Annotated in this window: 98 protein-coding genes, 4 tRNA genes and 1 pseudogene (1 of these 103 only partly in view); 43 read left to right on the top strand and 60 right to left on the bottom strand. The window is 60.3% G+C overall.

The genetic code is table 11. The annotated features are described in order from the left end of the window. Together DWW51_RS00550 and DWW51_RS00555 are read left to right on the top strand one after the other, a co-directional pair. The coding region (locus tag DWW51_RS00550) for an IS1595 family transposase (RefSeq protein ID WP_197032110.1) at nt 1-913 on the top strand (913 nt) is incomplete at its 5' end. Nucleotides 914-960: 47 nt separating this feature from the next. Then, nucleotides 961-1,176: a type II toxin-antitoxin system RelB/DinJ family antitoxin gene (locus DWW51_RS00555; RefSeq protein WP_117772945.1), complete on the top strand. Its 216-nt coding sequence runs from the start codon at nt 961-963 to the stop codon at nt 1,174-1,176. A 37-nt stretch (nt 1,177-1,213) separates the two neighbouring features. On the opposite strand, the gene DWW51_RS00560 is transcribed toward DWW51_RS00555, so the two are convergent. The 7 genes from DWW51_RS00560 to DWW51_RS00590 all read right to left on the bottom strand — a co-directional run bounded on the left by DWW51_RS00560 (nt 1,214) and on the right by DWW51_RS00590 (nt 10,424). Continuing rightward, entirely contained in the window at nt 1,214-1,714 is a 501-nt protein-coding gene (locus DWW51_RS00560; protein WP_117772947.1) for a hypothetical protein, read from the bottom strand. Nucleotides 1,715-2,802: 1,088 nt separating this feature from the next. Next, complete coding sequence (locus DWW51_RS00565) at nt 2,803-3,321, bottom strand: hypothetical protein (protein WP_147344012.1); 519 nt, start codon at nt 3,319-3,321, stop codon at nt 2,803-2,805. Between the two features lie 192 nt (nt 3,322-3,513). Beyond that, nucleotides 3,514-6,000: a glycosyltransferase family 2 protein gene (locus DWW51_RS00570; RefSeq protein ID WP_117772951.1), complete on the bottom strand. Its 2,487-nt coding sequence runs from the start codon at nt 5,998-6,000 to the stop codon at nt 3,514-3,516. Further along, nucleotides 6,001-7,068 (bottom strand): glycosyltransferase family 2 protein, encoded by a 1,068-nt coding sequence (locus DWW51_RS00575; protein WP_117772953.1) that lies wholly within the window; start codon nt 7,066-7,068, stop codon nt 6,001-6,003. Between the two features lie 12 nt (nt 7,069-7,080). Then, nucleotides 7,081-8,199 carry a glycosyltransferase family 2 protein gene (locus DWW51_RS00580; protein ID WP_164473294.1) on the bottom strand — a complete coding sequence of 373 codons (1,119 nt, stop codon included), beginning with the start codon at nt 8,197-8,199 and terminating at the stop codon, nt 7,081-7,083. Between the two features lie 74 nt (nt 8,200-8,273). Then, the gene (locus DWW51_RS00585) at nt 8,274-9,314 is read right to left on the bottom strand and encodes a glycosyltransferase family 2 protein (RefSeq protein WP_117772957.1); all 1,041 of its coding nucleotides are present in this window, start codon (nt 9,312-9,314) and stop codon (nt 8,274-8,276) included. A gap of 6 nt (nt 9,315-9,320) precedes the next feature. Then, entirely contained in the window at nt 9,321-10,424 is a 1,104-nt protein-coding gene (locus tag DWW51_RS00590) for a glycosyltransferase (RefSeq protein WP_117772959.1), read from the bottom strand. Between the two features lie 256 nt (nt 10,425-10,680). Here DWW51_RS00590 and DWW51_RS00595 point away from each other — a divergent pair, with 256 nt between their 5' ends. Next, nucleotides 10,681-11,700, top strand: coding sequence for a glycosyltransferase (locus tag DWW51_RS00595; RefSeq protein WP_117772961.1), 1,020 nt, complete (start codon nt 10,681-10,683; stop codon nt 11,698-11,700). A 20-nt stretch (nt 11,701-11,720) separates the two neighbouring features. Here the strand turns inward: DWW51_RS00595 and DWW51_RS00600 are convergent, their stop codons facing one another. The 3 genes from DWW51_RS00600 to DWW51_RS00610 all read right to left on the bottom strand — a co-directional run bounded on the left by DWW51_RS00600 (nt 11,721) and on the right by DWW51_RS00610 (nt 16,108). Next, entirely contained in the window at nt 11,721-13,520 is a 1,800-nt protein-coding gene (locus tag DWW51_RS00600) for an AAA family ATPase (protein ID WP_117772963.1), read from the bottom strand. 202 nt (nt 13,521-13,722) lie between these two features. Continuing rightward, the gene (locus tag DWW51_RS10215) at nt 13,723-15,537 is read right to left on the bottom strand and encodes a hypothetical protein (protein ID WP_156058761.1); all 1,815 of its coding nucleotides are present in this window, start codon (nt 15,535-15,537) and stop codon (nt 13,723-13,725) included. Nucleotides 15,538-15,676: 139 nt separating this feature from the next. Then, complete coding sequence (locus DWW51_RS00610; protein ID WP_117772965.1) at nt 15,677-16,108, bottom strand: Rrf2 family transcriptional regulator; 432 nt, start codon at nt 16,106-16,108, stop codon at nt 15,677-15,679. A gap of 224 nt (nt 16,109-16,332) precedes the next feature. On the opposite strand from DWW51_RS00610, the gene sufC reads away from it, so the two are divergent. The 5 genes from sufC to sufU are packed head-to-tail and all read left to right on the top strand — an operon-like array spanning nt 16,333 to nt 21,578. Continuing rightward, the gene (sufC, locus tag DWW51_RS00615) at nt 16,333-17,133 is read left to right on the top strand and encodes a Fe-S cluster assembly ATPase SufC (RefSeq protein ID WP_006235561.1); all 801 of its coding nucleotides are present in this window, start codon (nt 16,333-16,335) and stop codon (nt 17,131-17,133) included. A 12-nt stretch (nt 17,134-17,145) separates the two neighbouring features. Beyond that, the gene (gene sufB / locus DWW51_RS00620) at nt 17,146-18,558 is read left to right on the top strand and encodes a Fe-S cluster assembly protein SufB (RefSeq protein ID WP_022094821.1); all 1,413 of its coding nucleotides are present in this window, start codon (nt 17,146-17,148) and stop codon (nt 18,556-18,558) included. After that, nucleotides 18,558-19,829: a SufD family Fe-S cluster assembly protein gene (locus DWW51_RS00625; protein ID WP_117758330.1), complete on the top strand. Its 1,272-nt coding sequence runs from the start codon at nt 18,558-18,560 to the stop codon at nt 19,827-19,829. The genes sufB and DWW51_RS00625 overlap by 1 nt, the downstream gene beginning before the upstream one ends. Further along, complete coding sequence (locus DWW51_RS00630; RefSeq protein ID WP_197032111.1) at nt 19,826-21,151, top strand: aminotransferase class V-fold PLP-dependent enzyme; 1,326 nt, start codon at nt 19,826-19,828, stop codon at nt 21,149-21,151. The genes DWW51_RS00625 and DWW51_RS00630 overlap by 4 nt, the downstream gene beginning before the upstream one ends. After that, a complete protein-coding gene (sufU, locus tag DWW51_RS00635) occupies nt 21,144-21,578 on the top strand; it encodes a Fe-S cluster assembly sulfur transfer protein SufU (protein ID WP_117758331.1) in 435 nt (144 codons plus the stop codon). Before DWW51_RS00630 ends, sufU begins: the two co-directional genes overlap by 8 nt. A gap of 658 nt (nt 21,579-22,236) precedes the next feature. On the opposite strand, the gene DWW51_RS00640 is transcribed toward sufU, so the two are convergent. Next, nucleotides 22,237-23,049: a transposase gene (locus tag DWW51_RS00640; RefSeq protein ID WP_117758332.1), complete on the bottom strand. Its 813-nt coding sequence runs from the start codon at nt 23,047-23,049 to the stop codon at nt 22,237-22,239. A gap of 403 nt (nt 23,050-23,452) precedes the next feature. Between DWW51_RS00640 and DWW51_RS00645 the strand changes: the two genes are divergently transcribed. The 5 genes from DWW51_RS00645 (at nt 23,453) to DWW51_RS00660 (ending at nt 28,014) form a co-directional block, all read left to right on the top strand. Next, nucleotides 23,453-24,187, top strand: coding sequence for an iron-sulfur cluster assembly scaffold protein (locus DWW51_RS00645; RefSeq protein ID WP_006235554.1), 735 nt, complete (start codon nt 23,453-23,455; stop codon nt 24,185-24,187). 18 nt (nt 24,188-24,205) lie between these two features. After that, a complete protein-coding gene (locus DWW51_RS00650) occupies nt 24,206-25,210 on the top strand; it encodes a GGGtGRT protein (protein ID WP_055252290.1) in 1,005 nt (334 codons plus the stop codon). Between the two features lie 256 nt (nt 25,211-25,466). Further along, nucleotides 25,467-26,993, top strand: coding sequence for an FAD-dependent oxidoreductase (locus tag DWW51_RS00655; protein WP_117772967.1), 1,527 nt, complete (start codon nt 25,467-25,469; stop codon nt 26,991-26,993). Nucleotides 26,994-27,154: 161 nt separating this feature from the next. Next, the gene (locus DWW51_RS10250) at nt 27,155-27,433 is read left to right on the top strand and encodes a BRO family protein (protein ID WP_197032112.1); all 279 of its coding nucleotides are present in this window, start codon (nt 27,155-27,157) and stop codon (nt 27,431-27,433) included. Next, nucleotides 27,424-28,014 carry a hypothetical protein gene (locus tag DWW51_RS00660; protein ID WP_197032113.1) on the top strand — a complete coding sequence of 197 codons (591 nt, stop codon included), beginning with the start codon at nt 27,424-27,426 and terminating at the stop codon, nt 28,012-28,014. The genes DWW51_RS10250 and DWW51_RS00660 overlap by 10 nt, the downstream gene beginning before the upstream one ends. A gap of 83 nt (nt 28,015-28,097) precedes the next feature. Here DWW51_RS00660 and DWW51_RS00665 read toward each other — a convergent pair. From DWW51_RS00665 to DWW51_RS00675, 3 genes are all read right to left on the bottom strand, one after another. Beyond that, a tRNA-Lys gene (locus tag DWW51_RS00665) sits at nt 28,098-28,173 on the bottom strand. Nucleotides 28,174-28,216: 43 nt separating this feature from the next. Beyond that, a tRNA-Lys gene (locus DWW51_RS00670) sits at nt 28,217-28,292 on the bottom strand. A gap of 22 nt (nt 28,293-28,314) precedes the next feature. Next, a tRNA-His gene (locus DWW51_RS00675) sits at nt 28,315-28,391 on the bottom strand. Between the two features lie 166 nt (nt 28,392-28,557). Here DWW51_RS00675 and DWW51_RS00680 point away from each other — a divergent pair. Continuing rightward, nucleotides 28,558-29,739 carry a pyridoxal phosphate-dependent aminotransferase gene (locus tag DWW51_RS00680; protein ID WP_117772969.1) on the top strand — a complete coding sequence of 394 codons (1,182 nt, stop codon included), beginning with the start codon at nt 28,558-28,560 and terminating at the stop codon, nt 29,737-29,739. Between the two features lie 140 nt (nt 29,740-29,879). Further along, nucleotides 29,880-30,770: an ROK family protein gene (locus DWW51_RS00685; protein WP_117772971.1), complete on the top strand. Its 891-nt coding sequence runs from the start codon at nt 29,880-29,882 to the stop codon at nt 30,768-30,770. A 114-nt stretch (nt 30,771-30,884) separates the two neighbouring features. On the opposite strand, the gene DWW51_RS00690 is transcribed toward DWW51_RS00685, so the two are convergent. The 4 genes from DWW51_RS00690 to argS form a co-directional block, all read right to left on the bottom strand. Beyond that, entirely contained in the window at nt 30,885-31,334 is a 450-nt protein-coding gene (locus DWW51_RS00690; protein WP_117772973.1) for a VanZ family protein, read from the bottom strand. A gap of 7 nt (nt 31,335-31,341) precedes the next feature. Further along, entirely contained in the window at nt 31,342-32,742 is a 1,401-nt protein-coding gene (locus DWW51_RS00695) for a hypothetical protein (protein ID WP_117772975.1), read from the bottom strand. A 313-nt stretch (nt 32,743-33,055) separates the two neighbouring features. Continuing rightward, nucleotides 33,056-35,611 carry a transcription termination factor Rho gene (gene rho / locus DWW51_RS00700; RefSeq protein ID WP_369832553.1) on the bottom strand — a complete coding sequence of 852 codons (2,556 nt, stop codon included), beginning with the start codon at nt 35,609-35,611 and terminating at the stop codon, nt 33,056-33,058. Nucleotides 35,612-36,139: 528 nt separating this feature from the next. Beyond that, the gene (gene argS, locus DWW51_RS00705; RefSeq protein ID WP_117772979.1) at nt 36,140-37,993 is read right to left on the bottom strand and encodes an arginine--tRNA ligase; all 1,854 of its coding nucleotides are present in this window, start codon (nt 37,991-37,993) and stop codon (nt 36,140-36,142) included. A 342-nt stretch (nt 37,994-38,335) separates the two neighbouring features. Between argS and DWW51_RS00710 the strand changes: the two genes are divergently transcribed. Further along, nucleotides 38,336-38,821, top strand: a complete 486-nt coding sequence (locus DWW51_RS00710; RefSeq protein WP_006235480.1) for a CarD family transcriptional regulator — start codon at nt 38,336-38,338, stop codon at nt 38,819-38,821. Nucleotides 38,822-38,938: 117 nt separating this feature from the next. Then, nucleotides 38,939-39,538: an HD domain-containing protein gene (locus DWW51_RS00715; RefSeq protein ID WP_055252329.1), complete on the top strand. Its 600-nt coding sequence runs from the start codon at nt 38,939-38,941 to the stop codon at nt 39,536-39,538. A 59-nt stretch (nt 39,539-39,597) separates the two neighbouring features. Here DWW51_RS00715 and DWW51_RS00720 read toward each other — a convergent pair whose 3' ends face one another. Then, on the bottom strand, nt 39,598-40,884 hold the full coding sequence (locus DWW51_RS00720) for a glutamate-5-semialdehyde dehydrogenase (protein ID WP_117772981.1): 1,287 nt from the start codon (nt 40,882-40,884) through the stop codon (nt 39,598-39,600). A gap of 112 nt (nt 40,885-40,996) precedes the next feature. Between DWW51_RS00720 and DWW51_RS00725 the strand changes: the two genes are divergently transcribed. Continuing rightward, a complete protein-coding gene (locus tag DWW51_RS00725; RefSeq protein ID WP_117772983.1) occupies nt 40,997-42,415 on the top strand; it encodes an alpha/beta fold hydrolase in 1,419 nt (472 codons plus the stop codon). Between the two features lie 198 nt (nt 42,416-42,613). Here the strand turns inward: DWW51_RS00725 and proB are convergent, their stop codons facing one another. The 5 genes from proB to DWW51_RS00750 all read right to left on the bottom strand — a co-directional run bounded on the left by proB (nt 42,614) and on the right by DWW51_RS00750 (nt 47,078). Next, complete coding sequence (gene proB, locus DWW51_RS00730) at nt 42,614-43,741, bottom strand: glutamate 5-kinase (RefSeq protein WP_117772985.1); 1,128 nt, start codon at nt 43,739-43,741, stop codon at nt 42,614-42,616. A 79-nt stretch (nt 43,742-43,820) separates the two neighbouring features. Then, nucleotides 43,821-45,326, bottom strand: coding sequence for a nicotinate phosphoribosyltransferase (locus DWW51_RS00735; protein ID WP_117772987.1), 1,506 nt, complete (start codon nt 45,324-45,326; stop codon nt 43,821-43,823). Between the two features lie 84 nt (nt 45,327-45,410). After that, nucleotides 45,411-45,851, bottom strand: coding sequence for a hypothetical protein (locus tag DWW51_RS00740; protein ID WP_117646360.1), 441 nt, complete (start codon nt 45,849-45,851; stop codon nt 45,411-45,413). 64 nt (nt 45,852-45,915) lie between these two features. Then, nucleotides 45,916-45,988: transfer RNA gene (locus DWW51_RS00745), tRNA-Ala, on the bottom strand. Between the two features lie 151 nt (nt 45,989-46,139). Next, nucleotides 46,140-47,078 carry a radical SAM protein gene (locus tag DWW51_RS00750; protein WP_117646361.1) on the bottom strand — a complete coding sequence of 313 codons (939 nt, stop codon included), beginning with the start codon at nt 47,076-47,078 and terminating at the stop codon, nt 46,140-46,142. Between the two features lie 524 nt (nt 47,079-47,602). Here DWW51_RS00750 and DWW51_RS00755 point away from each other — a divergent pair. Together DWW51_RS00755 and trpS are read left to right on the top strand one after the other, a co-directional pair. After that, nucleotides 47,603-48,802 carry an MraY family glycosyltransferase gene (locus tag DWW51_RS00755; protein WP_117772989.1) on the top strand — a complete coding sequence of 400 codons (1,200 nt, stop codon included), beginning with the start codon at nt 47,603-47,605 and terminating at the stop codon, nt 48,800-48,802. A 161-nt stretch (nt 48,803-48,963) separates the two neighbouring features. Then, entirely contained in the window at nt 48,964-50,013 is a 1,050-nt protein-coding gene (trpS, locus tag DWW51_RS00760; protein WP_089572045.1) for a tryptophan--tRNA ligase, read from the top strand. A 331-nt stretch (nt 50,014-50,344) separates the two neighbouring features. Here the strand turns inward: trpS and DWW51_RS00765 are convergent, their stop codons facing one another. The 5 genes from DWW51_RS00765 to pckA form a co-directional block, all read right to left on the bottom strand. Beyond that, entirely contained in the window at nt 50,345-50,665 is a 321-nt protein-coding gene (locus DWW51_RS00765) for an MGMT family protein (protein ID WP_089572047.1), read from the bottom strand. A 79-nt stretch (nt 50,666-50,744) separates the two neighbouring features. Then, complete coding sequence (locus DWW51_RS00770) at nt 50,745-51,599, bottom strand: DegV family protein (RefSeq protein ID WP_117641033.1); 855 nt, start codon at nt 51,597-51,599, stop codon at nt 50,745-50,747. Nucleotides 51,600-51,718: 119 nt separating this feature from the next. Continuing rightward, complete coding sequence (locus DWW51_RS00775) at nt 51,719-52,168, bottom strand: MarR family winged helix-turn-helix transcriptional regulator (protein WP_022093866.1); 450 nt, start codon at nt 52,166-52,168, stop codon at nt 51,719-51,721. A gap of 172 nt (nt 52,169-52,340) precedes the next feature. Next, a complete protein-coding gene (locus DWW51_RS00780) occupies nt 52,341-53,060 on the bottom strand; it encodes a B3/4 domain-containing protein (protein WP_117641034.1) in 720 nt (239 codons plus the stop codon). A 227-nt stretch (nt 53,061-53,287) separates the two neighbouring features. After that, a complete protein-coding gene (gene pckA / locus DWW51_RS00785) occupies nt 53,288-54,958 on the bottom strand; it encodes a phosphoenolpyruvate carboxykinase (ATP) (RefSeq protein ID WP_192934527.1) in 1,671 nt (556 codons plus the stop codon). Nucleotides 54,959-55,310: 352 nt separating this feature from the next. Here pckA and DWW51_RS00790 point away from each other — a divergent pair, with 352 nt between their 5' ends. After that, nucleotides 55,311-56,885, top strand: a complete 1,575-nt coding sequence (locus DWW51_RS00790; RefSeq protein ID WP_229071747.1) for a lipopolysaccharide biosynthesis protein — start codon at nt 55,311-55,313, stop codon at nt 56,883-56,885. Nucleotides 56,886-57,202: 317 nt separating this feature from the next. Here the strand turns inward: DWW51_RS00790 and DWW51_RS00795 are convergent, their stop codons facing one another. After that, nucleotides 57,203-58,042 carry a metallophosphoesterase family protein gene (locus DWW51_RS00795; protein ID WP_117772991.1) on the bottom strand — a complete coding sequence of 280 codons (840 nt, stop codon included), beginning with the start codon at nt 58,040-58,042 and terminating at the stop codon, nt 57,203-57,205. Nucleotides 58,043-58,295: 253 nt separating this feature from the next. Here DWW51_RS00795 and DWW51_RS00800 point away from each other — a divergent pair, with 253 nt between their 5' ends. Continuing rightward, the gene (locus tag DWW51_RS00800; protein WP_117563970.1) at nt 58,296-59,897 is read left to right on the top strand and encodes a potassium/proton antiporter; all 1,602 of its coding nucleotides are present in this window, start codon (nt 58,296-58,298) and stop codon (nt 59,895-59,897) included. Nucleotides 59,898-59,918: 21 nt separating this feature from the next. Here the strand turns inward: DWW51_RS00800 and DWW51_RS00805 are convergent, their stop codons facing one another. Continuing rightward, entirely contained in the window at nt 59,919-60,110 is a 192-nt protein-coding gene (locus DWW51_RS00805) for a hypothetical protein (RefSeq protein WP_117563971.1), read from the bottom strand. 115 nt (nt 60,111-60,225) lie between these two features. Between DWW51_RS00805 and DWW51_RS00810 the strand changes: the two genes are divergently transcribed. The 4 genes and pseudogenes from DWW51_RS00810 to DWW51_RS00830 all read left to right on the top strand — a co-directional run bounded on the left by DWW51_RS00810 (nt 60,226) and on the right by DWW51_RS00830 (nt 64,818). Next, nucleotides 60,226-60,582 carry a nucleotide pyrophosphohydrolase gene (locus DWW51_RS00810; protein ID WP_197032115.1) on the top strand — a complete coding sequence of 119 codons (357 nt, stop codon included), beginning with the start codon at nt 60,226-60,228 and terminating at the stop codon, nt 60,580-60,582. Further along, a pseudogene (locus DWW51_RS00815) lies at nt 60,575-62,317 on the top strand (DNA/RNA helicase domain-containing protein). Before DWW51_RS00810 ends, DWW51_RS00815 begins: the two are co-directional and overlap by 8 nt. Before the next feature lie 142 nt (nt 62,318-62,459). Next, complete coding sequence (gene serC / locus DWW51_RS00825; RefSeq protein ID WP_117772992.1) at nt 62,460-63,584, top strand: 3-phosphoserine/phosphohydroxythreonine transaminase; 1,125 nt, start codon at nt 62,460-62,462, stop codon at nt 63,582-63,584. Nucleotides 63,585-63,654: 70 nt separating this feature from the next. Continuing rightward, nucleotides 63,655-64,818 carry a phosphoglycerate dehydrogenase gene (locus tag DWW51_RS00830; RefSeq protein WP_117772994.1) on the top strand — a complete coding sequence of 388 codons (1,164 nt, stop codon included), beginning with the start codon at nt 63,655-63,657 and terminating at the stop codon, nt 64,816-64,818. A gap of 347 nt (nt 64,819-65,165) precedes the next feature. Here the strand turns inward: DWW51_RS00830 and DWW51_RS00835 are convergent, their stop codons facing one another. Beyond that, the gene (locus tag DWW51_RS00835; RefSeq protein ID WP_147335433.1) at nt 65,166-66,146 is read right to left on the bottom strand and encodes a hypothetical protein; all 981 of its coding nucleotides are present in this window, start codon (nt 66,144-66,146) and stop codon (nt 65,166-65,168) included. Between the two features lie 223 nt (nt 66,147-66,369). Here DWW51_RS00835 and DWW51_RS00840 point away from each other — a divergent pair, with 223 nt between their 5' ends. Together DWW51_RS00840 and DWW51_RS00845 are read left to right on the top strand one after the other, a co-directional pair. After that, nucleotides 66,370-67,590 (top strand): M20 family metallopeptidase, encoded by a 1,221-nt coding sequence (locus tag DWW51_RS00840; protein WP_117772996.1) that lies wholly within the window; start codon nt 66,370-66,372, stop codon nt 67,588-67,590. 39 nt (nt 67,591-67,629) lie between these two features. Then, nucleotides 67,630-68,319, top strand: a complete 690-nt coding sequence (locus tag DWW51_RS00845) for a DUF1015 family protein (protein WP_117563978.1) — start codon at nt 67,630-67,632, stop codon at nt 68,317-68,319. A gap of 129 nt (nt 68,320-68,448) precedes the next feature. Here DWW51_RS00845 and DWW51_RS00850 read toward each other — a convergent pair whose 3' ends face one another. The 3 genes from DWW51_RS00850 to DWW51_RS00860 all read right to left on the bottom strand — a co-directional run bounded on the left by DWW51_RS00850 (nt 68,449) and on the right by DWW51_RS00860 (nt 70,398). Further along, the gene (locus DWW51_RS00850; protein WP_117772998.1) at nt 68,449-69,084 is read right to left on the bottom strand and encodes a histidine phosphatase family protein; all 636 of its coding nucleotides are present in this window, start codon (nt 69,082-69,084) and stop codon (nt 68,449-68,451) included. Nucleotides 69,085-69,101: 17 nt separating this feature from the next. Beyond that, nucleotides 69,102-69,644, bottom strand: coding sequence for a histidine phosphatase family protein (locus DWW51_RS00855; protein WP_055252053.1), 543 nt, complete (start codon nt 69,642-69,644; stop codon nt 69,102-69,104). Nucleotides 69,645-69,726: 82 nt separating this feature from the next. Then, nucleotides 69,727-70,398 (bottom strand): nitroreductase family protein, encoded by a 672-nt coding sequence (locus DWW51_RS00860; RefSeq protein ID WP_158558592.1) that lies wholly within the window; start codon nt 70,396-70,398, stop codon nt 69,727-69,729. Between the two features lie 234 nt (nt 70,399-70,632). On the opposite strand from DWW51_RS00860, the gene DWW51_RS00865 reads away from it, so the two are divergent. After that, nucleotides 70,633-71,235, top strand: a complete 603-nt coding sequence (locus DWW51_RS00865; protein ID WP_117773002.1) for an HdeD family acid-resistance protein — start codon at nt 70,633-70,635, stop codon at nt 71,233-71,235. Next, nucleotides 71,236-71,718: a DUF188 domain-containing protein gene (locus DWW51_RS00870; RefSeq protein ID WP_117563982.1), complete on the top strand. Its 483-nt coding sequence runs from the start codon at nt 71,236-71,238 to the stop codon at nt 71,716-71,718. Between the two features lie 164 nt (nt 71,719-71,882). Here the strand turns inward: DWW51_RS00870 and DWW51_RS00875 are convergent, their stop codons facing one another. Next, nucleotides 71,883-72,971, bottom strand: a complete 1,089-nt coding sequence (locus DWW51_RS00875; protein WP_055252059.1) for a putative manganese transporter — start codon at nt 72,969-72,971, stop codon at nt 71,883-71,885. Nucleotides 72,972-73,142: 171 nt separating this feature from the next. On the opposite strand from DWW51_RS00875, the gene DWW51_RS00880 reads away from it, so the two are divergent. The 5 genes from DWW51_RS00880 (at nt 73,143) to DWW51_RS00900 (ending at nt 78,770) form a co-directional block, all read left to right on the top strand. Next, entirely contained in the window at nt 73,143-74,111 is a 969-nt protein-coding gene (locus DWW51_RS00880) for a hypothetical protein (protein WP_055252061.1), read from the top strand. Between the two features lie 349 nt (nt 74,112-74,460). Then, a complete protein-coding gene (locus DWW51_RS00885) occupies nt 74,461-75,651 on the top strand; it encodes a hypothetical protein (RefSeq protein ID WP_117773004.1) in 1,191 nt (396 codons plus the stop codon). Between the two features lie 419 nt (nt 75,652-76,070). Then, nucleotides 76,071-76,436, top strand: coding sequence for a helix-turn-helix transcriptional regulator (locus DWW51_RS00890; RefSeq protein ID WP_055252065.1), 366 nt, complete (start codon nt 76,071-76,073; stop codon nt 76,434-76,436). Between the two features lie 63 nt (nt 76,437-76,499). Then, nucleotides 76,500-76,718: a cation transporter gene (locus tag DWW51_RS00895; protein WP_089572082.1), complete on the top strand. Its 219-nt coding sequence runs from the start codon at nt 76,500-76,502 to the stop codon at nt 76,716-76,718. Between the two features lie 99 nt (nt 76,719-76,817). Further along, nucleotides 76,818-78,770, top strand: coding sequence for a heavy metal translocating P-type ATPase (locus DWW51_RS00900; RefSeq protein WP_197032116.1), 1,953 nt, complete (start codon nt 76,818-76,820; stop codon nt 78,768-78,770). A 224-nt stretch (nt 78,771-78,994) separates the two neighbouring features. Here the strand turns inward: DWW51_RS00900 and DWW51_RS00905 are convergent, their stop codons facing one another. From DWW51_RS00905 to DWW51_RS00945, 9 genes are all read right to left on the bottom strand, one after another. Next, a complete protein-coding gene (locus DWW51_RS00905) occupies nt 78,995-79,372 on the bottom strand; it encodes a metal-dependent transcriptional regulator (protein ID WP_089572084.1) in 378 nt (125 codons plus the stop codon). 188 nt (nt 79,373-79,560) lie between these two features. Continuing rightward, entirely contained in the window at nt 79,561-80,331 is a 771-nt protein-coding gene (locus DWW51_RS00910) for a Cof-type HAD-IIB family hydrolase (protein WP_089572086.1), read from the bottom strand. A 6-nt stretch (nt 80,332-80,337) separates the two neighbouring features. Then, complete coding sequence (locus tag DWW51_RS00915) at nt 80,338-82,197, bottom strand: ABC-F family ATP-binding cassette domain-containing protein (RefSeq protein WP_117773006.1); 1,860 nt, start codon at nt 82,195-82,197, stop codon at nt 80,338-80,340. A 203-nt stretch (nt 82,198-82,400) separates the two neighbouring features. Beyond that, nucleotides 82,401-83,273: a phosphate ABC transporter ATP-binding protein PstB gene (gene pstB, locus DWW51_RS00920; RefSeq protein WP_197032117.1), complete on the bottom strand. Its 873-nt coding sequence runs from the start codon at nt 83,271-83,273 to the stop codon at nt 82,401-82,403. Next, nucleotides 83,270-84,196 (bottom strand): phosphate ABC transporter permease PstA, encoded by a 927-nt coding sequence (gene pstA, locus DWW51_RS00925; protein WP_117773008.1) that lies wholly within the window; start codon nt 84,194-84,196, stop codon nt 83,270-83,272. Before pstA ends, pstB begins: the two co-directional genes overlap by 4 nt. Beyond that, entirely contained in the window at nt 84,189-85,097 is a 909-nt protein-coding gene (gene pstC, locus DWW51_RS00930) for a phosphate ABC transporter permease subunit PstC (protein WP_117773010.1), read from the bottom strand. The genes pstA and pstC overlap by 8 nt, the downstream gene beginning before the upstream one ends. A gap of 24 nt (nt 85,098-85,121) precedes the next feature. After that, complete coding sequence (locus DWW51_RS00935; protein WP_117637295.1) at nt 85,122-86,060, bottom strand: phosphate ABC transporter substrate-binding protein; 939 nt, start codon at nt 86,058-86,060, stop codon at nt 85,122-85,124. 310 nt (nt 86,061-86,370) lie between these two features. Continuing rightward, nucleotides 86,371-87,807 (bottom strand): M20 family metallopeptidase, encoded by a 1,437-nt coding sequence (locus tag DWW51_RS00940; protein ID WP_117773012.1) that lies wholly within the window; start codon nt 87,805-87,807, stop codon nt 86,371-86,373. A gap of 54 nt (nt 87,808-87,861) precedes the next feature. After that, nucleotides 87,862-88,524, bottom strand: coding sequence for an HAD hydrolase-like protein (locus DWW51_RS00945; protein ID WP_117773014.1), 663 nt, complete (start codon nt 88,522-88,524; stop codon nt 87,862-87,864). 156 nt (nt 88,525-88,680) lie between these two features. On the opposite strand from DWW51_RS00945, the gene DWW51_RS00950 reads away from it, so the two are divergent. Continuing rightward, nucleotides 88,681-89,541 carry a DegV family protein gene (locus DWW51_RS00950; RefSeq protein WP_117773016.1) on the top strand — a complete coding sequence of 287 codons (861 nt, stop codon included), beginning with the start codon at nt 88,681-88,683 and terminating at the stop codon, nt 89,539-89,541. Nucleotides 89,542-89,634: 93 nt separating this feature from the next. Here the strand turns inward: DWW51_RS00950 and DWW51_RS00955 are convergent, their stop codons facing one another. The 5 genes from DWW51_RS00955 to DWW51_RS00975 all read right to left on the bottom strand — a co-directional run bounded on the left by DWW51_RS00955 (nt 89,635) and on the right by DWW51_RS00975 (nt 93,725). Then, nucleotides 89,635-89,943, bottom strand: coding sequence for a type II toxin-antitoxin system YafQ family toxin (locus DWW51_RS00955; protein WP_117773018.1), 309 nt, complete (start codon nt 89,941-89,943; stop codon nt 89,635-89,637). 2 nt (nt 89,944-89,945) lie between these two features. Next, on the bottom strand, nt 89,946-90,245 hold the full coding sequence (locus tag DWW51_RS00960) for a type II toxin-antitoxin system RelB/DinJ family antitoxin (RefSeq protein WP_117773020.1): 300 nt from the start codon (nt 90,243-90,245) through the stop codon (nt 89,946-89,948). Between the two features lie 113 nt (nt 90,246-90,358). Continuing rightward, nucleotides 90,359-91,117, bottom strand: a complete 759-nt coding sequence (locus DWW51_RS00965) for a TIGR00730 family Rossman fold protein (RefSeq protein ID WP_117757760.1) — start codon at nt 91,115-91,117, stop codon at nt 90,359-90,361. A gap of 213 nt (nt 91,118-91,330) precedes the next feature. Continuing rightward, nucleotides 91,331-92,470, bottom strand: coding sequence for a tRNA guanosine(34) transglycosylase Tgt (tgt, locus tag DWW51_RS00970; RefSeq protein WP_117773022.1), 1,140 nt, complete (start codon nt 92,468-92,470; stop codon nt 91,331-91,333). Nucleotides 92,471-92,924: 454 nt separating this feature from the next. Then, nucleotides 92,925-93,725 (bottom strand): SDR family NAD(P)-dependent oxidoreductase, encoded by an 801-nt coding sequence (locus DWW51_RS00975; RefSeq protein ID WP_006235414.1) that lies wholly within the window; start codon nt 93,723-93,725, stop codon nt 92,925-92,927. A 294-nt stretch (nt 93,726-94,019) separates the two neighbouring features. Between DWW51_RS00975 and DWW51_RS00980 the strand changes: the two genes are divergently transcribed. Next, nucleotides 94,020-95,783 carry a hypothetical protein gene (locus DWW51_RS00980; RefSeq protein ID WP_117773024.1) on the top strand — a complete coding sequence of 588 codons (1,764 nt, stop codon included), beginning with the start codon at nt 94,020-94,022 and terminating at the stop codon, nt 95,781-95,783. Between the two features lie 367 nt (nt 95,784-96,150). On the opposite strand, the gene queA is transcribed toward DWW51_RS00980, so the two are convergent. From queA to DWW51_RS00995, 3 genes are all read right to left on the bottom strand, one after another. After that, on the bottom strand, nt 96,151-97,362 hold the full coding sequence (queA, locus tag DWW51_RS00985) for a tRNA preQ1(34) S-adenosylmethionine ribosyltransferase-isomerase QueA (protein ID WP_117773026.1): 1,212 nt from the start codon (nt 97,360-97,362) through the stop codon (nt 96,151-96,153). Nucleotides 97,363-97,432: 70 nt separating this feature from the next. Beyond that, nucleotides 97,433-98,008 carry an epoxyqueuosine reductase QueH gene (locus tag DWW51_RS00990; protein ID WP_117773028.1) on the bottom strand — a complete coding sequence of 192 codons (576 nt, stop codon included), beginning with the start codon at nt 98,006-98,008 and terminating at the stop codon, nt 97,433-97,435. Between the two features lie 10 nt (nt 98,009-98,018). Further along, nucleotides 98,019-98,585, bottom strand: a complete 567-nt coding sequence (locus DWW51_RS00995; RefSeq protein WP_055250883.1) for a DUF3267 domain-containing protein — start codon at nt 98,583-98,585, stop codon at nt 98,019-98,021. Nucleotides 98,586-98,717: 132 nt separating this feature from the next. Here DWW51_RS00995 and DWW51_RS01000 point away from each other — a divergent pair, with 132 nt between their 5' ends. Next, complete coding sequence (locus DWW51_RS01000) at nt 98,718-100,868, top strand: methionine--tRNA ligase (RefSeq protein ID WP_117773030.1); 2,151 nt, start codon at nt 98,718-98,720, stop codon at nt 100,866-100,868. Between the two features lie 36 nt (nt 100,869-100,904). Beyond that, entirely contained in the window at nt 100,905-102,008 is a 1,104-nt protein-coding gene (locus DWW51_RS01005) for an RsmB/NOP family class I SAM-dependent RNA methyltransferase (protein ID WP_117773032.1), read from the top strand. A gap of 24 nt (nt 102,009-102,032) precedes the next feature. Here DWW51_RS01005 and DWW51_RS10220 read toward each other — a convergent pair whose 3' ends face one another. Continuing rightward, the gene (locus tag DWW51_RS10220; RefSeq protein ID WP_156058764.1) at nt 102,033-102,203 is read right to left on the bottom strand and encodes a hypothetical protein; all 171 of its coding nucleotides are present in this window, start codon (nt 102,201-102,203) and stop codon (nt 102,033-102,035) included. 190 nt (nt 102,204-102,393) lie between these two features. Between DWW51_RS10220 and DWW51_RS01010 the strand changes: the two genes are divergently transcribed. Beyond that, nucleotides 102,394-103,485, top strand: a complete 1,092-nt coding sequence (locus tag DWW51_RS01010; protein WP_117773034.1) for a hypothetical protein — start codon at nt 102,394-102,396, stop codon at nt 103,483-103,485. Between the two features lie 80 nt (nt 103,486-103,565). Here DWW51_RS01010 and DWW51_RS01015 read toward each other — a convergent pair whose 3' ends face one another. Beyond that, nucleotides 103,566-104,456 carry a DegV family protein gene (locus tag DWW51_RS01015; protein ID WP_117634925.1) on the bottom strand — a complete coding sequence of 297 codons (891 nt, stop codon included), beginning with the start codon at nt 104,454-104,456 and terminating at the stop codon, nt 103,566-103,568. Nucleotides 104,457-104,776: 320 nt separating this feature from the next. Here DWW51_RS01015 and DWW51_RS01020 point away from each other — a divergent pair, with 320 nt between their 5' ends. From DWW51_RS01020 to DWW51_RS01030, 3 genes are all read left to right on the top strand, one after another. Further along, the gene (locus DWW51_RS01020) at nt 104,777-106,693 is read left to right on the top strand and encodes a fructose-1,6-bisphosphatase (protein WP_117773036.1); all 1,917 of its coding nucleotides are present in this window, start codon (nt 104,777-104,779) and stop codon (nt 106,691-106,693) included. Between the two features lie 79 nt (nt 106,694-106,772). Then, complete coding sequence (locus DWW51_RS01025) at nt 106,773-107,168, top strand: GtrA family protein (RefSeq protein ID WP_006235398.1); 396 nt, start codon at nt 106,773-106,775, stop codon at nt 107,166-107,168. A gap of 218 nt (nt 107,169-107,386) precedes the next feature. Next, nucleotides 107,387-107,794, top strand: coding sequence for a GtrA family protein (locus tag DWW51_RS01030; RefSeq protein ID WP_055250894.1), 408 nt, complete (start codon nt 107,387-107,389; stop codon nt 107,792-107,794). A 158-nt stretch (nt 107,795-107,952) separates the two neighbouring features. Here DWW51_RS01030 and DWW51_RS01035 read toward each other — a convergent pair whose 3' ends face one another. The 5 genes from DWW51_RS01035 to DWW51_RS01055 all read right to left on the bottom strand — a co-directional run. Beyond that, nucleotides 107,953-108,837, bottom strand: a complete 885-nt coding sequence (locus tag DWW51_RS01035; RefSeq protein WP_231501533.1) for a DUF4430 domain-containing protein — start codon at nt 108,835-108,837, stop codon at nt 107,953-107,955. A gap of 9 nt (nt 108,838-108,846) precedes the next feature. Further along, the gene (locus tag DWW51_RS01040; RefSeq protein WP_117773038.1) at nt 108,847-112,614 is read right to left on the bottom strand and encodes a DUF4430 domain-containing protein; all 3,768 of its coding nucleotides are present in this window, start codon (nt 112,612-112,614) and stop codon (nt 108,847-108,849) included. Between the two features lie 431 nt (nt 112,615-113,045). Then, complete coding sequence (locus DWW51_RS01045) at nt 113,046-114,809, bottom strand: AarF/ABC1/UbiB kinase family protein (protein WP_117773040.1); 1,764 nt, start codon at nt 114,807-114,809, stop codon at nt 113,046-113,048. Between the two features lie 8 nt (nt 114,810-114,817). Beyond that, nucleotides 114,818-115,234, bottom strand: a complete 417-nt coding sequence (locus DWW51_RS01050; protein WP_117773042.1) for a hypothetical protein — start codon at nt 115,232-115,234, stop codon at nt 114,818-114,820. 99 nt (nt 115,235-115,333) lie between these two features. Next, on the bottom strand, nt 115,334-115,343 hold the 3' portion of the coding sequence (locus DWW51_RS01055) for a C69 family dipeptidase (RefSeq protein WP_117773043.1). The gene runs 1,514 nt beyond the window's last position; the window shows 10 of its 1,524 coding nt (coding positions 1,515-1,524); its start codon lies beyond the right edge, outside the window; its stop codon occupies nt 115,334-115,336.

The following is a 115,343-nucleotide window of genomic DNA, read 5'->3' on the forward strand; positions in this document are numbered from 1 at the left end:
AGAGCGCTGCCCCCGTTGCGGCTCGGTCGCTATCGTCAAGAAGGGCAAGTCCAGGAACGGTGAGCAGCGCTACCTCTGCCGCGACTGCGGCAGGACGTTCTCCGGCTCCACCGACCGGATCCTCGGCACGAGCAAGCTGCCCCGCGAGACCTGGATGGCCTATGCCGAGTGCTTCGCCCTCATGCTCCCTCTCCGCGAGTGCGCCGGCCGCTGCGGTGTCTGCCTCAAGACCGCCTACACCATGCGCCACAGGCTCATCGAGTGCCTGAAGGAATACTCGCCCACGTTCCATGTGGGGCGGGGGCAGGCCTGCGAGCTCGACGAGACGTACTTCCCCGAGTCCTTCAAGGGCAACCATTCAAGGGGCTCCTTCACCCTGCCGAGAAAGGCTCGCCACCGCGGCAAGCAGGTCCACAAGCGCGGCCTCTCCCGCGAGCAGATCTGCGTCATGACGGGCGTCAGCGACACGGACGCCACCTTCTTCGAGGTCTCGGGCCGCGGCGTTGTCTCGCGCAGGCGCGCGGCGGAGGCCCTCCGCGACCGCATCGGCGCGGGCGCGGTCGTCGCCACGGACAAGGCGACCGCATACATCGACGTGCTGCGCGACCTGAAGGTCGCCTCGCATGAGTCCTATGATTCCAAGGACCGCTCGGAGGGCACCATCAACCGCATCAACACCGTCCATTCGCTCCTCGACTCGTTCATGGCCCGCTTCAAGGGAGTGTCCACAAAGCACCTGGGAGCCTACCTCGACTGGTTCCGCTGGTGCCGCACCTTCATGGCGGCGGGTTCGCGCGCGGCGGAGTCTACGGTCGCCCGCCAGCTCGCCAGCGGCTCCTGCTCGACCCGCGTCCGCGGCATGTTCGGCCTCGAGCCTCCCCTCATGGACTACTGGGACGGGCGGGCGGCCTAGCGAATTAAAATGGTGGCCACGGAGCAGCGACCGCGGAAGGAGCGGCAATGACATCGAACGTCCCGGCCACCACGATAAGAATCGATCCCGAGGTCAAAAGGGAGGCCGTGGCCGTACTCGACGAGCTCGGGCTCTCCATGTCGGGCGCCATGAACATATTCCTCAGGGCGGTGATCCGCGAGGGCGGCCTGCCCTTCGACGTCAGGCTGGGATCTGAGGGGAAGGCTGACGGGGAGGGCGGGGACCGCGATGGGCGGGGATAGCCCGATTATTTTCCGGTTCGACGAACAGCCGATCGTGTCAAATTTGGTCTAACAGAGCCAAAATAAAAGCAGCAGAATTATCAGCCGTTGCAGATGCTTCAATAGTCCCCTGAACCCCATTGGCACTTACATAGTTGAGAGTTGCGGAGGCAAGGCTATCGCCGTCATCGGGAGTAGCAAAGGCAACGACCTGATCAGTCCCGTTGGAAAGGCTCGGGTAGGCAAGATATACATACTGGAAAGAAGAATCGACCGGTTCAGCCTGCTGATGGTTCTCAGATACATCAACGCCAAAATCCTCATCAGCCGAGTCGTCAACGTTCGTTGCCGGCGATGAGTCATCTGCAGCGCCGGCATCGAGAGAGCCCGCATCACGCGAGGCCACGCCATCATCGTCTGCAGTCGCAGCGTCCACGGCAGCGTCCGCAGACGGGACGTTGCTCACAGCGTAGGCAGCAGTCACAGGACCTATCAAGGATGAAATGGTCAAAAGACCAGCAAGAGAAAAAGCTGTTGAGGCACGCAATGCCTTTTTCATATCGAATCCCCCGTCACAAATAATGTTACCAAGAGAAGATTATCTTACAATCTCCTCTGCATCGGAAGTCCAGCTATTCGAAGCACGGGAATTGTTATAAAGGCAGATAGAAACCTGCTCTTATAAAAATGCAAACTTTTGTCTTTTTGTCCTTCCATGGACACAGTGTTAGCTCTAGTTTTTGAAGCAATTAGCGGCGCCCCAAACAGCGCAAGCGCCAGTGACACGAAAATCCACTGAAACACGCAATTCGTTTAAACACGCGGCGAACGACGAAAGCATGTACACAGCCGCGAAATACAGCAAAATGCCCCAATGTTTCGCTTGCATCAGGGGCGTCTAGGGCTTCGTCGAGAAAAATCTCGTCAGTATATTTGCACAAAGCAAGTCAAGGTCTCCACGAATCAAACACCAGCAATGTAGCCAAAACCCAACGCCTTTACAGCTTTTGAGCACCCTATGCCGAACCTTGGTATCACTTCGCTCTAGAGCGAGAAAAACTCGCTCCGGAGGATAGGTTTGGTACGAGCCACGGATCACCGTTGAGGAAGTACTCCGGCCAGCGTTGCATAAACAGTGCCTGTTCTCGTTTCCAATGGCTCAGTTTTTCCTCGTTAGCCTCTTCCCTGCCGCGCGAGGCGAACTCGTAGTGGTACAGCTCTGCATAGGGCTTGAAGATGGCGCGACAGCCCGCCCACACACACGTAGACGAAAGCCCGCGTTGTTAAAACCAACGGCGAATTTCTCGTTATGAACGCCAACCTGTTCAAACACTTCGCGGCGGACCATCTGGCAGGCGCCCGCTACAGCGCTAAAGTTGCCGGGCGCACAGCACGGGCAAGAAAGCCCTCACTCTCTGCGAATGGTATCTTTGTTGCGGCAAATTAAAACACGCAATGCTATAGATAGACGAAGTCCGATTAGCGGACGATGAGGAGTGCCACATCTTATAATCACGGGGATTGTCGCCCCAGAAAAACCCGATATGACAATCGACGCTGGCAGCAGTCTTAAAGATGGTGACGCCGCCCTCTCTCCGATTTAGAACCGTTCGAGAATCTTCTCGACATTCTCTCGCAGATAGATATCTAGGTCCGGCACGACAAACTGCACGTAGCCTCTCTGTGGCGCCTGAATAACCTCTCTTTGTGCAATTTTGCCCTAATGGAGCTGACCTCATTGGTCTTTTTACCCATGCGCTTAGCAATCTCGGCTGATTTAAACTGTTGATTATCCTCGCACATCGCCAAAAGGTATTTGATATCGTTATGCCCCAGTCCAGAAATCGCGGGCTCGTGAACAACATCGTGAAAACGAGCTTCTGCCAGCGCAATGCCTTCGGCAACATCGCGCTCACTCACGATGGCACTTTTGGCACGATGCAAATTGGCGCGCTGCCAAATGGAATAACCGACCAGTTGCACCAGATAGGCATAGCCCTTAGTGGCCTTAGCGGCTCTCGACAGAAGATTGTCCTCTATGGTCAAACCAGTCGCGACAAAACTATCGCCCATAGAAAGCGCCACCTCCACCTGGTTGATAGGCGCCAGATCTTCGGGGAGGGCGCGCCGCAAGAACGTAAGCGCCTTGCCGTTAATAAGATCCATAACGCCGGCGGGTAAGCCGGCAAAGGCAAGTGCAATATCTACTTATATCGGATAATATCGAGTTATATAAGCCTGTATAAACTTATCGCGGAAGTATCGAGCTTTCGTAATTTGTCTTAGTAGGTAGTCCAACGTTGCTTTCTTCCAAGCTCATAGCGAAAGAAAGTTTAGTACTTCCTAAAAACCATTGCTTTAGACCGAGAAATACTCGCTCTCGGAGGATAGGTTCGGCCCCAACCACGGATCGCCCGTCAAGAAAAACTCCGGCCAGCATTGCATGAACAGTGCTTGCTCGCGCTTCCAGCGACACATCTTTTCCTCGTTGGCCTCTTCCCTGCCGCGCGAGGTGAACTCGTAGTGGTACAGCTCGGCATAGGGCGTAAAGATGGTGCGGTAGCCCGCCTCCCACACGCGCAGGCAAAAGTCTGCGTCGTTAAAGCCAACGGCGAATTCCTCGTTGTAGCCGCCGACGCGCTCAAATACGTCGCGTCGCACCATCTGGCAGGCACCCGTTACGGCGCTAAAGTTGCCCGGGCGCACAGCGCGGGCAAGATAGCCCTCGCGCTTTGCCGAGAAGTCCTGGTTGGCATGGGCAAGTGCCCCACGCACGCCAACCAAAATGCCGGCATGCTGCACCAGATGATCGGCAAAGTAGAGTTTGGCGCCCACCACGCCCGCATCGGGACGCTGCAGATAGCCCATCATCTCTTCGATAAAGTCCGGGCTTATGACCTCGGTATCGTTGTTGAGCAGCAGCAGGTAGTCGCCCTTGGCGTGCTTCACACCAAAATTGATGATCTGAGAGTAATTGAACTCGCCCGGCCAGCACACAACACGCGCGATGCCCTTGCCTTCGGATGCTGCAGCCACGCGCTCTGGCAGGGTTTCGTAATACGCAAACGTCTCCGGGGCTTCGCTGTTGTTCTCCACCAAGACGATCTCGTAATTGGTATACGTTGCCTTCTGAGCGATCGACATCACGCAGGCATCGAGCGTCTCAACGTGATCCTTAGTGGGAATCACAATGCTCACCAGCGGCGCAGACTCCGGCAGCGCATAACGCATGTGATAGACAAACGGCGTCTCGGCCTCCTCGACCGTTCCGCAAATGCCCAGCGCGTTAAAGTGGCGCTGAAGCGCAAGGCGCCCAGCTTCAATAGCATACGGCTTGCTATCGGCAGAACCGTCGGCGGTTGAACCGGGATGCACGCGCCAGTGATACAGTACGTGCGCAACATGTTCAAACCGCGCGCCCGCCGCAAGGCAGCGGAGCGTCAGGTCGTAATCTTGGGCGCCCGCGACGTCTTCCGGCGACATGCCAATGCGATCAATAAGCGCCTTCTGCACCATCAGGAAATGCGTCACGCAGTTATGGCTATAGAGCAGGTCGACGTTGAGCTTGGTCTTAAAGACCGGCTGGCCCCACTCCCCCGTTTTCTGGAACATGTCCTCGTCGCAGAACAGGACCTGGGGACGCTCGTCCTCGGCAGCCTTGTTCAGCGCGGCAACATAGTGGAACAACGCGTCCGGTTCCAGGATGTCGTCATGGTCCAAGAACGCGATGTAGTCGCCCGTCGCTTGCTCGATACCTGCGTTGGTGTTGACCACAATGCCGCCGTTGCCGGGAAGCTCGATGCGACGGATGCGCTCGTCGTTGGCACCTGCCGCAAGGGCGGCCACCGCATCCCATTCAGGCGAGGCATCCATAAGGAGCAGTTCCCAGTTGTCATAACTCTGGACTAGCACCGAGTCCAGCAGCTCGCGCAGGTATTCCCGATCAGTCTTGTAGCACGGCACCACAATACTCACGAGTGGTCTATAGGCAAAAGCCACCGAAGCGACACGCTGGCACGCTAAATCGCCCGGCTTTGCGCGATGTTGCTCAAACCAACGTCGATAAGCTGCGTCGTCTGCACGCGCGTCCTTCATGCGGTTCCAGCTGTCGTCGACAATGCCGTTGTACAGGCGACCATCCATGGCGCAAAAACCGCTCTGGATTAGGCCCGTGGGATCAGCCGCAATCGCGACAAAATCACGTATATCCTGGGGCATCTCAACGCTCAAATACGTTTTATTGACGCGGCAACCGTTGTGCTGCGGCACATCGATCTGCGATTCAAACACATGCACGGTGACATCGATGGCATTCATATGCGCATCGAAAATCTGGAGCTCAGGGGTGCACTTGGAGTCTCCCACCCACGTAACCTCATAGCGCCACACCGCGCCGGCGTCTGCCGGCAAATAGCGAATGGCATCGATCTCGTAGCGACCGCAGCATTCGCCACGCTGCGCATCGCGGATAAGCGCACACAGCGCAGGCTTTGCTTTGTAGTTAATCTTGGATTCCAGCTTGGCCACGCGGCTATCGAGGCGAATAGAGCCCAACCTTTGGCCACCGAATGCAAAAACGGCATCCATCGACGAGCCATCCAAAAACGGAAGTACCAAGACGGCGAGCTCGCGTTCGTAATCGGAAACGGAAGGGCAAAGCGCCAGCACACGGCCATGATCGACCGGGAGTACCAGCGACGGCACACAAGAGCCGCTCGTCGTCGCATGGGCAAACGCTTGAGAACCCTCCCGCTCAATAAGCGCGGTGACATCCTGACCGGCAAAACGAAGCAGCACAAACAGACGGCCCTGACTGCGGCAAAGCGCCAAACGCTTGATACTCATCTACACTTCTCGCTTTCCCAGGGCGTTCGCTGCCATGCGTTTGCAGGCACCCAGGCGCCCAAACCTCAAGACGTCGTAATCGAACATGAGCTTTTTACATGCACGGGCATTGGGGGCCTTGCTGGTAAGCGCCGCACGCACCATAGCAGCAACAGAAGGAGCGCATTGTGCGAGCGCAGCATCGCTGCCCACGGCAGAACCGGCAAGCGCCGTGGCAACGGCAGCAAACACCTTGCCGCAGTCCGAACCCAGCAACCTGAGCGCATCGTACAGCACCAGATCGCATAGGAAGTACGCCAGGTCATCGGCATACTGGACATCGAGACCGTCGCGCTGCCAGTCAGCCAGCACAGCGGAGTAAATCTTCACATGCTCCAGCAGACGCGTCTCGTCGTCATAGCGCATGGTGTCCATGAGCGAGCCCTTGCGCGCCACGCGGTAGTCATACAGCTTGTTCGAAATAAGCGCGGTCTTGCGCGAGCGACCGTACACGGCAAAATCGAAGACCTGGTCCTCGCCATACTTAACGGTTTCGTCGAACACGATCCCGTTGCCCAGCAAAAACTCACGCTTGCAAGCGGTGCGCCATGCAAAGGGGCGAGACGCTTCCTTAAACAGCAGGTCGGAGCCATAGCCTTCAAACGACACATCGCGCGGGCTCAGTACATAGTTAAGCCACGGATACCCCGCCTCCAGCGGATACGGATTCGCGCCAAAGGTCAAAACATCACAGCGCTCGCGCTCAAAGGCATCGACGATTACACGGCATGCATCGGGCGTAAACCGGTCGTCGGAATCCAAAAACGCGACGATAGGCGCCGTGGACGCAGCGATGCCGGCATTACGCGCACTCGACAGGCCCCCGTTTGGCTTATCGACCAGCGTAAAGCGCGCGTCCTTTTCGCAATACGCAGCCGCAATATCGCGCGAGCCGTCCGGCGAGCCATCGTTGACCAGCACGCCTTCCCAATCGGGCATGTCCTGCGCAAGCAGGGAGTCCAGGCACCAGGCCAGGCACTCCTCCACGTTATAGATGGGAACGACAACGGAAATCTTGGGGGTAGCCATAGTCACTCGCTCCTACTGTGCGGCCGGAACGTCATCGGGGTGCGGGTTGTCGCCGTGGGTGCGCTGATACGTCAGCACGCGCCAGACCAGCGGCAGGCCGCCGATCTTAAAATAATGCTTAAACGTATTGATCTTGCCCGGCTTCTTAAAGTCAAAGCGCGAATCGATATAGGCGCGGGGAGACTTGACCATCAGGCGCAAGTCGGTCTCGCCACGCGGATCGAACAGCGACAGGTCAAAGCGACCGGCATCCCAATCGGCCTTGAGCTCGGGAGATGCCTTCTTCCAAAACTGCTCACGCAGTTCATCGACCAGACGTTCATCATTCCAACGGTACGTATCGACCTTCATGCGCATTAAAATCCCCTGGAGCTGAGCCTTGAGCTCGGGGCGCTCTTCCAAAAAGCGCTGCATCTCGGCATATTCGTCGCAAACGCAAAACACCTTGTTGGGCGAATTAACGGAGCTCTTCTCGTTATCCTGACGATAGCACAAAATGGGGTCCGCAATAAACGCGGCACGTTCGGCACAAGCCCAAACCTTAAAGTTAAAGCCTGCGTCCTGATACGAGGCACCCGGCGTGGGAAGGAACCGAATCTGATTGTCGTTGAGGAACTCGCGCCGATAGATAGCCGACCAAATGGAAGGTTTGCGGTAGAAGATGCCCGGGCGGTCGACGGGGCGATACGCGGCGCCCGTCATATGCTCGTCGATAATCCCAAACAGTTCACGGCGCTCGCTGGGCGTGGACCAATACAGGTAAAAGTCGCCCTTTACCACATCGGCATGCTCAGCATCGGCCTTGGCGACCAACTTTTGGAGCGAATCCTCAAACATAAAGTCGTCGGACTCAAGGATGCCCACGTACTCGCCGCGCGCCATCTCCAGGCCGCGGTTCATCGAGTCGCCGTAGCCGCTGTTGGCCTTGTCGATCATCTTTACACGGGGGTCGCGCTCCATGTACTCGCGGATGATATCTGGCGAGCTATCGGTAGAACCGTCGTTGATACAGATGATCTCGATGTCTTTGAGCGTCTGCGCCACGGCGGAATCAAGGCACTCGCGCAGGTAGCGTTCGACATTGCAGATGGGGACAAGCAGCGAAACTTTAGGGGTATCAGAGTTCTGCAAGAGAACCTCCTGTTGAATAGCGTGTAACAGGGTTATTTTAGCAGCCGAGTTGCGGCGGGCGGCAGCGCTTGGAATTAGATAAAGCGCTCCAGGCAGGCTTTGAGACCGCGAGTCGAAAGATAGAACAGCGTGGCGTCTGCCATCGAAACGCCCGAGGTCGCCACAACGAGCTTGTGGGCAACACGGCGAACGGCGCCCTTAGCAGGCATATCCGTCCACTCCCTTCCCAAAAACGTCGTGAGATCCATATTGACGCGAACGGCTACACGGCGGTAGTCATTAGCGTCCAAGCGTGCCAAATCAAACACGATAAGGTCCAAGAACCAGGTGATCAGCTCGCCGGGGCACAGGTCCAAAAGACCGTAGGCCACCCAGTCCTCCAAGACCTCCTCGAGCATCCTCATGTGGGAGTCAAGCTTTTTGGCGCGAGCCTCGGCACTGTTGAACTCGTGCGTCGCCGATTCGCTCTCCATCACGTAGTGGTAGAACTTGTCCGGCATGACAACGGTCTTGCGGGCAAGCGCATAGGCCGCAAATTGAAATACGACATCCTCGCCCAAGGCCAAGCCGGGAGCAAAGCGAATGCCTTCGCGATTGAGCAGCTCGCGCGAAAAAGCCGCACGACAGGCATAGGGCTGCGCATTCGAATGGAACAGCAGTTGGGGATCACGGGCGCCGAAGGTACCGGCTTTGGGGCTCATGAGTTGCTGGACGCGTTTGGGGGCAGCATCGGCAGGTTCACAGACGCCGCCAAAAACGGCGGCCTCGGCATCTGCAGACTCCATGGCATGCAGCACGCGCTCGACCGTCTGGGCATCGATGTAATCGTCGGCATCCACAAAAAAGACGGTCTCGCCCTCGGCGGCATCGATACCGGCATTTCGAGCACACGAGACGCCAGCGTTTTCCTGGTCAATCACCAGTACGCGATCGTCGGCCTGCGCGATCTGACGCAACACGTTCAACGAATCATCAGTCGAACCGTCGTTGACACACACAACCTGAATCGAGCGCTCGGACTGGGCCAGCAGCGAATCGAGGCATCGCTGAATGGAGCGCGCAGAGTTGTAAACGGGGACGACAATGGTAGCTTTAGGGCACGAGGCCTCTCCCATGCCGACCTACCCCCTTAGCGATTCGATGAGGAAGGCGGCGACCACGCCTGGGCCTCCAACCGAGGCGTAATACTTAGCACGCCCCAAGGCACCATCCGTCGCAAAACTCGGATGCTCGTCAACCCAACCCTCAGGATCTTTGAGGATGGCAGCGAGATTCGCGCGCTTCCACGGCTTGAGGTCGTCAAGCGAAAACTCCCCCGCGTCCAAGGCCGCCTGAAATTCCTTAGCCATCTGAACCAGGAACTCCTTATAGAACTTAGGCGCCAGGCGCACGTAGTTCCACATATACGAATCGTACTTAATGAGCTGATTGAACTTGAGCATGCGCGCGACGTCATCACTTGCGTGGTCGCGGGCATAATCCTCTCGAATCCAACGCTCAATCTCGGCATACTCGGTATTGACGCAAAAGACCTTAGCCGAAGAATTGACCGAGGAATTCTCGTTGTCCTGGCGATACGACAACACGGCATCATGCAGGTAAATAGCCTTTTCGGCACACGCGATCACCTTAAAGGCAAATGACGTGTCCTGAAAGGATGCCCCCGGAGTCGGCAGGAACTTGATACCGTTGCGCTCAAGAAAATCACGACGGTACACGGCCGACCAAATCGACGGTTTTTGCTTAAAGAACTGCGTCGTATTGCTGGGATGCACCGGTTTGCCACAATCCCTTGCCTTAAACATCTCGTGCAGCGAACGGCGCTCCTCGGGCTTAGACCAGTAGAAATCAAAGTTCGCCTTCGCAAAGTCGGCATTATTGCTATCGGCGGCCGAGACAAGCTTTTCGAGTGCGTCGGGCGCCATAAAGTCATCGGACTCCAAGATGCCAACGTACTTGCCACGCGCCATCTCCAGACCGTGGTTCATCGAGTCGCCGTAGCCGCTGTTGGCCTTGTCGATCATCTTGACGCGCCCATCGCGCTCCATATACTCGCGGATAATCGCCGGCGAGTTGTCGGTCGACCCGTCGTTAATGCAGATGATCTCAATATCCTTGAGCGTCTGCGCCAGGGCGGAATCGAGACACTCGCGCAGGTAGCGCTGAACATTGTAAATGGGAATAAGCAGCGACAGAACAGGGCTGCCAGAGGCGTTAGTAGACAAATGTGCTCCTTAGGAAATACCTGTCGTTTCATGGTATCAAAGGGTCAGCGCGCCAGCGGGCGTTTATATAATCTATGGAGCCTCTTGCGGGCAAAGTAGCCGCACGTCATGCGGCGGGCCCGTGGCAGGTTCCTGCGTTTTATTCAAAGCTTGCCGCCAAGGTGCGCCGAGCCTTTACAATAGGACAGTCCCAAGGACGTATTCGATAGCTTCCGTGCAGCGCATGCGCGCCGCGCGTGAAAGGATATATTGCCCCATGCCTTCAACCCTTCCCGCTCCCATCGATAAGCTCGCCATCGTCGTCGTTACGTACAAGCGCCAGGAACTCCTGGCCAACTTGTTCGAATCTATGACCGAGCTCACGGCAACGCCCTGGCGCATCGTGATTGTCGATAACGAGAATTCGCGCGAGACCGAGGCCATGTGCACCGCATTCAACGAGCGCCTGGCCAACCTGTGGGGCATCGACACCGAGCAGCCCGACGCGCAGGGCGGCACCGACCGTGTCATCTACGCCCCGCAGCTCGAAAACGGCGGCGGTGCGGGCGGCTTCTCGGCCGGCACTAAATGCGCCTACGACCTAGGCGCCCAGTGGTTCTGGGTGATGGATGACGACGTGCTCGTCATCCCCGAAGGCATCGAGCGCTTGGCCAAGTGGACCGACCGCTACGATGTTATCCAGGGTTCGCGCTTGGACTTTGACGGCGGCGCCTTCTTTTGGCAGTACCAGCTCATCCTTTCGCTCGGCATTCCCAACCCCATCGCCAAGTGGGATCTGGGTCCCGAGGGCTACCGTTCCATGAACCAGCTGTGCTTTGAGGGCGGCATGTTCTCGCGACGCGTGGTCGACAAGATTGGCCTGCCCGATGCGCGCTTCTTTATCTACGGCGACGATGCCTGCTACGGTTACGTAGCCAGCCAGCACTTCCCCGCCGCCGTGGTCGCCGACGTGGTGCTCAAGCGCGCCCGCGCCGTCTCTAACTGGGACATCGCCGGTAAGCGCCAGCTCAACTCCACGAGCGACACCAACCGCTACTACATCATGCGCAACCGAGGCTTCCTCGCTCGCTATATGCAGATCTACGGTGACTACCACCCCATGCTGTTCCGTCTGGGCAATGCCGCGACCTTCTGCAAGGAGTTCATTCGTCTGGCAGCAGTCGACAAATGCTTTAAGACCGGCATTCCGGCGCTGCGCCGCGGCATGAAGGACGCCCGCAAGATCGTTAAGGATCCCAACTGGAAGCCCATGCCGCCCCTGAAGGACGCCGAGTAGTAAAGGGCTTTCGCCCGCCGCTACAGTCGTTGACACACCACGGACACACGCTGACCGTCAAAGCCAAAGCCCCAACGCATGCGCCCGACGGCGGGGCGCGGCACGCGGATATCATCGATGCCGTCGCGCTCTATGTCGAGCAGCGCCTGAACCGCCAACAGTTCCAGGCCCAGGGCATCGACGCCAGGGTCGTACAACATGTTGACCGTAATGAGCGGTCGCTCATCGAGCATGCCGAGCGTGTCGGCCACGTCAAACACCCGACCGGTGGGAATCACCTGGATATCCCAGCGATCCGAGACGCCACTTCGCTTGGAGCTGGGATTGCAATAGCCGGGCAGTCCAAAGCAGAGCCCCTGAAGCGCCAGATGATAGGCTGTCGGCATATCTGATTGGCCCACATCGATGCCCAGATCGCTGATAGCACAGCTCAAAGCTTGCTTTACAGTGTCCTCGTCTCCTCGACACAGCCCGTCATGGAACGAGTCGATAACTCCAACGTCCTCAACGGCGCACTCAAACCATTCCAGAATTACAAGACGGAGCGCCTGACGCACTTCGTTATTAGGCAGACGCAGGGAACGAAGGCACGCGCCGTTTTCCGAATGCCCCGTCATGTCCGTCGTAAGAAATCCAGACAGATACAGCGCTGTCCAGATATCTTCGGGCTTGGCGGCATCGGCCTCCTCGGCATGCACATGCACTGGCACCTCAATAAACCCATGCGCCTCAAGTAAATCGAACAATGCGGACAGGCGCATGAGATTCCAGTCGCCGACGCATGCGCTCAGACGGTCGGCGTAACCATACAGATCTGCCCGAACGGGCGCGACGCAACCGCGATGTGCGTAGTCCACCACGCGCTCCGGGCTCGAGCAATAAAAACCACCAAGCAGATAGCCCTCGAGCCACTCACGCGCGTCATCCAGACAGCCGTTGCGACCGATGCAATCCAACAGCACTTGGACTTCGTCGTCCGAAAAACCGAACCATCGATCACACCAACTCGACAACGCTGTCGCCGACCGATAGGAAACCCCACGTTGGGACAACGCAAACTCGGCATGACCGGGGCGTTCGCACATCAGACACGTCAATCGCAACGAGTCGCCGGCATCGGCAATGGTGTCGAACAACATTCGGCTGAGCGACTCTAGGGAATCCACGCTACCGTCGTCCTTCGCGTCCAAACGCTTTGGACATACCGCGTCGTAGTCGTCTATCAGAAGAACAACCTGCTCATCGAAAGCTGCCTGGAGCAGTTTAATAAGCACGCCAAGCGCCGCATCGATCTCCTTATCGCTGGCCACCCCACGCGCCGCCCTCTCGATAAGACGAACCTCACGTCTTGACAGATCAGGCGCGGCAAGCAGCGGCAGTAATCGGGCGCACTCGCGCACGACAGCCCCGCGAATTGCTGCCGCAGCACCAGCGCCATGCCTCGAAGCGGCAGCTGTAAAGTCGAGCATGATGACCGGATAACTCGCGTACTCATCACGATAGCGACCGCCGCCCGCCTGCCAAATCTGGGTACCAGCGAACAGGCTTCGATCCGGCAGCCGGCGATCAGGTCGTTCCAAATAGCACTTGAGCATCGATAAATTCATGCTCTTGCCAAAACCCTTGGGCCGACAGCAAAGCGCAACAGGTGCTTCACTGTCCAATATATCGGCAATAAACATAGTCTTATCGACGAGTAAACACCGATTGATTGCATCGGAAAAGTCGTGTGCATCAACCGGTAGAGCTGCGCTATCCGCATGATTGAGCAACCGTGCACCAAACGCATGAGTAAAACCACAATTCACCTGTTCAGACACCGTAAACTCTCCTTCTAACGCAGCACGATGCCCATTGTAGCGAGCGGGTAGAGCGCAACAATATCGACATGCAAACGTTTCGGGCAGCGGTAGCAACAGCCCCCCGAGGGGGCATAACAAATCGTTGCACAACAAAAAAAGGGGGGCCGATGCCGCCGCACCGGACCCCGTCCCAAACTCTTATAGAAAACGATCTGGAAGATTACTCCTCCAAGCCGTCCTCCCCAGAAGCCTTCTTCTGCTGATCGAGCTTATGCTTACCACTTACGATAGACGTAGCGCCCAGTGTGGCCAAGCTTGCACTGGCAAGGCTCGCCATCACAATCAGATCGCCCGTCTTGGGCATGTTGCCGCCCGAGGACTTGGTAGTTGTAGTCGTCGTGGTCGTGGTGGTCACCGTTTTGGAGTCATTTTGCTCTTGGACCTGGTTGTCAGCACCGCTCTTGTCGTCGTCTTCGGACTGTTTCTTTTCGCCCTCGGCCTTGCTCTTGTCCTTCTCCTCAGATTCAGACTTCTTATCCTCGTCCTTCTTCTGTTCGGACTTGTCGCTCTTCTCCTCAGAGCTAGAACCCTTATCGGATTCGGTCTTCTCGGAAGCCTTGTCCTTGGAGTCGCCCTTTGCGGCTTCGATCTTTTCCGTGGAAACCTGATCAGAGTTGCCCTTGTTCTGGGTCGAGCCGTTATTGACGCCAGCCATCAGCGAAGAGCCCAGCGTAGAACCAAGCTGCTCGGAGAAAGAAGGCTTCTTGTCCGGCGAAGCAACGGGAACGTCCGGCGCCTTATTCGAGTCATCCTTGGAAGCATCGGAACCAGGGTTTGCGTCAGAGCCGGAGCCGTTGTTAGAGCCGGTGCCAACGGACGAATCGATCGAGCCGGTGGATGGGTTAGAGGTGCCAGCGCCGGTCGAACCAGAAGCGTCGCTGTCCGTATTGCCGGCAGAGCTTGAAGACGAATCGCCCGCAGCAGAGCCGTTTGAATCGGAGCCGTTCGAGGTGGAGCCGTTGTTGGTAGTGCCATCAGCAGAGCCATCACCGTCAGCACCGGTCGAGGGCGCATCCATCCTGTCATCGTTGGCATCGTCGCTCGAGTCGTCATTCGAATCAGGCGTCGGCGAGGGCGCCGGCGTAGGTTCGGGCTGCACGGGCGTCGCAGCGGCAGCGGCCTCGTCCTCGGCGATATAAACCAAACAGTCCTTCAGCTCGTTGCGGTAGCGGTTCTTCCAGCCCTCATGATACTGGGGCTGGCTCGAATACTTGGTCGCCACGTTATTGACCACACTGTTGGAAAGCGCCGTCACAAACTCGCGATCAGTCATACTGTTAGAAAGGTTTGCCCAACGGAAGAAGTCCCTGCAACCACCGGTGCCGCACATGTTGGTGATGCTCCACACCATGCCCTTAACGCAATCGGCACGGCCCGAAATATCAATGCCCAGGCCGCTCTTGAGCCACGCCTCGGTCACCGCATAGTACGAGTTGTACGCATACGCATCCTGCAGAGCCGAGAACTCAACAGGGTCGGTGTTATAAGCACCTTGGAAAGCCTCCTGCGCAATACGGCCCAACTCGGTGAGCTGGCCGTTCTCGTACATGGCATTGCTCGTGTTGGAAATCTCGCTGCCGCGATCAATCGCATCCTTGAGCATGCTGTATTTTTCGGGGTTGTAGTTGTAGGCCTGCTTCATAAACGGAATGAGCGACCATCGACGGTCGAACTGGTAATAACCCAGCGCGTTATAGCCGTCGCCATACGAAAAGCCCTGGTTATAGTTGCCATGGCTCTCGTACTTGGTAAAGTACTTCATCTCGGGGGTCACGTTAACAAACGAAACGCCCTGGACCGACCTCAGCACGCCCGAGAAGGACTGCTGGGTATAGAGACCCTTATCGATATCGGTCGCATCCGAGGCAACGCCCGGCGTGGGCTCCTCGGCAGCGGCGGGTGCCGGCACGGAAACGGCGCCAAACGAAAGCGCCAGCGTCAGGCCCGCGACAATAGCAGAATGCTTGCGCTGCATAAGATCCTCCCTGCATTGGTGTAGTTAAAGTGCAGTTTGCAAAGATAGAATTAAGTATTGCAGCTCACCCGTTGTTGCACAACAACCCCTCGGTAAACGGCAACAACCCTCCGCGAAATCTTAAGGAATTGCGCTCAACCTACAGCTTGATGTTGAAGTTGACTTCGGGGACGGCGGCCAGGTCGGCCAACGTCACGCCGTCGACGTACTTTTCGATCACGTCGTCCAGGCCGCGCCAGAACTTGACGGTTGAGCACAAATCGCTGCGGGTGCAGCTGTTGTCGATGCCGTCGCACGCCACGGGCGCCGTGCTGCCCTCGACAGCGCGCAGGATGTCGCCAGCACGCACCTCGGCGGGGTCCTTGGCCATCATGTAGCCACCGCCTTTGCCGCGCACGCTCTTAAGCAGGCCCGCCTTCATGAGCGGACGAACCAGCTGCTCCAAATACTTTTGCGAGATATGTTCACGGTCGGCAACCTCGCGCAAAGCAATCTTGCCCTCGGCGTCACCCAGCGCCGCGATATAGATCATTAACCGGAGGGCATAGCGGCCCTTAGAAGAAATGAGCATACCTACCCTCCCATCGCATCTGGGACAACATAACCAGGTTTGTTTGTCCCAAATCTTAAGTAAGTGGGACAAACACAACAGGTTATTTTGTCCCAGAATTTGAAAAGTCGAGTGGATTAGTCGGGTTTTCCCTTGACTAACGCCGAACCCATAGTAACTTTATTCCGAGAAGATTCCTAGGGTTTAGTACACCTATGAGTACACCATATACAGAGAGGGACAGCATGAGCGCAAATCCGCTGCTTTCCATCGAAGGTCTCACCGCCTCCGTGGACGAGAAGACCATCCTCCACAATGTCAACCTCAACGTCGCCGCCGGCGAGACCCACGTGCTGATGGGCCCCAACGGCGCCGGCAAGTCTACCCTCGGCCACCTGGTCATGGGCGACCCCGTCTACACGGTCAACGACGGCCGCATCGTCTTTGACGGCCAGGACATCACCGAGCTCACCACCGACAAGCGCTCGCGCGCCGGCCTGTTCCTGAGCTTCCAGGCCCCTGTCGAGATCCCCGGCGTGCCACTGTCGAGCTTTTTGCGCGCCAGTATCGCCGGCCGCCCCGGCCTGGAGATGAAGGGCAAGGAATTCCGTCGTCGCGTCAAGGAGCTCGCGGCCGAGCTTAACATGGATACCGCCTACCTCAACCGTGAGCTGGGCGTGGGCTTCTCGGGCGGCGAGAAAAAGAAGGTCGAGATGCTCCAGCTTCTGCTGCTGCAGCCCAAGCTCGCCATCTTGGACGAGACCGACTCCGGCCTGGACGTCGACGCCCTGTCCACCGTCAGCCACGGTATGGACGCCTACCGCAAGAGCTGCGACGGCTCCATGCTCATCATCACGCACAACACGCGCATCCTGGAGCACCTGGATGTCGACCGCGTCCACGTTATGGTCAAGGGCCACATCGTGCGCGAGGACGATGCCTCGCTGATCCCCTGGATCGACAAGAACGGCTTTGAGACCTTCGAGCGCGAGGCCGCCGAGCAGCGCGCCCAGGCCGAGGCCGCCGCTGCCGAGCAGCAGGCGTAAAGGGGCGACGCAATGACCAAGAACCGCACCGAGGTCGCGGACATCGACCGCAGCCTCTACGACTTCACCTACGGCGAGGAGGGATTCGAGCGCCTCGACGCCGGCATCACGCCCGACATCGTGCGCGAGATCAGCGCCAAGAAGGACGAGCCACAGTGGATGCTCGATCTGCGCTTAAAGTCCCTCGAGATCTTCAATCGTTTTCCCGACCCGACGTGGGGCCCCTCCATCGAGGGCCTGGACATGGACAACATCGTCACCTACGTCAAGCCCAACACCGACCAAAAGCACGACTGGGAGTCGGTGCCCGACGACATCAAGAACACCTTTGAGCGCCTGGGCATCCCCGAGGCCGAGCGCAGCTACCTGGCGGGCGTCGGCGCGCAGTACGACTCCGAGCTGGTCTACCACAACATGCAGGACACCGCGTCCAAGATGGGTATCGTCTATTCCGGCATCGAGGAGGCCCTGCACGACCCGCAGTGGGAGCCGCTCATCCACGAGAAGTTTATGACGCTCATCCCGCCCACCGACCACAAGTTTGCGGCCCTGCACGGCGCCGTATGGTCGGGCGGCTCGTTTGTCTACGTGCCCAAGGGCACCAAGTTGGACTTCCCGCTGCAGAGCTACTTCCGCCTTAACGCCAAGGGCGCCGGCCAGTTTGAGCACACGCTCATCATCGTCGAGGACGACGCCGACCTGCACTTCATCGAGGGTTGCTCCGCGCCCAAGTACAACGTTGCCAACCTCCACGCCGGCGCCGTCGAGCTCTTTGTGGGCAAGCGTGCGCACCTGCGCTACTCGACCATCGAGAACTGGTCCAAAAACATGTACAACCTCAACACCAAGCGTGCGCGCGTGGACGAGGATGGCGACATAGAGTGGATCAGTGGCTCCTTCGGCAGCCACGTGGGCTACCTCTACCCCATGAGTGTGCTCAACGGCCGCCGCGCCCGGTCGAGCTTTACCGGCATCACCTTTGCCGGCGCCGGGCAGAACCTCGATACCGGCTGTAAGGTCGTGCTCAACGCCCCCGAGACCTCGGCAACCGTCGAGACCAAGGGCATCTCCAAGAGCGGCGGCATTCAGACCTTCCGCAGCTCCATCGTGGCCACGCCCAAGGCCGAGGGTTCCAAGGCAACCGTGAGCTGCCAGTCGCTCATGCTCGACGACCAGAGCCGCTCCGACACCATCCCCGCCATGGACATCCGCGCCAAGAACGTCGACATCGGCCACGAGGCCACCATCGGCCGCATCGGCGACGACAAGGTGTTCTACCTGATGAGCCGCGGCATCTCGGAGGAAGAGGCCCGCACCATGATCGTCAACGGCTTTGCCAACCCGGTCTCCAAGGAGCTGCCGCTGGAGTACGCCGTCGAGATGAACAACCTGATCAAGCTCGAGATGGAAGGAGCGATCGGATAATGAAACAGGAAACCAACACCGCTGCTACCACCCTTGAGCAGGTCAACGCGATGCCGGCTGCCACTTGGGGCTGGCTGAAGATGAATCAGACCAAGCTCGAGCTCTCTGACGAGCTTGCCGCCGCTCCCGCGGAGGCCGTTGAGGTCGAAGGCTTGGGCGAGCAGTTTATTGGCGTGACAGACGCGTTCGACGCCGCCATGGACGCCATGGCCGAGCGCTTCCCCGAGCGCCGCTCCTCCGCCCCCGGTGATGCCGCCGACCGCGCCCGCATCACGCCCGAGACCGAGCTCGACGTGCCCGCCACCTCCGTCTACCAGGCCGGCGCCATCAAGCTCGAGGAGGAGCTCTCCCCTGCTGAAGCCTTCGAAACCGGCATGGGCGAGGCTGCCTACGCCTACTTGGCCGAGCACGCTACCAAGCGCATCGTCATCGATGTGCCCGCATACCAGCACGCCACGGTTACCGTGCGTGTGAGCGGTGTCGATGCCGCCGCGGCCATCGCCGCCATCGACGTCGTCGCTCGCCCGCAGGCAACGCTCGACCTGCATATTGCCCTAGACTCTCCTGTTACCGGCGAGGGTGTCGTGGGCTCCGTGCTACGCGTGTGCGCCCACGAGTACGCCACCGTCAACGTGACCTGCACGCAGACACTCGACGACAGCTGGATCGCACTCGACGACACCGGCCTGTTCCTGGACGAGGGCGCGCGCGTCAACGTGCAGCACACCGTCCTGGGTGCCGGCGCCAGCGCCACCGGCCTTGCCGGCGACCTGCTGGGCGACACCGCCAAGGTGACCATCGATACCGATTACCTGGGCGCCCGCGAGCAGGTGCGCGACTTTAACTACGAGCTGCGCCACCGCGGTCGCAAGACCGAGTGCGAGATCGACGCCAACGGCGTGCTGACCGGCACGTCCAAGAAGGTCTACCGTGGCACCATCGACCTCGTGCACGGCTGCAAGGGTGCAACCGGCACCGAACGCGAGACGGTGCTTTTGGCCAACAAGGGCGTCGACAACAAGACCGTTCCCGTCATTCTCTGTGACGAGGACGACGTCGCCGGCAACCACGGCGCCACCATCGGTCACGTCCGCGACGAGCAGCTGTTCTACCTCGCCTGCCGTGGCCTTGACCAAAACGCCGCCGAGGACCTGTTCATCCGCGCCAAGCTGGAGGACGCCGCGCTTTCCGCCACCGACGAGCGCACCCGCGCCGCCGTCGTCCGCCTAGGCAACAACCTGATCGACAACTTTGAAGAGGAGCTCGCATGATCGACACCGAGCACGTTAAATGCGATACCTGTACTGCCCCCGAGCCCATGGAGCTCGACGCCAGCGACGAGGCTTCGCGCTGCTGGCCCACCGTGGACATCGAGACCAACCCCTACAAGGGCCAGTTCCCGCTGTTCCAGCAGCACCCCGAGATCGCCTTCCTCGATAGCGCCGCCACCGCGCAGCGCCCTGCCTGTGTGCTCGACGCCGAACGCGACTTCTACCAGCGCATGAACGCCAACCCCCTGCGCGGCCTGTACTCGCTGTCCGTCGAGGCCACCGACGCCATCGCGAAGGTCCGCCAGCAGATCGCTGACCTCATCGGCGCCTCACAGGCCAACGAGGTCGTCTTCACCCGCAACACGAGCGAGTCGCTCAACCTGGTCGCTAAGAGCTTTGCGCCCACAGTGCTCGAACCGGGCGACGAGGTCGTCATCACCATTATGGAGCACCACTCCAACCTGATTCCGTGGCAGCAGGTCTGCCGCGAAACCGGCGCCAAGCTCGTCTACCTCTACCCCACCAAGACCGGCCAGCTCACCACCGAGGAGGTTCTTGCCAAGGTGGGTCCCAAGACCAAGATCCTAGCCGTGGGACAGGTCTCCAACGTGCTGGGCGTCGAGAACCCGGTCAAGAACCTCGGCAAACTCGTGCACAAGTACGGCGGCTACCTGGTCGTCGACGGCGCGCAGTCGCTGCCGCACATGCCGGTCGATGTGGCCGACCTGGGCGCCGACTTCTTTGCCTTTAGTGCGCACAAGGCCATGGGCCCCATGGGCATCGGCGTGCTGTGGGGCAAGATGGACCTGCTCAACGCCATGCCGCCCATGCTTACCGGCGGTGAGATGATCGACTCGGTTACTGAGCAGGACGCCGTCTGGGCTCCCGTCCCCGAGAAGTTCGAGGCCGGCACGCAGGACGCCGCCGGCATCTTCGCCACAGGCGCCGCCCTCGACTACCTCGTCAACACGGTGGGCTACGAAAACATCCAGGCACGCGAGCATGAGCTCGTCCACTACCTGATGGGCGAGCTCATGCAGCTCGACTTTGTCCAGATCATCGGCTCAATCTATTGGGATAACCACCACGGTGTCGTGAGCTTTAATGTCAAGGGCATCCACCCGCACGATGTCGCGAGCATCATGGACATGGACGGCGTCTGCATCCGCGCCGGTCACCACTGCGCGCAGCCGCTGCTCACCTGGCTGGGCGTCGAGAACCTTGCCTGCTGCCGCGCCAGCGTGGCCTTCTACAACGACAAGGCCGACATCGACAAGTTCATCGCCGGCCTGCATCACGTTTGGAGCACATTCAATGGGTAATCTGTACACCTCCACCACATTTATGGAGCACAACTCGCACCCCGACTATAAGTACGAGATGGATGCTCCCACGCACGAGCACGACGGCATCAACCCCAGCTGCGGAGACGAGCTCACCTTGCAGCTGCGTGTCGAGAACGGCGTGATCGAGGAGGCCTCCTTTACCGGCCACGGCTGCGCCATCAGTCAGGCCAGCGCCGACATCATGGCCGACCTCATCACCGGCGAGACGGTCGAGGAAGCGCGTCGCTTGGCAGGGCTCTTCCTCGCCATGATCCGCGGCGAACAGCTCTCCGAGGAGGACCTGGAAGATCTGGACGAGGCCGCCCAGCTCCAGGACATCTCGCACATGCCCGCCCGCGTCAAATGCGCCGAGCTCGCCTGGCGCACCCTCGACGGCATGCTCGAGGGGCAAGCAAACCAGTAGCGTATGCCCCGAATCCAAGGTTTTTGATTGCCGAGCCGCCCGATACGGGCGGCTCTGTTTTTTCTAATGAGCGCGAACGCACAAAGTCCGCGCGTCCGGCACCCCGTCTGTCATTTACCACACAGCCAGACGCGAACACGGGCGTTTTCCACAGCACCAAAGGCCTGCGGCAGGGCCACGAGCACGCCTAGCATCGTCCCATGCCCCATCCAGCTGGGCTCCGATTCGCTTCGCGCCTGCTGCAGACGGGTCCCATAGGGAGCGGCGTGCATTTTTGCGAATATTCAGCACGCCAAGCTGTGTGTATACGCATCGAAAGCGTTAATCAACGTCTCCAGGCGCATATATAGTGCGTTTTAGAACAAGCATCGTGGTCTCAGGGGCGCAAACATGAGCTTCGGGAGCGCATCGGCAGGCATAAATAGCTTCGGGGCCCGTATGTTGCAAAATTGCGACGGTAGTGGCAGTACCGCGATGCTGAAAACTCCATTTTTTGCACGGCGCAGATGGGGGTAGGCACGGGCAAACCCGGACTGAGCCCTTATTTTATGCAAGATGGCGATTGTTCTATGCATATTAAGAAGTGCAGTTGCCGCACCAAGCTTTTGAACGCTTGTTGCGGCGTATGGACGACCCCATCTGCGGCGCACAGGCGACCCTACATCACGTTTCCGCCAGTCCGCATCGCCGTCCGCGCGCGGGCACGCACAATACGAGAGACGGTACTTTTGCCAATCCCGGTATAGCGCTCAATCTGGCGCACCGTGAAACCGGCATCGTGCAATCCAAAAATAACGGTATCGCGCTGCGCCGGCGGTGCGGCTTTAACCCCGCGAAGCGGAACCCCGAGTTCCTTAGCCATCTTGCCGGCAAAGGCGTGGCGTTCCCACTCCGTCTCTTTCATATCGCCCAGCGCTGGCTCGCCGCCGTCGGGCGTCGAAAGTGAATAGGCAATAAAGCCCTCGGCAGAACCAAAGAGCTCAAGCACGCAAGAAGGATCAGAAAATCCCCTCGCGACATCAGCCGCGTCACCGTCGTAAGCGCGCAAATGCTCCGCAAAGCTGCTCCAGGGATAACGCTCGATTAGGCCAACGCCCGCCTCCTGTGGATCGGCGTGTACGGAGCGAATAGCCTCCATCACCTGCCAGTCGGTATCGAGCGAGCGCCGGTCAAAACGGTTCTGGAACAGATGACCTGTGCGCCCCGTGCGTTTATTGAACCGCCGCGCGTACGTCAAAAGCAGCCGGTGCATCGCCGCGCTCATCGCGTCCTCGTAATCTGCCAGCACCAGATGCACGTGATTGCCCATAAGACACCAAGCGATAACCGTGACGCCTGCCTCCCGGCAGCAGTCGCGCATCAACTCCAAAAACTCCCACCGGTCTTCATCGCCCTCAAAGATGAGCTGCTTGCCCGTACCGCGGGCACAGACATGGTAAAAGCCGGTAACCGTTCTCCAAACGCGCTGCATGGCGCTCCCTTCGCCGGGATCTGCTTGCCATCCAATACAGCACGATTGAAGCGTGCCATCAAAACATCCACGCAAAACAATAGACTCGCGCGGCCAAAGGCAGTAAATAGGCGGCGAACGGCACCGTTGCAACAGGTCAGCCCCTGCAACGCTTACAAGAGCTGACCAAAAGCTTGCCCAAGACGAACCCCCTCTACGGAAGTTCGCGACCACAGAACATAGAGTTAAACCGTTTCAATTTAAACTTCCGGACTTCTCGCTACGAAAACTGAGCCGTTCGCCGAATATTCCGTGCATTTCGCGGTATTATAGGGGCTGCATGTCATGTCCCTTTCGAAGGGTCGCCCGGCAATCGCCAGCCACGACCCCCAGACGGGACGCCAACACGATAGAGAGGAGAGGCATGCAGTACTCACAGGAAGTGGAGAACATGTGCCCCGTTGCCAAGGGTGCATACCACGGCCCCGCACCCATCCCCGAGGAGGGCAAGTGGGTCCAGGCTAAGGAGATTTCCGACATCTCCGGTCTTACGCACGGTGTGGGTTGGTGCGCACCTCAGCAGGGCGCCTGCAAGCTCACGCTGAACGTCAAGGACGGCATCATCGAGGAGGCCCTCGTTGAGACCATCGGCTGCTCGGGCATGACCCACTCTGCCGCCATGGCTTCCGAGATCCTTCCCGGTAAGACCATCCTCGAGGCCCTCAACACCGACCTCGTCTGCGACGCCATCAACGTTGCTATGCGCGAGATCTTCCTGCAGATCGTTTACGGCCGCAGCCAGACCGCGTTCTCCGAGGGCGGCCTGCCCGTGGGCGCCTCCCTCGACGACCTCGGCAAGGGCCTTCGCTCTCAGGTCGGCACCATGTTCGGCACCAAGGCCAAGGGCGCTCGTTACCTCGAGCTCGCTCAGGGCTACGTCACCCGCATGGCTCTCAACGACAAGAACGAGATCATCGCATTCGAGTTCCTGAACCTCGGCAAGTTCACCGACGCCGTCAAGGCCGGCAAGACCCCCGAGGAGGCCATCGCTGGCGCTATGGGCCACTATGGTCAGTGGGAGAACGCTGCCAAGTACATCGACCCGCGCACCGACGAGGAGACTCACTCCGTCGCCAGCGTGTTCCCGGTTCACGAGTAGAAAGGGAGGGAAATAACTATGACTGTTACGTTCGAAGGTTACGAGCGCCGCGCTGACAAGATCAACAAGTGCCTCGCCGACAACGGCATCGCCTCCCTCGAGGAAGCTCTGCAGATCTGCACCGACAAGGGCTTCAACCCGCGTGAGATCGTCAACAACACCCAGTCCATCGCCTTCCAGAACGCCGAGTGGGCCTACACCCTCGGTTGCGCTCTCGCTGTCAAGCGTGGCGCCAAGACCGCTTCTGAGGCTGCCGCCATCATCGGCGAGGGCATCCAGGCCTTCACCGTTCCCGGCTCCGTCGCCGAGGACCGCAAGGTCGGTCTGGGCCACGGCAACCTGGGCGCTATGCTGCTCTCCGACGACACCGAGTGCTTCGCCTTCCTGGCTGGCCACGAGTCCTTCGCTGCCGCTGAGGGCGCTATCGGCCTGGCTCTGAACGCCAACAAGGCTCGCAAGAAGCCGCTGCGCGTTATCCTCAACGGTCTGGGCAAGGACGCCGCTCAGATCATCGCCCGCATCAACGGCTTCACCTACGTGAAGACCCAGTTCGACTACTACACGGGCGAGCTCAAGGTCGTCGAGACCATCCCCTACTCCGATGGTCCCCGCGCTGCCGTTAACTGCTACGGCTCCGACGACGTCCGCGAGGGCGTTGCCATCATGTGGCACGAGAACGTCGACATCTCGATCACCGGTAACTCCACCAACCCCACGCGCTTCCAGCACCCCGTCGCTGGCACCTACAAGAAGGAGCGCCTCGAGGCTGGCAAGAAGTACTTCTCCGTCGCTTCTGGTGGCGGCACTGGCCGTACCCTGCACCCGGACAACATGGGCGCCGGCCCTGCCTCTTACGGCATGACCGACACCATGGGCCGCATGCACTCCGACGCCCAGTTCGCCGGTTCTTCCTCCGTGCCTGCGCACGTCGACATGATGGGTCTCATCGGCATGGGCAATAACCCCATGGTCGGTGCCACCGTCGCCTGCGCTGTCGCCGTCGAGGAGGCCCTCAAGGCCTAGTCGCGCCCGCGCGATGCTCACATAGTTGAGCTTTGGAGCCGCTACCTTTCGGGGTAGCGGCTCTTTTTGTTTACGCTGTCGCAGGGCAGCTAATGCCGATATATCAGTTGGGGCGAAATACGAGATGTGATGAGACGGAGCGTCAGAACGTCCATGACGCCCACCTGCCATATTTGCCCTTTACCGATTTGCCGAGTCTTTGCGGCCCCATTGCCGATCACCCATGCGACAATGCGCCGGACGAGAAAGGAATCCGATGGAATCGACTGATGTACTGGTAATTGGATCTGGCATTGCGGGCCTTTGCGCCGCCATCGAAGCGGCACGCACGGGCGCAACCGTCGCTGTGGCAAGCGCCGGCAAGACTATGAGTGGATCGAGCTTCTTCCCCGGAACCTGGGGCCTGGGGCTTATCGGACCCGTTAACGAAGACGACGAACAAGACCTCATCGATACCATCCAGACCGTTGGTGGCGGCGTCGCCGACCCCGAGCTTGTCCAGACGTTTGTCCACGGCATTCCCCAGGCAATTGAATGGCTCGAGCAAGACCTGGGCGTTGAGCTCCAGCGTCCGCAAAGCGCCGAGAGCGCCCAGCAAAAGCAGTTTATCCCCTGCTTTGACCACAAGACGCGCATGTGGCGCGGCCTCACCCGCAAACCCCTTGAGGACGCTCTGACAGCCCGGATCGAGTCGCTCGGCATTCGCCTGCTCCCCCGCCATGAGCTTATCGACCTTGTTGAGGACACGAACGGCAGAATAACCGGAACCGTGCTCTACGACCTCACCGAAAATCGAATCGTGCCCTTTGCCGCCAAGGCCACGATCATCGCAGCCGGTGGCACAAGCGGCCTGTTCGAGCGCAGCCTTACGTCGGCTGATGTGCTCAGCTCCTCGCAGGCCATCGCGCTGGCGCACGGCGCAACACTTACTAATATAGAGTTCATGCAGATGATGCCCGGCTTCATCGAGCCCAAGCGCAACCTGGTCTTCAACGAGAAAACCTGGCGCTACGTACATGTAGACCAGCCGGTAGATATTGCCGACGACAAGCTGGACGACCTGCTCGAGCAGCGCTCTGGATATGGTCCCTTCACGTCACGCTTGGCCTCCCGCGCTATCGATCTCGTCATCGATCAGACAAGTGTCGAAGGCCTGGCACTCCACTACGACTTCCCTCGCGAGGATGTCCCAGAGTTTGTGCAGACCTTTGCCACCTGGCTGCAAGACGAGCACGGCATCGCCCCGACTGACGAGATGCGCGTTGCGATGTATGCCCACGCCGCTAACGGCGGCATCAAGATCGACATGACCGCGTACACGGGCATTGAGGGCCTCTTCGCCTGCGGTGAGGCAACAGGCGGCATGCACGGCGCCGACCGCATCGGCGGCTTGTCAAGCGCCAACGGCATCGTGTTTGGGCGCATCGCGGGCGCATCGGCAGCCCAAGCAGCGCTGGACGCTCCCGAGGCGGCCGCTCCGATGGATATCGCCCTCCCTCAGTATGGCATTGCCACAACAGATGCCGAACGCCTGACACACAGCCTTAAGCACACGATGAGTACCTATTGCATGATCAACAGGACCGAAGCAGGTCTATCCAAGGCCCTGCAACAGCTTGAAAGCCTGAAAGACGAGGCAACGGCGCTGAGCAAGCCGCATGCCAAAGACAGCGAGATCGCAGCCCTCGCCCGCCTGCAATCGCAGAATCAGCTGGCAACGGAGATGGTCAAAGCCATGCGCAAGCGGACCGAAAGCCTGGGTTCGCACTATCGATCGAATTAAACTGGACACCTATCTAGAGCAGAGCACAACTAATCGATATCTATGGGCCCCGTGACCTCGAAGTGGCACGGGGCCCATTCGTGTCCGCACGGCAGCGTATCCTTATTCTGAGTACAGAGCGGGCAAAGCGCGCATAGACAATAGATCAGCGAGGAGGAGATATGGACAGTAGTGATATCGAGAAGTGGCGTGTCGAACTTGATAGCTACGCCAATGTGGAAGACGGCGTTGAGTATTGGCTCGCACGCGATTTAATGGAACCCATGGGATACACTCGATGGGAGAACTTCGCCGAAGTTGTTAAGAGGGCAAAAGTCTCGTGCGAAACAAACAAAACTCCAGTTGATTCCCATTTTCGTGACACCACGAAAATGATAACTGCCGGTGTCGCCGCTCGCGCGGTTAAAGACTACAAGCTTACGCGCTATGCATGCTATTAATCGCCCAAAACGGAGATTCAAACAAGCCAGAGATCGCGCTCGCCCAGGCATACTTTGCCGTGCAGACGCGCCGCCAAGAGCTCATAGAGCAGCGCTTCGCAGAGATTCAGCGCTTACAGGCGCGCCACTCGCTATCCGATTCAGAGAAACAGCTCTCGGGTATTGCGTTCAAACGCGGCGTGGACTCCAAAGGATTCGCGATCATCAAGTCGAAGGGCGACGAAGCGTTATTCGGCGGCAGAAGCACGGCGGAAATGAAACAACAGCTCGGCGTATCCAAGAGCTCGGCATTGGCGGACAGGCTAGCCGATGTTCTCATCAAAGCAAAGGACCTTACGAACTCGATGACGGCCTTCAACGCCGAGGAACACGACCTGTACGGTCTGGACCAGATCAAGCAAGAGCACGTCGAGAACAACACAAGCGTGCGTGGCAGCCTCATCGACCGCGGAATTGTACCCGAGAACCTACCGCCTGCCGAAGATACAAAGAAGCTCGAACGTCGCGTGAAAGCAGACGAGAAAAAGCTCAAGGAGGGTACAGACGGATTCACCGACCCCCAGGGCAGGCTCGACTTGTAAAGCGTCTGTGCCCTTACGGGTTCGGCCCCATGCGAGGTTAATAAAAAAGACGGCCAACCGAAGTTGACCGTCTTAACAATCTTTGGTGGGCCGTCAGGGGGTCGAACCCTGGACCTTGGGATTAAGAGTCCCCTGCTCTACCAACTGAGCTAACGACCCAAAGCTAAAGTCCGTTGTGGCGGACTTTAGAGGAGATATCGTGTGGTGGGCCGTCAGGGGGTCGAACCCTGGACCTTGGGATTAAGAGTCCCCTGCTCTACCAACTGAGCTAACGACCCGATATCATCACGAAGCAAGAACTGGGGTGGGTAAAGGGACTCGAACCCTCGACCTACGGGACCACAACCCGTCGCTCTAGCCAACTGAGCTACACCCACCGTGTCCTGTGCGCTTCGCGCTCGACTATTATTGCAAGGAACGCCACGCGATGCAAGCCCCAATTTTCAAGAATTTTGAAAAGAGTTTTTCGAGACCATTTCGAGCAATTCCCACCGGTTTCATAGGAGTAAACTTGCCCCACTGCAAATGCTCGAAAGGACAAGCATGAAAGAACTCTCCAACCGTACGGCAACGTTTACCGATTCGGTCATCCGCCGCATGACGCGCATCTCCAATAAGTATGGCGCCGTCAACCTGTCGCAGGGCTTCCCCGACTTCGATCCCCCGGCGCAGCTGCTCAACAGCCTGAGCGCCATCGCCAGCGACCCCAAGCCGCTCTATCACCAGTACTCCATCACCTGGGGCTCCCAGGCCATGCGTGAGGCGCTTGCCGCCAAGCAGGAGCACTTTATGGGCATGCCGATCAACCCCAACGAGAACATCGTGGTCACCTGCGGCTCCACCGAGGCCATGATGGCCGCCATGATGACGGTCACAAACCCCGGCGACAAGGTCGTCATCTTCTCGCCATTCTACGAGAACTACGGCGCCGACACGATCCTCTCGGGTGCCGAGCCCATCTACGTGCCGCTTAACCCACCTGCGTTCGACTTTGACCGCGAGACACTCGAGGCGGCCTTCCGCGACAACGATCCCAAGGCCATCGTCCTGTGCAACCCTTCCAACCCCTGCGGCAAGGTCTTTACGCGCGAGGAGCTCACCTTTATCGCCGACCTCTGCAAAAAGTACGACGCCTACTGCATTACCGACGAGGTATACGAGCACATCGTCTACGCGCCCCACGAGCACGTCTATATGGCCACGCTGCCCGGCATGTTCGATCGAACCATCAGCTGCAGCTCGCTGTCCAAGACCTACTCCATCACCGGCTGGCGCCTAGGCTACACCATCGCTCCCGCCGAAATCACCGAGCGCATCAAAAAGGTCCACGACTTCCTCACCGTAGGCGCCGCCGCTCCCCTGCAAGAGGCCGTCGTCACCGCCCTCAACTTCGACGACAGTTATTACCAGGAGGTCCTCGACCTCTACACCGCCAAGCGCGACCTATTCTGTCAGGGACTCGACAGCATCGGCCTCACGCACAACGTGCCGCAGGGCGCCTACTACGTGATGATGGACATCTCTGAGTTTTGCTATGACAGCGACCTCGACTTCTGCGAGGACCTAGCCTCAAAGGTGGGCGTGGGCGCCGTGCCCGGCTCGAGCTTCTTCCGCGAGCCTGTCAACCATCTGGTCCGTTTCCACTTTGCCAAGCGAGACGAAACGCTCAACGCAGCACTCGAGAACCTCAAGTCCCTGCGAGATAAAATCAAGCCGCGCGGGTAGAGACGGCCCAACAACTAAAAGCACCAAAGAAACCTCGCATCGTCCGTTGGGCTGCAAGGTTTCTTTTTATAGCGCTTTCTTAGTTTTTTAGGGCGCTATACTTTAGAGGTGAAGTAACTCGCCCAATAGAGAGGGACGCTATGGCAGAGCAGCAGCTTATCGGAGCGCTCGAGGCCGGCGGCACAAAGATGGTGTGCGCCACGGGCTATGCGGACGGCACGGTCCTGGAGCGCGAGCAGATTGCGACCACAACCCCGCAGGAGACCGTTGAGGCCGTCAACGCATGGTTTGCAGACAAAGGCATCGCCGCCCTGGGCATCGGAGCTTTTGGCCCCACCGCAGTCAACCCCGCCTCGCCCCAGTACGGCAAGATCTTGGAGACCCCCAAGACGGCATGGCGCTACTTTGACCTGCTGGGCACCATTCAAAACGAGCTCGACATTCCCTGCGGCTACGATACCGACGTCAACGTCGCCTGCTTGGGCGAGGTCACCTTTGGTTGCGCCCAAGGCCTCACGGACGTGGTGTATCTGACCATCGGCACCGGCGTGGGCGCCGGCGTGCTTTCGGGCGGCCAGCTCGTGCACGGCATGATGCACCCCGAGGCCGGTCACATCCTGGTCACGCGCGACCCGCGCGACACCATTGGCGAGCACAGCGGCTGCCCCTTCCACGACAACTGCCTCGAGGGCCTCATCGCTGGCCCCGGCGTTAAAAAGCGCTGGGGTGGCAAGAGCGCCGGAGAGATGGCCGATGACTCGGAGGCCATGGACCTGCTCGCCGGCTATCTGGCGCAGGCGCTCATGACCTACATCCTGTGCTACGCACCGCAGAAGATCGTCATCGGTGGCGGCGTGGCCGACCACACCCCCATCGTGCCGCTCGCACGCAAGAAGTGCGCCGAGATGCTCAACGGCTACATCGTCACGCCCGAGATGGCCGACATCGATAGCTACATCGTCAACAACAGCCTCGAGGGCAAGCAGGGCATTATGGGCTGCCTGGCCCTGGGCGCACAGGCGCTTCAGTAGCAGACGCACCCACAGGACGTGGCGCGCCCGGCAAATCCGACCTACGGAACGACGCCACCACGCCTCATATAAGCTCTCAAATAAAAAAGGCCGCCTAGGACCAAACAATACGTCCTAGGCGGCCTTTTTGGCGCACATCAGCGACCGTAAGAGATATCGGAGCACAACGCCCGTTGCCGCACCACAGCAGTCGATCATCACATCGGTGATCATGCCGGCGCGTCCCGGCACAAAGAGCTGAATCGTCTCGTCGATCGAGGGAATCAGCAGCAGGAACACCGCCGTGGGCAGCAGCACGTCAAAGGTGCGCCGGCCCTCAAAATCAAAGGCGTGCGTTGCCAAGATGCCGAGCACCATATACTCGGTAAAATGCGCGCACTTGCGAACAACAAAGTTGGTCACCCATGCATATGGGAGTCCCACGCCGCGCAGGAAACCGCGGATAGCTTCCATGACCGTTAGGCTCAGCGAACCCGACCCCGAGCCGGGAACCAGCGAATTGCCCCAGATCAAGAGCGCCATCAGGCAGGTCACGACCGCCCATTTTCGATTGATCTTAACCATGCAGAAGTTATGCCTCCGCGCGGAGCGGCGCGAAGCTGGCGGTACCGCCCTCGATAACGCTCAGATAGGCACGGCCCGTACGCTTGGCGGTAGAGGACTGCAGGCGCTCGATCTCTTCCTCGAGGATCTGATTGACGCGCTCGTGACGACGATTTTCCATAATGCCGGCGGCAATAGCCTCGGCTCGCTCGATGCCCTCGCGCGAGATACGGGCGGTATCCTCGGGGAACACAGCGCTGTGACGGCCGACATAGGCGGGTGCAGCAGGCTGAGGGGCAGCGACGGGAGCGGGAGCTGCAACAGGAGCAGGCTCGTCGATCTCGTCCAGAATCGCGGTGGCAGCGGCCCACATGTCCTCGTGGCCCGAGTAATCGGCCATGGGGACATCAACCTCGAGCGAGGCATCCGGAAGGTCGCCGGTGTCGATGCGATCTTGGGCATCAATCGATGCGGTGATGGCTGCAGGCTCATCGAGGTCATCGAGATCGATGTCCGCGGCACCGGAAATGATAGGCATGCTGGCGAGGTTTGCGTTGTACGGCGCAGCCTCAGCCGCCTGCTGCTGGGCAGGAGCGCCCCAAAGCGAGCTTTCGGCGGCACGGCGGGCGGCAACGGCCTCCTCGTCCGCGGTCATGGCTTCATCAACGTACGAATTATCGGCAGAAGCGTTCGCGTCCGCCGAGGTAGCGCTGTAGGCGTTATTGACTGCCGCGTTGGCAACGAGTGCCACGAAAGCCGCCGTGCTGCCCGCAGGGGCGGCCTGGGAGCCCGACACGGCGCGTGCCGCGGCGGCGATATCATCGCGATTGAAGGAGCCGGTCTGCCCGCCGTTGGTGAGCTCGTCGATGGCGACTTGATAGACGTCGCGCGAGCGTGCAGGGTCGCAGCTAACCGGCGAATCGTCGTCGAGCATGCTGTCGATCATGGACCAAGCCTCGGCCTCGTCCATAGCATCTGCGGCTCGAGCGATGGTAGGGACACCATCATCGGCATGACGGCGCTGGAACGCACCAGTCAGGCCGGAAAGGAATGCCGAGGTAGACTGCTCCGACTGAGCCTGAGAAGCAGAAGCCGCAGCGTACGGAATCGCATCCTGCTGCTGAGCTGGAATCGAGGCGGTCTTGAACTCGCTTTGATGCTGATTGAGATTGGCGGCACCGCCCATGGCATCGGGCTGGAACAGACGCTCTTCACGCTGCGCACGATACTCGGAGATACCCAGCGAGGCGGCATAGATACCCACGCCCGCCACCGCGCCCACGGCGAAGGGAACTGCACCCGCCACGACCGTCTCGTTCACCGACGAAAACGGCAGCGTCGCGGCATACATAACCACGGGAGCGGCAAGGCCGATCCCGCACGAAAGTCCGGCAAGGACTGCTCGTTGTGTTGCATCAGAAGAAGCCATGAGCTCTCCCCATCTTCCAGCACCCAAATCGCATCATTCAGTTGGCTGCGCGAGAGAAGATGAAGCGGGGCTATGCCCCAAAGCAACGGTATATGGTTCGTTTCATCTGCGTTTTCCGTCGCGAAGCTTAAAAGCTATTATGCGAAACCGCCCTGCCGATTGCAAGCGACGATGTCGGATTGAAACGGGAAACCTGCTGTTCGTCAGTCTTACAGTCAAAAATAAGCGTGGAGCGGCGCTATGGAAAAGGGCCGAGGCTCAAAGCCCCGACCCTTTATCGCATTGATGACTATCGCTGCGCGCGGATGACAACCTAGAACGTCTGCTCGTAGTCGCTGTGTTTTTTGGCCGAACGCACCAGGAACTCCTGGTTGGTGTTGGTGCCCTTAAGACCCTTGATAAACGATGCGGCTGCGCGCTCGGTGTTGTTCATGCCGGCAAGAATGCGACGCAGGCCAAAGACAAACGGACGCATCTGCTCGTCGACCAACAGGTCCTCGTTACGCGTACCGGAGGCAACGGGGTCGATAGCCGGGAAGATGCGGCGGTCGGCCAGGTCGCGGTCGAGCTTAAGCTCCATGTTGCCGGTGCCCTTGAACTCCTCAAAGATGACCTCGTCCATCTTGGAACCGGTGTCGATGAGGGCAGAGGCCAGGATGGTAAGCGAGCCACCGTTCTCGATATTGCGGGCTGCACCCAGGAAGCGCTTGGGCGGATATAGGGCCGCCGAATCGACGCCGCCCGAAAGGATGCGGCCCGAGGCGGGCGCCGCCAAGTTGTAGGCGCGGGCGAGGCGCGTGATGGAGTCGAGCACCACCACGACGTCGCCACCCAGCTCTACGATGCGCTTGGCGCGCTCGATGACGAGCTCTGCCACGCGAGTGTGGTTGTCGGCAGGCATATCGAAGGTCGACGCCACAACCTCACCCTTGATGGAACGCTGCATATCGGTGACCTCTTCGGGGCGCTCGTCGACGAGCAGGCAGATGAGGTGCACCTCGGGGTTGTTAATCGAGATGGACTGGCAGATCTTCTTGAGGATCGTAGTCTTGCCGGCCTTGGGCGGGGACACGATCAGGCCGCGCTGGCCCTTGCCGATCGGTGACACGATGTCGATGGCGCGACCGGTGATGGAATCCTTGCCGTGCTCCATGCGCAGCGGCTCATTGGGATAGACCGGGGTGAGGTCGCCGAACTTGGGGCGGTTGCGAATCTGCTCGGGGTCCAGACCGTTGACGGTCGTGATTTTGGCGAGGCCGGCGCGCTTGTCGCCGCCGCGCGAAGGACGCAGCGAGCCCTCGATGACGTCGCCCGTGCGCAGGCGCGCGGAGCGGATGAGGTAGGCGGGCACGAAGGCGTCGTCGTTGGACTTCATGTAGCCATGGGCGTGGATGATGCCGGAGCTGTCCGGGCGAATCTGCAGAATGCCCTTGATGTCGCGGAAGCCCTCGGCCTTCGCGGCGGTGACGTAGATCTCCTCGACGAGCTCGGCTTTCTTCTTGCCGGTCGTCTCGATCTCGAACTCCTTGGCCTTCTCGCGCAGCTCAGCGACCTTCATGGCAGCGAGCTCCTCGCGCGAAAGCGTGGGCTCGGTGGGAGCGGCATTACGCTCCTTGTTGCGCTGTTTGCGATCGCGCTGGCGGTTGCGGCGGTCGTTGTTGCGCTCGTCCTTGTGCTCGTTGCGCTCCTCGTTGCGCTTGTGCTGGCGACGGTTGGGGCGAGCGCCGTCTTCGCCCTCGGCGGGGGCGGCACCATCGGTTGCGGCGGTGTCAACATTGGCCGCAGCGGTGTCATTGGTCTCGGCGCCAGAATTAACCTGCGCTTCGACATCAGCCTGCTGCTCGGCGGCCTTGGCCTTAATGGACTTCTTGCGACCGCGCTTGGGCTTCTCGGATGCAGGCTGTTCGACGTCCTGGGGCTCGACGACATCAGTCGATGCATCGGCGGTCGTCTCGGCGGAATCCTCGGACGCACCCTTCTTGGCAGCCTTGGCCTTGGACGTGCGCTTAGCAGCAGTACGACGGCTGCGACCGGGACGGACGTCGGCGGGCTCGGCATCGGCGGGAGCGGCCTCGGAAGTCGTAGCATCCTGGACGGGTGCATCGGCAGCGGTTGCAGACTCGGCGGTCGCCGCAGCATCCCGAGCGGCTGCAGCTGCGGCTGCGGCCTTCTCTGCCTCGACGAAGGCCTTGGGCTTGCGACCGCGACGGTGCGGGCGCAAAGCCGGATCGACAACGGGAACTTCGCTGGCCTCGACAGGCACAGCGGGCTCAGCAGGCGATGCGCCCTCCCCTGCCGCGGAACGGACCGAAGCCTCAGTGAGCTCGGGGGCTACCTGTTCCGCAACCTGCTCGGCCTTAGCAGCCGTGCGGCGGCGTGTGCGCGGTGCCGGCTTCTCGGTCGGCAGGTCGGCGGCAGGGGTCTCGGGCACAGACGGAGCTGCAAGCTCGGTCAGAGCCGCGGCCTCGCGCTCGGCAGCACGACGGCGGGCGCGCACCACCTGAGCCTCGCTAATCTGCGCCAACGCACGTGCCTGCGCGACCTCATCGGAAATCGGCGCCGAGGAGTCAGCTGCAACGGTGCGCTTGGCGCGCGTCGTGCGCGTGGTACGGCGCTTGGGCTTGGTGACCTCCTCGCCGTCAGTGGCAGGCTCGGCCGTGTGGCGCGTGAGCTTGGGCTTTGCCGGAGCAGCCTCCTCACCAGTTGCAGGCACGGCCTTCTCAGCCGCCACAGGCATAGGCGTCGAAGCAGCCTTAGGCGTCTCAGGAGCCGAGGCTTGCGCGGGCGCCGCGACCTGGTCCGACGCAACCGGTGCAGCGGGAGCGGCCTGCGTCGTCGTTATTTCGTTTTCTTGCTGTTGATCAGACACAGTGTTTGCTCAACTTTCTTTTCAAGCCCTGTGATCACATGCTCCCTGCATAAACCTTCAGGGCGGCTAAACAGTCTAGTTCCGTTCAAAACAACGAACATCATTGATCTGTATCGAGATGATTGCGTCAACTACGCAGCGTTAGTGTAACACAACCGCCGTCACCTGCAACTTAGTCATCGGGGACGTTCATAAACGACTAGTCAAAAGGGACACTCTTTGTTTGCCACCCACAAATCCGACTGCCTCCGCCAAAACTATGGCGGTTTACTACGATGAATCGCTCAACCGCGACCACTCCGAAACTTGTTGAACTAAAACCGCAGGTAGACGCCTTGCACTTTTTAGCAAAACGCCGGCGTGGTTAGAATTCCTCAATTCATCGTAGTAAACCGGCATAGTTTCGTATTTCCAGCAGTTCCAAATTCATCAATACGTCGGCGTTTGCGAAAAAAGCCCGACCTCCGTGGGAGATCGGGCTTATAGGGCTCAGTTAAACCAAACCTACACGGTCAAATGACCCGCAGGTTACATCTGCTCGGGCGCGGAAACACCAACGAGGGTGAGCACCAGGGCGAGCGTCACGCGGACGGCATCGCAAGCGGCCAGACGGGCACGCGAAAGCTCGGGGTCGACGGGACGACCCTCGCTCGGCAGAACCTGGCAGGCAGCGTAGAAGCTGTGGAAGTCACCGGCGAGCTCCTCGGCAAAGTGCGTCAGACGGAACGGAGCGCGGTCGCGAGCGCAGCTGGCGATCAGCTCGGTAAGCTCGTTAAGCTTGCGCGAAAGGGCGAGCTCGGTCGGGTCGGTCAGCAGCGAGTAATCGACGTTCTCACCGATGGCCTTGGCGGCAACGGCCTTCATGCCCATCTCGTCGGCCTGCTCAGGCGTTACGTCAGCGGCACGGCGCAGGATGGAGCAGACGCGAGCGTGAGCGTACTGCACGTAATAGACCGGGTTGGAGTTGTCGCGCTTCTTAACGGCCTCAATGTCGAAGTCGACCATCTGGTTGGAGCTCTTGGAGATGAGCGTGTAGCGAGCGGCATCGGAGCCGACCTCGTCGACGAGCTCCTGCAGGGTCACCATGGTGCCCTTGCGCTTGGACATACGGACGGGCTTGCCGTTACGCAGCAGGTTGACGAGCTGGCCCAGTAGAACCTCGAACTTGCCGGGGTAACCCAGAGCGTCGCAGACGCAGCGGACGCGCTCGATGTAACCGTGGTGGTCGGCGCCCCAGATGTCGATGACGTGATCGACGCGCTGGAACTTATCCCAGTGATAGGCGACGTCGGAGGCGAAGTAGGTGTACTCGCCGTCGGACTTGATCAGGACGCGGTCCTTGTCGTCGCCCAGATCGGTGGAGCGGAACCACAGGGCGCCGTCCTTGGTGTAGAGGTAGCCCATCTTGTCGAGCTTCTCAAAAGCGCGGTCGACGGCGGAGGTGCCGGCGGTCTCGCCCTCGGTGTCCTTCACATACAGCGAGCGCTCGGAGTACCAACGATCGAAGTCGCAGTTGACGGCATGGCAGAGGTCGCGCATGTTGTCGACCATCTTCACATAGCCGCGCTCACGGAAGCTCTCCATACGCTCCTGCGGATCGGCGTCGACCCACTTGTCGCCGTCGGTGCGCCAGAACTCGGCGGCCTCGTCGATGATGTAGTCGCCGCCGTAGGAGTCCTTGCCCAGAGTCTCGGCAAAGTTGTCCTGATACGGATGGGTCTCGGGATGCTCGTCGTTCTCGTCGGCAACAAAGGCGTCACGGTCGGCGATCAGCAGCTTGTGAGCCTCGTCGATATCAACGCCCTGCTTGGCGATGATGTCGGCAAGCTGCATATAGCGCGTGCTGATGGAGTTGCCGAAGGTGTTCATCTGAGAGCCGTGGTCATTGATGTAGAACTCACGCTGGATGTCGTAACCGGCGTGGTCCATGACGCGGCAAAGGGAATCGCCCAGCGCGGCCCAGCGGCCGTGGCCGATGTGCATGGGGCCGACGGGGTTGGCGGAAACGAACTCGACCTGGGTCTTCAGGCCACCACCGACGTTGGACTTAGCGAAGTCCATGCCCTTCTCGCGAGCCTCGCCAAAGATGGCATTCTTGACGGCAACGGAGAGGTAGAAGTTGATGAAACCGGGGCCTGCGATCTCAACCTTCTCGATCGCGGGATCCTCGGGCATATGGGCAACGATGGCCTCGGCGATCTTGCGCGGGACGCAGTGGGCCAGCTTGGCGGACTTCAGGGCCATGGTAGAGGTCCACTCGCCATGAGAAGTGTCAGCCGGTCGCTCGATAGCGCAATCGTCAAGTTCAAATGCGGAAAGGTCGCCGGCCTCCTGGGCCGCAGCAAGCGCAGCGCGTACCAGCTCTTCAATCTTCTCGGGCATAGATCCTCCTTGTGTTAAAGCCCCCGAGCTCTTGGTCACTCGTAGGGCAAAAGCCAGAGTTTGTAGCACTCTATCACAAGCGACGGACACTGTCGCAGGGTAAAGCCAATCGAAATTGCATATGCACAAAATTGACTACAGCTTGTATGGACTCACTCAAAGATGCCGGTCTGCCTGCAGATTATGCACGCGTTGAAAATGCATAAAGGTGTGGATGAGCTGTGTCTTTTATCGAATACTCTTACCTATCAGAGTTGTGTGCTTTTCCTGCATAAAGTGAGGATTTGCGCACGTCAGCGTGTTATTCTAGACATACGTAAATTCGTATAAGTTGGAGGTAGCATGTTCTCAATCGGTCAACACGTCATTCATCCGGGTCAGGGAGTCTGCACCGTCGTCGGTTTTAGGGACGACACGCCGCAGCCCATGCTGTTGCTCGAGACCAAGCAGGGACATGCGCAGACGATCCTTATGTACCCCGTGGCGCAGGCCGACCGTTTGCACGCTGCCATCTCGCAGCAAGATGCCGAGCACCTGCTGAGCCACTACGACGAGCTGGAGTGCGACACCTTTACCGAGCGCAACAGCTCGCTTGAGGAGACGCACTTTAAGCAGCAGCTCAAGCTGGGCGCGCCCGAGACGGTCCGCGTGGCAAAGACCATGATGCACCGCATTCGCCAGGCCGAGGAAGCCGATAAAAAGCCCAGCTCTTACTATATGCGTGTACTCAAGGAAGCCAAGCGCCGCTCCATCGAGGAGTTCGCCGTGGCATTGGGCGTCACCGAGGAGGCCGCCGAAGCCCGCCTAGCCCAAGCCGCCCTCAACTAACCCATCCGCGCCAAAAACCACCACAAAGGGGACAGGCACCTTTGTGGTGGTTTTTTCGTTCTAGTCGTTCTAGTAGTATTCATTCTTAGCGATACCTGCGAGCACAAGGAGTCTTTTATGGCAGAGCCACTTTCCGCCGGAATCACCCGCGATCGCGCGTTCGAACTGCTCAACGAGCACAATAAGGACCCGTTCCACATCACCCACGGCGAAACGGTCGAGGGCACCATGCGCTACTTTGCGCGCGAGTTCGACCCCGAGAACGAGGAGTTTTGGGGCATCGTCGGTCTGCTGCACGACCTAGATTGGGAGGAGCATGAGGACGACCCCATGAACCACACCATCTATGCGGCCGAGATCCTTGAAGGCGAGGGCGCCTCTCCCGATCTCATTCGCGCCATTCAGACGCACACGTCGGACTTCAACACCTCGCTGCCCAAGCCCGAGCTGCAGATGGAAAAGATCCTGTTTGCCTGCGACGAGCTCACCGGCTTGATCGGTGCTGCCGTCATCATGCGTCCGAGTAAGAGCGTCATGGACTTTACGACCAAGTCGCTCAAGAAAAAGTTCAAGGATAAGCGCTTTGCCGCCGGGTGCTCTCGCGACGTGATTACGCAGGGTGCCGAGATGCTGGGCTGGGAGCTCCCCGAGCTCTTCGACCGTACCATCGCGGCCATGCAGTCCTTCGCCCCCGACCGCGACACCTTTCAGGCTTAATTCCAAAACCATCACAAAGGGGACAGGCACCTTTGTGGTGGTTTTTGTTTGCGCGGGCGTTAGGGGCGGACCTGGCCGGTGCCTCGGAGCTTGTATTTGTAGGTGGTGAGGGCCTCGGCGGCAAAGGGGCCGCGGGCGTGGAGCTTTTGGGTCGAGATGCCAATCTCGGCGCCCAGGCCAAACTCACCGCCGTCGGTAAAGCGCGTGCTGGCGTTGGCATACACGGCCGAGGCATCGACCTCGTCCAGGAAGCGCTCGCAAGCATCCGTGTCCTCTGCAACGATGGCCTCGGAGTGCATCGTGCCGTAGCGGTTGATGTGCGCGATGGCCTCGTCCTCGTTCGCCACGACCTTCACGCTCATCTCGAGCGCCAGATACTCGCGACCCCAGTCCTCCTCAGTCGCGGCAACGTAGTCATCGCCCTCGGCAAGCCCGGCGTCGGCGCATGCGGCGCACGTGGCCTCGTCGCCGTGAATGAGCACGCCGTGGTCATGCAGCACGGCCACGACCGCGGGCAAAAACGCATCGGCCACGGCACGGTCGACCAGCAGCGACTCGGCGGCATTGCACACGCCCACGCGCTGCGTCTTAGCGTTGATGATAATATTGAGCGCTTTATCGAAGTCGGCGGATTCATGCACGTAGATGTGGCAGTTACCCGTGCCCGTCTCGATCACCGGAACGAGCGACTCGCGCACGCAGCGCTGGATCAGGCCCGCACCGCCACGCGGAATGAGCACATCGACGACGCCGCGGAGCTTCATGAGCTCGCCGGTGGCCTCGCGGTCGGTAGACTCGATCATCGACACGGCCTCGCGCGGGAAGCCCTTGGCCTCGAGCGCATCGGCCAGCAGTTCGGCAATCATGGCACACGAGTGATAGGCCAGCGAGCCGCCGCGCAGAATGCAGGCGTTGCCGGTGCGGATGCAGATGCCCGCGGCGTCGGCCGTCACGTTGGGGCGCGCCTCGTACACCATGGCGACCAGGCCCAACGGCACGCTCACGCGGGTGAGGTCCACGCCGCTTGCGAGCACGCGGTGGTCGAGCACGCGGCCGACAGAATCGGGCAGCTCGGCGAGCTTCTCCAGGCCGGCGACCATACCCTCAACGCGCTCGGGCGTCAGCAGCAGACGGTCGAGGAGCCCCGCCGAGGTCCCCGCATCGCGCGCGGCGGACATATCGAGCTCGTTGGCGGCGACGATGGAGTCGATACCGTTGCGCAGCGCTGCGGCCATGGCGCGCACGGCCTCCTGGCGCTGCTCGTCGCTCGCCGTGGCAAGCGAGGCCGACGCTGCCTTAGCGGCAACGGCAAGATCGTGGACATACGTGGCTATATCGACCGACATGGGCGGCCCTTTCTCCTAGAAGTTTGCAACCATGGTAGCCGATTTGCGCATGGCCTCGCCCGCGGCGGTAGAATTGGTCAACCCGAAACACCGCAACGAACGGAAGACTCACATGGCCCTCATCACTTCGTACCACGTCCCCGGCCTGTATGTCGAGGACCACAGCATCGACGTCCCCCTCGACTGGCGCGGCCTGGAGCCGATGCTCCTGGCCGTCGGCAGCACCATGCGCCGCGGCGCTATACCGACACCCATCGCCGGCGCGCCCGAGAGCATCAAGCTCTTCTACCGCGTGGTTTGCGCACCCGACCGCATCAACGACGACCTGCCGCTCCTTCTCTTTTTGCAGGGTGGCCCCGGTGGCGAGAGCCCGCGTCCGCTGTCGCCCACAAGCGATGGCTGGATCGAAGAGGCCGTCAAGCATTTCCGCGTCGTGCTGCCCGACCAGCGCGGTACCGGGCGCAGCAGCTGTGTAGACGGGCGCACGATTGCCGCACTGGGCGAGCGCGCCGAGGCGGCCGGCTCCGATGCTGCCCGCTCGCAGGCGGACTTCCTCAAGCGCCACCTCGCCAGCTCCATCGTGCGCGATTTTGAGTACCTGCGCCTGGTGGGCTTTGGCGGCAGGCCCTGGGTCACGCTCGGGCAGAGCTACGGCGGCTTTTTGACGCTGAGCTACCTGTCGCTCTTCCCCGAGGGCGTGGCGGCAAGCTTTACCTGCGGCGGCATCCCCCACGTACCGGCGAGCGCAAGCGAGGTCTACGCGCACACCTTCCCGCGCATGGCCGCCAAGACGCAGCAGTATTACAACCGCTACCCCGCCGACGTCGAGCGCGTGGCGGCCCTGGCAGATGCCCTCGAGGAGCAAAAGCCCGTGCTACCCGACGGCTCGCCGATGACGGTCGAACGCCTACAGCTCATGGGCAGCGACTTTGGCATGAAGCCGAGCTTTGAGCGCATGCATTGGATTATCGATCATGCTTTTGTTGACGGCGACGGCACGCTGGCCTGCGGCGCCTCGGTATCTGACAGCTTTTTGATGCGCGCCTTCGAGCGCACCAACACGCGCACGAATCCGCTGTACTGGACGCTTCAGGAGTTCATCTACGCCGACGGCGACACCATGCCCATTCGCTGGGCCGCGGCAGAAGAGAAGGCCCGTCGTGCCGAGTTCGACACGCTCACGCGACCGCTCATGTTTACCGGCGAGGCCATGTTCCCGTGGATGTTTGAGCAGATGCCCGAACTTAAGCCCTTCAAGCCGGCGATGGATCTGCTTATGGAAGACACAAGCTGGGACAAGATCTACGACCCGCAGCGCCTGGCGTGCAACGAGGTGCCCCTGCAGGCCGCGGTGTACTTCGATGACATGTACGTGGACTCGGGCATGCAGCTCGATACGCTCAGTCGCGTGGGCAACTCGCATGCCTGGGTGACCAACGAGTTCGAGCACGACGGCTTGCACGGCAGCGTGGTGTTCAAGCACCTCTTCGACGAAGCCCTCAACCGCGGAGACCTGCGCCAGATCTTCTAGCAAAGGAGTGTCCCCGTCTGCCGGCACAATAGGAACGTCCCCAAGTGCCGGCAACGACAATGCCGCTGGTAGAGGACAGAAAGCGAAAACGCCCCTAAGCGAGCAAGGTGACGTGAAAGAGGAGGGCATTGACCTTTTGGTCATGCCCGACGATTGAACGTCAGATTGCCGCTTAGGGGCGTTTGCAGCGTCAATTGGTTAGGCGAACACTATCAAGTTGTCCCTATGGATCGCCGGCTTCTCGGCTAGGTCTGCCAGTAGACGGTTGCTGGCGATCTGGTCCTGGCGGCGGCCGGCGGCAAGCTCCAGCACGTCCGAATCGGCCTCGGCGATACCGCGGGCGACGACCATACCGCTCGGGTCGCACACGTCGAGCACATCGCCCTCGGAAAACACGCCATCGACCTCGTGAATACCCACCGTAAGCAAGGAAGAGCCACGGCTTACCAGCGCCTTCGCAGCACCATCATCGACCGTCACCGAGCCATGTGCCTTGTCACCCAGCGCGATCCACAGCTTGCGCGGCGCAATGTCCAGGCGCTCCGCCGGCGGATCGAACAGCGTGCCCACGCTCTCGCCGCGGGCGAGGCGCACGAGTGCATCGGGCTCCTCACCCGAGCAAATCACGCTCTGAATGCCCGCCGTCATCAGGATGCGGCTCGCGCGAATCTTGGTGATCATGCCGCCCGTGCCCACCGAGGTCGAAGAATCGCCCGCCGAGGCGATAATCTTGGCATCGATCTTATGCACGACAGGAACAAACTCGGCCGTGGGGTCCTCATGCGGATTGGCAGTATAAAGGCCATCGATGTCCGAGAGCGTCACGCACAGATCGGCAGAAACCAGGCAGCTCACAAGCGCCGCCAGTGTGTCGTTGTCGCCAAACTTGATCTCATCGACGGTAACGGTATCGTTCTCGTTGACGACCGGCACCACGCCAAGCTCCACGAGGCGCAACAGGGCGTCGCGCGCATGCAGGTAGGACGTGCGACGGGCCGTGTCGTGGCGCGTGAGCAGTACGAGCGAGGTGAGCAGGTCACGCGCATGAAACTCCTCGTCGTAGGCCGACGAGATGATGCACTGACCAGCCGAGGCGCAGGCCTGCAGGCTCGGCAGGTCGCCGACCGGCTTGCGGTCGAAGCCCAACACGGGATAGCCACAGGCGATAGCGCCCGAGCTCACCACGACCAGGCGCCAGCCAAGCTCGCGCAGCGCTGCGGCCTGGTCGGCAAGTCCGCCGATAAAGGCGCGGTTGACCTTGCCGTCGGCGCCCACCACCGTGGACGAACCGATCTTTACCACCATCGTTTTATAAGAAGTCGTCATACGTCAAACCAATCAACTGTTCAGCGAACGGCCGAGCTGGCGGCCAAGGGAGCGTGACTCGCCCCTACCGCCCAAGGAATTAGTGAGCCCAGGGAAAGGCAGAAGCCGCGGCCATGTTCTTACGCACGAGCTCGTCGCGCACCTGAGCCAGGCCCTGCTCCATGCCCACCACATAGGTCTGCGGGTACAGGAAGCGCTTGAAAGCTGCGTCCAGATGATCGAGCGCCCAAGCACAGCGCTCGCGCGCGTCCTGGATGCTCTCACGCGGAGCCACCGCACTGCCATCGCGCACGATCGGCACCAACAGCTCGCGATACTCAAGTTCGGACACGTCGGTCACCAGGGCGGCATCGTTCACGGCTACGAGGGTATTGCCGCGCGCGGCGCCCTCCCCCGCCAGATGGTCCTCGTCGTAGATCATGTCGCAGACCGGGCCGCCAAAGCCGTCGTAATAACGGCGCACGCGTTGCACACCCGGGATCGTGCGCTTGTAGGGCTGCTCGGAGAGCTTGACAACCGGCGTCCATGGATCTGCCTCGCTCGCACGGCGGGCGGAAAGCTTGTACACGCCGCCCAGCGCCGGCTGGTCGTAACAGGTCGCAAGCTTGGTACCCACGCCAAAGCTGTCGATGGGCGCGCCCTGGTCGAGCAGCGACTGAATCGTGTACTCATCCAGATCGTTGGAAACCGAAATCCCCACATAGGGCAGGTCCTCGGCATCAAAACGGCCGCGCACATACTTGGAGAGCTTGGCGAGGTCGCCGGAGTCGATGCGAATGGCCGACAGGCGCTCGCCCACCGCTTCCATCTCCTTGGCAACCGTAATGGCATGTTCACAGCCCTCGCGCACGTCATAGGTGTCGATGAGCAGCGTACAGTTCTTGGGGCTCGACTTGGCAAAGGCGCGGAAGGCCTCGAGCTCGGAATCGAAGCTCATCACCCAGCTGTGCGCATGCGTGCCAAAGACGGGAATACCGTAGCGGCGGCCGGCGAGCACATTGGACGTAGAGGAGCAGCCGGCAACGTAGCTCGCGCGCGCGACGGCCAAGCCGCCATCGGGACCCTGAGCGCGGCGCAGGCCAAACTCGGCAACGGGACGGCCGTCCGCCGCCAGCACCACGCGCGCCGTCTTGGTGGCGACAAGCGTCTGGAACCCAACGATGTTGAGCAGCGCCGTCTCAAGCAGCTGGCACTCCAGCGCGGGGCCGGTGACGCGAACCATGGGCTCGCGCGGAAAGACGAGCTCGCCCTCGGGCACGGCGTCGATGTTTACATGCGCACGAAAATCGCGCAGGTAGTCGAGGAATCCAGGCTTGAACATCGCGCCGCCGGCCGGGGCCTGGAGCGAGGCGAGGTAGTCGATATCCTCGGGCGTAAAGCGCAGATTCTCGACCAGCTCGGGCAGTTCGGCGGTGCCGCACATGACGGCATAGGCGCTGCCAAAAGGATGGTCGCGGTAAAACGCGGTAAAACAACCCTGCTCATTGGCCTTGCCGCTCTCCCACAGGCCCTGGGCCATAGTGAGCTCGTACAGATCGGTGAGCATTGCAATGTCGGTGGGATGCGAGATGTCGGTCAAAGCCATGGGGCGACCTTTCGGATGCGTTGTGCAGAGGTTGAGGGTTGGAAAAGGGCAGAGTGTTCGGGCATGGCACCCAGCGCGAATGGGCTAGAGCAGGCCCATGCTGGTCAGGATCGTGTAGCCCATAAAGATGACAAACGCGATGAGGGCAAGGACAATGATGATTTTTTGAGCCGGCGCCATGCCAGGGATCTCGTTCTCGCCCGTAGGCTCCTTGGAGGTAACCATGCGCTTGGCAAAGGTCATCTCGTCACGGCTCGGCTTGGGCTCGACGGACTTGGAACGAGCGACCTTTTTAGGCTGAGGTTTAGGTGCGGTGGGCGCGGGCTTCGCGGCGGCGGGCTTGGGCGCGGGGGCGACGTTCGCGGCGGCCTCCTCGGCCTTCGCACGCTCGGCACGCAGGGCGGCCAGCTCCTCACGCTCGCGGCGTGCCTCTTCCTGGGCCTCGCGACGAGCTTTCTCGGCGCGGAGCTCTTCCAACTCGGCGCGTTCCTCGGCAGACAGTGGTTGGGACTCAAGCTTGGCCATGGTACAGCCCTTTCTTTTAAAAAAAGCCGCCGACACAATGTCAGCGGCTTATCAAATCCAAGGGTGGAGACGAAGGGAGTCGAACCCTCGGCCTCTGCCATGCGACGGCAGCGCTCTCCCAACTGAGCTACGTCCCCAAGACAAGTTGATATTTTACCTACGGCTCGCCAACTGTCAACGCCCAATACCCAGTCTTTTTGGGACGCGGCTATTTTGACAACTTTTCGAGCAGGCGATCCTCTCGATGATTTTTTAATCCCCGTCCCAGAAAAATCATCGGCGAGCGCACTACTTTGCGCTGGTGAGGACGCCGGTGGTGTCGAACGCCGGGGTGAAGCTCTCGTCTACCGCTCCGCCTTCTTGCCAAAACATCGTCGTAAAGCCCAGGTCGTCGGCATGGTCGAGCACCTGCTCGTACTCCTCGCGCGTCACGGCGCGCGCCAGGTCGCCGCCTTGTTCGCACATGAGGGCATTGGGCGTGTACTGGTTCATGACCGAGATCGGCACGTCGCCCACCGTCTGCCACACCAGGTCCAACACGCGGCACGAATCGTCCGCATGCCCCGGCAGCACCAGATGACGCACGATTATGCCGCGCCTCATGAGCCCGTCCTTGTCTACCAGCTCTCCCCCGCGGCGCTCAATCTCGCGCGCCATCTGGGCCAGACCCGACACGGCCACGCGCGGGTAGTCCTTAATATGAGAAAGCGACTGCGCAAGCCCGGCATCGGCATATTTAAAGTCCGTAAGCCACACGTCGACCAGGTCGCCCAGCGCTGCCACGGCACTCGCGCGCTCGTAACCACTCGTGTTGTAGACAATTGGGATGACCAGTCCGCGCTCCCGAGCTGCGGCAATCGCGGCCGGCAGCAGGTGAGCATAATGCGTCGCCGTCACCAGATTGATGTTATTGGCACCTTGGTCCTGCAGCTCCAGCATAATCTCGACCAGGCGCTCGGGCGAAATCTCAAGCCCAAAATTGCCCGTCGAGATCTCGTGGTTCTGGCAATAGATACATTTGAGCGAGCAGCCGCTAAAGAAGATCGTGCCCGAACCGGCCTCGCCCGAGATAGGCGGCTCCTCCCACATATGAAGCGCCGCGCGGGCCACCTTGAGCGTGTCATCGGCACCGCATACGCCGTGCGCACCCTCGTCGCGCACCGCACCGCAACGGCGCGGACACAAATGGCAGGCGGGCGAAAAAAGTTCGGTCAACGGCGTCGGCATAAAAACATGCTCCAAAACAACGATTCAGCAGCTCAAACGTAAAGGGACCAACCGCACAGACGGCTCGAGCCCAAGGCGCCGTAATCGTCCGACACGATTTTTGTAATGTCAAGACTGGAATCGATAAAGTGCCGCTTTATGATGTAGGTATTCCGCCCCCCGCGGAGCAACTGGGTGAACCGTCGCGTTTATTTAGGGAGCCCACACAGTCGTACCTAGTACAGGTATCCTTCGTTGTTAAGGACGCTGGAACAGTCGATGAGGGCACCCACCTGTTTTAGGTGGGTTCATTTTCGTAACGTGGGGGGTGGTTTTTATTTGCCGAAAACCACCATTACAGCCCATATGGATCCCCGCCGGTATCCCGACAATCCATCGACAACATCCCAATATCTGGTAAGCGCGTGATTATCGCTGCGTGCAATTCCATGCACCCCCCTTGGTCGAGTATCATGGTTCGGCTATGCCCTTTGCGCTTAGCAACCTTTGACCTTTTCCTTCGACGCTTGGCGGTTTTTAGATTCATGGCTTCATCCCCGAGCTACATACCGTATCTATGCGTGGCAGCGGCGGCCTTTATCACGACCTTCCTCACGGTGCCCCTGGTCAAGCGCTTGGCAATTAAGCTCGACGCCGTCGACTATCCTTCTAAGCGCCGCATCAACACCAAGCCCATCCCGCGTTTGGGCGGAACGGCGGTGTTTTTGGGCCTGGTCGTTGCCTGTATTGTGCAAATCCTAGGCACCTGGTACCTGGGTTGGCCGCCCGTTTTGGTGCCCCACCCCCGTCTGCACATCAGCTACCCCATACTTGCGTTTTCTTTTACCGTCATCTTTGCGACCGGCGCTATCGACGACGTCTTCCAGCTCAAGCCCAAGCAAAAGCTAGCCGGACAGGTCCTCGCCGCGCTTATCGCCTGTATCGGCGGCCTGCGGATCGGCGTCATCGTCAACCCGTTTGCCCCCGGCGAGATCATGCTCGGATGGCTCGCCTACCCCATCACCGTGATCTATCTGGTGGCATTCACCAACATCATTAACCTCATCGACGGCCTCGACGGCTTGGCCACGGGCATCTGCGGCATCGCGTCGTTCACCATGTTTTCGATGGCCGTTCTCTCGGGCCGCATCGACGCCGCCGCGCTCTCCATTGCGCTCTTTGGCGCTTGCCTGGCCTTTTTGCGCTACAACTTCAACCCCGCAAGCATCTTCTTGGGCGACTCGGGGTCGTTGCTTCTGGGCTTTGCACTGGGCTCCATCTCGCTGCTCAACGTGAGCCGCACCGCCGCGCTCACCTCGCTTATCATCCCGCTCATCGTTGCCGGCGTGCCCATCATCGACACGTTTAGCGCCATCGTGCGCCGCAAGCGCGCCCACATTAGCATCGGGCAGGCCGACAAGGGCCACATCCACCACCGCCTGATCCAAGAGGGCTACAACCAAAAGCAGGCAGTGCTCCTCATCTACGCCTGGTGCATCATGCTTTCGGCCGGCGCCGCCGCGATTAACCAGGTCGAGGTGCCCATGCGCGTGCTCATCTTTACCGTACTCGCCATTGGCTCGGCGGCCTTTGCCAAGCACCTGCACCTGTTTGAGCCCGTGCTGCGCCACCATTACAACAAGCGCACGCACGAGGACGAGCTCGTCACCCCCGACGATCCCGCCTTTAAGCAGGAGGAGCAGGCGGCAGAAGAACGCAGGGAGGAGCGCCACCACAGGCGCTAGGGTAAGCTGCCGAGGCTGCGCCCAGGCGCCGCCGGCCAAACGCGCAGCCACGCCGCGCCCATCGCACATGCCGCCGCTCTCCCGCCCCTCGCGTACTTACGCCCCGACCCTCCAATAAACGCGTTATCATCTTGACCCATGAACATACGTTAGGAGCAATCATGCCAAACGAGAACAGCTACGAAGTCGCGCTGCAAAAGAGCAACGCCATTCGCGAGGGCCTGGCCAAAACGCCCGAGAAGTTCACCATGCTCACCGGCGACCGCCCCACCGGCCGTCTGCACCTGGGTCACTACTTCGGCACCCTCAAGGGCCGTGTTGAGCTGCAGAACATGGGCGCCAAGACCAACGTGCTCATCGCCGACTACCAAGTCATCACTGACCGCGATACGACCGAGCACATCCAGGACAACGTGTACAACATGGTCATGGACTACCTTGCCTGCGGCATCGACCCCGACAAGACCATGATCTACGCGCACTCCGCCGTACCCGCCGCAAACCAGCTCATGCTGCCGTTCCTGTCGCTGGTCTCCGAGGCCGAGCTGGCGCGCAACCCCACGGTCAAGGCCGAGATGGAGGCCTCGGGCCACGAGCTCACCGGCCTTCTGCTCACCTACCCGGTGCACCAGGCCTGCGACATCCTGTTCTGCAAGGGCAATGTGGTGCCCGTCGGTCGCGACCAGCTGCCGCACATCGAGCTCACCCGCACCATCGCCCGCCGCTTTAACAACCGTTACGGCAAGGTGTTCCCCGAGGTCGACGCGCTGCTGTCCGAGACCCCGCTGCTGCCCGGCCTGGACGGGCGCAAGATGAGCAAGAGCTACGGCAACGCCATTAACATCTCGATGACCGCCGAGGAGACGGCCAAGCGCATCAAGAAGAGCCAGACCGACTCCGAGCGCATGATCACGTTCGATCCCGAGAATCGCCCCGGCGTGTCCGGCCTGCTTTCAACCGCCGCCATCTGCACCGGCCGTTCCGAGGTCGAGATTGCCGAGGAGATTGGCATGGGCGGCTCCGGCCAGCTCAAGAAGTACGTGACCGAGGCCGTCAACGAGTACTTCGCGCCGATCCGCGAGCGTCGTCAGCGCTATGAGAACGATCTGGACTATGTGAAGGACGTGCTGCACGAGGGCAACCGTCGCGCCAACGAGATTGCCGAGCAGACCCTGGCCGAGGTTCAGGACGCCATGGGCATGGTGTACTAGGCAAAGCGCCTTCGCACAACATAGACGGTGAGGCTGAATCCTCACCGAAACAGGAACAGGCCCGCTGGCAGATAGTTGCCAGCGGGCCTGTTCCCGAAGTACACCGTTGAATCGCACAGAGGGGAGGAATGCGAATCAAACTCAACAGGGCAGGCTTTTTCATCGCCTATTGCCTGCTCCGTTGCTGAAAACAATATAGTTCACCGTGGTTTACTTTGCTGCGACAAACCGCGCCGCCATACCTTCTCCATAAGTTAACCTCGGTAAACCTGCCAAAACCACCACAAAGGGGATAGGCACCTTTGTGGTGGTTTAAGCCACGGCAGAGCCGCTAGAGCCCTGCAGGCCAGCGACAGGCGGCCAAGTCGACGTGCATGTCGTCCTTAAACGCCACACCCTCCCCTAGCAAAAGCTCACGTTGAGCATCGGGACCGCCAAAAGCAAAACCATCGCATATGCGGCCATCGGCAAACACCACGCGGTGACAGGGAATCTCGCCGGGGCGCGGATTGCCATGCAGGGCATACCCCACGTACCGCGCACTTCGTGGACGTCCAGCAAGCAGCGCCACCTGACCATACGTGGCGACCATCCCCTCGGGAATCTGCTCGACCACCTCGTACACCCGCTCAAAAAAGCCCTCAGACGCCATTGCTCGCTCCCTTCCACCCGGAATAGCATAAACCACCACAAAGGTGCCTGTCCCCTTTGTGGTGGTTTTGGCAGGTGGGCTAGTTAACGGGCTGGAAGAAGGCTACGGCTACGGCGCCGGGGCCTACATGGGTGCCGATGGTGGCGCCGATGGTGTGAACGGGCAGTTCGCCCTCGGTGTGGCCAGCCCACAGTGCCGCGCTGTCCTCGATATACTTCTTGAGCACCGCATCCGAAAGGCCCGTATAGCCGAGCGCCAGCGGCATGGAAAAGTCGATGCCGCCCGCCTTTTCGACCTTCTGGTTGAGCAGGTTACGTCCGTTCTTGGAACCGCGCGCCTTGCCCAGCTGCACGATCAGACCGTCCTCGGCAGCCACCACGGGCTTTACGTTGAGCAGCGTACCCACGGCACCGGCCGCAGCAGACAGGCGACCGCCGCGCACCAGGTACTCCAGCGTCTCGAGCAGGCCGATGACGACCACGCGGTCGCGCACGGCCTCGACAGCCGCCGCAACCTGAGCCGCGCCCTGGCCCTCGTCCACCAGGCGCAGCGCATACTCGACCAGCACGCGCTCGCCCAAGGTCACGTTATTGCTGTCCACGACGAACATGTCGCCGCCCGGCGCCTCGGCAAGTGCCGTACGAGCACTCTGGTTGGTGCCCGAGAGCTTGGCGCCCACGGTAATAATCACGGCCTCATCGCCGGCCTCACGCGCTTCGGCAATCGCCTGCGAAAAGGCGTACGGGTTGACCTGACCGGTCTTGGGCAGCTCATCGCGCTCCACAAGCATCTCGTAAAAGCGCTGGTGATCGATGTCGACGCCATCCATATACACATCGGTGCCAAAGGTGACGGACAGCGGCAGAACACGCAGAGCGGGGTGCTCCGCCGGCGACATATCGCTTGCGGAATCGGTAATAATGCGGACGGACATAACGAATCCTTTCTTGCGCAGGTCCCGCGCAGGGAATTTTGACAGCAATGCCCCGGCACGGCATACGCGCCCAAACGGGACTATGCAGTTTTTAATGGGAAGCAAATGCCTTGGCGGCCTTAGATCTCACGCAGGGTGTTGAGAATCGTACGCAGCGATGCATACATCTGCTCGCGCTGCTCCACGCCCATGGCCTTGCCGGTGGTATCGAGCACCTCGCGAATGATGCGATCGGCCTCGCTCATGCTCTCGCCGCCCAGGGCAGTCAGGCGCACCGGAGCACGATACTTGACGGCCGCATCACCCGAGTCGTCAACCTCGACGTAGCCGCCCTCCTCCAGATGTGCCAGTGTGCGCGAAACGGCGGCACGGGTAACGCCGGCCATGCGGGCGAGGTCGGCGCCAGTCAGGCCGTCCTTGCTGCGCTCAAGATAGTACAGGCACATAACGTCGGAGCCCTTGAGGCCCAGCCTTGCGCCTTCGGACGTCTTGATACGCTGAATCTCCTTGTAGAGGCCGCTGATCAGTCCGACAAAGTCCTCAAAACGTGTCTCGTCGTTCTGCTGCATGGTGACGACCGCCTTTCGCTTACATGATGCTAACGGGTAAACATCTTAGCCGCACAAGGCAACACCCGTACCCAAATATCCCATTTGTTAACCCATCAACATAAAAACCACCACAAAGGGGACAGGCACCTTTGTGGTGGTTTGGGGCATCGAGTTTGATCCGCAGACTTCGCTACAGCCCCACGCAAGGATTGTCGCGGGTCACAAGCGTTTTAACGACAACCGTCGCTCCCAGATAGCGCTCGAGCAGCTCGGCTAAGCGATCGATCGCGGCCTGGCAATCCCCCATCCGCTCGGGCTCCACGCACTCAATCGCCAGGAAAGCATCGGCCGAATCATCGGACAACGCCGTTCGAACGCCATCGCGCCAGTTCCAGCAGCGGCATACGGCGCCCGCATCATCGATGTAGGCGAGCTCGCCGGGCAGCGTCGGGTCATCTGTCTCCTCGCCAAGCGGCAGAAATGAATCGCCACCGTCGGTCACCTTCAGGCAAAGGTCTCCCTCAATCGCGTGCAAATCCTCGCCGCCTACGGGCAGCGCGTAGGACAGCGACACCGTGTTGTAGATGTCCACCGCGGGCGTAATGTGGCCCACCGGCTTTCCTTTGAGCACGCGCTTGAGCAGGTTCTCAATTGAGCAACGCGCGCCCTTCTTGGTCTTGAATAGGCGATATGCCTCGCGCCATGCCTTAACCGGCGCATTCTCGCTGATGGTATCACTCGTCAGGTGACGCTCCGCATCGATATTGGCGCGGTCGAGCAACGCGGCAATCGCATCAACGTCCTCTTGAGGAATCTGAGCCGCGGGCTTCATGCCCTTTACGACCACAACACCGACAGCCGCCTGCGGAAATAGCTCCCAAAACGAATCCTCGGCAACGAAACTCTTCATGTGCTCTCCCTTCATAGCATGCGCCCGAGCCCGGGTGCCTAAACAAAAAGCGCCCTTACGACGGCCACCTTCAAAGTCCTACGGTGCCGCCACAAGAGCGCTTACGCTGCCCCCATCCGGAGAAGGAGGCGATATGTCAGGCGTATTGTAACCCGAGTCATTCGCCCAAGCAAAACCGCCACAAAGGTGCCTGTCCCCTTTATGGTGGTTTTGGGTCTGAGGCGACGCTAGTGGCGAAGTCCCAGCAGGCCGTGGCCGCGATGACGGGCGTCGGCGTGCACCTGAGCATGCGGACCGGCGGCCTTGACGGATTCGGGCAGGTGCGAGTACTTCTTCTCGAAGTTCTCCTCGAACATCACGGCCAAGTTGTGCGCGGCCTCGTCGTAGCGAGCGGTGCTCTGCCAATACTGGCGCGGCACCAGGATGCCGTCGGGTACGCCGTGGCACGTGGTGGGAATGTCGACGTTAAAGATGTCGTCGTGCACGAACTCGCTGTCCTCGATGGTACCGTCGAGGGCGCGGGCCACCAGGGCGCGCGTGTAGGCAAGCTCGATGCGATGACCCACGCCGTAGCCGCCGCCGATCCAGCCGGTGTTGACCAGGTACACACGCGTGCGGCCGTCGGCGATGCGCTCACCGAGCATCTTGGCATAGACCATGGGGTCGAGCGGCATAAACGGCTCGCCAAACAGCGAAGAGAACGTGGGCGTGGGCTCGGTGACGCCGACCTCGGTGCCGGGGATCTTGGCCGTAAAGCCCGTCACAAAGTGATACATGGCGGAGTCGGCCGTCAGGCGCGAGATGGGCGGCAGCACGCCAAAGGCATCGCAGGTCAGGAAGAGCACGACGCTTGGAGTGGTGCCCATGCCCTTGGTCCACGCGTTGGGAATGTGCTCCACAGGGTAGGCCACGCGCGTGTTGTGCGTGACCGAGACGTCATCGTAGTTGGGCTTGCGGCTCTCGTCGAGCACCACGTTTTCGCAGATCGCGCCAAAGCGGACGGCGTTGAAGATCTCAGGCTCGTGGAACGCGTCCAGGCCCTCGCATTTGGCGTAGCAGCCACCCTCGATGTTGAAGATGCCCATGTCGGACCAACCGTGCTCGTCGTCGCCGATCAGTAGGCGCGTGGGGTTGGCCGAAAGCGTGGTCTTGCCGGTGCCGGACAGGCCAAAGAACACGGCGGTCTCGTGCGTGACAGGATCCATGCTGGCCGAGCAGTGCATGGGCAGCACGTCGTCCTCGACGGGCAGCAGGTAATTCATGACGCTAAAGATCGACTTTTTAATCTCGCCGGAGTAGCCGGTGCCGGCGACCAGAATCACGCGTTCCTGGAAGTTGATGACCACGGCGGCGCTGGAGTTGAGGCCCTTGATGGCAGGGTCGCACTGGTAACCGGGCGCTGCGAGTACGCAGAAGTCGGGCTCGCCGGTGCGCGCGATTTCGCGGGCAAGCGGGCGGGCGAGCATCTGTTTAATGAAGAGTGCCTGGCTGGCGCGCTCGCAGGCGACGAGCAGTCGGCGCGTGTGGTTGCGGTCGGCGCCGGCCATGCCGCGGGTGACGAACACGTCGCGCTCGTTGAGGTAGTCGACGATGCCGGCCTTGATGGTCTCGTAGCTCTCGATCGAAAGCGGTCGGTTGACGGCGCCCCAGGCGATCTTGTCGTGCACGTCGGGCGTGTCAACGATAAAGCGGTCATTGGGGGAACGGCCAGTGCGCTCCCCCGTCTCGATCACCAGCGCGCCGTTGGATGCCATGTGGCCTTCTTCGCGGCGGATAGCGTGCTCGACGAGCTCCGCGGCGGGTAGATCGACCAGCAGACGGGGCTGATTCTCGGCGGGATCTTCGACCAGCGTAATGCCAAAGTTGGACAGAACTTCTGCAGGGGTAACACCTGGCATGGGGCCTCCTTTAAAAGCGCGACACGTGGACGAGGCGCGCACTTTACTCACGTAAAGCCCGTTGTACCCGATATGCAAAAACGTTTTTGCGGCAAGGGCGAAGCGCCCGCCCAACGGTCAAAAATCGCAGGCAAGCGGCCTAGTCGTTAGGGACACTCTTGAACAGGCAACAACCAAGGAGCGACCCCGGATGCCGGCACTTAGGGACGTTCCCAAAGTGCCGGCACATAAGGAACGTCCCCAAATGCCGTCTACTGAATGGCGCCGCCGAAATTATCGAACAACCTGTTCAAAAACACGAACGAACACCGTCGCGTCTATACTAGAGCGTAGCAATAGAAAGGACTCCGCTTTGAGCATCACGCCCATCGATAGCATTCGCCGCGCCATCGCCCGCCGCAATGGCGTCGCCGACCCCACCGTATCGGACGGGGCGCACGGGCAGGGCGGACGCATCGAGAACGGCCTGTTCCCCGCATCGCACACCGCCGAGGAGCTCGCACGAATCCAAGAGCTAAGCCAGCGTAACGCCGGCGGTCCCGACAGCAGCCAGGCCACACGCCGTCGCCGCGAGCGCGATCGCCAGCCCGGCCCCATCCACCGCATGGTCAATGCCTGGTGGAACCGCCTGCTCGGAGCCGTCTACGGCGGCGGCTTCTCCACGCAAGAAGCCGAGTACGAAGATCACGCCACCCGTCGCGACTACCTTTGGAATACCCTGGGCACCGCCGTGTGGGGCATGGTGTTTCCGTTGCTCACCATCGTGTCCACACAGCTCGTGGGCGCCGAGGAGGCTGGCAAATTCTCCATCGCCTTTGTCACCGGCACGCTCATCATGATCGCGTGCAACTACGGCGTGCGCAATTTCCAGGTCTCGGACATCGACGAAAAGACGTCCTTTGCCTCTTACCAGCTCAACCGCTGGATCTGCGGAGCGCTCGCGCTGGCATGCGGCCTGGTATACAGCAGCGCCCGCGGCTACGATGCGCAGATGGCCACAATCGGCCTGGGCGTCTACCTGTATAAGGTGATCGACGGCATTGCCGACGTGTACGAGGGACGCCTGCAGCAGGCCGACAAACTCTACCTGGCCGGCATGAGCCAAACGCTACGATCCGTCGGCGTCATCGCGGTCTTTAGCGTGGCACTGTTCCTCACGCGCAGCATGCCCATCGCCGCCATGGCCATGGGCATCGCCGCGATTGCCTCGCTCGTGCTGGTCACCGCCCCGCTCGCCCTGCTCGAAACCGAAAAATCACGCCGTATGAGTCTGCGCGAGGCTGGTCACCTGTTTATCCAGTGCGCCCCGCTCTTTGGTGCGCTGTTCCTGTTCAACCTCATCGAGAGCATGCCCAAGTTCGTGATGGAAGGCACACTGGCCTACAAATACCAGCTGTACTTTAATGCACTGTTCTTTCCAGCGCAGGCTATTTTGTTGAGCATTGGATTTATCTATAAACCGCAGCTCCTACGTCTGTCGAGCATTTGGGCGAATCCGCGCAAGCGTCGCCGCTTTGACTTGATTATTGTTGCCGTTATGGCACTGATCGTGGTCATTACCGGAGCGTGCGCCGCATTTATGGCAGGCCCCGGCATCCCCATCATGAGCTTTATGTACGGCCTCAACTTTGAGCGCTACCGCACGCTGGCACTGCTAATGGTTGTCGCCGGCGGCGTCACCGCGGCAATCGACTTTATCTACGCCATCATCACGGTGTTGCGCCACGCCGGCGATGTCACCAAGATCTACCTGATCTGCTTCGCCGTAAGCGTGGTGCTGCCGGTGATCCTGATTAAGCTGCTGGGTCTGATGGGCGCCGTGGTGAGCTACCTAGCCATCATGGCCCTACTCCTGGTGCTGCTGATAATCGAGTACGCCCACATCCGCCAGCGCATCGAGCGCGACCGCAACCCCTACGGCGCCTAATTAGCTGCCCCGGTCACCGGAATTTGCGATGGAATCGCCCCGGCTGGGGTCTCGTTGAAGACAATATGCATTACGTAAAACTAAGTGAGTAGATTTTTACCGAATCCCTGACCACACCGACAGAGCACAAGTCTGTGACCTGCGGTTTTATTGAGGCAAATATGTTGGGTGCTCGGCATTTCCAAAAAAGTCTACTCACTTAGCCAGCGGGCAGCCAAATGATTATTTAATCCCCGTCCCAGAGAAATCAATTAGCGGGCAGAAGGGCAAGAGTAGTCAAAAAAGCCCCGTCCCAAATTAGCTACCACTTGCACCGATTATTCGCCCGGGTTGATGTTCGCGTAGAACTCCGCCCCATCATCGAGCCGCAGGATGCCCACGCGACCGAACTCGGAGCCGGTGGCGGCGGCGCAGTCGATGTCGATGCGATCGGGCACGCCGGCGGTATCCTCGCCACCCAGGCGCACAATCTGCCCGCGGCCCGACTCCTCATCGAGCCCCGCCAGGCCGCCAACCTCGCAATAGCGCCCAAGCGACACCGTGGGCGTGTGGCCGCTCACCACGACCGGGCCCTCGCCCTCGGCAGAAAGCAGTCCCGTCGGCGCATCCCAATAGCCGTGACGAATCCACAGCAGGTCATCGGACGACTGCACGGCGAGCATTTGCCGCAGCAGCTCGCTATCGGCATCGACCGCTCCCCTGCCGTCACCGCAATCGACACCATGCTCAAGCAAAAACGCGCGCGCCGCCTCGGTCTGGATGCCGGCATGCACCAGCAGGTACGGGCGCTCCTCGGTCTCGGCCACCGCGTAGAGCGGCAGCGTGGCCATCCATCGCACGAGCTCCTCGTATGCCTCAAATTCCATGTCGTTGAGCTGCTCGCTCGTCGTCCAGCCACCGTTGATATCCCAGGTCTCGGCATCGAGCGGGTCCTGGCCAATGATGGCATCGAGCATGATCTGCTCGTGATTGCCCTTGAGCACGTGGGCGTTGGGCAGCGAGCGCACGAGCTTAATAACGCCGACCGGATCGGGCCCGCGATCGATCATGTCGCCCAGCACGTACAGCGTGTCGTCGGACGTCAACGAGATCTTAGACAGGGCCTCGTCAAGCGCACGCACGTGCCCGTGAGCATCAGATGTCACATAGATCGCCATGGTACGCCTCTCCTTGCATTGCGGTCTAAGCCCGGCGCCGCAACTAAAACTTCAAGTTGAACTTAAACGTTACCCATTGTACTCCGTTGCAATAAAGCTGGAAAGGGTTTCCGAGCAGAGGCAAAGACGGCAGCCGTCTATGACGATATCGCGCACGCCCGTAATCCGCCCCCATAAACCCACCACCTTTGGGTACAAATAACCGCAGACAACTGACCGTGCCACGCCAACCACCCAGGAGCGGACACTATCCATGAACCAGATACTTCTCTTTATCGGCCTCGTCATCATTTTGTGCCTGACCATCAAACCCGTCGGCAAAAAACTCCCCTTCCCCACCCTCCTCATCTTTATTGCGCTCGGCATGCTGCTCGGCGTCAACGGTCCGGCGCACATCGACTTTAGCGACTACGCGCTCACCGAAACCGTCTGCAGCACGGCGCTGCTGTTCATCATGTTCTACGGCGGCTTTAACACCAACATCGACCGTGCCAAACCCGTCGCCGCGCCCGCTGTGCTGCTGAGCACGCTCGGCGTTATCGCCACCGCCGGCATCACTGGCGTGTTCGCACACTTCGCACTGGGCTTCGACTGGATCGGCGGCCTGCTGCTGGGCTCGGTCGTGGCGTCGACCGACGCGGCGAGCGTCTTTAGCGTGCTGCGCGAGCACAACCTGTCGCTAAAGGGCGGCACCGACTCGCTGCTCGAGGTCGAATCGGGCTCCAACGACCCCGTCGCCTACATGCTCACCGCGGTACTCGCCACCCTCGCGGCGGGTGGCAACATCGACATTCCCGTGCTGCTGGCCAAGCAGATCATCCTGGGCGTGGGGCTGGGCCTTGCCATCGGCTGGATATCCAGCCGCCTGATTGAGCGCGCACACGCAACGGCCGAGGGCGCGCAGACTATCTTTTTGTTCGCCGTGGCGATCGTCGCCTACGCACTGCCGAGCTACCTGGGCGGCAACGGCTTTTTGGCCGTATACCTGGCAGGCATTGTGCTGGGCGCGAGCGACATCACCGGCAAGGTCGAGATGGCGCACTTCTTTGACACCCTTACCGAGATGGCCGAGATGACGATCTTCTTCTTGCTCGGCCTGCTCGTCACGCCCGCGCGCCTGCCGCAAATGCTGCTACCCGGCCTGGCGCTCATGGCGTTTATGCTCTTTGCGAGCCGCCCCATCGCCGTCGGTCTGCTGCTGGCGCCCTTTAAGACGAGCCCTCGCCAGGTTGCGCTCGTAAGCTGGGCGGGCTTGCGCGGCGCGGCTTCGGTCGTCTTTAGCCTCTTTGCTGTGGTGGCCGGCGTTCCCGGCGGACACGACCTATTTGACCTGGTGTTTGTGATTGCCGTATCGAGCATTGTGGTGCAGGGTTCGCTACTGCCGGCGGTGGCGAAGAAACTCGATATGATCGATGCGGCCGGCGACGTGCGCCGCACCTTTAACGACTACCACGACGAGGACGGCATGTCGTTTGTAAAGCTCAAGGTGGGCGCTGGCCATCCGTTTGCCGGGCGCTCGCTCGCCGATATTGGCAGCGCGACGGACATGCTCGTGGTCTTGGTGCTGCGCGACGGGGCACACCCGGTACTGCCCAACGGCGATACCGTCATCGAGGAAGGCGACCTTCTGGTGATGGCAGCCCCAACGTTCGAAGAGCGTGCCGAGGTTACGCTGCGCGAGGTCACCGTGACGCCCCACGGTCGCCTGGCCGGTCAGCGCCTGCGCGACGTGCCGCAGGGCAAGCACCCGTTTATCGTGGTGATGCTCAAGCGCGACGGCCAAACCATCATCCCCGATGGCAACACCCTAATATACGCCGGCGACGAAGCCGTCATCGCCACGCTAGCTTCCTAGCAGCCCGTCCCTCTTCAGCTACTAGCTGTCACCCACAGCAAAGTCGCGGAGGTCGAGGCCTTCGCGTTCGGCTCGGGCTAGGAGCTCTTGGGGCGACTCGTCCTCGATATCCATCACGTCGAGCATGGCAGCGGGAAAGCCCACGCCAGCCGCGCTCCCCGCGTAGTCGAGCAAGCCCTCGCGCAGCTGGTCTACATCAACTTCAATCTTCACGGTGAATCCTCCTACCGGGCAATCGCGGCCGGACAAACCGCACGTCCCAACTGATGTGCAATAAACTCCAGATACGGCCATAATAAAATAATGAACATCAGGGAGGTTACGGATGATGGACAAGCTCACTGCCATGACAGAACAAGTCAGAGATTTTTGTGATGCGCGCGATTGGCGCAAATATCACACTCCAAAGGAACTTGCCATCGGCATAGCGACAGAGTCCTCCGAACTCCTTCAGCTTTTCCGCTTTATGAGCGACAAGCGCATTGCAGAAATGTTCGATAGCCCTGATCAGCGCCAAGCCATCGAAGACGAAGTTGCCGACACGCTCCTCTTTCTCCTACGTTTCGCCGATCTAAACGGAATCGACCTCCCAAAGGCGCTCTCGTCCAAACTCAAACGCAACGGCGAGCGCTATCCCGTCGACACCAGCTCCAGCGAATACAGAAAGGCGGCCCACCATGAGTAATGAGTTCGCCCTTCGACAATACACGCTTCCCCTCCCCCAACCCTTCGAGGCAAGCGAATCGCTGCAGGACTTTGGCACGCCAAAGCCCGGATTCCACCATGACGAGAGTTGGCCCGTTCTCTATATTCTGACCAACAGTAAAAACAAAACGGCGTACATCGGTCAAACGACCAATTATCGACGCCGCATGAAGCAACACGCCGCAAACGTGGACAAAGACTTCGACCGGACCCTCCTGATTGACAATCCAACCTTCAATCAGTCAGCAACATTTGAGTTTGAGAATCGACTTATCGAGCTGTTCTGCGCTGACGAAAAATACCAGGTAACCAACGCCAACAATGGCTATGCCCAGTTCGATTATTTTGAGCGACCTCAGTATCGCCAGAAGTTCAGAGACCTCTGGACAAAGCTTCGCGAAGAGAACTATGCGATCCACCCCATCGAAGAGCTCGAGAATACCGACCTGTTCAAATTCTCGCCCTTCAAAACGCTCACGCCCGATCAATACGAAACGATTGAGGCGATTTACAGGCGGCTCGAGCAAGAGCATGAAGACATTAAACACGGCGGTCCCAAGAAAGAGCGCGTAACCGTCGTGAACGGCGCGCCGGGAACAGGCAAAACAATCCTCGCCATCAGTCTCATGTTCAAAATCAAAAATGAGCCGAACCTTTCCGGTCTGCGGGTCGGCTTCGTGACGCCCATGGAGTCTCTGAGCAAGACGCTCAAAAAACTCACGCACTTCCTCCCCGGGTTAAAGCCCGGCGATATCCTGAGCCCCAACGACGTCACAAAAAACGATCGGTATGACGTCTTGCTTGTCGACGAGGCGCACCGACTGGGAAACTACTTATCCGCCGGCGCCGGCATCGGAGCTTTCTACAACACATGTGAACGACTCAGCTTGCCGCGCACGAGCAGCCAGGTGGATTGGATTTTCAAATGCTGCGACAAGGCGTACCTGTTCTTTGACCCCAAACAGCAAGTCCGCGCATCGGGACTCAACCGAGATGGCCTTGAGCAGCGACTCAACCAACTCGAAGAAGCCGGCATCGAGACCGAAGAATTCAACTTGAGTACCCAAATGCGCGTGCGTGGCGGCGATGAGTACCTCGATTTTGTCTACGACCTGCTTGATAACAAAGCGTACATGCATGCCGGCATGAAGTTCAAAGCACTCTTTTCATAGGAGCCTTACGATTCGCGAGCCGGGGATCCGGACAGCGATATCCCCAGATACCAGTTTGGAATCGTCGACCGATTTGAGGACTTCTGCTCTCTGCAGCAAACCAAGGAAGAAGAAGTTGGTCTATCCCGCATGATGGCAGGCTTTGCGTGGAAGTGGGAAACGAAGAATAACAAAGATGCGTTCGATATCGTCATCGAGGGCATTCCCAAACGCTGGAACTCAACCCAGAAGGATTGGGTTAACTCCGCCAACGCCGTCAACGAAGTCGGATGCATTCATACGGTACAAGGCTACGACCTCAACTACGGATTCGTAATTCTGGGTCCCGACATTTACTACGATTCGAACAAAGATGCAGTCAACGTTAACAGGGCAAACTTCAAAGATGCCGTTGCCAAGAAAAAGGCAAGCGACGATGATCTGCAAAAGATCATCGTCAACGCCTACTACGTCCTCATGACGCGCGGCATGTTAGGAACGTATCTCTATGTGTGCGACCCCGCGCTCAAAGAGTACCTGTCACGGTATATCCCGGCGATATAGACCTTGCGACCGCCCTCCCCCATGTAACCATCCTGTAAATCATAGCGGCGCACTCGAGTTTTACCGTGATGCGGTCGCGCCTAGCGCTCCACTGTGCTAAAGTATCCCGAACGTTCAAACGACTACGAGGGGGAACTAGAAGATGGCACGTGTGCACAACTTCTCAGCTGGCCCGGCCGCACTGCCCACAAGCGTGCTCGCCGAGATCGCCGACGAGATGATGGACTACCGCGGTTGCGGCATGTCCGTGCTCGAGATGAGCCATCGATCTAGCATGTACCAGCAGATCATCGACGACGCCGAGGCAACCCTACGCCGCCTGCTGAGCATCCCCGACAATTACCGTGTCCTGTTTTTGCAGGGCGGCGCCACGCTGCAGTTTGCGGGCATCCCCATGAACCTCATGCGCCGCGGGCGCGCCGGCTACATCGTGACCGGCAACTTTGCCAACAAGGCGTACAAGGAGGCCGCCAAGTACGGCGAGGCCGTGCTGCTCGCGAGCTCCGAAGACACCAACTTCGACCGCATCCCCGACATGGCCGACATCAACGCGCGTATTGCCGCCGAGGCTGCGGGCGACGGGCTCGACTACGTCTACATCTGCCAGAACAACACCATCTTTGGCACCATGTACCGCGAGCTGCCTAACTGCGGCGATGTGCCGCTGGTCGCCGATGTTTCGAGCTGCTTTTTGTCGCAGCCACTCGACGTCGAGCGCTACGGACTCATCTACGCCGGCGCTCAGAAAAACGCCGGCGCCGCTGGCGTGACCGTGGTCATCGTGCGCGACGACCTGATCGCCGACGGCCCGGCCTTTGCGCAGACGCCGCAGTACATGAACCTTAAGACCCAGGCCGCCAAGGGCTCCATGCTCAACACGCCCAACACCTTTGGCATCTACGTGTGCGGCAAGGTGTTCCGTTGGGTTGAGCAGACCGGCGGACTTGCCGCCATGGCCGAGCGCAACTGGGCCAAGGCCAACCTGCTCTACGACCTGCTCGAGCACAGCGAGCTGTTCCATGGCACCGCGCAGGCCAACAGCCGCTCCATCGCCAACGTCACGTTCCGTACCGGCGACGCCGAACTCGACGCGGCCTTTGTTGCGGGCGCGGCAGAGCACCAGATCCAAAACGTCAAGGGCCATCGCCTCGTCGGCGGAATGCGCGCCAGCGTGTACAACGCCGTCACCATGGAGGACGTGCAGGCGCTGGCCACGTACGTGAAGGACTTCGAAGCGCAGCATAGTTTGAGCCCGCGATCTAACTAGCCCGCAACACGCGGGCCGACCAGCCACTTCAAACCACTTGTTATAAACAAATCCGCTAAGGAGTTTTTCCATGCGTAAGATTAAGACCATCGACGACATCACCAAAGACGGCAAGGTCGAGTTTGGCGAGGGCTACGAGTTTGTGGGCACCGCCGAGGAGGCCGACGCCATCCTGATGCGCTCCACCGACCTGCACGGCTACGAGCTGCCCGAGGGCATCCGCGCCATCGCCCGCTGCGGCGCCGGCGTCAACAACATCCCCGTCGAGGAGTACGCCAAGAAGGGCGTCGTCGTCTTTAACTCCCCCGGTGCCAACAGCAACGCCGTCAAGGAGCTCGTCCTGGGCATGCTGGTGCTCTCGAGCCGCGGCGTGGTACAGTCGATGAACTGGGTGCGCAACAACGCCGACGACCCCGAGATCCAGGTCGACGCCGAGAAGGCCAAGAAGGCCTTTGTGGGCCGCGAGCTCAAGGGCAAGCGCATCGGCGTCATCGGCCTGGGCAACGTGGGCTCCAAGGTCGCCAACGCCTGCGTCGACCTGGGCATGGACGTCTACGGCTACGATCCGTTCATTTCCGTCGAGCACGCGTGGGTGCTGAGCCGCGAGGTGCAGCGCGTGGGCACGCTCGAGGATCTGTGCCGCGGCTGCGACTACCTCACCGTGCACGTGCCCAGCAAGGCAGACACCATCGGCATGATAAGCACCGAGCAGATTAACCTGCTGGCGCCCGACGCCGTGCTCATCAACTACGCGCGCGAGACCATCATTGACGAGGACGCCGTCGACGCCGCCCTGCGCGAGGGCAAGCTCAGCTGGTTTAGCTGCGACTTTGCCACGCCCAAGACCGTCAAGATGCCCAACACGTTTATCACCACGCATTCGGGCGCCGGCACCGGCGAGGCCGAGGCCAACTGCGCCGACATGGCCATCAGCGAGCTCAAGGATTACCTGGAAAACGGCAACATCGCGCACAGCGTCAACTACCCCGCCTGCAGCATGGGCAAGGCGCGCGCCGCAAGCCGCATTGCCTGCCTGCATGCCAACGTGCCCAACATGATCGGCCAGATCACGGCCATTCTCGCCAAGGACAACGCCAACGTGCAGCGCATGACCAACGAGTCCGCTGGCGAGAACGCCTACACCATGTTCGACACCGATGAGCACCTGGACGGCAGCACGATCGAGGCACTCAAGCATATTCCGTCGATGTATCGTGTGCGCGTGATTAAATAGCGCCGGCGCCAATCCTGCCAGACAGACCACGAAGCCCATTCGGCCCCCGTTTTCACGAAACGGGGGCCGATTTTGTTGCTCCGGACGACTTTAAAATGATACCCATAACAAGTTTTTTCAGATAATCGATAGTGAGGCTCAAGTCGCTAAGCACACCCGCTTTGATAAACAGCTTTATCAGGGACTTTAGTAGGTAAAAATCGATCTCTATGTGCCGAATGTAAGTTGACTGTCCATTTTCCGAAACAACTTATTCTAGATAGCATTTTTAAGGCCCCTCCAAGGCGAAATATAAGTCTTTTTGTGACCAAAACTCTAGTCCGCGCGACCGTTTTCCACCCGCGCGGCTACATTCCTGCCCAATCGATAAAAATCTCCTCACGAAGCCGCCGTTCGAGCTCCTGCTGTCGCGGCGTCTTGTCTTTCAGCGGCACATCGAGATAGGACATGATGAGCTCCATCACCACGCGGAAGGCATCGGAGTCGGCCAGCTGACCATAGGTCATCAGAATGACGGGATATCCCATCGCTTGCAGCGCCGTCGTTCGATCGGAGTCCGAAATCTTGGATTCAATGGATCCGTGAATGGCTTTACCCTGGCATTCAACCAGACACTCTCGGCTGCCGTCCTTATTTGCCAGCAGGATATCGGCATAGCGCCTATCAAGCCCCGAAATCAGGCGGGCGCTGCGCGTCATACGAATCTCAACGTTATTGGTAAGGCTCAGCCCTTCGCCGCCGCGCAACCTCGTAAGGCCAAACAGCATCGAAGCCTGGACCTCGAGCGGCGATGCTGCCACCCCCGTAATGCATTTCGCGGCTCGTATGAACGATTTAGCGCCGCGGAGCCCCCGGACCTTATCGACGAACTCTGTAAGCTCAGAGAGCTCGATCAAGGGAGGTCGTTTCCACAAGTCCGTTGGATTCCCCGAGACATCCTTTACGTTTTCCCAGCCCGACCGTGCGTCACCCCACCGGCCCCCGTATGCCTGCTCAAGTGCCGACTTTACCTGAGGCGCAATCTTGCACACGGCAAAGGTGCCGCACATCTCATACATGCACATGATTAGACGCTCGTTTGAGACCGAGGAAGCCAGGGTCAGCAGGGTAAAGAGTGGGGACGCAACATCGAGGCCAAACTCCGTCTGCCGCACGGAATCAAACGGCCTCTCCCCGTTCCAAACATGCCTGACAATGCGATCGCCCTTACGTCCGCAGCTGCCCTGCGCCAACACGTGTAACGGGGTGCCCAGGAAATGCGTGACGAGCGGATGCTCACATAGGTGCTCCCTGCGCGGATCGTCCGCAGAATCGGGCAGGTCCGGCATTATTGCCAAGACCTGTGGAGGTATCCGGTGATACCGAAAGGCAGATATGTCGCACAGCATGTCGTCCATGAAGGGTACGTACCCGCTGCGTCGCTTGTGAACCCGCCCGGACGGCAAACGCGCTGGCTCGGCCTGCGAACGGTAAATACTGCCACGCCCACGTCGCGGATCTCTCAGGAGGCTTACAATCGGTTTGGAAAGCAAACTGATTGTGAGGTTGCATATGGTTGATGAGGATTTTGCCTGGCGGCTTGCGCAGGAGCTTGTGCGGATCGACAGCTCAGACCCGGGCGCGTATGAGGATGAAATTGAGCGCTTCATTAAGAGGCTCATTGAGCAGCAGCTGGCACAACTTGATAGTTCTGCGCTCGATGCCGTGCAGATTGAGGAGCTCGAAGTGCTGCCCGGGCGCCGCAACCTTAAAGTCACCGTGCCGGGCCAAAGCGACGAGCCGCGGCTGATCTATATCTGCCACATGGATACCGTCACCTTGGGCGATGGCTGGGACGCAGACATCGAACCGCTTGGGGCGGTTGTGCGCGACGATAAACTCTATGGCCGCGGTGCCTGCGATATGAAGGGTGGCCTGGCCTGCGCCATTGCCGCACTGGTCCATACGCTCGAGCGCGTGGCGGCGGATGGCGCGCTGCCACGCCGCGGCTTTTCGCTCATCTGCTCGGTCGACGAGGAAGACTTCATGCGCGGCTCAGAGGCCGCGATCGATGCTGGCTGGGTCAGCTCGCGCGAATGGGTGCTGGACACCGAGCCCACCGACGGACAGATCCAGGTGGCGCACAAGGGGCGTACGTGGTTCGAGATTGAAATGGCTGGCGTGACGGCGCATGCGAGCCAGCCTTGGAAGGGCGCGGATGCCGTCGCCGCCATGGCCGAGGTCGTGTGTTCGCTTCGTCGCGCGTTTGCGGCGCTGCCCGCGCACGATGAGCTGGGGCCTTCGACCATCACGTTTGGCCAAATCGAGGGCGGATATCGCCCCTACGTCGTACCCGACCGCGCCAAAGTCTGGGTCGACATGCGCCTGACCCCGCCGACCGATACGGCCGCCGCAATCAATATGGTCGAGCATGCCATCGCCGTCGCCGAAGCCGCCGTTCCCGGTTGCCATGGCAGCTACACCGTGACGGGCGACCGCCCCGCCATCGAGCGCGACCCGAACTCTCCCCTTCTAGCAGCGCTCAAGCGTGCCGCCGATGACGTAACGGACGCGGACACGACCGTCGGCTTCTTTACCGGCTACACCGATACCGCCGTCATTGCCGGCAAGACAGGCAACCGCAATTGTATGAGCTACGGCCCCGGCTCGTTGGCGCTCGCACACAAGCCCGACGAGTATGTGCCCCATGCCGATATCGTTCGCTGCCAAAACGTGCTCATCGCGCTTGCCGATAACACGCTCTGGGACGCAAGCGGCCAAGTTGGGGCATAATAAGCCGCGAACAAACCGACTCGCGCGTTAGGACCGCCCATGAAAGCACTTCCGTTTCCCTGCATCCGCCCGGCTCAGGACCGTGTGCTCGAGGCGCTGCCTGCGATGGGCGGTATCCTGAGCGGCAACGACGCCCTGCGCGGCGCCATTGCTGACGGCCTAATGCTCAAGGATCCAGGCGCGGCGTATTACGTGTACGAATGCTCGGGCGAGCCGGGTCGCGCGACGGGTGTCGTGGCGATTTGCCCGGTTAACGTACTGACGGGTAGCGACGAGGCTGCCGCCGAGAGCGTCGACGCACTCGCCGCCGCGCGCGCGATCGCCGAGCTTAAGGTGCAGCCGCGCCCCGTGTCGCTCGCCTACGAGGCGTCGCCCGTCATGGATATCATTTTGAGCGCTGCCAAAGAGGGCGCATCGCTCTACGCCGTCACCGATCCCGCGGGCGTCACACATCGCGTGTGGGAGGTCAAGCGCGAGGACGCCGTTGCCGCCATCCGTGCCATGCTCGATCAGGCGCCCGACCCGGTGTTCGCCGGTGACTCCGCCTATGTCGCCGCACTGGCTGGGGCATCGCAGATTCTGGCCGACGAGGCCCGCGCTGCCGGCGCCTACTCTGGCAAAGAGCCGTTCAACTTTGCTGTAGCCGTGCTGTTCCCCGCCGCGCAGGTCAGCGGCAGCGCGCCGCAGGTTCCGACGGGTCTGCTCACTCACCAGGTCTCACGGTTCTAGCGAACTCAAACGCTAAGCTGGAAAACCCAGCATCCAAACAAACAAGGGGCGGAGATGCAGCAAACGCATGCACCTCCGCCCTTTTCGCATCAAACAATTACGCCGGTAAACCGGGCCGCAACGTCAGCGTTATCCACGCTGCGGACCTGCCGCCGCCACGAGCGGCTCTAGCCCCAGCTCGCGCGCGTAGTCTTCCTGCGTAAAGACTTCGACCAGTTCAAACGTATCGGCCGCATCGTCAAACGCAAAATGCAGCACTGAGCAGTTGCCCGGCACGCGTTCGCGCTCGTCGGCCGCCGCGCCCCGCACGTGGTCCAAAAACTCCTTGATAGCTGAGCCATGACTTACCGCGAGCACGCACGTATGGTCCGGACGCCGCATAAGATCGGTCAGCGTCGCCACCATGCGCGTGCGCACCTGGATCTGGCCCTCGCCGCCAAACTGCCGATAGAAGTCGCGCCACGGGCGCTCGGGCATAAGCATCACGCGCTCGGCCTCAAAGTCGCCAAAGAACCACTCACGCAGGCCGTCCAGGCGCTCGTACGCCAAGCCCGGCCACAAGTTGGCGATAGTCTGCTCGGTGCGATGAAGCGTAGAGGTGTAGGCATGATCGGGCTCAATGCCGCGCGCACGTAAAAACATGCCGGCGCGCGCCGCCTGGTCGCAACCCAACTGCGTAAGCGGCGAGTCACTCCACCCCTGAATGATACGCTTAAGGTTGAATATCGTCTGTCCATGACGGACCAGATACAGATCTTTATTCATAGGGGTCCTTTCGTTCGTTACCAACCCAAGAGCGAAAACGCCCCGTCGCAATAGCCAAAATGAAGCACGGCACCGTTGTCGGGTAGCTCTCCCCCGCCAGTCACATACTCAAGAAACTCCTGGCAGGCTGAGCCGTGGGAAACCGCCAGCACGCAGTCGTGCTGCGGCCGGGCCATAATACGGGACAGCGCCGCGACCATGCGCGACTGAAGCTGCACTTCCGACTCGCCGCCAAAGGCCACCGGATAATCGCCCCAGGGCTGCGGCGGCATCTCGCGATTTGATGTGCCCTCCAGCGAGCCAAAATGCCACTCACGCAGGTCATCGACCAGCTCAATGGAACGGCCCTCGCCAACGATAAGCTCGGCCGTATGCCGCGCCCGGCCCAACGGCGAGGAATACACATGATCAAAGGCCACGCCACGCGCCGCAAACGCCGTACGCGCCGTCAGCGCCTGCTCGCGCCCGCGCGCCGTAAGCGGCGAATCGTGCCAGCCCTGCAAAATGCTCTGCACATTGAGCTCAGTCTGCCCATGCCGCACCAAATACAGATCTGCCACACGCTCTCCCCTCGTACCACCACAAAGGGGACAGGCACCTTTGTGGTGGTTTACCGTCTGATCACGCCGCGGTGACGCTCAGCTACACCAGCACGTCGGCGAGCGGGCGCTTGGGTACGTGGTGCACCTGCGCATCGTCACGCCAGTAATTAATTGAGCCGTCGGGGTTGGAATCGATCGCATCGATCATCTGCGTCTCGGCCGGCACGCCAAAAGCCATGATCAGCTTGAGCTCATACTTGTCGTTATCGAGCCCCATAGCATCGATCGCGCGGGGCGTAAAGGCCTTGAACATGCAGGCTGCCACCTCGGGCGTGGCGCTGCGAGCGGCGAGCATCATCGTCTGCGCGGCAATGCCCGTGTCGACCTCGGTGATGGGCGCGGCGGGCTTACCCGGAACAGCGCGCTCGGCAAGAATCGCGATGTAGCCGGTCGGACGCTCGCCCTCGGCAGGACCCGACCAATCCTTAAGCGCGCCGGCCCATGCAAGCTCATCAAATACACGCGCGCAATCCTCGGCACCGCTCACCACATGAAAACGCAGACGCTGAGCATTGGCGCCGCAGGGAGCCAGGTGCGCCAGTTCCGCCAGCTCGAGCAAAAACTCGCGCGGCACGCGCATGGACTCGTCAAAACGGCGGCACGTACGGGCGCGGCGGACCAGCGCGTCAAACGTGTCCAGGCCAAGCTTTTCGCAACCTTGCTTTGCCATCGATTCGACACTCGACGGTGCCTCGGGAACTGCTTCGTTCATAGGGACCCCCAATACAAGCCAATTGTCCTTAGGAAAATCTAACCTAAAACGTAGGCAATAACGAACAGGGCTGCAATGTTCTACACCTGTTGAATAGAAAATCGCGACGTGGGGAACAACGGAAACAATTCGGGGCCTTTGGGTTACGTTTCGCCCTCCCCGACCCATACGTCAGCGCCCTTAGGGGATACTGGTTGTAACGATCAAGGCTTACGCCGCACGGAAAGGAGACTTATGGGCATCTTTAAGAACGATGATCAAAAATCGAGCCAGTTTGGATTTGACGAGAAAAGCATGGCGGGCAAAGCCGTCAAGGCCGTACGCTGGATCTACGCCATCACGGGCGTCTTAGCACTCATTGCTGGTATCGCGCTGCTTTTTGCACCTGCCAAGTCCCTCGTCTTTTTGACGACTGTCCTGGGTTTTTACTTTGTAATCACTGCTGCCATCAGACTATTCACTGCCATTTTTGAGCCGCTGCTGCCCACCGGCTGGCGCGTGACGAGCATCATCTCCAACCTACTCATTATCTTGGGCGGCGTCATAATCCTGCGCAACCAGGCCTTCTCGACCGCGACGCTCACCACGATGGTGGTTATCGTGGCCGGCTTTGGCTGGATTGTCGAAGGTGTCATGTCCATTCTGGAGTCCGAGCTTTCGTCCAACCGCGCCCTCGCTATCCTGAGCGGCGCACTTTCCATCATCGCCGGCATGTTCGTGTTTATCTATCCGCTGTGGTCGGCCAAGATGCTCGTCATCTTTAGCGGTGCCGCGCTGCTGGTGTTTGGCGTGACGCTCATTGTTCGCGCCATTCAGTTTGGCAAACTGGTGCGCTAGATGCCAAAGACGCTCTTTATTGATGCCGACGCCTGCCCGGTCACGCGCGAGTCGATTGACTGCGCGCGGCGGGCGGGCGTCGCCGTTGTTATCGCCGGCAACAGCACGCAAAACCTGGAACGGCACATTCGCCGCGACGACCCGCGCGATGCCGAGCACGCGCGACGCGGCTTTTGGGTCACGACGCTCGACGTGAGCGTGGGCGCCGACAGCGCCGACTTTGCCATTGTCGAACGCCTGCAGGCGGGCGACGTGGTCGTGACGCAGGACATTGGCTTGGCGAGCATGGTGCTCGGGCGCGATGCCGCCGCCATCGGTGTGCGCGGGCGCGTGTACGACAAGGCGACTATCGACATGCAGCTGTTTATTCGCCACGAGGAAAAGAAGGTACGCCGCGCCGGCGGACGCACTCGCGGTCCGGCAGCATTTACCAGCGAAGACCGCGCCCGCTTTAAACGCAACCTCACCGAGTTGCTGCACTAACCAAGGTAGATTTTTGAGACATGCCTAAAATCTACCTTTTTGTTTTGAGCGGTGTGAGCGCTCGGAATCCATGGCTCAACAAAAAACGGGCTTCAAAATGCCATGCGTCGCCGCATTGCGCAGGCGCTGAGCATGGCTATTTGAAGCCCATTTTTTAGGCCTACTTAGAGGCCAACGGCGGAGAGGATGAGGCCCCAGCCAGCGCCGATGACGTACATCATGATCAGGAACACGGCATTTTCGCGGGCGCTGCGGTTGGTGCGGAACAGCACCAGATAACCCACGCCGGCGGAAATGAGCGTGCCGGCGAGCATCGGCGCCAGTTGCAGCGCGCCTTCCAGATACAGCTGTGTAATGACCACGCTCGCCGAGCAATTGGGAATCAGCCCGACAAGCGCCGAACCCAGGACAGCGAGTGTCTCGTTGCCGCGCAGGAACTGCTCGATCGCGGACTCGCCGAACGTCTCGAGCACGGCGACCAGAATCAGCGTCACCAGAAAAATGAATACCGAGACCTGCACGGTGTGCGAGATCGCACTGCGGATGATCGACAGGACAGGCGTCCCTTCGTGGGAGTGAGAGTGACCGTGACCGTCATGGTGTTCATGTTCGCCCTCATGACCGTGATCGTGGCCATGTCCGTGTTCGTGCTCGTCCTCGTCTTCATCACAACCGCAATGGTCGCGCTCGCACAGCTCGTGGATGTGGTCGGCGCTCACGCCTGCCTCGGCCACCTCGTCGATGATGTCACCGCCGCTGTGGTCGTCGTGCGCGCAGTTCACGTGGGCCGGGTTGGCCGCGGTTCCCAGCACGGTACGGCGAATCGCCGCGTGCGCGCGGGCGTTACGGCGCAGGCCGCGAATGGCAGCGTCCACGATAAAACCCGTGACCAGTGCGATCAGCGCTTTCGAAGCCAAAAGCATCGCCATAGTCTGCACGGGAACCTGCTCGGCAAGCAACAGCGGCAGCATCTCATCGGAGGTCGAAAGGAACACCGCCACCAACGTGCCCAAGGTCACGACACGGCCGGCGTACAGCGTTGCTGCCATGGCCGAAAATCCGCACTGCGGCACCATGCCCAGCAGCGAGCCAACCACGGGACCCGCAGCGCCGGCGCGCTTGATAGCGCCGTTGACGCGGTCGCCCGCAACGTGCTCAAGTGTCTCGAGAGCAAGATACGTCACCAACAAAAACGGCACCAGCGACAGCGTGTCCTTGCCGGCGTCGAGCAGAATATCAATCAGTAAATCCATGACGGATGGAACCTTTCGTGTCTTTCGGCAGCATTGTAAAAGTCCTAGCGGTCAACTAGGGTATTGTAGTTGTCCCGGGCGCGGTGCCAATAGTTGCCTATGGTAAACTATCATCTCGCCATAACTCAGTAACCTCGAGCCGCACAACGCGGCCCGTCCAAGGAGTAGCATATGAACGTATCGCAAGCACTCGAATACGAGCGCCAGCCGTTTATCCCCATGTTTATCTACGGCGACCACGGCGCCATGGAGTCCGAGCGCCAGAAGGGCGAGGAGGCCCTCAAGGTGCTCGAGACCGAGTACTTTACCGCCGAGGGCGACCCCGGCTTCGACTTTGCCACCGTGCGCGACCTGGCCGACCGCAACCGCGACCTGTGCGACCAGATTGGCGAGGCGCGTCTGCGCAACGTGACGCCCGCGACGCTCTCGCGCGGCCTGTCCGATGCCGACACCTGCGCCGCCATCGGCAAGATGCAAAAGCGCACCGCCGCGTCCGTTATGCGCGAAATCCGCGGCGACCGCGACGCGCTCGGCGTGGCCTACGCCCGCAAGCCCATCCAGGGCACCGTGCTCGGTATCGACATCGAGACCACCGGACGTGCACCCGAGCGCGGCTATATCATCAACGTGGGCTGGGAGATCATGGAGCTCACCAGCGACGCCGTCCCGCATGACGCCGAGGCACACTACTGCGGCCTGCCCGACATCTACCGCGGCGAGGATGTGCCGTTGTCGAATATCCACCACATCACCTGGGACGACATCGACGGCAAAAAGCCGTTCCGCGAGAACAAAGAGCTGCAAAAGCAGCTGCTCAAGCTTATGAAGAAGTACCCGTACATGGCACACAACGCCGCCTTTGAGGACAGCTGGTTCAAGATCCACCTGGACGGCTACGCCGAGGCACGCCGCGCCGGCAAGATCATCGTCATCGACTCGCGCCAGATCTGCCGCAGCCTGGACGCCGACGTGCGCTCGCTCCCCCGCGAGTCCGCCCCCGCCGCGCTCGAGAACTGGGCACGCCGTCGCGGCACCCTCGCGCCCGACGCCAACGAGCAGCATCTGGGTCTGGACGACACCGACCTCATGCTCCGCACGGTACAGGCCGAGTTCAACCTCAAGAACCTATTCGCGAAATAGCAACGCCTGCGACAAACACTACTTGCTCACGAGCGGCCTCGCAGCGGGAAACACCGCAGCGGGGCCGCCCTATGTTCCACAGATAGATCTGCCATCACAAATTCTGAACCCTCATTTTGAACGATTTCGGCCAATTCCCGACACGTAATTCGTTGTCGGATGGTGATGCATCGATATCAAATGTGCAGCAATTGAGTTTTTATATGCTATAGCTAAGCTGCGATAACATTGATTTTAGGCATGCCAACCCATAATTGCGTCAAGCTTTTGGACAGCATTTGGTTAGGCCCCTAAAACGACTTTCCCACTCAGCGCCATCAACACGGCATTAGCTGACACGATATATACCATGAGTATCGTATTGTCACATACCACTGCAAAAGCGGTCTACCAGGCCGCGCATTCGGCGTCTGCGAAAGACACCGAGCCCTGTAACCCTGCCGCGATTTACGGATCATGTCCCACCGGAACGCTCCTTGACGCAGCCGCAGAATGGCTCACCAAACACGATGTTTCCCTCGACGCAAATGATTGCCTCGAGGTAATGGTGTTTGATCGCAGGAATGCGCGCTATGCAATGAACTGTCAATGCCACGTTTCGTCAAAACGATTCTCGAACTCACGCTTTATAGAGCTCAAAGATGGCATCTTCATTGTTGGCGTTGAGCTTTGCGCACTTCAGGCCGCCACCTATCTCCCTTTTCGCGAACTGGTGGAGTACTACTTTGAATTGTGCGGCGCTTACTCCCTTGGAACCGGCTCTTCCACCTCGTATAACGAGCGTTTCGCGCTCACCTCGACCGAAAGGTTAAAACAGTTCTTTAATTCCATTACCAGATGCGACGGTCTGGCCCTTGCCCGAAAGGCAATCCAATGTGTGCGCGACGGATGCCGGTCTCCTATGGAAACGGCCTTTGTCATGATGCTAACGCTGCCTAAAAGCGAAGGAGGGCTTGGTATTAAGGGAATTGAGACCGATTACGAGGTGCAGGTCACCGCTGCCGCAAAGAATCTCACGAGACGCAAAAAGTTCTTTATGGATGCGTATCTAAAGAAATCTCGCACAGACATTGAATACAACGGGTTTTATCATGACGCGGAAGAAGACCGCGCCATCGATGAGGAGCGCAAGAATGCGCTTGCGTCCATGGGATGCGGAATCATCACCGTCAGTCGTTATTCCTTTATGCATGCCAGCGCTTTCGTTAGGGTCATGGAGGCGATCCAACGGAAAGAGGGCATACGCCCCTCGCGTCTGCCAAAAGACTTTCAAATCATGCAAGAGGACCTGAGACAGTTTGTGCTCAGAAGGTTTATAGAAGAGAAAAAGCGAATTCAGAAGCAGCTTCGCCAGGATTCCGAAGATCGTCAACGAATCGACCTCGAAAAAGCAACACTCGAAGGCATCACGCTGGATGACCCGACAATAAATGAAGTTCCGGCAATCGATGACATGCAGACTGTCGAATCCGACAGCCCATCATTTGCCCAAATAAGCAGCCTCGCGCCCGAGGGCAGAATCTTCGGGGCCGGAAGCTAGACCGGCTAACAAGGTGGGTACCCTAGCGATGTGCAAAATTGCGAGTATTCAGCAGGGTCGGCGCTCCAGCACCCACAAGTTAATCCAAATGAAAAACAAAAACGCTATCGAACGGGAACGTTAGGCAACATTTGAGGAAGACCTTGTCTGTTTACCGCCCTTGGATAACTCTTGAGCGGCTTTATTTGGCCTGGAATAGATTAACGGACCCCCTATAGTTGCAGAATACTCCAATTTTTGCACGGCGCGGGGGCACCCACCCCGGCATCGGCTATCAAAACCGCTCAGTCCGGAATCTCGTCCACTATTCCCCATCATTTTATGCGACGAATTACCTGTACGTCATTGACATATGAACATGCGCTCATATAATCGGAAGTAATTTATATGAGCGCATGTTCATATGAAAGGATGTTGCAATGAGCAGCCACGCTGATGAAACAAAGACTGGCATCGAGGCCACCGAGCCGATCGTCCCCACCACCTGCTCGCCCGAGGACCTTCCCGACGAGGAGCTGTTGTACGACCTGGCCGACCTGTTCAAGGTCTTCAGCGACACCACACGCATCAAGATCCTCTATGCCCTCATGGGCCGCGAGCTCTGCGTGGCCGACATCGCCGAGGCGACCGCAACCTCGCAGTCGGCAGTATCGCACCAGCTGCGCACGCTTAAGCAGTCGCACCTGGTCAAGTTCCGCCGCGACGGCCGCAACATTCTCTACTCGCTCGCCGACGATCACGTCTACACCATGCTTAACCAGGGCATGAGCCATATCTGCGAATAGCAATCACCCACGGTATCAGCGCGGCCGGCACCCAGACCGCTAACACAGGGAAAGGAACCCACCATGAAAAAGCAGTTTAAGCTCGACGAGATCGATTGCGCCAACTGCGCGCGCGAGCTTCAGGACGAACTTGCCAAGCTCGAGGGCGTCAAGTCCGTTTCGGTCAACTTTATGACCCAGAAGCTGACGCTCGAGGCCGACGACGCCAAGTTCGACGAGGTCCTGGACCGCGTCGTTGAGTTCACCGCCGACGCCGAGCCGGACTGCGAGATCATTCTCTAACCCGCGCATACGTTGACCTGCGAGGCCGCGCTTGCCGCGGCCTTTGCTCGCGAAATTATATGAGCAAGTGTTCATACACTCAAATGGGAGGTTTGAATCATGGCAGCCGCCGATCCCAAGAAGAAAAAGAAGAAGCGCAAGAAGAAAGAGTCCCTTGAGCATAAGCGCAACCGCATCCTGGTAGCACTGGGCATTTTTGCCGTTGTTTATGCCCTCGACGAGCTCGGCGCCCTCGCTATCGCATTTGGGGAGCCCGGCAACATCTACGCCAGCTTTGTGCTGTTCCTCGTGCCGTTTTTGATTGCCGGCTACGACGTACTGCAAAAGGCATTCAATAACATCCGCCGCGGCAAGGCCTTCGACGAGAGCTTCCTCATGGCCGTCGCGACCATCGGCGCGTTTGCCATGGTGCTCTTCCCCGACACCGACCCGCACATGGCCGAAGGCGCCGCTGTCATGCTGTTCTACCAGGTCGGCGAGTTGTTCCAGGCATACGCCGTGGGCAAGAGCCGCAAGTCGATCAGTGCCATGATGGACATCGCGCCCGACTACGCTAACGTCGAGCAAGCCGACGGCACACTCGAACAGGTCTTTCCCGATGACATCGCCGTCGGCACCGTGATCGTGGTCAAGCCCGGCGAGCGCGTGCCTATCGACGGCGTCATCGTCGAGGGCGAAACCCAGCTCGACACCGCCGCACTCACGGGCGAGTCGGTCCCCCGCCCGGCCAAGACCGGCGACGATATCATCAGCGGTTGCATCAACATGACGGGCCTCATCCACGTGCGCACCACCAAGCCCTTTGGCGAGTCAACCGTCGCGCGTGTTCTGGAGCTCGTGGAGAATGCCAGCGAAAAGAAGGCGCGCACCGAGAACTTCATCACGCGCTTTGCCCGCGTCTACACCCCCGCCGTCACTGGCGCTGCCGCGGTGCTCGCGCTTGGCGGCGGCCTGGTGACTGGCGCTTGGTCCGATTGGATCCTGCGCGGCCTGACCTTCCTGGTCGTCAGCTGCCCGTGCGCCCTCGTGATCAGCGTACCGTTGAGTTTCTTTGGCGGCATCGGCGGCGCGTCCAAGCTGGGCGTTCTCATCAAGGGCTCCAACTACCTCGAGACGCTCGCCGACGTGGACACCATCGTCTTCGACAAAACGGGCACCCTCACCAACGGCACGTTCTCAGTCGTCGCGGTGCACCCCGAGGCTGGCTATACCGAGCAGTCGCTGCTCGAAGTCGCAGCCCTTGCTGAGTCGTTCTCCGATCACCCCATCGCGCAGTCCGTGCGCGACGCCTACCAGGGCGAGGTCGACCCCAAGCGCGTGAGCGACTCCGCCAACGACGCGGGCCACGGCGTGACGGCAACCATCGACGGCAAGCACGTCGTCGTTGGCAACGCCAAAATGCTCGCCGCGGCCGGCGTTGAAGCACCGGACTGTGAGGTTGTCGGCACGATCCTCCACGTGCTCGTTGACGGCGTGTACGCCGGCCACATCGTGATTGCAGACACCGTTAAGGCCGATGCGGAGCAAACGATTCGCGACCTGCATGCCGCCGGTATCAACCGCACCGTCATGCTCACGGGCGACCGCGAGGAGGTTGCAGCGTCTGTGGCCAAGCAACTCGGTCTCGACGAGTTCCACGCGCAGCTCCTGCCGGGCGACAAGGTCGAGCGCGTTGAGGCGCTACTCGCGGCCGAAAGTGGCAAGGGCAAGCTCGCCTTTGTCGGCGACGGTATCAACGACGCTCCTGTGCTTACGCGCGCCGATGTGGGCATTGCCATGGGCGCCATGGGCTCCGACGCCGCGATCGAGGCCGCCGACGTGGTGCTGATGGACGACAAGCCGTCCAACATTTCCCGCGCGATCCGCGTGGCGCGCAAGACCATGTCGATTGTTTGGCAGAACATAATCTTTGCGCTGGGCATTAAGCTGCTGATCCTTGTGCTGGCAGCGCTGGGTATCGCCAATATGTGGCTTGCCGTCTTTGGCGACGTAGGCGTGGCGATCATCGCTATCCTGAACGCCATGCGCGCGATGGGTGTCAAGAACCTGTAGCGCCTGTGGTCCCTCCGGCCGGGACCGGGCTTGGTTTTGAAAACGTCCTCGACCAATGAAGCGCCCCCGTTCTGCTCCTTCGGAGCTACGAACGGGGGCGCTTCTGGTCTGCGGAGTGTTTTCAAAAACCAAGCCCGGTCCCGGCCTGCGGTAACGTTGCTGGCGGTTCTTGGGCATCGCTTGCTGGCGGGGTTCCTTGTCTGAGTTGGACTTGGTTGGCGGGGCTACTGGTCCCGGTCGCTGTCCCGTCCCAGCATCGCCCTCAGCTTCTCAAAGCTTTCCTCGCTCAGGCAGTGCTCCATGTGGCAGCCCTCTTGCGACGCGACCTCAGCCGAAACACCCGCATCCTCCAGCAGCCCCACGAAAAAGCAGTGGCGCTCCCACATTTGACGGGCAACCTCAAGACCGCGTTCCGTCAGATGCACGTCGCGTTTGCCCATCTCCACGTAGCCGGTGCTCTCCAAGGCCGCCATGGCTTTAGAGACGCTTGCTTTGGTTACGCCCAAGTATTCGGCAACGTCGATCGAGCGCACGATGCCCTGACGTTCCGATAGAACGTAGATCGATTCGAGATAGTCTTCTCCGGATTCACGCAGGGCCATGGGCCGCCTTTCGCGATGGCTTCTAGTTAGCCTTTGGATACTTTTGCTTGATTTACTTTACCGCAAAAGTTGCCCATGTCTTACTACTTTGCCTAAAAGTTAGCCGTGTTTCACAAAACGTGCGGGACGAAAACAAAATGGGGACGCCCCGCAAGGAGTGTCCCCAGGCGCCGGGTGCCGGCCCGCAGTTACATCAGCCCAAAGTGCTTGGCGGCGTTGTAGATGCCGTCGTCATCCACGGCGGTCGTCACATAGGTCGCTGCAGCTTTCACGGTCTCCTGCGCGTTGCCCATGGCCACACTTGTGCCCACGGCCGAGAACATCGACAGGTCGTTCTCGCCGTCGCCAAAGGCAATCGCCTCGCTCGCGTCGACACCCAGGCGTTCCAGCGTCGCCGCGACACCCAGGTCCTTACCGCCGTTGGCAGGGATAATGTCGCAGAACAAATCACACCAGCGCGTAGTGAGAGAATGCGACACCGCGTCGGTCACGATATGTTCGTCGGCAGGGTCCACAAAGGCGCAGAACTGGTAGACCGGCGCATCGAAGGCATGCTCAAACGGTTCCTCGTGGTAGACAATCCCCGCGTTGCTGCCGGCCGTCACCACGCGCTCGGACAGGCGGTTCACAAACGAGTTCTCGCCCTGCATACACAGCGAGTCATAGCGCCCCTGCGCCACCTGGTCCACAATCGCCGCGACGTCGTCCGAATCGATCGGGCAGCTGCGGTAAACGCCCTTGGCATCAAAACAGTGCTGACCCGAAAGCGTGATGTACGCATCCCAACCAAGATCGAACAGCCAATCGGGCATCTGATAGGTCGGGCGACCCGTGGCGATCACGCACGCAATCCCCTGCTCATGAAAGCTGTCGAGCACCTGCTGCGCCGACGCCGGAATCCGATGGGTCTTAAAGCTCAGCAACGTGCCGTCGATATCGAAAAACGCGGCCTTGATCATCCTCGCCTACTCCTCGCCCTCGAGCTTTTCGCTCGCCTCGAGCCACGCCATCTCCAGCTCGTCCATGGCGGCATGGGCCTCGTCGATCTTTGCCTGCTGTTCGCCCAGCGCCGTGTAGTTGGTGGGATCGACCTGGGCCATGGCGGCCTCGGCCTCCTCCACGCGGGCGCGCTGCGTCTCCATCTTGCGCTCGAGCGAGCTCACCTCGCGGCGGAGCTTCTGGCGCTCGGCATTGGAAAGTCCGTTGGGCTGGCCGCTCGACTTGGGCTTTTCGGCTGCAACCGCTGCGGCGCCGGTGTCGAACGTGCCGGTCTTGGCGCTCGGCGCGCCCACGGGCTCGCCCTCGGCAGTAGCGTTGCACAGGCGCAGGTACTGGTCGACGCCGCCGGGCATATGCGTCAGATGACCGTCAAGCAGCGCCCACTGCTGGTCGGTCACGCGCTCCATCAAGAAGCGGTCGTGCGTCACCAGGATCAGCGTGCCCGGCCAGCCGTCGAGCAGGTCCTCGACAATCGCCAGCATGTCGGTATCCAAGTCGTTGCCGGGCTCGTCCAGGATAAGCACGTTGGGCTCGTCCAGGATCGTCAGCAGCAGCGACAGGCGACGGCGCTGGCCGCCCGAAAGATCGCCGATGCGGCTCCAGAGCTGCTGCGTCGTAAAGCCCAGGCGCTCGCAGAGCTTCTCGGGCGAGGTCTCCTTGCCGTCGATGACATAATACTTCTTATAGTTGCTCAGAACCTCGCGGATCGTGTCACCCATGTAGGGCTCGAGCTCCTCGAGCTGCTGCGACAGCACGCCAAAGCGCACCGTCTGGCCGATCTTCACGCGGCCGCGCAGGGGCGCGATCTTGCCCTGAATCACGTCGAGCAAGGTCGACTTGCCGGCGCCGTTCTCACCCAGCAGACCATAGCGGTCGCCCGCGCCGATAAGCCAGGTCACATCGGAGAGCACCTGCTTGGGCGCGCCGTCGGTATCGGCATAGCCGGCGTCCACGTCGATCACGTCGATGACCTGTTTGCCCAGGCGACTCACGGCGAGGCGCTTGAGCTCCAGCTCGTCGCGCACGGGCGGCACGTCGGCGATCAGCTCGCGGGCGGCTTCCACGCGAAACTTGGGCTTAGTGGAACGGGCCTGGGCGCCACGGCTCAGCCATGCAAGCTCCTTGCGCGCCATGTTGCGACGGCGCTCCTCGGTAACCGCGGCCATGCGGTCGCGCTCCACGCGCTGAAGGATATATGCGGAGTAACCGCCCTCGAAGGGGTCGACCTGGCCGTCGTGGACCTCCCACATGCTAGTGCAGACCTCGTCCAAGAACCAGCGATCGTGCGTGACCACGAGCATGGCGCCCTGGCCGCGCTGCCAGCGAGCCTTAAGATGGCGTGCAAGCCAGTTGATGGTACGCATGTCCAGGTGGTTGGTGGGCTCGTCGAGCATGAGCACGTCGTAGTCACCGATCAGCAGGCGCGCGAGGTCCACACGACGGCGCTGGCCGCCCGAAAGCTCGCCCACCATGCCCTCCCAGGGCACATCGCTAATAAGGCCAGCGAGGATCTGACGTGTACGCGGGCTCGAGGCCCACTCGTACTCAGGCGTGTCACCGACGACAGCATGATGCACGGTATCGGTATCGACAAGCTGGTCCTTTTGGCCGAGTAGACCGATCGTGATGCCGCGGCGGTGCGTCACGCGTCCGTCATCGGGCTCCAGCGTGCCGGCGAGCACGCTCAGCAGCGTCGACTTGCCGTCGCCGTTTTTACCGACAATACCAATGCGGTCGCCCTCGCCCACGCCGAGCGTCACGCTATCGAAAATATGCTTGGTGGGAAACTCTAGGCTGACGGAATCGCATCCCAAAAGAATCGCCATATGCCCTGCTCCTTCGTAGAAATTCAACGTTCTCCATGATAGCGAAAACCACCACAAAGGGGACGGGCGCCTTCGTGGTGGTTTTGGGCAAGCGCACCAGCACACGACACAAAAAGGCGGGCCATCTCCCGCAAGAGATGACCCGCCTCTCCAATCAGTCCCGCGACAACCGTGGCCGCCGCAGGCCTCAAGCATGTCCCGGACTAGGAGAACATGCCGGTGAGGTAATCATTCAGCCGCTTATCCTTGGGCCGTTGGAAAATCTCGTCGGTCTCGTCGTACTCGACCATATCGCCCATGTAGAAGAACGCCGTGCGGTTGGACACGCGCGACGCCTGCTCCATGTTGTGCGTCACGATGACGATGGCGCGGTCGGCCGCGATCGACGACATGAGGTCCTCGATCGCCAGCGTCGAGATGGGGTCGAGCGCCGAGCAGGGCTCGTCAAACAGGATCACGTCGGGGTTGAGCGCAAGCGTGCGCGCGATGCACAAACGCTGCTGCTGGCCGCCCGAAAGCGCGTAGGCGCTCTTGTCCAGCTTGTCCTTGACCTCGTCCCACAGCGCGGCGCCACGCAAGCTCTCCTCGACCATGCGGTCGAGCTCGTCGCGGTCGGTGATGCCGTGGCGCTTGGGCGCAAACGTAATGTTGTCGCGAATGGACTTGCGGAACGGGTTTGGCTGCTGGAACACCATGCCAATGGACCGACGCAGCTCGTAGGTGTTCTCGGTCTTGGTGTTCACGTTGCGGCCGCGGTAGTTGATCTCGCCCTCCACGCGACAGCCGCGAATCTCGCGATTCATAAGGTTGAGGCTGCGCAAAAAGGTCGACTTGCCGCAGCCCGAAGGCCCGATGAGCGCCGTGATCTCGCCCTTGTGAAAGTCGAGCGACGCATCGTGCAGCGCATGGTGGTCGCCATAGTACACGTTGACGTCCTTGGTGGAGACCACGACCTCGTCGCTCACGGCCTTGCCGCTCACGCGAACACGTTTCTCGCTCTCCCCCACGCTCGACAAAAAGTCCTGGGTGTCGGACGATGCCGCCTCGGTTGCGGGCGTTGTGTTCATCTCGCTCATTCGGCCGTCATCTTCCTTGCCAGTTGCTTGCCCACGATACGGGCGACTACGTTAAACAGCAGCACGCAAATCATCAGCAGTGCCGCGATGCCCCAGACGATCTGCTGGGCCTCGGGGCTGCCCTCGCCATAGATCTTGTAGATGTGCACGGCCAGCGACTCGCCGGGACGGAACACGTTCCAGGCGGAGGTGGGGCTCGACAGGTTAAAACTCAAGAAGTTCAGGCGAACCGGCGAGCTCATGCCCGAGGTAAAGAGCAGCGCCGCGGCCTCGCCAAACACGCGGCCGGCCGAAAGCACGATGCCGGTCACGATGGCGGGCATGGCCTCGGGAATCAGGATGTGCAGTGTGGCCTCCCAGCGAGTGAGGCCCATGGCCAGGCATGCATCGCGCTGGGCCTGCGGCACGTCCTCGAGCGCCTGCTGAATCACGCGCACCAGGATGGGGATGTTGAACATGGTGAGCGCGACGGCGCCGGAGATGATGGAGTACTTCCAGCCCAGCTGCACCGAGAACACCAGAAAGCCGAACATGCCTACGACAATGGAGGGCAGCGAGGACAGCGTCTCGATGGCGGTCGAGGCGATGTCGCGAATAGGCCCATCGGGCGCGTACTCAACCAAAAAGACCGCGCCGCCCAGGCTGATGGGCACCGAGATGATCAGGGTGATCAGCAGCAGATAGAACGAGTCGAACAGCTGGTAGAGCACGCCGCCCTGCGTTCCGTTGGCGCGTGCGGGCTGCGTGAGAAAGCCCGGCTGGAACAGCGTCGAGATACCCTCGAACAGGATGTAGGCCACCATGGAGACGACGATAAGCATGACGATGGCGACAATCGCCGTCAGCACGCCCGTGGCGATGCGGTCCTGCTTTTGGACACGCCCGAGTCTCGCCTCGTCGATGTGGATGCGCGTGCTAGCCACGAGCCTTCGCCCCCTTGCGGCCGATAAGGTGGATGATCAAGATGAAGATGAGGCTCATGCCCATCAGCAGCAGACCGAGCGCCCACAGAACATCGTCTTGGGCCGAGCCCTCGGCATAGACCGCCATAGACGTGGTGAGCGTGGTGGTGATGGTGGACGCCGGCGACAGCAGCGACGTCGGCATGGCCTCGATGCCGCCGATGACCATACGCACGGCGAGCGTCTCGCCAAAGGCGCGGGTCATACCAAGGATGACCGCGGTCATGAGCGACTGCATGGCGGACTTGAGCACCACGTGCCAGATGGTCTGCCAGCGGGTATAGCCCAGCGCGAGCGAGCCCTGACGGTAGCTATCGGGCACGGCGCGCAGGCCGTCGACCGAAAGCGTAGTCATCGTCGGCAGAATCATGACCGCCAGTACGATGGCGCCGGGCAAGATGCCCAGACCCGTGCTTACGTGGAAAACGCTCTTCATAAGACCGACGACCACGTGAAAGCCAATCAGGCCAAAGACGACCGAGGGAATGCCGGTCAAAAGCTCAATAAGCGGCTGAAAGACCTTGGAGCCAAACTTAGGCTGGATCTCGACCGCAAAGATGGCAGAGCCGATGGCGATGGGCAGCGCGATGAGCGTGGAGAGCACCATGACCGCAAACGAGGTGACGATCAGGGGCAGGGCGCCGGTGTAGGGCAGGCCGTTTTCGGCTGTGTTGGCCAGATCCCACTTGGTGCCGGCGAAGAACTCTACGACCGAGACGCCGTCCTTGAGAAAAGCCGAGAGGCCCTTTTGGGCGACCATAAAGATGAGCGCGGCAACGACAAGCGTCACGAGCGCTACGCACGCGCCCGTGACGCCCAGGCCCACGTTCTCAAGGTCGCGCTTTGGCAGCTGTTTTGCCATTGCAAACCTTTCCGGGGCGATTACTTATTTAGCGGATACCTTGCCGCTGGCGTCCTTGACGACCTTCATGGCAGAGACGGGGATAAAGCCCTGCTCCTCGACGAGCTTGCCCTGGACGTCGTCGGAAAGCATGAACTCCAGGAAGGCCGTGGTGGCCTCGTCGGCGTCCTTGGAGCAGTACATGTGCTCGGTCGCCCAGATCTTAAAGGAGTCGTCGGTAACGTTTGCGCTCTTGGGCTCGACGCCCTCGACCTTGATGGCGTTGAACTTGGAGTCGTCGAAGTGCGAGAAGTCGAGGTAGGAGATGGCGTTGTCGGTGCTGGCCATCTGGGTCTGGACGTCGCCGGACTTGTCGAGCTCGGCGTCGCCCTTAAAGTCGTTGGCCTCGTCGCCAAAGACGGCAGCCTCAAAGGTGGCGCGGGTACCGGAGCCGGCCTTGCGGTTGAGGACGACGATGGTGGCGTCGTCGCCACCGACCTCCTTCCAGTTGGTGATCTGGCCGGAGAAGATCCCCTTGAGCTGCTCGAGGGACAGGTCGTCGACCGTAACGTTCTTGGAGACGACGGGGCCCATGCCCACGACGGCGACCTCGTGGTCGACGAGGTTCTTGACCTGATCGGCCTCGAGCTTGGTCTCGGCGAAGACGTCAGAGTTACCGATGGTGACGGTGCCGGCGGCGACAGCGGTCAGGCCCTTACCCGAACCGTTACCCGAACCGGAGACGGAGACGTCCGGATTGGCATCCATGAACTTCTCGGCAGCGGCCTCGACGAGAGCCTGGAACGAGGAGGCACCGTCGTAGGTCACCTCGCCGGAGACGGACTCGGCGGCAGCGGCGCTACCCTTGTCGGCGGCGTCGGAAGCGCCTGCGCCGCCGCAACCAACGAGGCCGAGGCCCACGATGCTGGCGAGACCACCAGCGAGGCCGAGGAACTGACGACGAGAATAAGCCTGATCGAGCATGATCTTCCTTTCATACAAGCGACTCGCGGGCACCCTGCCCGCTTTGCTGTTTGGAAAGATACGGTCTCGATCGGGCAGCGCCCGCGTCAGCTGCGCTTTATTACGGGCATCTGATAGACCCTTACCGCAAGCGCGGCAGGGCTTTACAAACGAATAACAATCCCGCCGACAAGCATGACCCGCCTTTTACACCAAATGATCCGTTTTCCTCCGTCCCCAAGGGATCATTTTCAGAAAGAGGACGGCATAGACCTTCTGGTCATGCCGTCCTCTTCGAAAGACAGGTTGTCACCCTGGCGTTCGCGTAACCTTAAAGCTCCAGCTCGTTCAAGCGCAGGATTGCGACGATATAAATCTTGAGCGCCTGCTTGAGCTGCTCTTCGTTGGCGCACTCATTGGGGCCGTGCATCTGGCCGCCCCATGCGGGCAGCTCCAGGCCGGTCTCCTCGGGGCCAAACGAGACGGCGCGGGCAAAGTTGCGTGCGTACGTGCCGCCGCCCATGGCAAAGGGCTCAGCATGCTTGCCCGTAAACTCGTTATAGGTATCAATAAGCGCCTTCACGGCCGGATCGTCGGCAGAGACCGAGAACGGCACCTTCGCACGACCCACACGGCACGTCACGCCAAAACGGCCTACGAGCGGATCGAGCTGCTCGCGGATGGTATCGGCACTCGTGCTGTCGGGGAAGCGCACGTCGATGACCTGCTCAATATGGCCATCCGCCACGCGGATGACGCCAGCGTTGCAGGTAAGCGGGCCAAACGCCGGACTCGTCGCATCGATACCTAGGCCGCGGCCATAGGCATCCGCATGCACAAAGGCCAGGAACTTGACGAACTCGTGCTCGGCAGGCGTCAGCAGGCGCTCGTCGCGCGCACCAAACGCATCCTCGGCCTCGCGCAGATACGTCACGATGAGGCCGACGGCGTTGATGGTGCCCTCAGGCATCGAAGCGTGGCCGCCAATACCGTGGGCGAAAATCTGCGCATGCCCGTTATCAAGCGCCGTGATCTCCAGGCGGTCGGCGTTCTCAACGGGCGCCGGCAGCTCATCGGCGGCAATCGCGAGCTCGCAGATGGACTGCGACGGAATGGCATTGCTCGCCTCGGAGCCGCTCCACGACACGATGCGCCCGCCGTCGATCTTGGGACTCACGAACGTCGCCCCAAACTGGCCCTTCTCGGCATTGCAGACCGGAAACTCGGCATCGGGCGTAAACAAAAAGTCGGGGTCTGCGTGGTTCTCCAGATAATGGTGAACGTCGGACATGCCCACTTCCTCATCGCAGCCCAGCAGCGCGCGGAAAGTATAGCGCGGGGTAATGCCGTGCTTGAGCAGATAGGCGCCGGCGTAGAGTGACAGCACCGCCGGACCCTTGTCGTCGATAACGCCGCGGCCGAGCAGCCAGCCCTCGCGACGCTCCAGCGCAAACGGGTCGGTGTTCCAGCCCGGGCCGGCGGGCACCACGTCCACGTGGCAGATGGTCGCGAGCTGCTTGTCGCCGCGGCCAGGGATATCGGCAATGCCCACATAGCCCTCGTCGTCGCTCGTCTGATAGCCAAGCTTCTGCGCGATGCCGAGCGCACAGTCGAGCGCGTCACGGACCGGGCGGCCAAACGGCGCGCCGGGCTCTGCATCGGCAGAAACTGCCACGGACGGATAGCTCACCAGCTGCTCGATATCGGCGACGACATCTTCCCAGACCTCGTCGACATACTCAGCGACGCTCTGCTCCACCTGATTCATAGACTGCCTCCTTACCAATGAGCGGCAAGCGTACCCGCCCCTCACATTTAGTTCCTAGATAGAGAAAAGTTTAGCAAGCTCGGCCACCGAGTGCACCACTGCATCGGCACCCGCCGCCTCATGCTCACCCGGCGCCGCCGCGCCCGAATAGATGCCGATGCACGGCACGCCCATCGCGTGCGCACCCTCGACGTCGTTAAAGCGATCGCCGATCATCACGGCATCGTCCGCCGTCGCGCCGAGCGCCGCCAGGGCATCGCGAACCGAATCGGCCTTGGTCTCGCGCCCCTGCGGCGGATTCATGCCAACCACGGCTTCGAACTGAGAAAGACCAAGCTCATGCACCATGTCGATGCATTTGGCCTCCATGCGTGACGTCGCCACGGCCATACGCTTGCCCCGGGCGGCCAACTCATCCAGCAGCTCGGGAATCCCATCGAACACGGGGTACTCCTCCGGTCCCAGCTCATCAAAAAAGGCGCGGTACTCGTCGGCCACCACAAGCGACTCCTCGCGGGAAAAGCCGTAAAAGTCGTGAAAGCTCTTCCACAGGGGCGGCCCGATCATGCGGCGCAGATCACCCATCTGCGTCTCCGAAAACCCGCGCGCAGCCAGCGTCTTGCGCGTCGAGGTCGTCACTGCCCGACCCGTATCGGCCACCGTGCCGTCAAAATCGAACAGCACAACCGGCCGCTCGCAAAGTTGCAATGCCGCCATCGGCACCCTTCTTCCCCAGTTGATGATTTCCACACCACCGCTTCAAACTGTTGACTATTCAACAATTGAACCTAGCAATGTAGAGCAACTCCACTATACTTGTCGCACTTTGCTTTCAGAAGGCGGCGCTGCCGCGCCCCAACGAAAGGTGCAATTATGTCTTTTGCCATCATAACCGACTCCACGTCGGACATCTCCCCCGCCCGTGCCCAAGAGCTCGGCATTTACGTGATTCCGCTGCATGTGATTATCGAGGGCGAGGACCTGCTCGACCAGGTGCAGATTACCGCCGAGGAATACGTCGCCCGCATGGCTGGCTCCGAGCAGCTGCCGCACACCTCGCAGCCGAGCGCCGGCGAGTTCAAGGCGCTGTTTGACCGCGTACGCGCCGATGGCCACGACAGCGCGATCTTTATCTCGCTGTGCAGCGAGTGGTCCGCCTGCTATTCCAACGCATGCCTGGTCGCCGAGACCCACGAGCTCGACGTGCGCTGCATCGATTCGCGCACCGGCTCGGGCACCGAGGGCCTGCTGGTGGAGTACGCGCTTGCCATGCGCGAGGACGGCCGCAGCTTGGACGAGACCGAGGCGCAGATCCGCGCGACGCTGCCCGACGCCCACCTGCTGCTGATTCCCCGCACGCTCGAGAACCTGGTCAAAAACGGCCGCGCCCCCAAGCTCGCCGGCCAGCTCACGCAGATGCTCAACATTCGCCTGGCCGTTTCGCCGGAGTGGAAATCGGGCGAGATCAAGGCCATCAAAAAGGGCCGCGGCGCCAAGCGCATCGTCGCCAACACCATGGCAGATTGCCTCGCGTTTTTGGACGAGCACCCGGGCTCAAGCGTGCGTGTGCTCACGACCGGCGCCGCCGAGGAGCAGGAACTTGTCAACGAGGCACTCGCGGGCCAGGATTACGTAGACGCCGGCACCGGCCCCATCGGCTGCACCATCGCCACCCATGTAGGCGTCGACGCCATCGCCATCAGCTACTGTCCTCGTTACCAGCCCATCCACTAGGGGCACCTTTACCACTTGCGGTGGAATAGGAACTGTTTTTGGCTTATCAGCCGCAAATCAATCCCTATTCCACCGCAACTTAGAAATCGGCGATCAGCCCAGCGGACCCTGAAACAGTTCCTGATGAGTGCCCATTCTCACCAGCCTAATCACTGGGTTAGTCTTATGGGGAAGATAAAGAACGACCACATCGACCAAGCCATCGGATAGGTGGAAATCGATGTGGCCGTTGTAGTTTCCGCTCGGGTTTGAGAGCTCGTGGGCGCCATACTCCGCCGGAAGTGACCCATGAGCCACAAGCTCTGCAACCGCCGCTTTAAACTCACTTTTTAGCTGCGGATGCATGCGCATCGTTCGTTTGTAGTCCACCTTAAATTGAGCCTCGACTTTAATCTCGAACATCGCTATTCCTCATCGAGGAATGACATAAGCTCATCAGCGTTATTGAATGACAGGCTATCGTCCGGCAAAATCCCCAGCTCATGAGCATCGGCGATCACCATGGCGCGCCTCGTCACCTCGTTGGGCACCTCCGCCCTTCCTACAATCTCAAAAGGAATCTTTCGCTGATTTACCAGCTGCCGAACGGCAAGATTGAGATAGGAATTGAGGCTGAGGCCGACCGAATCCAAGAACTCAGTCGCCTGCTCCTTGAGCCCCTCTTCGATTCGAACCGTCGTAGGCTTAACTGTTGCTGTAGACATTTGCGACCTCCTCGCCCTCGTCTTTTACACCAGTATACCCAATATAAATGGCAATCTGATGTTAGATAACATCAGATTGCCATGCGTATTCATGTCGCGTGGGCACGATTGATCTACATCAGCCCGCTGAGCGCAATGTCAACGGCCTCGTTGAGGTCGTCGGTAATGTGCACCAGCTCCGGATCGAGCGGACTGATCATGCCGGCGTCCATCACCGGACCGTTGAGCCAGTCGAACAGGCCCTGCCAGTACTCGCTGCCCACCAGCACGAGCGGCATGCGCTTGACCTTGTGCGTCTGCACCAGCGTGAGAACCTCGAACATCTCGTCGAGCGTGCCAAAGCCGCCGGGAAATACGATGGCGCCCGAGCTGTACTTAACGAACATGGTTTTGCGCACAAAGAAGTAGCGGAAGTCCATGCCGAGGTTCACGTATTTGTTGAGCCCGTGCTCATGCGGCAATTCAATACCTAGGCCAACTGACTTGCCGTTGACACTCGCTGCTCCCCTGTTGGCCGCTTCCATGATGCCGGGGCCGCCACCGGTGATGACCGCCACGCCACGTTGCGCGATCTTGCGCCCGACGGTGCGCGCCGCCTTGTAGAGCGGATCGGTCTTGGGCGTGCGGGCGCTACCGAAGATAGTCACCGCAGGTCCAAGCTCGGCAAGTGCGCCAAAGCCATCGACAAACTCTGCCTGAATTCGCAGCACGCGCCAGGGGTCGGCGTGCAGCCAGTCAGTCGACTCCTCGGGCGCCAGCAGGTTGGCGTAGGTGTTGTCCTTAGGAATCATGGGGCCGCGCATGACCACGGGGCCGCGGCGGTACGTCTCGTCGTAGGCAGGCTCGCCCTCGACGTTCTCATTCTTAATCATGGGTACTCCTATCGAGAAAAAGAAAAACGGGCGGGGTCGACGCTATGCGTCAAACACCCGCCCGAGCATCAACTATTCGGTATGGTACCCACGACGCATCAAGCACTTGCAAGCTATCGGTCAGCGGTCGCGCAGCCGGTGTCAACGAATGTGACGACCGGCTGGCGCCCGACCATTGCCGTTGCCCACGCTCTGCAAGCGTGTCTGTCGCCCTTAGTAATCCACCGCGGCAGGACTATTCATCCAATCGCTCACGAATGCGCCGTAGCGGCCCTCGATAATGGCCTGGCGGGCACGCTGCATAAGGTTGAGCAGGTAGTAGATATTGTGCATCGAAAGCAAAATGCCGCCGAGCATCTCCTTCTGCGTGACCATGTGGCGAATGAGCGCGCGGCTGTAGCCGCCCGTGCACACCGGGCAGGTGCAGGTGGGGTCGATGGGGCCGTCGTCGTGCGCAAAGCGCGCGTTACGGAAGTTAAGGCGACCTTCACTGGAGAACGCCGTACCCATGCGACCGGTGCGCGTCGGCAGCACACAGTCGAACATGTCGATGCCCACGCCCACGCCGCGTACGAGCGTGGTGGGGTTGCCGACACCCATCAGGTAGCGCGGCTTATGCTTGGGCATGTACTCGCTCACGAGCGGCGCCAGGGTCTCGAACATGGTCTCGTGATCCTCGCCCACCGAATAGCCACCGATACCATAGCCCGGGAAGTCGCCGCACTCCTCCAGATGGCGCAGCGAACGCAGGCGCAGATCCAGGTGCATGCCGCCCTGAACGATGCCAAAGAGCGCCTGGTCATCGCGGGTATGCGCCTTATAGCAGCGCTCGGCCCACATGCTCGACAGCTCAACGGCGCGCTCAACGTAGGCGCGCGTGGCGGGATAGCCCGGGCACTGGTCGAGCTGCATGCAGATATCGGAGCCGAGTTTCATGGCGATTTCCATGTTGTCCTCGGGCGTCCAAAACACGTGGCGGCCGTCGTAATCGTTGACAATAAAGCGCACGCCCTCATCGGTGAGCTTGACGGCATCGTTGTGGCTGAAGACCTGGAAACCGCCCGAGTCGGTGAGGATGGGGCCGTGCCAGTTCATGAACTTGTGCAGGCCGCCCAGCTCGGCGATGGCATCCTCGCCGGGACGCATGGACAGATGATAGGTATTGGCGAGCACGATCTGGGCGCCGAGCTTCTTGACAGTCTCGGTAGGAATGCCCTTGACGTTTGCCTTGGTGCCCACGGGCATAAAGATCGGCGTCTCGATGTCGCCGTGCGGGGTGTGCAGCACGCCGGCGCGCGCGTGCGTCGTCGGATCCTCGGCAATCAGGTCGAATTTAAAAAGGTTCTGGTCCATAAACTGGAACTCCTTGGTTGCGGTTCATACGCAAACCATTATACGGGCAACCCGCAAGAAGCACCGACTCGACAGAAACTGGCGCGAGGAGGATACGGCAGGGACACGGCAAATGAGCGTGAATTTTTGGACGCTTACCGGATGAGCGTGGATAATCTCCCACTTTTGCCCAAAGCACAGCCCAAAAACGGGAGATTATCCACTTTCATTCTGCGGGCACTCATTTAAGTACGTCCCCGATGAGTGGAGCTATTTACCAGCCACGCCAACGCCGATGTTTTGGCAACGCCGATGTTTTGACAACGTCAGCGAGCGGTCACCAGGGCGAACAAATTGGCATGAAAAGAGGGCGGCATTGACCTTCTGGTCATGCCGCCCTCTTTGAATGACAAGTTGTCGCCCTGGTGACCGCGCAGCGTCGACCCGTTACGCGGTTTGGTAAAACCGCGTAACCCTACGGACGCTGGCCCATGCCACCCTCGAGGGTGACGGTCTCGCCGTTCATATACTTAAAGTCGGGACCGCAGAGCTGAACGACAACGCGGCCGATTTCCTTCTCGACGTCGCCGTAGTGGCCAGCCGGCGGCATGTGGACGTTGGCCTTGAACGCCTCAGGATAGGCATCCTGGAAGTTCTCGAGCGCAGCGGTCCAAGCAAGCGGGCAAACGATATTGACGTTGATGCCGTCCTTGCCCCACTCGTTGGCAGCGACGCGGGTCAGACCGCGGATACCCTCCTTGGCAGCGGCGTAGCTGCACTGGCCATAGTTGCCAAACAGGCCGGCGCCCGAAGCAAAGTTGACCACGGAGCCCTTGGTCTCCTTCAGGTGCGGGTAGGCCTTCTGCATGTACAGGTAGGTGGCATACAGACCGGAGTAAATGGCGAGGTTGAACTGGTCCATGGTGTGATCGGCGATCGTCACGCCCGAGGCGCTGGCCTGAGCGTTGTTGACGACGGCGTCGATGCGGCCGAACTCCTCAATGGCCTTGTCGATGACGTTCTGGACGACAGCCTCGTTGTCCTGACCAGCCGAGACATCGGCCTGAACAGGCAGAACCTTGACACCGTACTCGGCCTCGAGGGATTCCTTGGCGGCCTCGAGCTTGGCAACGTTGCGGCCGGTAATGACGAGGTTTGCGCCCTCCTTGGCAAAAGCGATATCGATACCGTAGCCGATGGAGCCAGCGGAGCCGTCCTTGAGCGTGGCCTTGCCGCCGCCGGTGACGATCACGGTCTTACCAGTGAAAAGTCCCATATAAAGTCCTTTCAAATCGCGACGGGCGCACCCGCCGACTGCGCGCATCCAAATAAACGCGACAAAAGCTGAAATGCAACTTTAACGGGTTCAAGTGAAAAGAAAAGGCCTCGGCAGGCGAACGGCATAACGTCTTTCGGCGAAGGGATTGTCAAGTACAAACTGGATAAAGTGGCCGAGTTTTTGCTATCGACGCGAGCCATCGAACACGTTTTGAAACTTTGCTGCAGCGCGCGGGATGTCGGCGCGAGACTTTATCATAGGGTGACAAACAACGATGAGGAGCACATGCCTATGACAGACGAGCTGGACCCCCAGACTCAACAGCATATTGATGATTCCGCAGACGTCACCGCAGATGCTGACGCTGTGACCTGCGATGATATTGACCTCGACGACCCCATCTTGGACGAAAGCGCTACGGCGGAAACCCCCGGCGCCGAAGATGCAGGCGAGCAAAATGACGATGTGCCCGCTCAGGACGACGCCCCTGTACAGGATGCTGCTCCGCAAGCTGCGGGCCCTATCGAGGTTTCTTCGGAAGAAGAGCTCGACGCCGTCATGGACTCCATGATGGATGCCGTCAAAGCGATGAAAGACGCCGTGGCCGACGCTGACGTTGACGCCGAGGAAGAGGAGGCCGCCGAGGCAGCCTCGACCTTCGTACCCGGCGAGACTCCGGTTGCCGACCAGGGCAGCACCATGCCCTCGTTCCTGCAACTCGAGCACCCCACGATCGGCGCCGACGCAGTCGACCCGCACGCAGCGGGCTTTTCCGTGATCGAAGGCGGCACCGGCAATATCGCCGCGCCACAAACTACCGATGTTGACGCTGCCGACACCGCTCGCCCGACTGCCCCGCACTCCCCCGCCGCGAGCCGCGATCTGGGGACCGCTGTCTCGAACACTGCGAACGCCGTGGGCACCTTTATCGCCCAAGGTGCCTCGGCCATGCGCGAGATGAACGCCGCGAAAAAGGCACTTGCCGATGCCCGCGCCCACCTGGCCGAACTTGAGCAGCGCATTGCCGATCAGGCCGAGGAACTCGAGACACGCCAGGATATCGCAGGCCGCTACGATCAGATCGTCGCCGACCAGCGCCAGGCGATTGCCACGGCCCAAAAGACTGCAGCGGCCGCCGAGATTGACCGTGATGCCCACGCCTCCAAAGCGACAGAGCTCAAGGGTCAGCTCGAACAAATGAAGACAGAGGATGACGCGACTGAGCTCCGCCTGAAGGCCGCGCTCGATGCCGTGGAGGCCCGCGAGGCGAGCTCGCGCGAGACCGGCAACCGCCTCGTTCGACGTCTTGAGGATTCCAAGCGCATCCGCGACAAGGTGAAGGCAGAGCGAGACACCGGCATTGCCGCCGCACAACAAACCGTCGACGCCACGCGCGCCCAGCTCGAGACGCTGCGTCATGAGTATGCCGAGCTGCAACGCAATCCCTCGGCAAATCCCGCCAACTATACGGTGCGCACCAGCGAGCTCTCGATGCAGATTTCCGACACGGCAGATGCCCTGCGTAAAGCCGAAGAAGATGTCCCGCGCATCACCGCCGACCTTGAGCATTCACTTGCCGCAGCCGAGCAGGCCGTCGAGCAGGCTCAAGCCCCTATCGCCGACGCAAAACGCGCGCACCAAGCCGTGACGACCGAAGCCGATGCCGCGCGCGACGAGTTGCAGACGGCGAAGACTGCCGCCGCGACTCGTCAGCGCGAACTGCGCGAGAAGATCGCCGCGGAGGACAAGGCACGCCGCGACCAGGAGCAGACCATCGCCAACGCCCAAGCAGATGCCGCACATGCACAGTCGATCATCGAACAGGCGACCGAAGTACACGACCACCCAGAGATCACTGAATCGCTCGCCGGGTCCTTGGCACGAGATAAGGCCGAACACGCCGAAACCGAGCGCGAAGTGGCCCAGCTCGAGGCTACCGAGGATGACGTACGAGAGCGCACCCGCGACTCACGCATCAAATTCACCGGTGCCATCGTCTGCATCGTCGCCGTGATTCTAGCGATCATCCTGGTCTGGCTCTTCGCGAGCAAGTAAACCAGTTGCCAAAAAACGTTCAACGCAGTTGCGGTGAGATAGTTCCTGTTTAGTCCTCAATAAGGCCAATTCAAGAACTATCTCACCGCAACCTATTTAAATCGACGCAAGGCAACCTATCCCTCTTGCACCAATCTCTTGACATAAGGACTGTCCCCAAGTGCCGACACAAAAGGAACGTCCCCAAGTGCCAACAAAGGCGACGCCGATGCCTTGGCAAAGTCAGCGAAAACCCGCCAGAGCGAGCAAGGTGCCTTGAAACGAGGCGGCATTGACCTTCTGGTCATGCCGCCGAAGTTGAAAGGCAGATTGCCGCTCTGGCGGGTTTGCAGCGTCGAGCCGTTACGCGGTTCGTAGAACCGCGTAACTAACAAATGAGCATCGCATCACCAAAGCTGAAGAAGCGGTAGCGCTCCTCGATGGCGGCGGCGTAGGCATCCATGATCTGGTCGCGGGTGGCAAGCGCGCTCACGAGCATCATGAGCGTGGAGCGCGGCACGTGGAAGTTTGTGATCAGCGCGTCGACCACGTGATAGGTCGAGCCGGGCATAAGGTAGAGCTGCGTCGTGGCGTTCTCGCGCACCACGATGTCACCGCGGCCAAGTGTATCGGCCCCGTCCTCGCGGCCCTCAAAATAGCGCGCCGTCACGGCCGGATCGGACACCGGTGCCTCAGCGTCAAAGGCGCTCTCGAGCGAGCGCACTGCGGTGGTACCGACAGCAATCACGCGATGCCCCTCGGCCTTAGCCTTATGCACGGCGTCGACAACCTCCTGCGACACGTGGTAGCGCTCGGTGTGCATCACGTGCTGCGTGGGGTCGTCCTCCTCCACCAGACGGAAGGTATCGATACCCACCTCGAGCTCGACGGCGGCAAACTTCGCACCCTTGGCCTCGATAGCGGCCATAAGCTCGGGCGTAAAATGCAGACCCGCCGTAGGAGCGGCAGCCGAGTGCTCCTCCTTCATGGCGTAGACGGTCTGGTACTTCTCGGGATCGCCCTCGTAATCGGTAATGTAAGGCGGCAGCGGCACGTGGCCGGCAGCATGGATGGCCTCGTCGAGCGTGCGCGGGTCACCGGCGGCATTGCAACCGGCCGGCTCAAAACGCACCAGACGACCGCCGCGGCTATCGGTGACAAAGTCGATGACCTCGGCCATCAGCACCACGGGAGCCCCCTCGGGCGCATGGGCGCCACCGGCGCGATACTCAATCTGAGCACCGGGCTTCAGGCGCTTGCCCGGCTTGACCAGGCACTCCCAAACGTGACCCAGCGGGTCAACATCCTCGCGGCGCTTGAGCAGCAGCGTCTCGACCACACCGCCCGAGCCAGCCTTGCGACCGATAAGACGGGCCGGCATCACGCGCGTCTGGTTGATGACGAGCACATCGCCCGGCTCGATATAGTCGATGATGTCGCGGAAGATGCGGTGCTCAACGGTACCGCCATGCTCTAGCGGCGTTCCTGTCTCGGAGCCTTTGCGATCAACCACCAGCAGGCGGCAGGAGTCGCGCGGCTCGGCAGGAGCCTGGGCAATCAGTTCCTCAGGAAGGTTGTAGTCAAAATCATCGGTACGCATAGACACGTCGGATACTCCTTATATAGCTAAAGTCCGCTCTACATCCTAGCAGGCTGACGTCCCAAACGAACTACTTTTTGGCGGCTTTGCGCTCGTCGCGGATGCGGGCGCGGTCCATGGCCGCCTCGACAGCAGAAAAGCGGCAACCACAGTAGTTCTGCCGATACATGCCCAGCTCGCGCGAACGGCGTGTCGCCTCGGGGTAATACGGGCGAAAATCGCGAATGACCGGAGTGAGACCGCGGGCGGCAGCCAAGCGCTCAAGCACATCATTGCAGGTATCGAACAGCTGATACGGCGATACGGCGAGCGTCGTACCCACATATTCAAACCCGCGCTCCTGGGCAACGCGGCACGCCTCGGCCAGGCGCAGGGCATAGCACGCGCGACAACGACGGGGACGATCGGCACCCAACGGAGCCACGCCGGTTTCCCAGCGTTCGCGGTCCTCCCCGGCCTCGATGAGCTCGATGTCGCCATCGGCACACCACCGGCGCAGCTCGTCCAAACGACGCTGCCATTCATCGCGCGGCTGAATATTGGGGTTGGTCCAGCAGATCGTGGGTTCAAACCCCTCCTCGCGCAGCAGGCGAACCGGCTCAAGCGAACACGGCGCACAGCAAGCGTGCAACAACAACGGCCTCATCAACATCTCCTCACCCGAAAAAGCGCACGCCAAAGGACGTGTCCTCGCAGGCGGCAATGCGGCGGTCGCGCAGGATCGTCCGCACGTAATACCAGTCGCCCGTGCATCCCGAAAGGTGCAAACCAGCCGCCAGGTAGCACAGCAGCGGATACCCCGAAAACGCAAATCCCAGGGCAAACGCCGCCGTCACAACAACCGTCGGCGCCAGGCAAACCGCCATGTACCGCCGGCGCGAATACACAATCCCCTCGGCGCAGGCATAGATCATGCACGTCTCACGGTTCGCTCCAAAAGTCACGTGCGCACTCGCGAGCGCCAGCAGCTTAAAAAACACACCGTGCACCAGCTCGTGCACGGCAAACGACGCCATTGAGACCGCAGCCAAGCCGACTATCCAGCCCACGACTGCCGTCCAGCCGCCCGCATCAGCAGCATCCAAGTCTGCAGGCCCGCCCAGCAGCATAAACACCGGCACCAGGCACACGGCAAACACGCCGACTACGACCATCCCCCACACGAAGCAAGCGTGCAGAAAATCCTCGTCTTCAAACGCATGTATGTTGGAAATCTCATTCATAGCATCTTAGGATAGCGCCCCTGCCACGTACCCGTCCGCATGTGCGATAATGTCGAACGATATGCACGAATTGACCACCGCGCCGCCGAGCCCCGCGCCCGGCCGCGCTCTCACCATATGCGAAGGAGTCCCATGGCATCCAAATACTCCATGAACGACCGTCCCAGCTGGCCGCGCCGCGCCATCGTTACCGCCGGCGAGCCCTACGGCAACAAGGGCCTTCACTTTGGCCACGTTGGCGGCGTCTTTGTCCCGGCCGACTTCTTCGCCCGTTTCCTGCGCGACCGCCTGGGCCGCGAGAACGTCATCTTCACCTCGGGCACCGACTGCTACGGCTCGCCCATCATGGAGAGCTACCGCAAGCTCAAGGAGAACGAAGGCTACGATAAGTCCATCGGCGAGTATGTCGAGTCCAACCACTCCCGACAGGCCGCGACCCTCAACAACTACAACATCAGCTGCGACATCTACGGCGGCTCAGGCCTTGAGCCAGCTGCGCAGATTCACAACGAGGTTACCGCCGAGATTATCGAGCGCCTGCACGAGCAGGGCACCATCTCCAAGCGCTCCACGCTGCAGTTCTACGATGCCAAGGCCGGCACGTTCCTCAACGGCCGTCAGGTGATCGGCCGCTGCCCCATCCAGGGCTGCAAGTCCGAGAAGGCTTATGCCGACGAGTGCGATCTGGGCCACCAGTTTGAGCCCGAAGAGCTCATCGCACCCAAGAGCCAGCTCACCGGCGAGGTGCCCGAGCTGCGCCCGGTCGACAACCTCTACTTCGACCTACCCGCCTACCTCGACTTTATGAAGACCTATACCGCCAAGCTCGCCCAGAACCCACAGGTTCGCTCCGTGGTCTCCAAGACCATGGAGGAGTGGCTGCTGCCGGCTCAGCTCTACATCCAGAACAAGTTCCGCGAGGCCTTCGATGCCGTCGAGGACCAGCTCCCCGAGCACACCGTGCTGGAGCCCGAGGGCAACAAGAGCAGCTTTACCGTCACCTTCCCCAGCTGGAAGGAGCGCGACGACGCCCACGCGGTGCTCGCCAACGGCGGCGTGCGCTTCCGCAGCGGCAAGGCGCTCGTGCCCTTCCGCATCACCGGCAACATCGACTGGGGCGTTCCGGTGCCCGAGGTTGACGGCGTAACCGACGTCACCTGCTGGTGCTGGCCCGAGAGCCTGTGGGCGCCCATCAGCTACACTCGCACCGTGCTCGCACGCGATGCCAAGGCCGCCGGCGTGACCGAGGGCGTCGCCGCCCAGGATGCCGCCCTCATGGGCGAGCCCGCCGCCGATTCCACGCAGGTCCCCGCGCCCACCTACCAGCACAGCTCGCTCGACTGGCGCGACTGGTGGTGCTCGGACGACGCGCAGATCTACCAGTTCATCGGTCAGGACAACATCTATTTCTACTGCATCGCGCAAACCGCCATGTGGGAGGCCCTGGGTTGGGACCTTACGCAGAGCACCGTCAGCGCCTGCTATCACCTGCTCTACATGGGCAAAAAGGCGAGCTCGTCCTCGCAGACCCCTCCCCCGCCGGCAGACGACCTGCTCAACCACTACACCTGCGAGCAGATGCGCGCGCACTGGCTGTCGCTCGGCCTATCCGAGAAGCCGGTGAGCTTTAGCCCCAAGGCATACGACACGCGTGTGACCGGCAAGGACAAGGACGGCAACGAGGTGCGTGCCTGCGACGACAAGCGCGTTATCGATCCGGCCCTTAAGGAGAGCGCCCTTTTGACCGGCGTCTTCAACCGCCTGGCCCGCAGCTGCTTCTACGGCGTCGCCATCAAGGAGGGCGACGAGAGCCCCTACCGCAACGGCTGCATCCCCGCCGGTGCCGCTTCTGACACCGTGGTCGAAGCCGCCGAGCAGGCAGCTCTCGCCTTTGAGCAAGCCATGTACAAGTTCGAGACGCACCGCGCGCTCGCCGTGTGCGACGACTACCTGCGTGCCGCCAACAAGCGCTGGAGCGACGCCTCTAAGGCCGCCAACAAGCTCGAGGGCGAGCCGGCAAACGCCGCAATGACGCAGGCCCTCGTCGACGCCTTTACCGAGCTGCGCGTGGCGACCGTCCTGATGCACGGTATTGTGCCGGCCGGCTGCGAGCTCATCTGCGAGTACTTCGACGTCGACCCGGTCGCTTTCTTTAGCTGGGATAACATCTTTGCCTCCACGGACGAGTTCGTGGAGATCCTGGGCGAGAAGCCCGGCGAGCACCGCGTGAAGCCGCTGCCCCCGCGCTTCGACTTCTTTAGCAAGCACGAGAGCCAGTACTAAACACTCGACATGTAATGGAATGGGAAGGAAAGACGGATGTCCAAGCCGCGTCGTCGTAAGCAGAAAAAGCAGGTCAAGGCCGAGCTCAAGCTCAGGCAGTTTGCCGCCACCGAGCTTTCCGACCAGCTTGCCGCCCTCCCCTGCGCTGCCGACCTGCCGCGCTTTATGGTCGACACGGTTGCCGGCGCCTATACGCCTGCCGATGCCGAGCTCATGATCGAGGGCTTCGGCGCCGCGGCCACACGCCCGGTCACGCTGCGCACCAACACGCTCAAGGCGACCGCCGAGGACATCGCCGCCGCGCTCGACGCAGCCGGCATCGCCCACCAAACCGTCGCTTGGTACCCAGATGCCTTCATCCTGCCCGACGCCCAGGTTTCCGACCTGTGGGACCTCGACATCTATCGCGACGGCAAGATCTACCTTCAGAGTCTGTCGTCCATGATGCCGCCACTCGTACTGGGCGCTCAGGCCGGCGAGGACATCCTGGACATGTGCGCGGCCCCCGGCGGCAAGACGACGCAGATCGCCGCCCTCACCCAGGGACAGGCACACCTCACCGCCTGCGAGATGAGCATTCCCCGCGCCGAAAAGCTCGAGTCAAACCTCCACCGCCAGGGTGCCAAAAACGTGCCCGTCATGCGCATCGACGCACGCGAGCTCGACGAGTTCTTCCGCTTCGATCGCATCCTGCTCGACGCCCCCTGCACCGGCACGGGCACCGTCATCAGCGGCAACGAGAAAAGCCTGCGCAGCCTGACCGAGCAGCTGCTGAGCAAGTGCGCCCGCTCGCAGCGAGCACTTCTGGACCGCGCCATGGGAGCCCTCAAACCGGGCGGCACGCTCGTCTATTCGACTTGTTCGATCTTACCGCAGGAAAACGAGGACGCCCTGCAAGAGGCCCTCGACAAGCATATGGACTGCGAGCTCATCCCCCTCGATGGCACGCCAAGCGAAAGTGAGGCACGCCGCGCCCAGGAAGCTGGCGAGAAGCCGCGCATCGAGTCCAACGCCCTGACCGAGGCCATTGCCGCGGGTCAGGTATCGGCCATCGCCAACGGCCTGCCCGGCACGCTCACCATTCCGCCCAGCCGCGAATTTGAGGGCTTCTACATTGCCCTGATCCGAAAACGCAGCTAGCGTACGGATCCAAAACTCAACAAGCTATCTCCGTGCGCGTTTGTCCTGCTGGTCGCGATGCTGTTTAAGCATCGCGCGCTCCTTGCGTTCGGCCCTTTTGCCCTTAATGGCCGTGACCACAAAGTAGATGACCGCGGCGGCAACGATTGCGCCCACGCATAGGCCAATCGAGCCCAACATTACCGAAAATTCCATACCGCGTCACCTCTCTTTTAAACGGGACTTTCAAGATAGCACCTCGATCCCCGCCACCACAGCTCCTTCACGTTCGCCGCCCTTCGGTCTAACGGAGGACGCGGCGGGGAAAAATCAACTCGTCAAACGATTTAGCAAGCACAACGCTGCCGGCACCCTGCCGGCCGTCATCACATAGAATCGAGCCTCCATGGATACCCTCAACGATCTAAATGAGCGCGTCGACGCCTTCGTCGGCACCAGCTCCTTCGACACGCCTGCCGCGGCAAACGACCAAGCCCCCATCGATGTGCCCGCCGAGGTTCACGAGGACATTGTCGCCTCGGTCGATTTCTCCGAGGTCGAGCTCGCAGACGAGTTCACCGAACCCCAGGTAGCCGTGACCCCCAACGGACTGCTTCCCATGGAGCCGCTGCACATCGACGGGCGCCTGCGCAAGGCGGCCCTTCGCATGCCTGACGAGATTGAGGAGGCCAGCGGCTTCACGCTCTTCGGCCGTCGTATCAAATCGCTCATCTACACCACCGACGTCGCGGTCATCCGCAACTCCAATGCCGATGCCGTCTTTGCCGTTTACCCCTTCACGCCGCAGCCGGCCATTACGCAGGCGCTGCTGACCGTCGCCGAGTGCCCGGTCTTCGTAGGCGTGGGCGGTGGCACCACCACCGGCAAGCGCTCCGTTCAGATGGCAGCCGTCTCCGAGATGCAGGGCGCGGCGGGCTGTGTGGTCAACTCCCCCGCCACCGCCGAGATGGTCGAGCACATCACCAACATCGCCGACATCCCCGTCATCGCCACGGTCGTACGTTGCGACGACGATGCTCACGCAAAGGTGCGCGCGGGCGCCAAGATTCTTAACATCGCGGCCGGCAAGAACACGCCACAGGTCCTGCGCGAGCTGCGCGAGCACTATCCCAACCTGCCGCTCATCGCACCGGGCGGCAAGACGCCCGAGAGCATCCGTGAAACCATCGCCGCCGGTGCCAACGCCATCATTTGGACGCCGCCTTCGGCCCAGCAGCTGCAGACCGACATGATGCAGCGCTACCGCAAGATGAAGGAAGACGCCACGCCCGTCATCTCGCACGACGATATACCCATTATCGACCAGGTTGCCGCCGCCGAGGTCAGTCACGTCGAGAACATGAATCCCGACGTGCCGATTCCCGACGAAGTCATCGAGCGCGTTGCTTCGATCCACGATCATATCGAGGAGCGTCGCGCCAACCGTGGACTCAAGCCCTCGCTGCACGGCTTCTTCTTCCGCGGAAAGAAACGCTAGCAAAACATCTTGGCCCGCCCCACAAACGTGAGGCGGGCCGTTTTCGTTTGAGCAATCATGCGGCGATGTGATGGGGCAAATTAATCCACGCGCTTGTCGCCCATAAAGAAGAGCGCCACCGTACCAGGTCCGGTATGCGAGCCAATCAGAGTACCGATGTTATTAATCTCAATCTTGCCTTTAAGCTGCGGAACCTGTTCCTCAATCAGCGCCGCAACTGCCTCGGCATCCTCGCGGCACGCCGAGTGCGACATGATGCACTTACCCGAATAATCCGCACCGTCCTGCACGTGTGCCATCATAGTCTTAGCCATCTCGGAAATCGCGCGCTTCTTAGTGCGAATCTTCTCACGTGGCGACAGCTTACCTTCGCAATCGACCGTCATAAGTGGGCAAATCTTAAGCGCCGTGCCGATGATTGCGCTCGCAGCCGAAATGCGACCGCCGCGCAGGTAGCTCGACAGATCGGTCGAGAAGAACCAGTGGTGCAGGTTGAGTTTGTGCTCCTCGATCCAGGCGGCCGTCTCGTCGAGTGAAGCCCCGCTATCGCGCACGTCGGCGGCACATTCCGCCAGCAGGCCAAAGCCCGAAGACGCTGCCAGCGAATCGATGACGCGCACCTTGCCGCCCTGGGGATAGCGATCCGCGAGCATCTGCGCCGCAACGCAGGCCGATCCATACGTGCCCGAAATACCCGACGACAACGTCAGGTGCAGCACGTCTTTACCCTCGGCAACAAACGGCTCCCAAAACTCCTCGTACTCGCCCACGCTCACCTGAGACGTCTTGGGCATGGCGCCTGCGGCAATCTGGGCAAAAAACTCGTCCGGCGTAATCGACTGATACAGATCGTCCGTATAGACAACATCGTCGATCTCGTAATGAAAACACACGACAGGGATATTGCGCGACGCAAAGAACTCACGGGTTCGGTCGGCGGCGGATTCACAGGTCAGGACAAAATCACTCATATGAGGCTCCTTACTCATTGCTGCGCAAATTATCGCACAGTGAGCCTACATACGGTACATATGTCCACTATTTACCAAATCGAACCAAAAATAGCGAACATCTTTACCACCATCGTCTCCACCGGCCCCACGCATAAATATCTGAGAAAACACCTTCTGTCGTCTCCACTCAACCGCCATATCTACCTCCACTAAATCGATTTACCAAACCGTTCGGCTAACAATTCGGCTGCCCATCCCCAATCGAAACAAAAGCGGCGCATACTGATAAACGTTTTACGCTGTTTATCAGTTTTACCAGCCCTATCGGAAGGTGTTTCATGGTCGCATTCGATCGCAATCCGCAAGACTTCAAGTATCTGCGCCTGCTGTCGAGACAGTTTCCCACCGAGCAATCCGCGTTTACCGAGATCATCAACCTCTCGGCCATCCTCAACCTGCCCAAAGGCACTGAGCATTTTATGAGCGACGTGCATGGCGAGTACGAAGCCTTTATGCACATCCTCAACAACTGCTCGGGCGTCGTGCGCGAGCATGTCGACGAGATTTTTGGCGAAACGCTCTCCTTTGACGAGAAGGGCGAGCTGTGCACGCTCATCTACTACCCGCGCGAGAAGATCGAGCTGGTCCGCAGCCAGCGCGAGGACTCGCCCACCTGGTACAAGACGATGCTTGACCAACTCATTATGGTTGCCCGCTCGCTTTCGAGCCGTTATACGCGCTCCAAGGTGCGTAAGGCCATCCCACGCGATTACGCCTATATCATCGACGAGTTGTTGCACACGCACCCGGACGAGAACAACTATCGCGTGCGCTATCACGAGCGCATCGTGGAGTCCATCCTGGAGACCGCAAGCGCCGACGACTTTATCGAGTCGCTTGCCTCGCTCATCAAGCGCCTGGCCGTCGACCACCTGCACCTGGTGGGCGACATCTTCGACCGCGGTGGCGGCGCGGCCAAGATTATGGACCGCCTGCTCACCTACCATTCACTCGACATCCAGTGGGGCAACCACGACCTGCTGTGGATGGGCGCTGCGGCCGGTGAGCCCGCCTGCATCGCCACGGTGCTGCGCAACAACCTACGCTACGACAACTACGAGATCCTGGAGAACGACTACGGCATCTCGCTGCGTGAGCTTGTCGCCTTTGCCGATGCCACCTACACCGCCGGTGAGTCCATCACCCCGCTGATCAAGGCCATCAACGTGCTGCTCTTTAAGCTCGAGGGTCAGATTATCCAGCGCCATCCCGAGTTCGACATGACCGACCGCCTGTTACTCGACAAGATCGACCACGACACCGGCACGGTCACGCTCGCCGACGGCAGCGTGTGGCCGCTCACGACCAACGACTTCCCCACCGTCGACCCGACGGACCCCTACACACTCACGCCCGAGGAGCAGCACATCATAGACAAGCTCGTGTCCGAGTTTGTCACCGCCGATCACCTGCATCGCCATATCGATTTCCTCTATTCCCACGGCTCGATGTACAAGGTCGCCAACGGCAACCTGCTGTTCCATGGCTGCGTGCCACTCAACGAAGACGGCACCTTTAGCAGCATGAACTGCCTGGGCACCTGGCACACTGGCCGCGATTATCTCGATTTTTGCGACCACATCGCCCGCCGCGCCTGGCGCGTGGGCGACCGCGACGCTCTCGACTGGATGTGGTACCTGTGGATCGGCTTTAACTCACCCGCCAGCGGACGCCTGGTGCGTACCTTTGAGCGCGCCTATATCGCCGATAAGAGCACCTGGGTCGAGCCGATGGACCCGTACTTTACGCTTACCAAGTCGCCCTCGGTCTGCGACGACATCATGCGCGAGTTTGGCGTCACGCCCATGGCATGTTCACCGACCGGCCACATCATCAACGGCCACACGCCCGTTAAAACCACCAAGGGCGAGCAGCCCATCCGCGCCGAGGGCAAGCTGCTGGTCATCGATGGCGGCTTCTGCCGCGCCTACCATCCCAAGACGGGTATCGCCGGCTATACGCTCATCTCGAGCTCGCGCGGCTGCCGTCTCAAGTCGCACCGGGCCTTTACGACGGTTGCCGAGGCACTCACACGCAACGTGGACATCGAGAGCGAGACCAACCGTTTTGACCAAGCAGACCGTCGCCGCATGGTGAGCGACACCGATTCCGGAGCCAAGATCCGCAGCCAGATCCAAGACCTGCGCCAGCTGCTCGATGCATATAGAAACGGTGCTATCGAGGAGCGCGTCTAGCCCCACCCGCGGGGATTGGCTAAACTGTGCCAAGTTTGTCATCCCCGCGGCGCCCCGGCGCCACCATAAGGCAGGTACCATGCAAAAGCTCCTTGCGCAGATCATGAAGTTTGGCGTCGTCGGCGTCATTGCCACGGTCATCGACTTTGGCATTATGAATCTGCTCCACTACGGTCTGGGCCTCAACATCCTAATCGCCAACACCAGCGGCTTTATCATCTCGCTTATCTTTAACTACCTCGCAAGCATGAAGTACGTGTTTGCGCACAAGGAGGGCATGAGCCGCCGCCGCGAGTTCATTATCTTTGTCGTGCTGTCCGTGATCGGCCTGGCACTCAACGACGGTATCGTGTTGACACTCAACGCCGGCCTGGGACTCGAGGCCAATATCGCCAAGATCTGCGCCACCGCGCTTGTCATGGTCTACAACTTTGTGACCCGAAAGATCTTCCTGGAAGGCGACGAGACCAAGTAACTCGCAACCTTACAGCTTTACGATGCCCACGGATGACGCACGTCGAGCGCTGTGTCGTTCGTGAGCTTTGCTCGTTTACGGGCAAATTTTCAACGTTTGCGGATTAGCTCTTGAAAATTTGGCGAGTTCGTATAGTTCTTGGCAAAGACCTTACGTTTCCCTTGCAAAAGCTCTAAAGTATCCTCTGCTCGATTCATCAACGCATTGGATGTGATTACGTGCGCAAGGCACTGGCACAACCTCATACCAAGCAGTTCCTCAAGTTCGCTGTCGTGGGTCTTATCTCCTTTGGCATCGACTGGGGTATGCTCATTGCGCTTGTCGAGCTGTTTCACCTCGACTTTTTGATGAGCACCACGGTCTCGTTTACCACGTCCGTCGTGGTCAACTACTGGCTCAGCATGAAGTATGTGTTCGACCACCGCGAGGGCATGAGCCGCAAGCGCGAGTTCACGATCTTCACCATCCTGTCGGTGATCGGTCTGGGCCTCAACGACCTATACATGTTTGTGGGCGTCACGTTTTTGAGCATCGGCTACCAGGCCATGAAGGCCATCGCCACGTTCCTCGTCACCTGGTACAACTACTTCAGCCGCCGCTTCTTCCTCGAGGGCGCACGGTCGTAGTCGATTCACTATTTGCTTGAATGTATAACCGGTTGGAATTCCCATTCCAACCGTTTTTTGTTTGTCGAGAGACCCGGCGACCCAGTCCCATTCGTATGAAAAACGGGCGGCCCGGATGTCTGTCCGAACCGCCCGCTTGGTGCGATATGTCGAGGTCTCTAACCCGTTACGTAATACCAGACCACGTTGTCGCCGTTGGAGAGAACGTAGTTGCTGCAGGCCGTCATAGGCGTTGTGCCGTTGACGGAGTACATCCAGCCGCTCGTGCCGCCGTACTGCTTCTCGGCCAAACCACCAATCGCGGAGACATACGTGCCGAACGATGAGCCGTGTGCGTTGACAGAAAGGCCCAACGCGCACAGGGCATCGTAGACGGTAGCGCCTTCGTTAAAGGTAAAGGTGCCACCAGAAGACACAGGATTGCCCACAGCGCTCGATGTGACCGAAACCGTCACCGTTACGTAGCTGGACTCCTGCGAGCCGCCCTGTCCGCCCGAGGGAGCGCTTCCGCCATTAGAGCTGGAGGCTCCATCAGACGACTGGCCGCCGCCCGAAGAAGCACCGCCAGACACATTGGAAGTATCGCCGGCTCCCCTATTCTGGGCAGCGGATTTATCTCCAGACTTCTTGCCGTCCTGACCATCGGACTTCTTGCTATCCGAGCTTTTATCCGATTCCTTGTTTGAAGACTCGGAATCGTCCTTGGACTCGTCTTTTGCGTCATTCGATGACTTGGAATCCTTGGAACTGGCCTCGACCGAAGTCGTAGTCGAGCCAGACGCCTTGGTGTCCTTGGTGACGACGCTCTCCCCCGTCACGGTCTGAATGATCCAGTCGATGGACCAGGCACCGCTTGTGGAAGGATGGACGAAACCCAGCGAGACGACGATCAGAATGGTGCACGCGGCAGTCAGAACGCCAAGGAGCGCCTTGCGACGAGGGGCGGACGCCGCCGAAGCGGCGCCCTGGTGCTTTGCATCGTCGAACTGAATGAACGAGGAATCTGGTTGCTTGGGGTCAGCGTCCTTGGATTTATTGGACACAGCCCTCACCTACCGACGTTTGGTGAACACGAACACGCCGACGATGGCGAGACCGATGACGCCGGCGGCAACGCCAACAATGGCGAGCGGGTTGGTGCCAGTCTCCTGCTCGGAAGCATCAGAGGACTTCTTGGCAGTGGTCGTGGAAGCAGCGCCCGTATCGGACTTGGAATCGGACTTCTTGTCGGACTTGCCGTCCTTCTTGTCAGATTTCTTCTCGTCCTTCTTATCGGATTTATCGGAGTCCTTCTTGTCGGACTTGTTGTCCTTGGTCTCGGTCTTGGTCGACACCGTCGTCTTGGTCACCGGCTTCTGACCCGGGGCGATAGCGCCGCCCTTCGAGCCGGAGCCGGAACCCGTGCCAGTGCCAGCGCCAGCGCCGGAACCGTTGCCAGCGCCACCGTTGCCACCATTAGTGCCAGAACCGCCATTGCCGCCAGGGTTAACGGCATTCTTGGTCCACTTGGCATACAGTGTCAGATCGGCCGTCACTGGCGTACTGAAGTCATACGCCTGCGTGCAAGCCTCATCGGTATACCAACCACCGAAAGTGTAGCCATCGCGCGTCGGATCGGCCGGCTTGACCAGCTTGCCGTCGGCCGTAGCAACAAACTTAGTGTCGCAAGCAGACCCGCCGTTGGAATTAAAGGCAACCGTCCAAGACTCAACAGCCCCCAGCTTGAACAGAGTACCCGAATCATTGATGTAGTACAGGTTGCCAGAAGCATCGGCAATGACCGGAGAGTCACAGTACTGGTAATGGCCGGCCGCATCATAGATCTGCGTCGCCTCTGCATCGCCGAGAGTATAGCGATACACGCCACCACCAGCAGAGTAGTTGACGTAATCCTTGCTATCCGCGCTGTTCACGGTGAAGTACACATAGGTCTTGCCGCCCTGAACACTCACCAGCGGAGTAGCGGCAATACCGTTGAGGCCAGCCGGCAGCGCCTTGCCGTCGGCAGCAGCGACCATCGTGGTCTTGTCCGTCTTCAGGTTATAGAGAACCAGAGCAGAGCCCGTAGCCGTCTGTCCGCCGACAATCAGATTGTCACCAGACACCGCAGGGGCGCTCAGATTATTCGTAAGGCCCAGATCAACCGTCTTCTGTTCACTCAGCACGCCCTTTGCCGAAAGCAAAATCACATGGAGCTTTCCGTCGTGCGTCATCTGATAGAAGGTCGAACCATTGGACGGATCGGCAATGCAATCGGCATTTGCGACAGCGCCGAGCTTCATGGTCGAAACGACATCGCCCGTCGTCTTATCAATGCACTTAAGCGTGCCCGCGCTCGTAGGAACAATGGTGTACTTATCCGTCAGCGCAGCGCCAGTCCAATAATAGCCCTCGGAAGGGTCAATGTTCTGCCAAGAGACTTCGCCCGTGGCAATCTTGATACGCTTCAGGGAGCCGTTGCCGTAGGTCGCGTTGTAATTCTCGTCATACGAAATATCGACCGAGCCTACATAGACGTACTCGCCGTCCGAAACGACGGTGCAGGAGCTCTGCGTCAAGTCCGTCAAACCAGGCGTCAGCCACTTGCAGATCAGCTTGTCTGCAGTAATCGCCTGGACCGCACCGCCGTTGAGCGGAACGATGATAAGGCCATTGGTATAGATCGGACGAGAGGTATAGCTCACCTTGGAGGCAAGCGGCGCAGAGGCAACCTTTTTGCCCGTGGACGAATCGATCTTAATGAGCTCGTTCTCGGTCGCGATGTACACAAAACCGTTAGCAATGACAGGCTCGCTGCAGTTGGCATACTGCTGACCAGACTCGGCCTTCCAATCGAAGGCCCACTTAAGACCGGCGGCCTGCGCAGGCGTCTTGGCGTCCGTAACGGACGTACCGTTGCCGCTGTTGCCGTAGCCGGCCCACTCGGCATCCCAATCAGGAGTCGTCGCACTCGGGTCCACGACAATCTTGTCGGGATCGGGCATGGGCGAATCGTCGGTGGTGTAGGCAAACGTAGCCTTGTCGCCGCTCTTGAGCGTGACCTGGTTGGCGCAGAGAGATGAGGGCTCTCCGTTGATAAACAGACGCCAATATTTCTTGGTCGCACCATCCCAGCCATACGGCTTGTGATCGAACGGCGAAGTAATGGAATTCAGGAACCAGTAAGCGCCGCCCTGAGAGGCCTTGTAATCGATAGACTGAGCCTTCAGAACCGCTTCGATAAGGTCCTGAGCCGTAGAGCCTTCGGGCAAAGAAACACTGCTTGCCGAGCCCCAGCAAGTATTGTTGCCGTTGACATCGGGGCCGACAACATCGACAGACCCAAGAACCTGACCGGGGAGGGCATCGGCGTCAGCACCATACATAAAGGTGACGGCGTCGCCCTCTTGGAGCTCGTAGTTGCCGGCACCGACCGTGGCGGACTTGCCATTTACATAGAATTGCCAATAACTGCGGGTCGCAGGATCATACTTATAGGTCTTACCGTCAAGCGGCGATTTAATGCCGCTGAGGTACCAGCCCCAAGACTCTTCACTAGCAACGAGATCAAGACCAGTCTGCTCCAGCAGATCCTTGGCAGTAGAGCCCGCCTTGAGACTCATCTGACCCGTCGAAGCCCAAACCTGCTGCTTGCCGTCCTTGTCCTTACCGAGGACCTGAACGGAAGCATGGACAGAATCGGAGGGCAACTGGTCGCCCCAGCCACCGTAGAACCACGTAACGGTATCGCCAGCATGAATGGTGACATTGTCTGCCGTGCAGTCGCTCGACTTGCCGTTGATGAACAGCTGCCAATAGGTCGAATAATCGAGCGGCTTACCCAGCTCAACGCCGTTGTACTTAAGGCTCAGAATGAAGGAGCCCGCAACAACGGCATCGATGTCATTCGCCTCGAGCGCGACCTTCGTAAGGTCAAGTGCGTTCGAGCCGGACGTCACCACATACTGCGCGTTATCGACCCAAGTCTGAGTCTTGCCCTGGGCATCGCGACCAATGACGGTCACATTTGCGGCAACCTGGTCCTTAACGACAGGGGACGAGCTACCAGCCGTATAGGCAAACTCAATCTTCTGCCCCTGGGTGAGCTTGACGCCGCTCGCGCCAACCGAGGAAGACGCGCCGTCAACAAACAGCTGCCAGTAGGCATAAGTCGCCGGATCGAAGGCAAGCGTGCGGCCATCGCTCGGGGACGTGATGCTTTCGAGGTAAAAACCGTATGCCGTGTTCGGATCGTATTTCGCCTTGAAGCCCACCTTCTGCTGCAGCTTAACGAAGGCGTCCGCAGCCGTCGCGCCCTCGTCGAGCTTGAGTTGCGTAGGTGCCACCCAAGTCTGAGCCTTGCCGTCGGCATCGATGCCGATAATCGAGAACGAGACCTCGACTTGCTTCTTGGCGACATCGCCGGTTTCTGTCGGGTTCTCTGTCTGGACGGCAGTCGCGGCGGCAGATCCTGCTTGGCCAGCGGATGCCGTCGAAGACCGCTCGCTCGCGGTAGGGTTCTCCCCCGTCGCCGAGCCCTCGTCGCCAGTTGCCGCCTCTGTTGTGGCGGCACTAGCTGCAGGCGCGCCCTCGGAATCCGAAACCTCGGCGCCGCTCTGCTCAGCGGTACCGCCCGCAAGCGCTGCGTCCTCGCCCGTTGCAGCCTGCGTCACGGCCTCGGCAATACCCTCGGCGCCCTCGGCCCACAGCTGAGCCGGCGTGGTGCCAAAGGCCATCGCGAAGGCCAGGAATGCCACCAGGCCGCGCTTGGCTACACCGCGTGCAATCGCGCCACGGCGATGCAACGAGGCGCGCTCGCGCTCGTCCTCAAACATATCCATTTGTCCCCCATTGTCTGTACTTGAAGCGTTGCCTTGAGGCTGCCCCACGTCATCGCGCATGTTGCGCTCGAGTTCCCCCATCGGGATCTCTCTTCCCTCCAGAGCCCTATGCACACCGGCAGCATACGCCGCAGCCGCATGCAAGATGGGAGGCGATCCGACTTAACCTTAACGGCTCAGGGGCGCCGTCCGATCTGCGACGCGAACATCCCGAGCCAAGAGGAATTACGGTTACTGGTACAGCCGGGGACTTGCACCCCGATTCTCCCAAACGCGCAGGAAAACCGCGCATTCGTGCGTCTCCGCACCACCATCTAGGCCATCGATTATTACCGTCAGTATGGTATCACGCAAAAGGGCCTCGCACGCAGGCGAAGCCCAAGGTAAAAGCTATTGTTTGCGATAGGAGAATGCGGTGACGGCCGCAGCCTCTAGTGCTTGCCGCCGTGGCTGTTGAGCCAGATATTGCGACCCAGCATAAGCGCCAGCACCAGCGCGCTCACGTAGCCAAAGAAGCCGATGACCGGAATGCCGAGGACAACCGGCTCGATGCGCGCGTAGTACACCACCGACGAACCGATAAACAGACCGGCGATCACGATAGCCATCGACATGCGGTCGATAATTCCGCCCAGCTGTCGCAGCGTCTTATCGCTGCTCATGATCTGCGTGTTCACCTTAAGCTGGCCGCGCGTGAGCATACGCGAAGCCAAGCCCAAATACTCGGCCGCCTCGAGCGAGCCTTTTGCCGCGCGATAGCTGCTCGCGGCAAGATCGCGCCCCATGTCGCGCACGCGCGCATAGGTGCTTTTCTCGTTTTTAATGTGGGTTTGGATGATCTGGATCATGTTGACGTTGGGCATGTACTCGGTCAGCAAACCCTCGAGCGTCACCATGCCGCGCGCGAACATCGTCACCACGCTCGGCAGCTCAACGTCATTCTTACGCGCGAGGTTTAACAGCGAGGTCAAAAACTCGCCGATATCTAGGTCCTTAAGGTCAAGGCCCGCAAAGTCAGCCACGATAAAGTCAAGATCGGACAAAAAGGCCGAATGATCGAGCTCAGCCGAGTCGCCACGCGTCACGGCGAAGCGCATGAGCGAATCCTTGAGCTTGGGCACGTCACCCTCAGCCACGGCGAAAATCATGTCCTTGACGATACCGCGATCGTGACTCGACATGCGTCCGACCATGCCCAAGTCGATAAAGTAAACGATGCCGTCCTTGAGAATAATGTTTCCCGCATGCGGGTCGGCATGGAAAAAGCCGTCGTCGAGCACCTGCGTCGAGTAGTCCTCGACAATCGCGGCACCGATCATTTCCAAGTCATAGCCCGCGGCCACCAAGCGTTCAGGATCGGCGATCGAAATGCCGTCGACGTAGTCCATAACCACCACGTGCTCGGTGCACAAGTCCAGATAGGATTTAGGGCACGTCACGCCATGAACGCTCTTATGGAACTCGTAGAAGTCGTTGAGGTTTTTGGCCTCGGCCAAAAAGTTGGTCTCCTCGCGAAACGAGGTCCACAACTCCTCGACTACGCCGTGCAGGTCAACGAATTGATCGGTGTTGACGAACTTGGAAACGATACGCACCACCGAGCGAATGATGTCGATGTCCTGCGCCATCACCTGCTGCGCGCCGGGGCGCTGCACCTTAACGGCCACGTCCTCGCCGGTCACCAGGCGGGCGCGGTGCACCTGCGCGAGCGACGCGCTGCCGAGCGGGTTGGGGTCGATCGCGTCGAACATCTGCCCCAGGCGCTGGCCGTACTCCTCTTCCAGACAGCGGAGCACTACCTCATACGGCACCGGCTCTACGTCGGAGCGCAGGCGACGCAGCTCGTCGCAAAACCGCTGCGGCAAGATCTCGGAGCGGTTAGCCAGAATCTGCCCCATCTTGACGAACATGGGGCCGAGCTCTTCGAGCAGACGACGCAGACGCACCGGCGTGAGGTTATCCCATACGCGGTACTTTTTGATCAGGCGAACGATCTGCCCAATGCGCTCACGACGACCTGCCGGCGTGAGCTGGTATTCCTCGTCCGGCGCCATTGCGTCGGGCTCTTCGGGGACCATATCGACAGCACGCGGCTTCTTGCGAGCGCCCGAGACGGCAGCATCGACCTCATCGACAACCGCCGCCTCGTCACCCAAGGGATCTAGATTGTTGTAATCGGTGGTGGAATCTGCCATCTGCGCTGTTACTCAGCCTCTTCGGTGTCCTCTGCATCGTCGGGCTCAACGGACTCGACGGGCACCGAGGTCACGTTATCCTCGACCGAATCGACGATGTCGCGCACATGGGCCAAAAAGGCCGTGCGCTCGGGGGCGGTCATAACGCGGACGCGAGCCAGGATGAGCTCATCGAGCACGCGCTGTGCCGCAGTCTCGCCCTGCATGCCCAGGCGCTCGGTCAGGTCGGAGATGGTGCCACCCGCCTGCTCGAACATATCGGACACGCTGCGGGCGATATCGGGGGTGCCGGCATCCTTGCGAACCTGCTCGCCCTTGGTATTAAGGTCGTCGAGAACCTTCTTGCCGCCCTCGACGGCAACGGCGGCGGCGCCGAAGCCCACGTTGATGGCACCGTTAACAAGCTGATCGAGTTTCATAACCATGGTTGTCTCCAATCATAAACAACTGCATTGGCGTTCTTGTACCCAAGATTGAGTGAAAGCGACAAAGCGTTTTAGCGCTATTCGATCGACGGGAAATCCCTACCTCACG

Source organism: Collinsella sp. AF15-51 (genome assembly GCF_003462845.1).
Lineage (GTDB): Bacteria > Actinomycetota > Coriobacteriia > Coriobacteriales > Coriobacteriaceae > Collinsella.

Bases quoted from the DNA above. Each gene is read 5' to 3' on its own strand.
- DWW51_RS00555 (WP_117772945.1), top strand. From the start codon at position 961: ATGACATCGAACGTCCCGGCCACCACGATAAGAATCGATCCCGAGGTC.
- DWW51_RS00560 (WP_117772947.1), bottom strand. From the start codon at position 1,714: ATGAAAAAGGCATTGCGTGCCTCAACAGCTTTTTCTCTTGCTGGTCTT.
- DWW51_RS00565 (WP_147344012.1), bottom strand. From the start codon at position 3,321: ATGGATCTTATTAACGGCAAGGCGCTTACGTTCTTGCGGCGCGCCCTC.
- DWW51_RS00570 (WP_117772951.1), bottom strand. From the start codon at position 6,000: ATGAGTATCAAGCGTTTGGCGCTTTGCCGCAGTCAGGGCCGTCTGTTT.
- DWW51_RS00575 (WP_117772953.1), bottom strand. From the start codon at position 7,068: ATGGCTACCCCCAAGATTTCCGTTGTCGTTCCCATCTATAACGTGGAG.
- DWW51_RS00585 (WP_117772957.1), bottom strand. From the start codon at position 9,314: ATGGGAGAGGCCTCGTGCCCTAAAGCTACCATTGTCGTCCCCGTTTAC.
- DWW51_RS00595 (WP_117772961.1), top strand. From the start codon at position 10,681: ATGCCTTCAACCCTTCCCGCTCCCATCGATAAGCTCGCCATCGTCGTC.
- DWW51_RS10215 (WP_156058761.1), bottom strand. From the start codon at position 15,537: ATGCAGCGCAAGCATTCTGCTATTGTCGCGGGCCTGACGCTGGCGCTT.
- DWW51_RS00610 (WP_117772965.1), bottom strand. From the start codon at position 16,108: ATGCTCATTTCTTCTAAGGGCCGCTATGCCCTCCGGTTAATGATCTAT.
- sufC (WP_006235561.1), top strand. From the start codon at position 16,333: ATGAGCGCAAATCCGCTGCTTTCCATCGAAGGTCTCACCGCCTCCGTG.
- sufB (WP_022094821.1), top strand. From the start codon at position 17,146: ATGACCAAGAACCGCACCGAGGTCGCGGACATCGACCGCAGCCTCTAC.
- DWW51_RS00625 (WP_117758330.1), top strand. From the start codon at position 18,558: ATGAAACAGGAAACCAACACCGCTGCTACCACCCTTGAGCAGGTCAAC.
- DWW51_RS00630 (WP_197032111.1), top strand. From the start codon at position 19,826: ATGATCGACACCGAGCACGTTAAATGCGATACCTGTACTGCCCCCGAG.
- sufU (WP_117758331.1), top strand. From the start codon at position 21,144: ATGGGTAATCTGTACACCTCCACCACATTTATGGAGCACAACTCGCAC.
- DWW51_RS00640 (WP_117758332.1), bottom strand. From the start codon at position 23,049: ATGCAGCGCGTTTGGAGAACGGTTACCGGCTTTTACCATGTCTGTGCC.
- DWW51_RS00645 (WP_006235554.1), top strand. From the start codon at position 23,453: ATGCAGTACTCACAGGAAGTGGAGAACATGTGCCCCGTTGCCAAGGGT.
- DWW51_RS00650 (WP_055252290.1), top strand. From the start codon at position 24,206: ATGACTGTTACGTTCGAAGGTTACGAGCGCCGCGCTGACAAGATCAAC.
- DWW51_RS00655 (WP_117772967.1), top strand. From the start codon at position 25,467: ATGGAATCGACTGATGTACTGGTAATTGGATCTGGCATTGCGGGCCTT.
- DWW51_RS10250 (WP_197032112.1), top strand. From the start codon at position 27,155: ATGGACAGTAGTGATATCGAGAAGTGGCGTGTCGAACTTGATAGCTAC.
- DWW51_RS00660 (WP_197032113.1), top strand. From the start codon at position 27,424: ATGCTATTAATCGCCCAAAACGGAGATTCAAACAAGCCAGAGATCGCG.
- DWW51_RS00680 (WP_117772969.1), top strand. From the start codon at position 28,558: ATGAAAGAACTCTCCAACCGTACGGCAACGTTTACCGATTCGGTCATC.
- DWW51_RS00685 (WP_117772971.1), top strand. From the start codon at position 29,880: ATGGCAGAGCAGCAGCTTATCGGAGCGCTCGAGGCCGGCGGCACAAAG.
- DWW51_RS00690 (WP_117772973.1), bottom strand. From the start codon at position 31,334: ATGGTTAAGATCAATCGAAAATGGGCGGTCGTGACCTGCCTGATGGCG.
- DWW51_RS00695 (WP_117772975.1), bottom strand. From the start codon at position 32,742: ATGGCTTCTTCTGATGCAACACAACGAGCAGTCCTTGCCGGACTTTCG.
- argS (WP_117772979.1), bottom strand. From the start codon at position 37,993: ATGCCCGAGAAGATTGAAGAGCTGGTACGCGCTGCGCTTGCTGCGGCC.
- DWW51_RS00710 (WP_006235480.1), top strand. From the start codon at position 38,336: ATGTTCTCAATCGGTCAACACGTCATTCATCCGGGTCAGGGAGTCTGC.
- DWW51_RS00715 (WP_055252329.1), top strand. From the start codon at position 38,939: ATGGCAGAGCCACTTTCCGCCGGAATCACCCGCGATCGCGCGTTCGAA.
- DWW51_RS00720 (WP_117772981.1), bottom strand. From the start codon at position 40,884: ATGTCGGTCGATATAGCCACGTATGTCCACGATCTTGCCGTTGCCGCT.
- DWW51_RS00725 (WP_117772983.1), top strand. From the start codon at position 40,997: ATGGCCCTCATCACTTCGTACCACGTCCCCGGCCTGTATGTCGAGGAC.
- proB (WP_117772985.1), bottom strand. From the start codon at position 43,741: ATGACGACTTCTTATAAAACGATGGTGGTAAAGATCGGTTCGTCCACG.
- DWW51_RS00735 (WP_117772987.1), bottom strand. From the start codon at position 45,326: ATGGCTTTGACCGACATCTCGCATCCCACCGACATTGCAATGCTCACC.
- DWW51_RS00740 (WP_117646360.1), bottom strand. From the start codon at position 45,851: ATGGCCAAGCTTGAGTCCCAACCACTGTCTGCCGAGGAACGCGCCGAG.
- DWW51_RS00750 (WP_117646361.1), bottom strand. From the start codon at position 47,078: ATGCCGACGCCGTTGACCGAACTTTTTTCGCCCGCCTGCCATTTGTGT.
- DWW51_RS00755 (WP_117772989.1), top strand. From the start codon at position 47,603: ATGGCTTCATCCCCGAGCTACATACCGTATCTATGCGTGGCAGCGGCG.
- trpS (WP_089572045.1), top strand. From the start codon at position 48,964: ATGCCAAACGAGAACAGCTACGAAGTCGCGCTGCAAAAGAGCAACGCC.
- DWW51_RS00765 (WP_089572047.1), bottom strand. From the start codon at position 50,665: ATGGCGTCTGAGGGCTTTTTTGAGCGGGTGTACGAGGTGGTCGAGCAG.
- DWW51_RS00770 (WP_117641033.1), bottom strand. From the start codon at position 51,599: ATGTCCGTCCGCATTATTACCGATTCCGCAAGCGATATGTCGCCGGCG.
- DWW51_RS00775 (WP_022093866.1), bottom strand. From the start codon at position 52,168: ATGCAGCAGAACGACGAGACACGTTTTGAGGACTTTGTCGGACTGATC.
- DWW51_RS00780 (WP_117641034.1), bottom strand. From the start codon at position 53,060: ATGAAGAGTTTCGTTGCCGAGGATTCGTTTTGGGAGCTATTTCCGCAG.
- pckA (WP_192934527.1), bottom strand. From the start codon at position 54,958: ATGCCAGGTGTTACCCCTGCAGAAGTTCTGTCCAACTTTGGCATTACG.
- DWW51_RS00795 (WP_117772991.1), bottom strand. From the start codon at position 58,042: ATGGCGATCTATGTGACATCTGATGCTCACGGGCACGTGCGTGCGCTT.
- DWW51_RS00800 (WP_117563970.1), top strand. From the start codon at position 58,296: ATGAACCAGATACTTCTCTTTATCGGCCTCGTCATCATTTTGTGCCTG.
- DWW51_RS00810 (WP_197032115.1), top strand. From the start codon at position 60,226: ATGGACAAGCTCACTGCCATGACAGAACAAGTCAGAGATTTTTGTGAT.
- serC (WP_117772992.1), top strand. From the start codon at position 62,460: ATGGCACGTGTGCACAACTTCTCAGCTGGCCCGGCCGCACTGCCCACA.
- DWW51_RS00830 (WP_117772994.1), top strand. From the start codon at position 63,655: ATGCGTAAGATTAAGACCATCGACGACATCACCAAAGACGGCAAGGTC.
- DWW51_RS00835 (WP_147335433.1), bottom strand. From the start codon at position 66,146: ATGCCGGACCTGCCCGATTCTGCGGACGATCCGCGCAGGGAGCACCTA.
- DWW51_RS00840 (WP_117772996.1), top strand. From the start codon at position 66,370: ATGGTTGATGAGGATTTTGCCTGGCGGCTTGCGCAGGAGCTTGTGCGG.
- DWW51_RS00845 (WP_117563978.1), top strand. From the start codon at position 67,630: ATGAAAGCACTTCCGTTTCCCTGCATCCGCCCGGCTCAGGACCGTGTG.
- DWW51_RS00850 (WP_117772998.1), bottom strand. From the start codon at position 69,084: ATGAATAAAGATCTGTATCTGGTCCGTCATGGACAGACGATATTCAAC.
- DWW51_RS00860 (WP_158558592.1), bottom strand. From the start codon at position 70,398: ATGAACGAAGCAGTTCCCGAGGCACCGTCGAGTGTCGAATCGATGGCA.
- DWW51_RS00865 (WP_117773002.1), top strand. From the start codon at position 70,633: ATGGGCATCTTTAAGAACGATGATCAAAAATCGAGCCAGTTTGGATTT.
- DWW51_RS00870 (WP_117563982.1), top strand. From the start codon at position 71,236: ATGCCAAAGACGCTCTTTATTGATGCCGACGCCTGCCCGGTCACGCGC.
- DWW51_RS00875 (WP_055252059.1), bottom strand. From the start codon at position 72,971: ATGGATTTACTGATTGATATTCTGCTCGACGCCGGCAAGGACACGCTG.
- DWW51_RS00880 (WP_055252061.1), top strand. From the start codon at position 73,143: ATGAACGTATCGCAAGCACTCGAATACGAGCGCCAGCCGTTTATCCCC.
- DWW51_RS00885 (WP_117773004.1), top strand. From the start codon at position 74,461: ATGAGTATCGTATTGTCACATACCACTGCAAAAGCGGTCTACCAGGCC.
- DWW51_RS00890 (WP_055252065.1), top strand. From the start codon at position 76,071: ATGAGCAGCCACGCTGATGAAACAAAGACTGGCATCGAGGCCACCGAG.
- DWW51_RS00895 (WP_089572082.1), top strand. From the start codon at position 76,500: ATGAAAAAGCAGTTTAAGCTCGACGAGATCGATTGCGCCAACTGCGCG.
- DWW51_RS00900 (WP_197032116.1), top strand. From the start codon at position 76,818: ATGGCAGCCGCCGATCCCAAGAAGAAAAAGAAGAAGCGCAAGAAGAAA.
- DWW51_RS00905 (WP_089572084.1), bottom strand. From the start codon at position 79,372: ATGGCCCTGCGTGAATCCGGAGAAGACTATCTCGAATCGATCTACGTT.
- DWW51_RS00910 (WP_089572086.1), bottom strand. From the start codon at position 80,331: ATGATCAAGGCCGCGTTTTTCGATATCGACGGCACGTTGCTGAGCTTT.
- DWW51_RS00915 (WP_117773006.1), bottom strand. From the start codon at position 82,197: ATGGCGATTCTTTTGGGATGCGATTCCGTCAGCCTAGAGTTTCCCACC.
- pstB (WP_197032117.1), bottom strand. From the start codon at position 83,273: ATGAGCGAGATGAACACAACGCCCGCAACCGAGGCGGCATCGTCCGAC.
- pstC (WP_117773010.1), bottom strand. From the start codon at position 85,097: ATGGCAAAACAGCTGCCAAAGCGCGACCTTGAGAACGTGGGCCTGGGC.
- DWW51_RS00935 (WP_117637295.1), bottom strand. From the start codon at position 86,060: ATGCTCGATCAGGCTTATTCTCGTCGTCAGTTCCTCGGCCTCGCTGGT.
- DWW51_RS00940 (WP_117773012.1), bottom strand. From the start codon at position 87,807: ATGAATCAGGTGGAGCAGAGCGTCGCTGAGTATGTCGACGAGGTCTGG.
- DWW51_RS00945 (WP_117773014.1), bottom strand. From the start codon at position 88,524: ATGGCGGCATTGCAACTTTGCGAGCGGCCGGTTGTGCTGTTCGATTTT.
- DWW51_RS00950 (WP_117773016.1), top strand. From the start codon at position 88,681: ATGTCTTTTGCCATCATAACCGACTCCACGTCGGACATCTCCCCCGCC.
- DWW51_RS00955 (WP_117773018.1), bottom strand. From the start codon at position 89,943: ATGTTCGAGATTAAAGTCGAGGCTCAATTTAAGGTGGACTACAAACGA.
- DWW51_RS00960 (WP_117773020.1), bottom strand. From the start codon at position 90,245: ATGTCTACAGCAACAGTTAAGCCTACGACGGTTCGAATCGAAGAGGGG.
- DWW51_RS00965 (WP_117757760.1), bottom strand. From the start codon at position 91,117: ATGATTAAGAATGAGAACGTCGAGGGCGAGCCTGCCTACGACGAGACG.
- tgt (WP_117773022.1), bottom strand. From the start codon at position 92,470: ATGGACCAGAACCTTTTTAAATTCGACCTGATTGCCGAGGATCCGACG.
- DWW51_RS00975 (WP_006235414.1), bottom strand. From the start codon at position 93,725: ATGGGACTTTTCACTGGTAAGACCGTGATCGTCACCGGCGGCGGCAAG.
- DWW51_RS00980 (WP_117773024.1), top strand. From the start codon at position 94,020: ATGACAGACGAGCTGGACCCCCAGACTCAACAGCATATTGATGATTCC.
- queA (WP_117773026.1), bottom strand. From the start codon at position 97,362: ATGCGTACCGATGATTTTGACTACAACCTTCCTGAGGAACTGATTGCC.
- DWW51_RS00990 (WP_117773028.1), bottom strand. From the start codon at position 98,008: ATGAGGCCGTTGTTGTTGCACGCTTGCTGTGCGCCGTGTTCGCTTGAG.
- DWW51_RS00995 (WP_055250883.1), bottom strand. From the start codon at position 98,585: ATGAATGAGATTTCCAACATACATGCGTTTGAAGACGAGGATTTTCTG.
- DWW51_RS01000 (WP_117773030.1), top strand. From the start codon at position 98,718: ATGGCATCCAAATACTCCATGAACGACCGTCCCAGCTGGCCGCGCCGC.
- DWW51_RS01005 (WP_117773032.1), top strand. From the start codon at position 100,905: ATGTCCAAGCCGCGTCGTCGTAAGCAGAAAAAGCAGGTCAAGGCCGAG.
- DWW51_RS10220 (WP_156058764.1), bottom strand. From the start codon at position 102,203: ATGGAATTTTCGGTAATGTTGGGCTCGATTGGCCTATGCGTGGGCGCA.
- DWW51_RS01010 (WP_117773034.1), top strand. From the start codon at position 102,394: ATGGATACCCTCAACGATCTAAATGAGCGCGTCGACGCCTTCGTCGGC.
- DWW51_RS01015 (WP_117634925.1), bottom strand. From the start codon at position 104,456: ATGAGTGATTTTGTCCTGACCTGTGAATCCGCCGCCGACCGAACCCGT.
- DWW51_RS01020 (WP_117773036.1), top strand. From the start codon at position 104,777: ATGGTCGCATTCGATCGCAATCCGCAAGACTTCAAGTATCTGCGCCTG.
- DWW51_RS01025 (WP_006235398.1), top strand. From the start codon at position 106,773: ATGCAAAAGCTCCTTGCGCAGATCATGAAGTTTGGCGTCGTCGGCGTC.
- DWW51_RS01040 (WP_117773038.1), bottom strand. From the start codon at position 112,614: ATGGATATGTTTGAGGACGAGCGCGAGCGCGCCTCGTTGCATCGCCGT.
- DWW51_RS01045 (WP_117773040.1), bottom strand. From the start codon at position 114,809: ATGGCAGATTCCACCACCGATTACAACAATCTAGATCCCTTGGGTGAC.
- DWW51_RS01050 (WP_117773042.1), bottom strand. From the start codon at position 115,234: ATGGTTATGAAACTCGATCAGCTTGTTAACGGTGCCATCAACGTGGGC.